Below are 89,632 nucleotides of genomic sequence, written 5' to 3'. Positions count from 1 at the left end.
GTCCCAGTTGTGGATCACACTGCCCAGCAGGTAGGCGTCGTGGCCCGGGGGAACGGACGACCGCACGCCCTCGGCCGAAGTGCCGGCCGCGAGGCTGAACGCGTTGGAACGCGGGAGGCCCGGCCGCGGGGCCGGGACCGTCGAGTAGCGTGCGGCGACCCCGGACCGGGGGCAGGGGTGACACTCGGCCGGCGCCTCAGGGAACGCGTTGATGCGGGTGGCGAGTGCGACGGGACGCGATGGTGTACCGCGGGCACCTGCGCGTGCGGGTGCGCGGGCCGGCCGCTCCTTCATGGGGCCGGCAGCAGAGCACGTGGGCCGGGTCGGCGAGGTCTTCGCCGGCCCGGCCGCAATCATGCGATCGACCGATTCGTCCGGTGCCGCGATCGGCACGATGTCCGCCCGGCCACGCCGGCTTCTCCACGCTGCCGCCGCCTGGAGCGGACGGCCGCCGGCGGGATCTGACGCTCGCGGCGGTGCGCGGCAGGACCTCGCCCGAAGCGGTGCCGGCGGGGCCGCCCGGTCCGAGCAGGCCGAGGCGACGGCGGGGCGAGGCCCGGGTGAGCGAGGCACCGGCGGGCGGGGCTCGAGTGAGCGGGGCCCGAGTGAGCGGGGCCCGAGTGAGCGGGGCCCGGGTGAGCGGGGCAGCAGTGCAGCGGGGCGCCGGGTGAACGCCGGCCCGAGAGACGCGGGTGAACGAGGTCCGGTGCGTCGCCTCCTGATTCGGGGACTCGCAGGAATGCGTCTCGCCAAGGCTTTCGAACCGCACACCGGCTCGATTCCTGTTTCTGAGCCATCGCTTGTGGATTGCCGGTCCGTCCGAATGACCCTCGGCGCCGCCGGGCTTGCCCTGCCGTCGGCCCGCGACGCCGGGGGTCGCGGCGGAACCGAACTACTCCGCACGTCGTAGGATGCTTGACTGATACTACTGACGGGGTAGTCGGAAAAGTCGTCAGGAAGTCGACGACGCGGGGGAGTCGGCGCGGGAGCATTCCACTAATCGACCCGCTCTGGAAAGGACCAATCCAATGCTGTTCGTCGAGCTGCTGGTGCCGAAGGGCGTTTTCGAGGAGCATGAGCGCCGCAGGTTCGCCGAGCGGCTGACCGGGCGGCGCCTGTTGTCGGACGCTGACGGTGAAACGACGGCCCTGGATTCCGACATGGTCGAACTGTTCAACGCCCTCACTCACGTGGTGGTGCGCGAGGAGGAGATCTGGAGCGTGGGCGGACGCCTCTCCGATGCCTCGCAGGGCCCCAGGTACATCGTGAACGTCATCGTTGGAATGTGGGGCAAGGAGATGAGCGAGCATCTCATCTCCCGCATCACCGCCGAGCTGGGAGAGGTGGAAGGAAATCCCGAACCGCGGGCCGTGGTGAACGTGATCCCCCTACCCGAGGGCGGCTATGGCCTGTATGGACGAGCCCAGCGCCCGTCCGACGTCCCGCAGTTGATGACGAAGACGCTCCGGATTCCGCAGGCGGACTCGGCGGGCATCCAGTACGCCTACGTCATCGAGACGAGGGACGAGCAGGAACAGCGCTGGTCCTCGATCGTCGACTTCGGCGACGTGATCGGGCGCGGAGTGGAAGACGACCTCCCCAGCAGTGCGGGGGACTTCGCACGGGCCACTTTCGACGCCTACCTCAACCGGCTCGTCGACCACGCGCCGGGCGCGGTGGAGTTCTTCCTGTACGAAGACGAGGACGACACTCAGTGGCGCATCCAGATATGGGACGTCCGGGCAACCGGCTACGACCGGATCAGCAGCGTGCCTCCGCCGGGGGACGGCGCCCGGCAGCAGTACCCGCTCGCCCTGCGCGCCGAGCGGATCCCGCCGCAACTGGTCGTCACCTTCCCCGGCGATGTGGTCCGGAGCCGTCTGCAGGCCAAGCAGCTCGCGCGGCAGAAAGCGCGAGAGGCGGGGGCGCCGGAGCCGGGCAAGGGCACGGCGGCGCCGCGGACGGGGCGTGCCGGTGCGGTCTCGCCGGGCCCGGAGGACGCGGCCTGATCGGCAGGACATCGTCGCGCCGGCCCTCGATCCCGCGGCACGTGCGGTGAAAGACGACCGGCGTATGGCGGCGCAATGGCTCCGGGAACTCGTATTTGGTTGCGCCTAAATGAGTTTCTAATACTCGGATGCGCGATTCTCACTTCTCTGGGTCGGCCGCTAGATGGTCACCCGCCGCCATGCTAGCCTCAATTCGAGTCAACGCGGTGTTCTGTGGGAGGTGATGCTGTGGGCGAGCATTCGACGGACGGCTGGCCGTGAGAATCGATGGGCTCGGTCGTGAATTTCTCATCTCTTGAACAATAGCGAATTCTGCTCGTCGGCCGGAAGCCGACGCCGAGGGCGAGCGATGTCGGCGGGCGGACGCGTGCGACGGCGAGCCGCTCCGTGCGGTCGCCGCACGGACGGGAGACCGCCTTCGATGCCTCGCGCGGCCTCAGTGCCGAGGCGCGCGCGTGAGGGGCATGGCCGCTTATCGGCCTCGTCCACTTGCGATGTCGTCCACCTGCGATGTCGTCCACCTGCGATGTCGTCCACCAGCGATAAGGAACTCCGCGAGCATCGCATCGTGGCCGACGCGCTCGCGGGCGCGTCGCGGTCCCACCGCTCGGCTCCGCGAGTATCGAGGCGTCCGTCCATGATCCGCCCCCTGTACGGCATCTTTCCACCCGGGCTCACGGCGTGCTCGTGACGCCGATGCCGAATGCGAGAAAATCGGCCGCTACGCGCCCCACGTCGGCGGTCTGCAACAGGCTCGGCGGGTCGTCCTGGCGCGCCGTTGTCAGCGCACAATACCTCTTCGATTAGTTCCGCGGCCTGCGGATCGCTTCAGATCTCGTAATCGCCTCGTCTTGCTGCTCGAGCGCGCGGGATCACGGTTGAACGCCGGCAGGCGTGTCCTTTCCGCGTGCCTCGTCTCGTGTCGTTGTGCGGTGAGTTTCTGAAGCGCTCAGTAGGCCGATTCGTGACGGTTATCGAGCCGTGCACACGGCAGGAAAGAAAGAGGAAACCAGGGTCATGGTCGATTTGCCGCACGCCGCCAGTGCTGCCGCGGTGATTAGTGAACACGCCCGCTCGACGCCGGAGCGCACCGCGCTGATCTTCGTGGACGACGTGGAGCGGGCCGACGGCGCCACCCAGTGGTCGTACGCCCAACTGGACGCCGAGGCCAGGCGGATCGGCGCATGGCTGCGTGCCCGCTTTCCCGCGGGCGACCGGGTGCTCCTGCTGTATCCGACAGGGCTCGACTTCGCCGCGGCCTTCGTCGGTTGTCTCTACACCGGCATGGTCGCCGTACCCGCTCCACTGCCCGGCCGGTATCGCCATGAGCGCTCCCGGGTGCGCAGCATCGCCGAGAACGCCGCTGTGTCCGCGATCCTGACCGACAACGACAACCTTGCCGCCGTCGCGGAATGGGCCGAGGCCGAAGGGCTCATCGGCACACCCCTGCTGGCCACGGACAGCGCGGACCTGGCGGACCCGGGCGTGTGGACGCCGGAGGACCTGAACCACGAGACGCTCGCGATGCTCCAGTACACCTCGGGCGCGACGGGTGAGCCCAAGGGCGTGATGCTCAGCCACGGCAACATCCTCCACAACGTGGACAGTCAGCGCCGTTCGTGCGCGATAACCCAGGAGACCCGGCTGGGCGGATGGATCCCCCTGTATCACGACATGGGGCTGCTCGGTCAGTTACTGCCCGCGCTGTTGCTCGGTGCCAGCTGCGTGCTGATGCGTCCCAGCGCCTTCCTGCTGCGGCCGCATCATTGGCTCTGGATGATCGACAAGTACGACATCGAGCTGTCGGCGGCCCCCGACTTCGCCTACGAGCTGTGCTGTGCCCGGATCACCGACGAGCAGGTGATCGGCCTGGATCTGTCCCGGTGGCGGTTCTCCGCCGACGGATCGGAGCCGATCAGCGCCGCGACGATGGACATGTTCGCGAAACGGTTCGCCCCGGTGGGCCTCCGGGACGACGTGCTGTGCCCCTGCTACGGCATGGCCGAGTCGACGGTCTACGTGTCCGGCGAACCGTACCGGAAGGCCGTGGTGACCACCGTGGACGCCGATCAGCTCGAACAACACCGGTTCGTGCCGGCCGAGTCCGGCGCCGAACTGGTGAGTTGCGGGACGCCGCGCGACCACGACGTGCTGATCGCCGACGCGCGGACCGGCAAGGTGCTGCCCCCGGGTGTCATCGGCGAGATCTGGCTGCGCGGCCCCAGCATCTCCAGGAGCTACTGGCGCAACGACGCCGCGACCGAGCGGGCCTTCACCCCGGGCGGCTATCTGCGTACGGGCGACCTCGGCACGCTGCACGACGGCGAGCTGTACGTGACCGGGCGGCTCGACGAGGTGATGACCGTACGCGGCCGGTACCTCTATCCGCAGGACATCGAGCGGAAGCTGCGCGCGTGGCATCCCGAACTCGGCAGTGCCGGCGCTGTTTTCACGGTTTCGCTCGCCGAGGCCGGCAGCGAGGACATCCTTGTCGTCACGCACGAGATCAAGGGGCGCCAGCCCGAGGCGCGACTGCGGCAGCTGGCCGTCCAGATCAAGCAGACGGTCGCCCGTGAGTTCGGGGTCCACGTCGACGGCGTCGCTCTGCTGCGGCGTGGCGGGGTGCGGCGCACCACGAGTGGGAAGATCCAGCGCACGGCGATGCGCCGGCTGTTCCTGGACGGCGAGCTCAACGCGGTGTACGTCGACTACGAGCTGCGAGTGGCGAACGCGCTGTGGCTGAGCCGTCAGGGGCCGGCGGGCCGTGACGAGCCGGCGCGGTTCTCCGGGGGCGGCCTCGCCTCCCTTCACTGACCGGCCCGCCGAATCCTTCCACGCCCGCCGAATCCTTCCACGCCCGTCGGGCCCGTCCGGGCCCGACGGGCTGACGCGGTTTCCGGCCGGGGCGCGTCCGCGCCCGGGCATGCCGGGGTCATCGGCAGGCCGGGGTCACCGAGCACGCCGGCATTGCTGGGCGCGCCGGAATCGCTGAGCACGTCGGCGTTACCGGACGAGGTCCGGTGCGGCGTCCTGGGGACTCACCCGAACGCGGTTCACCAGGGGCGTCCGGACCTCGTGCCGTTCTCGTACCCGGGCTCAGTCGCCCTGGAGTGCCTCGGCACGCTGCCCCGGTGCGCTGCGGCGCACCGACCTCAGAACCGCGTCCAGCTCCCGGAAGACCTCACGGGTGCGCGCGGCCGCCGCGGGCACGATGTCCTGCATCACGAAGTAACCATGCACGAGACCCGGTCCGGGCACATAGCGAACGGTTACTCCCGCCGTACGCAGCTTTTCTGCCATTTCCGCTCCCTCGTCACAAAGCGGGTCGAATTCGGCCGTGGCGAGCACCGTCGGCGGCAGATCCCGGACGTCGGCGCTCAGCAGATCGACGGCGGGTTCGCGGCGCTGCCGCGGATCGGGCGCGTACAGCTCGTAGTGCCAGGCCATGTCGTCGACGGACAGCAGATACCCCTCGGCGTGCTCACAGGCCGAGGCGATACGCAGGCTCGGATCCACGGGCGGATACAACAGCAGCTGCGCGGCGAACTCGACGTCGCGGGTGTCGCGCGCGTCGAGCGCGACGCCGAGCGCCATGTGGGCGCCGGCGCTGTCGCCGGCGATCACATGGTCGCGACCGGGAAAGGACCGGCTCGTCCAGCGTGCCGCCGCGATGGCGTCGCGCAGCGGCGTGGGATACGGGAACTCCGGCGCCCGCCGGTAGTCGGCCGAGACGACGACGGCGTTCAGCGACGCGGCCATGGTGCGGCAGCCCCAGTCGTGCGTGTCGACGTCGCCGAGCACCCAGCCGCCACCGTGCAGGTATGTGATCACCCGGCCCTCGTCGGACTCCGGGGTGTACACCCTGCACCGGAACGACCCTCCGTCCGCCGTGCCGATCGTCGTGTCGACGGCGGTCACGGCGGCCTGGGGGCCGTCGTCCAGCCGGCGAGGGCGGATCGCGCTCGCCCGATACTTCTCGCGGGCGTCTTCCACGGTCATCGCACGAGCCGGAGTCGGAGGGCCGCCGGCGCGCTGCCAGGTGATCAGGTTACGGAGTATGCGGTCCAAAGGCATGGCGGCCCTCCTGCGCACTGGATCGATGTGAATTACGAGACCATTGTCTTCGGAAATGCGCCGGCGGTGGCATGGGAAACGCCCTCGCTCCTGTCGTTCGCGATTCATCGCCGAGGTGCCGCATGGCAATCCCGCGCCGGCTTCACCCGCGACGCATTTCATGGAGCCCCCGGTGGTACACCCTATGACACCGGCCGGTTCTCGTGGAGCCGTGAGAAACACATCCGTGGTGGTGTGCTTCTCACATTGCGATAGAACGATTTTCGCCGGTAGGCTTTGCCGGGAAAGTCGGCAGTTTCAGGTGTTGAAAAAGCTGCGGAACCCCCGAATATCTTCGTATTCCGAAGTCGGTCCCGATCTCCACCGCGGGCGGAGGTGCGGCGGGGGAGTGGACGACTTCGGAATACCGCATGCCGGCCGAGGCCGGGTGACACAGTGCATCGCTCTCATCCGTGCGGAGCACTTCGTGGAGTCTGCGCACGCGACGTGGCACGAAGAGAAGGAGATCTGTCATGATCGTCTTAGGCTGCAACGGCTGGTCCCGCGGCGCTGAGATCTTCGCCGAACACTATGGCGCGGTCGGTATCGAGAAGCACTACGTCCTCGGACACGACGCGGGCGCATCCCTGCTGGTGGACGGCAAGCTGGTCGCCGCTGTGGAGGAAGAGCGACTCAACCGGCAGAAGAAGACCTCCGACTTCCCGATAAACGCGGTGAACTGGTGTCTCAAGGAGGCGGGCCTGCAGTTCTCCGACATCGACCTCATCGCGATCCCGTGGAACTTCTCGGGCGAGGTCTTCGACGGAGTGCTGTTCGACCTCGCGTCCACGCCGATGGACCCCTTGGAGAAGCTGGGCCGGTTGAACCGCATCGGCCAGCTGTTCGTCCACGTCCTCGGCCGCGACGCGATACTCGCCGACTTCGCGGCCCGCACCGGGTTCACCCCCGATCCGGACAAGGTGGTGTTCGTTCCGCACCACCTCGCGCACGCGACGACCGGCTACTACATGGCGGGCATGAAGGACGCCGCGTTCCTCATCAGCGACGGCCGTGCCGAGCTGTTCTCCTCGCTGACCGGCGAGATCCGCGACGGCCGGATTCGAATCTTCGAGGACTCGTACATCACCGCGAACGACTCGATCGGCAATCTGTTCGCCTCCATCACGCGATACCTGGGTTTCGTGCCCAACAATGACGAGTACAAGGTCATGGGCCTGTCCGGGTTCGCCGAGCCCCCCTCGCCGAACCCGTTCCTGGAGCACTTCGTCGAGCTTCTCGACGGCGGGCGTTACAAGCTCTGCCGGCCGCACGACCTGGAAAAACCCCTCTGTTTCGACCCCCTGTTCGAGCAGCACTTCGGTCCGCTGCAGGACACCCTCGAATACAAGGCCAACCTGGCCGCCGCGGCGCAGGAGATGCTCACCGTCGTCACGAGCCACCAGCTCCGCGCGCTGGAGGCCAAGACCGACCTGAACCACCTGCTGTTCGAGGGTGGCGTGGCGCTGAACTGCGTCAACAACACCAAGCTGCTCGAGGGATCGCGGTTCGCCGACATGGACGTGAGTTTCGGCGCCAGCGACACGGGCGTCGCCATCGGCGCCGCCGTCTACGCCTGGGCCAACCACCCGGACATGGTCGAGCAGGTGAAGCCCACGCCGACGATCACCCCGTACCTCGGACCTGAGTACGACGAGCCGGCGATCGAGCAGGCGCTGCAGGAGTTCGGCGACCGCGTGGAATGGAAGCGGCTGAACGACGACGAGGTCGTCGACCAGGTGGCCAAACTGCTCACCGAGAAGGTCGTCATCGGCTGGTTCGAGGGCCGGATCGAGCACGGCCCGCGTGCGCTGGGCCACCGCAGCATCCTCGCGAACCCGAAGTTCCCGGACATCAAGGACGTCATCAACACCAGGGTCAAGCACCGTGAGCCGTTCCGGCCGTTCGCGCCGCTCGTGCTCGAGTCGGACGCGCCGAAGATCTTCGAGATGGGCCGCAAAGCCCGCTCGCCGTACATGACGTTCGTCTTCCCGGTGCGACCGGAGTTCCACGACGTGATCCCGGGCGCGACCCATGTGGACGGCACCTCCCGGGTCCAGACGATCACCGACGAGGACACCCCGCGGCTGGCGGCGCTGCTGCGCAGGTTCACCGCGTTGACCGACGTGCCCTGCTTGATCAACACCTCCTTCAACGTGGCGGGCGAGCCGATCGTGTGCGCCCCGGCCGACGCGCTGAACTGCTTCCTGGGCACCGAGATCGACTACCTCGTGCTCGGCAACTACCTCGTCACGAAGGCCGATCCGTCCGCGTGACGTCCGTCCGCACGCGTACCGCCGGGAAGCCGTGACGTCGCCGGGAAGCCGCGCCGCGGCTTCCCGGCGTCGTGCTGCGGCGCCTTCGTCCGCCCGGGCCCTCCTGCCGCGCCGCGACGGCGCCGGCCGGCCTCCTTCGCGCTTTTCCTTCGGTATCGAGGCGATGACGCATGGTGGCGTGTGCCTGCCGGACATTGATTTCTCCAATCCCCTGATGTGAAACACATGGGGATATATGTAAAAATAATCTTTGGTGCGGGGATGCCCGGCTGGTACGGTAATTACCGGTGCTATGGGCATCCGGAACAATCATGTGGTGTCGTGGCGATTACTAGCGCCGAGTCGTCGGCGCGGTCGTTCTGGGGAGACAGGCTGTGCCGCACCAAGCTGCAACCGTAAACACCCCCTGGGAACAAGTTGCGGATTCCATCGAATTCATACCCGCTGCTTATTCCGAAAAGACCGAGCCGGAATCGGTGGCGCAGGAAATGCTGCGCTGCGATTCGGCCGAGATCGACAGGCTGGTCGACGCGGGCCTGCCGTTCGAGTACCGATCCGGGGTGCGCCATTTCGACGCGAACGATCTGTACAACCTCGGCATGTACTCGAACAAGTCGACGACGCAGCCGGAGCTCACGTTCCGGATGCTCTTCCGGTTCGCGGCGCGTCCGCTGGACGATCTGTTGCGCCCGAAGACCTGGGACTTCCGCGTCCGGTTGGAATGCGTCGACTGCGCCGGGGCCGCGCCGTGGCGATTCGAGGAACCGGACGTCGTCCGATTCGGCGGAAGCGTCGCCGATGTGACGAGGCCGGCGGCCGGTTCGGCATCGGCGGAGTACGCGGCGACGGTCACCACGACCGGGGCGCGGACCCCGTTGGTCTCGCCGGTGCTGCGCCGGCTCACCCGCGACTACCTGGACGCCGGCTACCGCTGGCAGATGATCCCCGTCGCCATGCAGGCCGACTACGAGCAGGTGCACGCTCTCGGCGCGACGAGCTGCATCGCGGCGAGCCTGTTCCTGGCCGAGCAGTTCCGCGCGGCCGGGTATCGGGCCGAGGCGAAACGGGGCTGGTTCTGCGGCGTGCTCGGCGGCGCCCTCGACCTGCCGCACGCGTGCGTAGAGGTCGAGGACGACGACGGAGCGTTCAGGACCGTCGACATCGCCAAGGCCCAGCTGGCCGCGCGGCTGTCGCCGGACACCGGAGACTTCCAGGAGCTGTGCCTCGGGTCGATCTACAACAAGGTGATTCCCTCCACCGCCTCCGGTAATGCGCCCTTCGGCTATCACGAATGCGGTTCGCCGCTGCCGATGCGGGTGCACGCAGATATTCGCTCGGTGCGTTCAAGCTGAATCTACGAGCCACTCCATGGGGAAGATGAGTGAAAATGGCGGTACGTGACATCGAACCGATCCTGCTGGAGCTGGATCGGCTGGAGCAGATGGCCGAGTCCGGCTATTACAACCCGTACACGATGTTCGACTGGCCCGACGCGATCGAGCCCGACAAGCCGTGGATGAGCGAAAACCTGACCACGCTGGCGGGCACGCCGATGTGGGACGAGCTGACTCGCGAGCAGCAGATCGCGCTGACCAAATACGAGGCGATCAACTTCTTCAGCCTCAACATCCACGGCATTCGCGAGCTGATGAGCGAAGTCGTGATGCGCATCCACGAGCGGACCTACGCGAACGTCTCGGAGTTCCTGCACCACTTCATCGGTGAGGAAAACGAGCACATGTGGTTCTTCGCGCAGTTCTGCCTGCGCTACGGCGGCAAGCTGTATCCCGCGCAGCCGACGCTGAAGGCCGATTCGGTGGACCATCTCTCGCCGGTGGCCCGCGAGATGATCGTGTTCGCGCGCATCCTGATCTTCGAGGAGATCGTCGACCACTACAACGCGTACATGGCGACCGATCAGACGCTGCCGCACATCGCCCGCGAGATCAACCGGGTGCACCACCAGGACGAGAGCAGGCATGTCGCCTTCGGCCGCATGATCTTCACCAACCTGCTCGGCCAGGTGGCCAAGCGCGACCCGGCCGAGGTGCCGCTGGTCGCCGAGTACCTCGAGAACTACCTGCAGTACAGCATCGGCACCCTCTACAACCCCGCCGCCTACCGCGACGCCGGCATCCCCGACGCGCTGGCGCTGCGGCGGCGTGCGCTGGAGCACCCCGCCCGCATCGAGGCGCACGACCGGATTCTGAAGCGGACCAGGTCGTTCCTGACCAAGGCCGGCGTGGGCAGGGATGTGATCAAGCGATGACCGAGCCGATGCAGGCGGTACGCGCGTTCATCCTCGGCCGCAACCCCAAGCTCGGCGAGGTGCCGGACGACCTGGACCTGATCGACAGCCGGGCGATCAACTCGCTCGCCTTCGTCGAGTTCATCTTCCTGCTGGAGGAGCTGACCGGCGAGCCGATCGATCCGGAAGAGCTCGACCTGGACGACTTCCGCACCCTCGCCGCGATCCAAGCGCGGTTCTTCAAGCAGAAGGCATCACTATGACCACGGCAACCGACAACGGGTTGAGCGTCCTCGACGGCAGCCAGCTGCGTCTGCTGCGGGCGATCGACGGGGTGTTCCTGCGCCTGGCCGACGGCTGGGACGTTCCCGAGTTCCGGTACCCGCACCTGATCCGGTGCCGGGACCTCGACACCTTCGATTACTACGACAACTTCCCGCATCTGGGTCTCGCCGCCACCCGGCTCGATCCGCAGCGCCTCGGGACGCTGCTGTCCGAGTCGCCCCGGCCGGTGGACCGGATGCCGGCCGAGGTGATGGAGCCCACCGCGTTCGCGTTGCCGTCCGCGGCGTGCTACGCGATCTATCTGGATCTCGCCGGGTCGACGCTGCCCGCCGACGGAACGATGCGGACCACGGTCGCCACGTGCTTCCGCAACGAGGACCACTACGAGGGACTGCAGCGCCTGCTGGGCTTCACCATGCGGGAGATCGTCTGCATCGGGCCCGAAGACCGTGCCAAACAGCACCTGCTCCGCGCCAAGGACGCCGTGAAGGCCCTGTGCGCCGAACTCGGGCTGGATGTCCACCTCGACGTCGCCACCGATCCGTTCTTCGACAAGAACAGCAGCAAGGCGAAGATGCAGCGGCTGTTCCCGGTGAAGGAGGAGTTCGTCGTCAACGGCTTGGCGATCGGCTCGGTCAACTACCACCGGAACTTCTTCGGCGAGCGGTGCTCCATCCAGGCCGGCGACGACACGGCGCACACCTCCTGTCTCGCCTTCGGCCTGGAGCGGTGGGTGCACACGCTGACGGAGCGGTTCGGCAGCGCCGCCGCCGCGCTGTCCGCGGTCGAGAGTCTGGGCTGATGCGTTCCACGGTGGCAGCCGCGCTCGGCGTCGAGGTGAGCCTGCTGCAGTCGGGCATGGGCGGTGTCGCGGGTCCGGAGCTGGCGTGCGCGGTGTCCAACGCCGGCGCGGCCGGCTGTCTTGGCGGCTACAAACTGGCCGGCGACGCGCTGTCGGCCGCGCTCCGCCGGTTGACCGAGGGGACCGACCGTCCCGTCGGCGTGAACCTGATCCCGGAGGTGGTCGGGCCCGAGGAGCTCGACCGGCAGATAGCGCAGGTGCTCGACGAGACGCCGCCGTACGTGTACCTGTCGCTGTTCGGGATGCCCGGCGACGAGGTGTTCGACCGGATCGCCGCGGCGGGCCGTCGCCTCGTGGTCCAGATCGGCACCGTGGCCGATGGTGTCCACGCGGCCGAACGGGGCGCCGTGGTGGTGGCGCAGGGCATCGAGGCGGGCGGCCATCTCCTCGGTGACTCGGGCCGTGACGAGCTGGTCGGAGCGCTGCGCGAGCGCCTGCCCGACGCCTGCATCGCCGCCGCCGGCGGGATCGGATCGCCCGGCGACGCCGCCCGGGCGGTCGCCGCCGGAGCCGACGGGGTGCTGCTCGGCACCGCCTTCGTCGTCGCACACGAGTCGCGGGCCCACCCGTACTTCAAGGCCGCGGTGACCGCCGCCGCCGGGACCGACACGGTGATCTCCGACGTCTACGAGATCGGGTGGCCGGGGCGACGGCACCGCGTGCTCGCGACGGACGTCACCAGAGACCCCAAGCAGGCCAAGAACTTCATCGGCCGGACGACGGTGGAAGGGAAGACGTATCTGGTGCCGAGGTTCAGCGCCGCGGTGCCGACAGATGCGACCAGCGGCCGGATCGAGGAGATGGCCATGTACTGCGGCCTGTCCTGCGGTGCCGTCTCCACCGAGATCCCGGCGGCCGACGTCGTCGCGGAATTCGCCCGCGTCCTTCCGGGCGCCGAAGTTGCCACACCAGGGAAAGGATAGAACCAATGCCGAACTACGAGGCCTTGCATCGGCTTGAGCTGGACTACCACGAGGACACGCCGCGCATCCCCACCAGGGACGGCGTCGAGCTCTACTACGAATCCCGCGGCGAGGGCACCGCGATCACGCTCCTCAACAACTTCTTCATGAGCGCCCCCTCGTGGCGGGTCTTCTCCGAGGAACTCGTCCGGAACTACCGCGTCGTGAGCTACGACATGTGCAACCACGGCGCCTCCTCGCACCACGACGAGGAGCCCACCTGGGAGGAGCACGCGGCCGATGTCATCGGGCTCCTCGACGCGCTGGAGATCGAGTCGACCTACCTGGTCGGCACGTCGATCTCCACCGCGCTCGCCAGGGACGTGGCGCTGCGATACCCGGACCGCGTCAAGGGCCTGGTGCTGGCGGGCCCGGTCCTCGGTCCCGTCGGAATGCGGCGCCACAGGCAGATCCAGCGGGCATGGCTGAAGACGCTGGAGGACCACGGCATGGCGGGCCTGTTCGGCCACCTCTACCCCGAGGTCATCAGCATGGAGATGAACGAGGCACTCGGTTCCCCGGGCTTCCTGGGCCTGCGCGAGAGCTTCCTGGCGATCACCACCGCCGAGGACCTCCGCAACGGGCTCAACCTCGCCCTGCAGGGTGACACCAGCCCCGAGCTGCTGGCCCACATCCAGGCGCCGACGCTGGTCGTCCTCGGCGACGACGACAACCTGCTGAGCCCGACGGGCGGCCAGGAGCTCGCCGCGCTGTTCCCGAACGGCCGCTGCGAGATCGTGCCGAAGGCCGGCCACGTGCCCTTCTTCGACGAGCCCGAGTACTTCCAGGAGCTCATCCACAAGTTCGTCCAGGAATCGGAATCGGCGGCCCATGCCTGATACGGCGGCCGAGGCACGGCAGCGTATCCGTACCCTGCTGGTCGAGCTACTGGGCAACGACCGTTTCGTCAGCAGGGTGTCGGACACCGAGTCGCTTCGCAGGGCGGGGCTGTCCTCCCATGCGCTCGTCGGTCTGCTGGTGGCGATGGAGGACGCGTTCGGCTTCGAATGGCGGGACGACGTCGAGCCGGAGGCGCTGCGCTCGATCGACTCGCTGGCGGGGTACGTCGCGGCGCTGCGCAACTGAGGGACACAGGGTGGCTCTCGGGCTGGAAGTTCCCCCCGCGGTCGCGGAGGGCGCGTGGATCGAATGGCGTCCGGTGCGGCCGCCGTACGGACCGCACCAGCAGTCCGCGGCCGGCCGCCGGGCGGCGGCGGCGGCGCTGGCGGCGGCCGGTTCCGCCGACCGGATCGTGTCCCGCGACCCCGGCGGCAGGCCGCGCTTCCCGCGGGGGTTCGCCGGTTCGATCTCCCACACGGACCGCCTCGCGGTCGCGGCGGTGGTCCCCGGCGCCGAGGCGGTCGGCATCGACATCGAGAACGCGACCATCAGTCCGCGCGTGACCGAGTTCGTCCTGCGTGAGCGGGAGCGGCGCGTGCTGCTCCCGCCGGTCACGCGGTACACCCCGCGTGAGCTGTTCTCCGCCAAGGAAGCGGCTTTCAAGGCAATGAACGGAGTCGGCACGCTGGGCGAGTTTCTGTTCTGGCAGATCGAGCTCAGTCAGTCCGACGGCACGTTGATCGCGTCATACGGCGGCGAACGCATTCCGGTGTGGGTTCGCTCAGAGGCGGGCCTTTCGCTCGCCTTGGCGATACGGCGGTGAGCCGCGCGGTCCGCCGTGTCGCTGTGAGTTCGCATTCGCCCAGGCCCGAACGGCCCGAACGGGGGAAAGGAACGCAATGGACCGCGATATTTTCAAGGTCGTCGACGAGCTGTTCTGCCGCCGACTACAGGTACCCGAACTCGATCCCGACGCCCCGCTCGTGGACTACGGCCTCGACTCCGTCCGTGCCATCGAGTTGGTCGTCGAGATGGAGTCCCTGTTCGACATCCATATCTCCGACGAGCAGGCGGCCTCCATGCTGACGCTGCGCGACGCCGTCGCGCAGATCACCGCATCGTTGGCGGTGCCGGTGGGACCGGAAAGCGGTGACGCATGAACGCCGTCTCTGATTTCACCCGATACACCCGGCCGGAGCTCGGCAGAATCTTCCGCGCGCTGAACCTGGATGTGACCTATCGAGCCGGTCAGGGCGACCACCTGACCAGGGAGTCGCCGGCCGGGGTCGGCCACTCCGAAACCGGGGACCAGGTGCTGGACCTGGTCGGCGGCGCGGGTTCGTCGCTGTTCGGGCACAACCACCCGGCGCTGCTTGAGGTGGCGCGGCGGTGCCTCGACGAGCAGATCCCTTTCAACGCGCAGGCCAGTGTCCGCTCCGGAGCGGCCGAGCTGGCGCAACGACTGTCGGCGATCGTCGGGGCCACGACCGGTTCGAGCTACGTGGTCACCCTCGGCAGCACCGGCGCGGACGCGGTGGAGGCCGCGGTGAAGCACGCGACGGTCGAGCACAGACGGCGGCTGGCCGCACTGCAGGAGGATGTCGAGCTGTCCCTCCGGCGGGTACGCCGGGACGGCATCGCGGACGTTCCCTGCGCCGGCGGGCCCGCGGCCGGCCGCACGTGCGCGGAGCTGCTGGGCGAGGCTCTCGACCTGATCGCCGAGATGCGGCGCACGGATCCCCTCTTCGTCTCGCTGCGCAACGCCTTCCACGGCAAGACGACCAGCGCCGGCACGCTGACGCACGGTGCCAACGTGCCCGAGGACCTGCACGTGCCGGGCCCGCGGCAGGTGCGTCTGCACGACTGGACGCCGCAGGAGGTGGTGCACGCGCTCGACTGCGAACGCGTCCCGATCTACTCGGTCAGTGTCGACGCCGCGGGAGTGCCGCGCTCCGCCGTTCGCTACCTCTCTCCGGTGGCCGCCTGTTTCGTCGAACCCATCCAGGGAGAGGCCGGGGTGCACGAGGTGCCGGCCGAGACCCTCGCCGCGCTGCGTGAGCTGGCCGACCGGCACGAGGCGGCACTGGTGTTCGACGAGATCCAGTGCGGCATGGGACGTACCGGCACCTTCCTCGCCTCGGAGAACTCCGGTGTGGTCGCGGACTACTACCTGTTCTCGAAGTCCCTCGGAGGCGGGCTGGCCAAGATCTCGGCGCTGCTGGTCGCCGAGAATCGGTACGTGGCGGAGTTCGGCCGCCACCACACCTCCACCTTCGCCGATGACGACTTCTCGTCCCGCATCGCGACGGCCGCGCTGGACCTCTACCTCACCTATCGCAACCGCATCATCGAGGTGGGCACGCTGCTGCGCACCAGACTCGCGGAGACGGCCGCGCGGTGGCCGGACGCCATCGTCGAGGTGCGAGGACGCGGACTGCTCCTGGGCATCGAGTTCGCCCTGCCGCAGCCCGAGTCGAGCCTGCTGCGCGAGGTGTTCGACTCCGAGTCGCTCGGCTACCTGATCGCGGGCCGGTTGCTGCACGCCCACCAGATCAGGGTCATGCCCACCCTGTCCGCTCCCACAACCGTCCGTATCCAGCCGTCCGCGCTGCTCGAGCCGGCGGACGTGGACCGCATCGCCGCCGCGTTCGAGGACGTCGCCGGGCTGCTGTCCAAGGGTGACTACGCGACGCTGCTGAACCACCTGACCGTACCGGCGGTCAGCGCGTGGCGGCCTCGGCAGCATGTCCCGCTGCCCCGCCGCGATCGCCCGGTGCACGGCGTGAGACGCGCGGACGTCCCCCGCGTCGCGTTCCTCGCCAACATCGACGTCCCGTCGAAGGTGTCGTCCTTCGCGCCGGAGCTGGCGCAATGGTCGGACGAACAGTGCGCGGCGGCGCTCGACCGGATGTGGGGCGAACTGGAGCCCTTCGAGGTCGCCCGGCAGCGGATCACCTCCGACGGGGGAGAGGTCGAGCTCATCATGGTGGCGGCGCCCTTCACCGCCGCCCAGGCCGTCGCCGCGCTGCGGTCGGGCCATGGGGCGTGGCTGCGCCGGACGGTGCTCGACGCGGTCGACCTGGGGGTCTCGCTCGGCGCCGGGACCATCGGCCTCGGGGGTCACACCTCGATCGTCACCAGCGCCGCGAGAGACGTCGTCGAGGATGACGTGAAGGTGACGTCGGGCAACTCGCTGACCGCCGCCTGCGCTTACGATCTCCTACGGCTCCAGCTGGCCGTGTCCGACGCCGGCGAACGCCGCGTCGGCCTCGTCGGCGGCATCGGCAACATCGGCGCGGTGATGGCCGAACTCATCGCCCCGCACTGCGACTCGCTGGTGCTGGTCGGCCGGCCCGGCTCAGCGCGGCGGCTCAAGACGGTAGCCGACCGGCTCGGCCATCTGGCGGACGTGTCGATAGCCGAAGACCTCGAGGTGCTCCGGGACTGCCCGATCGTGGTCAGTGCCACCAACGCGGCCGATCCGGTGATCCTGCCCAATCACCTCGCCGGTGACCGGAAGGTCCTCGTCTGCGACCTCGCGGTCCCCGGTGACGTGCATCCGGCGGTGGAGAGCCTGCCGAACGTCACCTTGGTGTCCGGCGGACGGATCCAGCTTCCCGGCGGGCAGACGCCCCTTTTCCCCGGGATCTCGCTGCCGCCGGGAATCGTGTACTCCTGCATGGCCGAAACGATCCTGCTCGGCCTCGAGCCCGGGACGCCGAGCCCGTCCTATGGCGGCCTCACCGTGGCAGGCGTGCTCGCCGCGAGGGATCTGGCCGTCCGCCACGGGTTCCACCCCGCCCGCATCGTCTCCGACGACGTCTCGGTACGACCGTGGATCGTCGATCGATCGACCGACACCATCGAGGAGCACATCGGATGACCGAACTTCGCCCGCGTTTCCCGAGTCTTCTGCACGCGTTGCTGGCCCAGGCGGAACGCGGCTCCGACGGGCTGGGGGTGACGCTTCTGCCGGAACCCGGCACAGAGGAGGCCCTGCGGTACGACGCCGTCCTCGAGGCCGCGGCACGCTGCGCGGCGGCCCTCGCGGAGCACGGCGTCGGCCAGGGCGACCGGGTGGTGCTGTGCCTGCCGACGGGCCCGCAGTTCATCACCGCCTTCTTCGGAGCCCAGCTGCTCGGAGCCGCGCCGACGGCGATCGCCGTCCCCCTGCGCTTCGGCGGCGCCGCCGGGTTCGAGAGCCAGATGCGAAACCTCGCGGCCTACCTGCGGCCCGCCGCGGTCGTCACCACGTCAGCGGTGATCGACGCGCTCTCCGATTTCTCGGGCGCCGGGCTGGTCGACGGTGACGCGCTGTACGCGCGCGCCACCACGAGCGACGCGCCGCTGCATCCCGTCCGCCTGCCGGACGGCGACGACCTGGCGCTGATCCAGTGCACGTCCGGTTCGACGGGCACCCCGAAGGGGGTCATGGTCTCGCACGCCAACCTGGCCGCCAACTGCGAGCAGATCGTCCGCGCCCTCGACTGGACGGAAAAGGACACCACGGTCAGCTGGCTGCCGCTCTATCACGACATGGGTCTGATCACGGGGCTCCTGTGCCCGGTCTACCGCGGCGGGCGGGCGGTGCTGATGCCGACCACCCGGTTCCTGCGCGCGCCGGTCGAGTGGTTACGGCACATGAGCACCCACCGCGGCACCGTGGCGGCGGCGCCGAACTTCGCCTACGGCTACTGCACCACCCGGGTACGCGACGAGGATCTCGAGGGCGTGGATCTGTCGTCCTGGCGGCTGGCGCTCTGCGGGGCGGAGCCCATCCACCCCGCCACCGTGCAGCGGTTCGTCGACCGCTTCACGCAGTGGGGCCTTCCCGCGACGGCCTTCCTGCCCGGATACGGCATGGCCGAGGCCGCGCTCGCCATCACCTCGACGCGGCCGGAGGATCCGCTGCTGTTCGACACCATCGACAGGGAGATCGCCGCCACCGACGGCCTCGCGGTCGACGTCGCCCCGGACACCTCCGGTGCGCTGCAGATTGTCGACTGCGGTACGCCGGTCGCCGGCACCGAGGTGCGCGTCGTGGACGGCGACGGCAAGCCCCTGGGCGAGAACCGGATCGGTCACATCCAGTTCCGCGGACCGTCGCGCACGGCCGGATACTTCGATCTCCCGGAGGTGACCGCCGCGTCGATGGATTCGCCCGACTGGTGGAAGACCGGCGACCTCGGCTATCTGCGGAACGGCAGCCTGCGGATCACCGGGCGGGCCAAGGACGTGATCATCATCCGTGGCGCCAACTACTTCCCGTCCGATTTCGAGCAGGCCGCGGAGACCGTGCCCGGCGTTCGCCTCAGCGCCGTCGTCGCGGTCGGATATCGCCCCGACGGCGGCGACTCCGAGGAACTCCACCTGATCGTGGAGACGGAGCTCGAGGGCGAGCAGCACGAAGCGCTGCGCCGGTCCGTCTACGCCGCCGTCAGCTCCCGGACCGGTGTGTCTCCCGCCGCGGTCCACCTGGTGCCGAAGCGGAGCATCCCCAAGACGACCAGCGGGAAGCTGCAACGGTCGAAGGCGCGCAAGCTGTTCGTCGAGGGGTGGTCGCCGTCCGGGGCCGACGCCCGGACGCCGCAGCGTCCCGGTGAACCCCAGCGTCCCGGTGAACCCCAGCCCCAACTCTCATAGCGTCGCGCGGCCGACATCCGATGAGGATGTGGGCCGTCTGCTGCTGTCCATTCTCGGAACGTTCGGAAAAGTCTCTGCTCGCTGAGGAGTCGCACGCATGTCCGACCCATTCGAGGACGATGGCCGGGACTATCTGGCACTGATCAACGACGAGGAGCAGTACTCGCTCTGGCCACAGGACATCGACGTCCCGGCCGGCTGGCGGGTCGTGTACGGCCCGGCGGCCCGCGACGAGGTCCTCGGCCACATCGACAGGTCGTGGACGGACATGCGGCCGAAGAGCCTGCGGGACGCCATGTCCGCGAACGGCGGCGGGCCGGCGTGAGCATCGGTAGTGAGCCGCCGTATCGGGTGGCGATCCCCGGCGGCGGGACGAGTGCCTCATGGATGGGGGCCGCCTCCGCCGCCCGGGCCGATGCCACCACGGGCGACGCCACCACGGTGTCGCTGAGGCGCTCGGGAGTGCTGCCGTGATCATCATGTCGCACCGGACCCGGACGGCGATCGGGGTGAGCGCGGGGCTCGCGGTGATCGTGGGAACGGTGCCCCTGTGGACCGCGTCAGAAGCGCGCACCGTCGATTCCCTCACCCACTTCTTCATCGCGGTCGCGGTGATCCTGGTGACCTGCCAGGCGCTCGCCGCGCTGGCCCGCAGGTTCCACCAGCCGCCGGTGTTCGGCGAGATGGTGGGAGGGCTGCTGCTGGGCCCGTCCCTGCTCGGCGCGGTGTGGCCGGAGGGAGGCGCGTTCCTGTTCCAGCCCTCGGTGATCGAGGGGCTGGACAAAGTGGCGCAGCTCGGTCTCGTCGTCTTCGTCTTCCTGCTGGGCTGCGAACTGCGCACCGATCGGATCGAGCGCAAGGGCATGGTCGCCGCCGTGGTGGTCGGCGGCATGGCCCTTCCGTTCGCGGCTGGCATGGGAATCGTGCTCGCCAGCGGTGATCTGCTGGCCGGCACGAGTGCGACGCCGACGGAGACGATGCTGTTCGTCGGGCTGGCGATGGCGGTGACGGCGCTGCCCGTGCTGGCGAGGATCCTGGCCGACTTGAAACTGGAGAAGACGAGCGTCGGCGCGTTGTCGATGTCCGCCGCCGCGATCGGCGACGGTGTCGCCTGGCTGACCCTGGCGTTCCTGCTCGCGGGGCAGGGCGGGACCAGCCAAGGACTGCGGGTTCTGCTGCTCGCGGCGGCACTGGTGCTCGTCACCGCTCTGTGCGTGCGTCCTCTCCTGGCGATGCTGGTGAGCAGGCTGGGGTCCAGCCAGTCGCTGACGGTGGTGCTGATCGCCGGAGCGATCGGCTACGCCGTGCTCACCCAGTCCGTCCAGCTGCACGCGGTCGTCGGCGCCTTCCTGTTCGGCGTCGCGGTCCCGCGTGACTCGCTGGCCGTGGAGCGCGTCGGCCAGCAACTGGAGGGCTTCACCCTCACCATCCTGCTGCCCCTGTTCTTCGCCGGCGTCGGCCTGAAGATCTCGGTGGGGCTGCTGGGTACGGACCCGCTCGTCTGGCTGGTGCTGGTGGCGGCGCTCGTGGCGGCCGTGGTGGGCAAGGTGGCCGGCGCGGGCGGAGCCGTCCGGCTGGCCGGAATGCCGCCGAGAGACGCGTTGCGACTCGGATTCCTGATGAACTGCCGCGGGGTCACCGAGCTGGTGGTGCTGACCATCGGATATCAGGCTCACCTGATCAACCAGTTGGCGTACACCATCCTCGTCCTCGTCGCGGTGATCACAACCGCGACCACCGGCCCTTTGGTGCGCTGGTCGCTGAAACACACCCGGGGCGACGACGGCGGCGTTCGGGCGCCCAGGACCGGGAGCCGCGCCGGCACCGCCAGGACGTAGGGGTCACGAGGACGGCAGGCGACCTATCACTGCGAACGGATGGACTTATGAAGGGATTTGTGACAGACGACGGCAGGGGAGCGAGATAGATTCCCGCCGGCTGCCGTGAGACGCCTATTTCTCGATCTCGCCGGAGCAAAGGGATTACCTGTGAAGGTAGATGTAAAGAATCGCGTCAAATTCGTCCGCTGGCCCGCGGAGAGCGACATCCGCGAGGAATGCAAGGCCCTGCAGCATCTCTGTCTTCTGATAGTCGAGCACGGCGCGCCTCCGCCGGAGCAGGTGAGCCTCTATGAAGACTGGGTGCGTCCTCCCATCGTCCCCGAGGATCTCCAGGCCCGGGTCCGTCAGCTGGCCAACCGGGCAGTCCTCAATGAGAAGCCCGTGTTGGACCCGGCGGGGATCCTCTATTTCAGGGACGCGTCCGTCACACTCTCCATGACGCAGTGCGAAATCCTGGCACCGCTGATCTCCCGCTACTGCCAGCTGGTCTACCGAACCGAGTTGCGGGAGATTCTCGAACGCTCCGGCGCCAGCTCGTCCAGTAACGCGATCGACCTGCACGTCATGCGTTTACGGCGGCGTCTGCAACTCGTCGGGCTCGCGGTGCGGAACGTCTGGGGACGCGGTTTCGTCGTCGAACCCATCTAGGTCGTGTCCCGGCGACGCCGGCGGCCGATCGCACCGGTACGAAAGACAAGGGAAAGAATGTCGCGGGCCCTCATGTCCGCGAATTACATTCTGCATCGATCATGCGGTTATTTTGAGTCGGAGGCGGGGCGGCGTTGAATACGGTATCGGAATTCTTCGAAGCCAGGGTTGCCAAGTCGGGTGAGGCTCCGTCGGTCATTTTCGGCGAGACCGTCGTCAGCTACTCGGAGTTGAACGCGAGGGCGAACAGACTGGCCAGGCGGCTGATCGCGGCCGGTGTGGGTCCGGACGCGCTGGTCGCCGTGGCGGTGCCGCGATCGATCGAGCTCATCGTCGCGGTGCTCGCCGTGCTCAAGGCGGGCGGTGCGTACCTGCCGCTGGACCCGGCCTATCCGGCCGAGCGGCTGACGCACATGGCCGAGGACGCGCGGCCGGTCCTGCTGCTGCGGACGGAAAGCGTCGCCTCGCTCCGCCTGGACGTGCCCGAGATGGTGGTCGACGACCCGTCCTTCGTGGCCACGTGCGAGCGGGAACGCGGCGAGAACGTCTCCGCGGGCGAACGCCTGGCGCCGTTGACGCCCGCGCACCTGATGTACGTCATCTACACCTCCGGCTCGACCGGCGTCCCCAAGGGCGTCGCGGTGAGCCACACCGGGGTGGCGGACCTGGTCGCGACCCAGGTGAGGCTGTACGGGACCGGTCCCGGCGACCGCGTGCTGCAGTGGGCGTCCTTCAGTTTCGACGCGTGGTTCTGGGACTTCACGCTGGCGCTGCTGAACGGCGCGGCACTCGTGATGGCCGAGCAGGACGCGCTGTTGCCGGGGGAGTCGCTGCGCGAGACCCTGCTGAAGCACGACGTCAACCACGCGGTCCTGCCGCCCGTGGCGCTGGGGATCACTGAGAGCGAGGGACTGCTGCCCGGCGGCACGATCACCTCCACCGGCGACGTCTGCACCAGGTCCCTGGCCGAGGAGTGGTCCAAGGGCAGGCGCCTCTACAACGCCTACGGACCCACCGAGGTGACCGTGGGCGCGTCGATCGGCGGGCCGATCGAGGGCGTCCAGGAGGAGGTGACCATCGGGACGCCGTGGGACGGCGGCGCGGTGTACGTGCTCGACGAACGCCTGCGCGACCTCCGCGACGGCCGGGAGGGCGAACTGTACCTGGCGGGATCCGGAGTGGCCCGCGGCTACCTGAACCGTCCCGGCCTGACCGCGGCGCGGTTCGTCGCCGATCCGTACGGCCCTCCCGGGAGCAGGATGTACCGATCGGGCGACCGCGGCAGGCGCGCGGCCGACGGCGAGCTCTACTTCACCGGGCGAGCCGACAACCAGGTGAAGGTGCGTGGGTTCCGCGTCGAGCTCGGCGAGGTGGAGGCGCGGCTGGAAAGTCACCCCGCGGTGGAGATCGCCGTCGCGGTCGTCGGCGGTGAGGACGTCTCCACTCAGCACATCGTCGCCTACGTGCAGACATCGGCACGTCACGTCGTCGACGAGGCGCAGTTGCGCGAGCACGCCCGCCGCACGCTTCCCGAGCACATGGTCCCGTCGGCCGTCGTCGTGCTCGAACAGATCCCGACGCTGCCGAACGGGAAGATCGATCGTAAGGCGCTCGCCGAGCGGGCATCGCGCGGCGCGGCCGACACGCCCGCGGTGCCGGCGCCCGTCGCCGACGGCGCGGACGGCGCGAAGTCCTACGAGCGAATACTGTGCGGCATGGTGATGGAGACGCTGAAGGTCAGCGAAGTCACTCCGCAGGACAATTTCTTCGATCTGGGCGGCCACTCGGTGCTCGCCGCGAAACTGGCCAGCCGGATGCGCAAGGAGCTCGGCGTGGTCGTGCCGATGCGGTCGTTGTTCGCGGCCGAGACCCTGGCCGAGCTGGCACAGCTCATGGAGCAGGCCGAGAAGGTCTGAGCCCGGCGGACCTCGCACCCCCCGACTCCCCGCGGCGGGTGCGTGTGAAGGGTCACGGGCGTAGGCGCCGCACCGGATCGCGGAGTCCGTGCGATACGGCCTACGCCCGTGACCACAGGGGGCACCGGGCGGTTCGCGTCAGCGGCCCTCGAAGTGAACCGGCAGGCTGTCGTAGCCGACGACGAAGTTCGAGTAGATGGGGCGGGGTGTCCCGCGCAGCTCCATCCGCGCGACGCCGGCCACCAGAGCGCTCAGCAGCGCCTGCAGCTCCGCTCGGGCGAGGAAGGCGCCCAGGCAGTAGTGCGGGCCGCGGCCGAACGCCAGGTGCTTGTTGGGGGAGCGGGACAGGATGAACTTCCGTGGTTCGGCGAAGACGGTCTCGTCGTTGTTGGCGGAGATGTTCCACAAGGTGACGATGTCGCCGCCGCGCACCGTGGTTCCGTGCAGTTCGATGTCCTGAGTCGCGGTACGAGCCAGGTGGGTCCCCGGCGTCGCCCAGCGGAGAACCTCCTCCACCGCCGGCTCGAAGGAGACCTCGCCGTTCCGCAGGGCGTGCCATTGATCGGGGTTGTCGATCAGAGCCAGCACCGCGCAGATCGCCGATACCCGGGAGGTCTCGTCACCGCCGAGAATGAGGCTGTAGCAATTGACGGCGAGCTCCTCGACGGTGAGCGGACGGCCTTCGACCTCCGCGGTCGCGAGCATGCTGATGACGTCGCCGCGAGGATTGCTCCGCCGTTCCTGCGCCAGGTCCATGAAATAGAGAACTATCTCGTTGCGGGCGCTGAGGGCGTCGAGCTCACTGCTGCCGGCGTGGTCGGACGACAGCGCCATCTTGTTCCACCGCAACAGGTCGCCGCGGTCCGCCTGCGGGATGGACAGCAGGTCGCAGATCGTGTTCATCGGAATCTTCTCGGCGACCTCGGCGGCGAAATCGAACGTGTCCCGGCCGACGACCGCGGACACCAGTTCGGTGGTGCGCTGCCGGATCTTCTCGACGACCTCGCCGAGGACCCGTGGGGTGAACGCGCTCCACATGACGCCCCGCAGGTGCCGATGACGCGGGTTGTCGGTCACCGCCAGCATGCTCCCGCCGGCGGAGTCGTCGCCGCGCAGGACGACGTCGAGGACGTTTCCCCGGGCGGAGCTCAGGGCCTCGTGGTGGAACAGCGACTGGACGTCGGAGTATCGCGACACCACCCAGAATCCGGGTTTCCGGCCGACGGGCTCGTGCCAGTAGACGGGACGTTCCGCGCGCACTGCCCGGAAAAACTCGTGGACGTCGTTCTCAACGAATGTGGCCGGGTCGGTGAGATCCAGGGAACGGACATCGAGAGCGGGCTGACTCATTTTTCCATGGTTACAGGCGAGTCCACGCGCATCGCCAACTCTTACCTGTTCCTTTCCGCCGTTCCGCCGTGGTGGGCCCGGCGGCCGCGCGTCACCGCTGCCCCGGAATCTCCGGATAGCGGGCGATGATCATCTCGCTGGCCTTGGGACCGCGGGCGAAGACGTGATCGGCCGTGTCGATCCGCCGGCCGGTCAGCCCGTCCACCACGACCGGATCCACCGCCACGCCCGTCTCCTTGTCGACCAGGACGAGACTGCGGTCCTCCGGGGGCAGCCGATGGTTTCCCCACGCCGCCATCACCAGAATGAGCGGCCGCAGGGAACGGCCGAGATCGGTGAGCCGGTAGGTCCGATCCTCGGGATCCGCGGCGCCGACCTCGGTCTCGAGAAGGCCCTTCGCCATCAGCTGGGCGATTCGATCCAGCAGCACGTCGGCGGGCGTCCCCAGGTTGCGGTGGATCGCCTCGAAGCGGGTGTGGCCGTTGAAGACCTCGTGCAGGATCTCCAGAGTCCACCAGTGGCCAACGGTCTCGACCGTGCGGGCCAGCGGGCAGTCCGGGATCCGCGCCTTCGGGCCGGCCGGCCGCGCGGGTTCCGCACGCTTACCGTCCTCGACGTTCAACAGATCGCCGCTCATCGTCAGCTCCAATCGGCGTTCGGAATCGTCTGATGTCAAGCCTGTGGCGTCGCCGCCCCGGGAGAAAGGCAAGAGAAAGAAATCGGCAAGACCTGGACGCGCGACGCGCACGGCTTTTTCCCCCAAGGGAAATGCCTCGGTGGCGGACACCACCGAGGCATTCCACTGACGAGGCGACCGGGCCGGTGAATCTCACGTTCCGGCCCTGGGCCGCCTACTTCCGCACATCCTCGTTCTCGGTCTCACGGCTGCCGGAGTCGGCCCCCAGAGACCAGTAGCGGCGCATCCCGTACAGCAGCGGGGCCGGTGGCTGGATCGCGGGCGTCGCCACGCAGACCACCTCCCCGAAGACCACGATGTGGTCACCGACCGGCATCGTGTCGCTGACCTGGCACTGCGCGATCGTATGGGCGTCTTCGACCAGGAGCGGTATCGCGGACTCCGGTTCCCGCACCCATTCGACCTTCTCGAACCGGTCCGCTTCGCCGGAGGCGAACAGTTTCGCCACCGCCTCGGCCCGATCGTGCAGGAGGTTGACGGCGAACGCCGACCGCTGGAGCAGGGCCGCCAGCGTCGGACTCTCCGCGCGCAGGCACACCAGCAGCGTCGGCGGGCGCAGCGAGACGCTGCAGATCGATGAGCAGGTCATCCCCCACGGCTCGCCGTCCGGCGCCGCGGTGGTCACGATCGCGACCCCGGCCGGATACGTCGTCATGAGGGAACGGAACTGCGCCGGGTCGACCGGCGTTCGCGGGACTGTGGCGGTTACGGGTTCCGGCATGGGCTCCTACCTCCTCGCTGGGCCGCACAGGTCATGACGAACGCGTCCCTCGCAGGGCGTGGAGGTGCGCCAGGTACTCGTAGTGGCTGGGAAGCCGTTCGACCAGTGATTTGGCCTCGTCCCGGATGAGCCGCAGCTCCTTGTTCGCGGCGACGTCGTCCATCATCGCCAGGCCGGCCTGCGGGCGCACCTGCAGACCGCCGAGGCCCAGGATCATCGCGATGTAGGAGTAGGACTCGAACCCGTGGTAGTGGGGGAAGATCGTGTTTTCGTCGGGGAGCTTCACCCGCCACTGCTCGATGCGCTCGGCCAGGGCGTCCGGAACCCTGTGGGTCTTGGCGTCCCGCCAGTAGTCGTTGTCGTTGCGCCTGGCGCCGACGTAGTGCAGCACGAGGAACTCGCGCACGCCGTCCATGACGTTGGCCACTTGCCGGTTGTAGGACTTGCGCAACATGTCGTCGTCCTGGCCGCCGGGCCAATGCTTCACCAGCTGCTCGATCGCGTTCTGGATGAAGAAGATTCCCGTCGACTCGAGCGGCTCGACGAAGCCGCTGGACAGGCCGATCGCCACGCAGTTGTTCACCCAGGAGTTCTCGGTGCGGCCGACCCGCATCTTGATGTGGTTGGCCGCCAGGTCGTCCGCTTCGGGCCCCACGAACTCGCGGAGCGTGCGCTCGGCCTCCTCCGGGGTGCAGTAGTCGCTGGCGTAGACGTAACCGGTGCCGATCCGGCCGAACAGCGGGATCGTCCAGATCCAGCCCGCGTCCTGCGCGGTCGCCTTGGTGTACGGGCCGAACTCGTGATTGGCCATGTCCAGCGGCACCCGCAGCGCGACCGCGCTGTTGTTCGGCAGGGTGTCCTGGTAGGACAGGAAAGGCACGCCGAGCCTCTGGTTGATCAGCAGCCCGCGGAAGCCCGTGCAGTCGATGTAGAGATCGCCGGACAGGTCGCCGCTTTCCTTCGTGCGCACGTGCGTGATGTGACCGCGCTCATCCACTCCGGCCTCGACCACATCGTCCAGCACGTGCCGGACTCCGCGATCGGTGCCGTACCGGGTGAGGAACTTGGCGAGCAGCACCGTGTCGAACTGGTACGCGTAGGGGAACTGCGTGGTCTGCTCGGCCATCGTGGAGCGGACCGACGTCTCGTCCTCCTGGTCGAGGAAGCCCCGCTCGAACAGGTTCCCCTCAAGGGATCTCGGCGCGCGCCCGGCCTCGCAGAGCGCGGCGATCACGGAGCAGTCCCTGTCGTAGTCCTCGCTCGGGCGCTTGTGCAGCCACCAGTCGGCGAGGGACACGCCCTCCACCACCCGTGCGCGCTCGAAAGGATGGTAGAAGTAGTGCCCCTTGGCCCGCCAGTTCTCGTAGCGGATCCCCAGTTTGTAGGTGGCGTGACAGTCCACCATCCAGTCGGTCTCGTCGAGACCGAGATAAGCGAAGAAGTGGCGGATCGTGCTGAAGGTAGCCTCGCCGACACCGATCGTGGGCACATTCTTGGACTCGACGAGTGTGACTGAGATCCGGTCGCCGAACGCCGCCTTCAGATAGGACGCGGTCATCCAGCCCGCGGTCCCACCTCCGACGATGACCACACTCTTGACCATTGCTCCCTCACTTCTGTCGGAGTGACCCGACTTCAACGATTCCGGCCGTTCGCCATCCCCGCCATGCGGGGGAAAAGATCTGGAAAGGAACCCGCGCGCCGCCGTCTTCGGCTCACCCGGCTCAATCGAGCCCGCCGCCGCATTCGTCGACGAACTCCAGGAGCCGCTGCACCCCGGTCTCGAGCCACGCCGGGTCCACGCAGAACGCGATACGGATCAGATGCCGTGCCCAGGGCGCATAGTCGTGGGAACGGATACGGCCCCGATCGTCGACGTCGGGACGCATGGCGAACCCGTTTCCCGCCACGACCGCGACACCCGTGCGCTCCAGCAGCCGCATCGCGAACGTCTCGGCGTCGAGCCCGGTGCGGCCCACGTCCAGCATCGCGTACCACCCGCCGGCGGGCAGCTCGCGCAGCAGACCGGCCCGCACCAACGGCGGCAGCGCCACGTCCCGGTTGCGCTGCACCAGCTTGCGGTTGGTCGCCGCCGCTTCCGACCGGCTGTCCACCGCGGCGATCCCCGCGTACTGCACCGGCGTGGACGTGCCGATGATGTTGGCCTCCTGCACCACCTTCATGACGTCGGCGGCCCGGTCGTTGGCCAGCGCGACGTAGCCCAGCCGGTAACCGGTCATCGCGAAGCTCTTGGAGAAGGTGAAGACGCTGTGCACGATACGGTCGTCGACCGGCACGTCGCGTTCGAACGAGGCGACCGAGATGTGCTCGCTCTCGTAGCAGAAATGCTCGTAGGCCTCATCGCTGATGACCTGCCAGCCCCGCCGGCGGGCCAGGTCCAGCAGGGCCGTGATCTCGTCGGCGTTCAGGACGACCCCGGTCGGGTTCGCCGGCGAGTTGATCAGCAGCACCCGGGTGCGCGGCGTGGCGACGGCCTCGATCATCTCGGGGTCGGGCCGGAAATCGGCCCTGAGCGGGTACAGCACCGGCGTGAAACCCGCCAGCAGACTCTGCTGCAGATGGACCGGCCAGTGCAGTTCCGGCAGAAGGATCTCGGCGCCGGGCTCGGCGAGGGACTGCAACAGGGAGGCCAGGCCCTGACACGAACCCGGTGAGATCAGCACCCGCGACACCGCGCTGTCCACCCCGTTGTCCACGCGGAGTTTCTCCACCAGCGCCTCGCGCAGCGCGGGCAGGCCCTCCACGCCGGTGTACTTGGTGTCGCCGCGCCGCACGGCGTCGATGAACGCCTCGGCGACGTTGTCGGCCGGATTGAAATACGGGTCGCCGACGTGCAGCTTCACCACGTCGACGCCGTCTTTCGCGATCGCCTCCGCCGCGTGGAAAATGCGCAGCAGACACGACGATGGAATGCTTCCGGCGACGGACAACATTTCTGCGCTCACGCTCTTACCGCCCTCTTCCTCAGTGAACCGTTCTCCAGACCCGCGTGATTCGTCATGCCGTACGGCCACCGTCGACGGGGATCAGCGCACCGGTGATCCAGGCCGACACCTCCGGATCGAGCAGCACGCACACCCATCGGCCGATCTCCGACTCGTCGCCGAACCGGCCCATCGGAGTCGACGAGAGCAGATCGGCGCGCAGCCGCCGGGTGCCCGCCTCGTCCAGGCCGGTCTCGTTCCACATCGGCGTCTCCACCGGGCCCGGCATGATGGCGTTCACCCGTACGTCCGGTGCGAGTTCCCTGGCCAGCGAACGAGTGAGGCTGTTGAGCGCCGCCTTGGTCGCACCGTAGAAGGCACGTCCCGGCATGGACAGCGCCCCGCCGACCGACGAGATGTTGACCACGCTGCCACGGTTGGCCCGCAGTTGCGGCAGCGCGCATCGGGTCAGTTCGGCCGGCGCGCGGACGTTGACGGCGAACATCGCGTCGAACAGCGCGGGGTCGATCGATTCGAGCCGCCCGAACCGGGCCAGGCCGGCGTTGTTGACCACCGCGTCGAGCCTGCCGAAGCTCTCGGTCGCGGCGGCGACGATCTGCTCGGCGGCGCCGGGAGCACAGACGTCCGTGGCCACGACCGTGACGGCCGGCCCGTAGCGGTCCGCGAGGTCGCGCAGGGGTTCCTCGCGGCGCCCGACGATCGTGACGTTGGCGCCCGACTTCAGCACGCATTCCGTGATCCCGCGGCCGATTCCGGTGGCCGCGCCGGTGATCACGACCGACTTTCCGGTAAGAGTCATCGCAGCACTTCGCTTTCCGCGAGAGTCGAGACGACGTCGGCGATCAGCTCGTCCGGGTCCGCGAGAGACTGGAAGTGTCCGCCCGGCCAGGTCCGCACGCTGAACCGGCCGCTGCTCACCGCGGCCCACGCCCCGAACTCCGCACCGTTCACCAGCGGATCCTCGGTGTTGTAGTAACCGCGCACCTGGCAGGTCAGCGGCTCGGTGTGCGGCGCCGGCCGGTAGGTCTCGCTGAGCGCGATGTACGACCGGAGAACCGGGAGCAGCAGCTCCCGAAGCTCGGGATCATCCGCGACGTCCGGCGCGATTCCGCCCAGATCCCGCAGGGCGGACCACAGTTCCTCGTCGCCGACCCGATGGTTGAGCTCGCCGCGGGCCTGCCACGGCGCGGGCGTGCCGGAAACGAAGAGGCAATGCACAGGTTGTCCGAGGTCCCGCAGCACTTTGGCGGTCTCGTAGGCGACCAGTGCGCCCAAGCTGTGCCCGAACAAGGCGCAGCGAGCCGGACCCAGCTGCGACAGTTCCGCGGCGACGGCCGATGCCATCTCGGTGATGCTGCTCGCGGGTGCCTCGACGATCCGGTCGGCCTGACCCGGATACTGCACGGCGAGCAACTCGGTGTCCTCGGGCATCGCCGGCGACCAGGCGCGATAGGCCGCCGCCGTACCACCGGAATATGGGAAGCAGACCAACCGATCAGCCGGGCACTCCACGCTGTTGAGGGCCCGCATCCAACTTCGGCCACGTGTTCGTACTCGGTTCACGCCACCGAGCGTCACCGAAACTCGGCCTACTCACGCAAAACTTTCAAAGCTCTGTCGGGGCTCGGTGCGGCTGCGGGGCTCTTGCCCGAATCTGATGGCGTCGCAACCAAGGAGGACACATGCTGGACGGGTTCGTGCCGTGGCCACCCGACCTCGCCGATCGCTACCGCCGTGCCGGCTACTGGAAAGGTATATCTCTCGGGCAGCTTCTCGCCGACAGCGCAGGGCGCCACCCCGACAAGGTCGCCGCGGTGGACGTGACACGCCGTATCCGTTACGCGGAGCTGGTCGAGGAGGCGGGCCGGATCGCGTCGGGCCTGCTCGACCTCGGTATCGGCCCCCGCGACCGGGTGGTGGTGCACCTGCCCAACGTGATCGAATTCCTTTCCACCACCTTCGCCCTGTTCAGCATCGGCGCGATCCCGGTGATGGCGCTGCCCGGTCATCGCCGTGACGAGATCCTCCACCTTGCGCGCTCTTCGGATGCCGTGGCCTACGTCGGCCCGGCCCGGTTCCAGGGGTTCGACTATCGGAAGCTCGCCCGCGAGGTTCGCCGCGACGCGCCCGATCTGCGGCACGTCGTGATCGCGGGCGAGGCGGAGGAGTTCACGCCGCTGTCCGAGATCGCCCGCTCCGGCGTACGGGAACTGCCGCCGGTCGACGCGTCCGAAGTGGCGCTGCTGCTGCTGTCCGGCGGAACCACCGGTACGCCCAAGCTGATTCCCCGGACCCATGACGACTACGCGTACAACATCCTCGAGTGCGCCCGCGTGGTCGCTTTCGACGACAGCGGCGTCTATCTCGCCGCGAATCCCGTGCCGCACAACGCCGCACTGGGCTGTCCCGGAGTGCTGGGCGCGCTGCTCGTCGGCGGCAAGGCCGTGCTGGCCGCCAATCCCAGCCCCGACCACGTGTTCCCGCTGATCGAGCGGGAGGGTGTCACACTCACGACGCTGGTGCCCGCGCTGGCCCTGCTGTGGGCGGAGGCGGCGCAGATCACCCCGGTCGACATGAGCCGCGTGATCATACAGGTGGGCAGCTCGAAGGTCGGGCCCGCCGCGGCGGCCCGGATCACCGAGAGCCTGGGGTGCCGCCTCGCGAACGTGTACGGCATCGGCGAGGGACTGATCACCCATACGCGGCTGGACGATCCCCCGGAGATCGTCTTCACCACCGAGGGCAGGCCCCTGTCGCCGGACGACGAGATAAGGATCGTCGACGAGGACGACAAGGACGTCCCCCTCGGCGAGACCGGCGAGCTCCTCACCCGCGGCCCGTACACGATCCGGGGCTATTTCGCCGCGCCGGACCACAACCGCCGCTCGTTCACCCCGGACGGTTTCTACCGCAGCGGCGACCTGGCGCGGATGACCGAGGACGGCAACGTCGTCATCGAGGGCCGGCTGAAGGACATCATCCACCACCTGGGGGAGAAGGTCTCGGCCGAGGAGGTGGAAGGCCACGTGCTGACCCACCCGCTGGTCCGGGACGCCGCGGTGGTCGGCATCCCCGACGACGAACTCGACGAGCGTCTGCTCGTGTTCGTCGTCCTCAGCGCCGACGCGGACGCCGCGGCGGTGCCGCTCTCGCTGCGCGCGATCAGAGAGCACATCCGCGACCGCGGCCTGGCGTCGTACAAGCTGCCGGACGAGCTCGTCGTCGTCCCCGACCTTCCCCGCACTCCGGTGGGCAAGATCGACAAAAAGTCCCTGCGCGAGGGCAAGCTGCCGCAGTTTCAGTGAGCGCACTGATTCCCGCCGAACCGCCGTGGGTGGCACCAGGCTCCGATTCGGCGTTGTCGATTGTCCGGCGTGAGGGATGTGAGGGGAAGTTCACGGGATGATTGATGCGGCAGAGACCAAAAACTTTCCGGCGTACGGGGAAATTCTCCGGCTGGACGAACTCCTCGCCATCGCCTGCGTGCGCGACGAGGCCGACCGCACGCTGTTCTTCGCGGCACACCAGGCGTGTGAGATCTGGTTCGCGGTCGTTCTCCGTCATCTGGACGCCGCGCGTGAGGCGATGCTCCAGGAGCAGGGGGCCGCGGCGGCCGAGCATCTCGAGCGGCTGCCGCACATCATGCGGGTGATCACCGACCATTTTGACGTTCTTGCCACGTTGACTCCCCAGTCATTCGACGAGATCCGGGCGACGCTCGGGACGTCGAGCGGATTCCAGTCCGCCCAGTACCGCGAAATCGAGTTCGCTTGCGGGGCCAAAGACGCGCGGTTCCTCAACATCACCGGGCTGTCCGAGGGTGAGCGGGCCAGGTTGCTCGAGCGCCTCGAACAGCCGTCCTTGTCCAGCGTCTTCGCGGAGTATCGCGACCGGGCCCGTGCCGGTGCGGACGGGGCCCCCGTGGACTCGTCGCCGGCCGAGCGGATACACGACGCGCTGGCGGGCTTCGACAAGTCGGTGCGTTCGTGGCGGGAGCGGCACGCCGCGCTGGCGGAGCAGTTCCTCGGCGCCGCGCAGGGCACGGCCGGGTCGTCGGGTGCCGCGTATCTGTGGCGATCGGCCGAGCGGACGTTGTTTCCCGAGCTTTTTCCGAATCACGAGTGAGGCGCCGGCGAGCGCACGGCGCGCAGTGCGAACGGCCTGATCCGACATGGGCTACCCGAATTCCGTCAAGTGAATTACTGGTCCAAAGGAGAACGCAGTGATGACTGTCAACGGCGCCGCAGGCAATAAAGCGGGTGATCCAGGAAAGACGAAGCGAGTCGTCATCGTCGGCGGTGGCACGGCCGGCTGGATGACGGCGTCGTACCTGATGGCCGCCTTCGGCGAGCGGATCGACGTGACGGTCGTGGAGTCGGCTCAGATCAGCACCATCGGGGTCGGTGAGGCGACGTTCAGCGACATCCGGCATTTCTTCGAATATCTGCGGCTGGCCGAGTCCGACTGGATGCCGGCCTGCAACGCCACGTACAAGCTTGCCGTCCGGTTCGAGAACTGGCGAGAGCCGGGCCATTACTTCTATCACCCGTTCGAGAAGATGGGATCGGTCGACGGGTTTCCGCTCAGCGACTGGTGGCTGCGCAATCCGACGACGAGCCGCTTCGACAAGGACTGCTTCGTGATGGCGTCGGTGATCGACGCCCAGCGCTCCCCCCGGTACCTCGACGGAACGTTGCTCGATCAGGGGTTCGTCGAGAGAGAGCATGACGAGACCACGCCGCGGTCGACGATCGCGGAGTACCAGGGAGCCCAGATCCCGTACGCCTACCACTTCGAGGCGCACCTGCTGGCGAAGTTCCTGACGGGATACGCCACCCAGCGCGGCGTCCGCCACATCCTCGACAACGTCGTGGACGTCGCCCTCGACGAGCACGGCTGGATCTCGCACGTGCGGACCGCCGAGCACGGCGACCTCGAGGGCGACCTGTTCGTCGACTGCACGGGTTTCCGCGGACTGCTGCTGAACAAGGCGCTCGGCGAGCCGTTCGTGTCCTACCAGGACACGCTGCCCAACAACAGCGCGGTCGCCCTGCAGGTGCCGCTGGACATGGATCGTGAGCCGCTGCGGCCGTGCACCACGGCGACGGCTCAGGACGCGGGCTGGATCTGGACGATTCCGCTGATCAGCCGCATCGGCACCGGTTACGTCTACTCCAGCGACTACATCACGCCCGAGGAGGCGGAGCGCACGCTCCGCGACTTTGTCGGCCCCGCGGCCGCGGACGTCGAGGCCAACCACATCCGGATGCGCATCGGCCGCAGCCGCCGTTCGTGGGTGAACAACTGCGTCGCGGTCGGTCTGGCGAGCGGTTTCGTCGAGCCGCTGGAGTCGACCGGCATCTTCTTCATCCACCACGCCATCGAGCAGATCGTCAAATACTTCCCCTCCGGCCGCGGGGACGACGTGCAGCGGGAGCTGTACAACCGTTCGGTGGCGAACGTCATGGACGGCGTCCGCGAGTTCCTCTGTCTCCACTATGTCGGCGCGAAGCGCTCGGACACGCAGTACTGGAAGGACACCAAGACACGCACGATCCCCGACGCGCTGGCCGAGCGCATCGAGATCTGGAAGCACAAGGTGCCCGACTCGGAGACGATCTTCCCGCACTACCACGGGCTTCCCCCGTACTCGTACAACTGCGTTCTGCTGGGCACCGGCGCGATAACGCCCCGCTATTCCCCGGCGCTCGACATGGCCGATGAAAGGGCGGCGCTGGCCGAGTTCCAGCGCATTCGCGTGAAGGCGGAAAAGCTCGTTCAGGAGCTTCCCACGCAGAACGAGTACTTCGCCCACATGCGCGCCAACGCCTAGGGGTCCCGATCCGGGATCACGCCGCGCGTGCCGGGAGTCCGGCTTTCCCATGTCCCGGGCTCCCGGCATACAACGAAGACTTCGAACATGTCACGCGGAAAGCGATGTCGCGATGTATCTCTCCTACGACCGACGATCCCTGGACATCCAGTATTCGCCGAGTTCGTGCGTCGCGGACATCGACGTTTATCTGAGGGGATACGCGGCGCGGAGCGCGGCGGCGAGGCGACTTCCGGACGCGCGACTCGGGGTGCGCTACGGCCCCCGGCCCGAGCAACTGGCCGACTTCTATCCCGCGGGCCGGGCGGGCGCCCCGATGCTGGTGTTCGTCCACGGCGGATACTGGCAGGAGATGAGTCGGCACGAGTCGGCTTTCATGGCGCCCGACCTGGTCGCGCGGGGAATCTCCGTCGCGGTGCTCGGCTATGGTCTGGCGCCGGCGTACGAACTGCCGGAGATCATCGCCATGGTCGCGGACGGGATCCGGTGGATATGCCGGAGCGCCGATCGGCTGCCCGGCGCTCCCGGGCCGATCGTCGTGAGCGGCCATTCCGCGGGCGCGCATCTCGTCGCCATGTCGCTGCTGGACGAATCCGGCTGGGAGCGGTGCGGCGCGCGGCCGTCCGAGGCGGTCGCCGGCGCGATACTGGTGAGCGGTGTTTACGACCTCGAACCGGTCCGCGAAACATATGTGAACGAAGCGCTGGGGCTGGACGCCGGCACCGCCCGTGCGTGCAGCCCCCTCCATAATTTACGGGCCGCTCTGCCGCCGCTGGTCGTCGCGCGCGGGGAAAACGAGACCGACGAGTTCGGCAGGCAGCAGACGGAGTTCGTGACCGCCGTCCGTGCTCTCGGCGGCCAGGTGACGGATTTCGTCGTGCCGATTCGCAACCATTTCGATCTGCCTTACGACCTGGGCGACCCGGAAACGCTGCTGGGCGATTCCCTGGTTCGGTTGACCGGCCGCTCGCGATAGCGGTGCGGTCCGGCGATATCGGGATGTGCGTTCCTCAGGTGGCCGTCTGCATTATTCACATACTCTTTGGCCGGGTCAATCTTGTATTGTCGGTGCGGGACCCGGCTGTTAGAGTCGGGATCGGCACCGCGTGGCGCTGATGTCCAGTTTCTTGGAAACCAACCTCGCATCCCGGTCGGCCGGAAATATAAGGCGAATTCCCTGCACGCCGGCCATGGTTTCGAATTAATGCCGCTGCGAAGTGGATCGCGCGCAAGGGAGCTTGGATATGTTGACGGAGAACATCGACCGCGGCGCGGCGGCCCACGTCGCCACCGATGCCGGCACGGACCGGGACGCTCTGCGCCGCGCGGTCTCCGACCTGCTGGGCATCGAGCTGACCCCGGAGGACGACGACAGCAACGTCTTCGAACTCGGCTTGCAGTCGCTCGAGCTGATGCGCCTGGCGAACCGGCTCAACCGTTCGGGCGCCGAGGTCACGTTCGCGCAGCTGGCCGACGATCCGCGGCTGTCGGCATGGTTCGAACTGCTCACCCCCGGCGCCGCACCGATGCCGCAGCCCCGCGCCTCCGAGGTGGAGCACGGCGACGGATCCGATCTGACCTTTCCGCTCACGCCGGTGCAGCAGGCGTATCTGTTCGGCCGTGCCGACCACCAGGCGCTCGGCGGCGTCGGCTGTCACAACTACCTGGAATTCGACGGGGCGGAGGTGGAAGCGCACCGTCTCGAGCGGGCCGTCCGCGCTCTGATCGAGCGTCACCCCATGCTGCGGGTGCGGTTCGGCGACGACGCGGTCCATCACGTGCTGCCGCAATCCCCGTGGCGAGGTCTGACCGTCCACGATTTCCGCGACCGCACGGACGACGAGGCGTCGGCGGCGGCGCTGGAGCTCCGTGACCGGCTGTCGCACCGCGTCCTGCGCGTCGACCAGGGTGAAGTCATCGACATCCAGCTGACCCGGCTCCCCGGCGGGGTGGATCGGCTCCACTTCAACGTCGACCTCCTGGCCGCGGACCTCGCGAGCTTCCGACTGCTGCTCACCGAACTGGCCGTCCTGTACGACGACCCCGACGGTCTCGACGCGATCACCTACACCTTCGGCCGGTATCTCGCGGATCAGGCCGAGGTCCGCCGTACGGAGGCCGAGCGGGCACGCGCGTACTGGCAGGACCGATTGCCGTCGCTGCCCGGGGGACCGAGGCTGCCCCTGGCGACCGAGCCCGAAGCGGTGGCCGTACCACGATTCGTCCGCCGGGCCTTCGGGCTGACGGCGGACGAGTGGCTCCTCATGGAACGGCGGGCGGGCGAGGCGGGGCTCACGCCCGCGGCGGTGCTGGCGACGGCGTACGCCCAGGTCCTGAGCCGGTGGAGCGGGGACGAGCACTTCCTGCTCAACCTGCCGCTGTTCGACCGCGACCTCGACGCACATCCCGAGATCGGCCGGCTCATCGGCGACTTCACGGGGCTGCTGCTGCTTGAGGTGAAGCTGTCCGGTGACAGCTTCACGGACCGCGCCCGCACCGTGCAGCGGCAGATGCACGAGGACATCGGGCATGCCGCCTACACCGGTGTCGACGTGCTGCGCGACCTCGCCCGCACCGACCTGGACGCGCCCCGCACGGCGCCGGTCGTGTTCTCCCTCGATCTGTCGGCGCCGCTGATCCCGGACGAGTTCGCGGCCCGCTTCGGCGACGCGGCGTGGATGATCTCCCAGACCCCGCAGATCTGGCTCGACCACCAGATCTACCGCACTCGCGACGGCGGTGTGCGGCTCGTCTGGGACGCCGTCGACGAGCTCTTCCCCGACGGCATGCTCGACGCGATGATGTCGGCCTACGAGGCGCTGGTCCGCGGTCTGCTGGCCGGCGACTGGGAGGCCGCGTCGCCGGAGATACCGCTGCCCGCCGCGCAGCGGGAGCGGCGCGCGGAGGTCAATTCGGAGACCCGCGCGCTGACCGGCGACCTTCTGCACTCGGCGTTCTTCGAGCGCGCCGGCGACCGGGCCGGGCAGCCCGCCCTGCTGTGGGGCGACGGCGAGGTGATGACCCACGACGAGCTGGCGCGGCACGCCCTGGGCATCGCCGGCGCGTTGGCGCGGCGCGGTGCGGGCCGCGGCTCGTACGTCGCCGTGGTCGCCCCGAAGGGCCCGCAGCAGATCGCCGCCGTGCTCGGAGTCCTCGCCGCGGGCGCCGCGTACGTGCCGATCGGCGTGGACCAGCCGGCCGAGCGCCGTGCCCGCATCCTCGAGCTCAGCGGCGCCGAATTCATCCTCGACGGCGCCGGCCTCCTGGAATCGGCCGACGCCGATGTCGACGTACTTTCGATCGACGCGGCGATGCTCTCGCGGCCGCTGAGCGCCCCGGTGCCCGCCGACCCCGGCGATCCCGCGTACGTGATCTTCACATCGGGCTCGACGGGCCTGCCGAAGGGAGTCGAGCTCAGCCATCGCGCCGCGGTCAACACCGTCGAGGACATCAACGAACGGTTCGGCATCGGGCCCGGGGACCGGGTGCTGGCGGTGTCCGCGCTGGACTTCGACCTGTCGGTGTGGGACATCTTCGGATTCCTCGCGGTGGGCGGCGCCGCCGTCCTCGTGCCTGAGTCCGGCCGGCGCGACGCCGGCGAGTGGCTGACACTGTGCCGGCGGCATTCGGTGACCGTCTGGAACACCGTCCCTGCCCTGCTCGACATGCTGCTCACCGCGGCCGACGGCGCCCCGCTTCCCGGCACGCTCCGCCTGGCCCTGCTGTCCGGCGACTGGATCGGGCTCGACCTGCCCGGACGACTGGCTCGCGCGACGAGCGGCTGGTGCCGGTTCATCTCACTCGGCGGCGCCACCGAGGCCGCGATCTGGTCGAACTCCTTCGAGGTCACCGAGGTCCCCGCGGGCTGGCGGTCGATCCCGTACGGGAAACCGCTGCGGAACCAGAAGTTCCGGGTGGTGGACGGCCGCGGCAGGGACTGCCCGGACTGGGTGCCCGGCGAGCTCTGGATCGGCGGCGCCGGTGTCGCTCTCGGCTATCGGGGCGATCCCGAGCTGACCGCGGCGCGCTTCCCCGAGCACGACGGCGAGCGCTGGTACCGCACCGGCGATCTCGGCCGTTACTGGCCCGACGGCAATCTGGAGTTCCTCGGGCGCCTCGATCACCAGGTGAAGATCAACGGTTTCCGGGTGGAGCTGGGGGAGATCGAGGCCTGCCTGCAGGCGCATCCAGCGGTCGCCCAGGCCGTGGCCGTCGCGGTCACCGAAGGCCGCCGGGAGGTGGTCGCCGCCGTGGTCGAGCGCTCGGCGGCGCCGGACCGGGTGCGGGAGGACGCGGAGCCCGTCGCCGGGGGAGGGCGCCCCTGGAATCGGTTCCTGCCGCCCGCGACCGAGACCGAGGACGCGTCAGATCCGCATCTGATCGAGCACCGGCTGGTGGAGATCCTGCTGGCCGACGTCCTCGCGCCGCTGACCGGGCCCGGCGGACACCCGCCGGTCTGCGCCGAACAGAGTCCGGTGGTGGACATCTGGCTCGAATACCTCGTACGACGCTCCGTGCTGACACCCGGCGCGACCTATCGGCGCGGCCCCCGATGGGACGAGGTCACGAACCCGGCGTGGATCACGCAGGTTCGCGCGTCCACCCGCGGGACGCCCTTCGAGACCGTCGCGACCGCATTGGAGTGGGCCGGGCCACTCCTCAGGGCCGTCATGTCCGGCGAGGCGGACGCCACCGCGCTGCTGGACGATCCGGTGCTGGCTCCGGAGGCTCTCGGCGATCTGATGCCGACGACGGCCGACTGCCTCAGGGCCGTGGCCGGGGACCTGCGGACGCGCACCGGCGACGCCGCGCCGCCGGCCGTCGCCGAATGGGATGTGATCAGCGGCCGCGGCAGCGCGCGGTTGCTCGCGGAACTCCCCGGAGACGCGATCGACTACACCCTGCTCGGCTCGTCGAAACCGGCACTGGCCAAAGCCGAGACACTGCTGCGCGAGCGTGGGCATCGCACCCACATCGCGGTGCAGGGCGCCGCCGCCATCGGCGGGCAGCACGTCCACGCGTTCGACGCCGTCGTGGCGAACAACGTCCTGAGCCGGATGACCGATCCGGAGGTGGCCGTGGCCACCATGGCATTGCTGCTCGCGCCGGGTGGCCGCCTCTACCTGCTCGAACGCGCGTACCCTGCGCCCCTCGCGCTGGTGAGCGCGCTGCCGCTGGAGGCGCGAGCGGGGAGGTTCGACCAGAGCGGGCCGGGCTCCGCCTGGTTGTACGGCCCGGAGCGCTGGACGCGCGCCTGCGCCGAGGCCGGGCTGCGCGACGTGCGGGTGCTGCGCACCGAGGCCACCGGCGAGATCCTGCTGTCGGCGGACCGGCCGGAGACGACCGGCGTCGACGTGGCCGAGCTGCGCGGGTGGGCGGCGGACCGGCTGCCCGAGCACATGGTTCCCGCCCACGTCGCCGTGCTGCCCGCGCTGCCGCTCAGCGCCAACGGCAAGGTCGACAGGCGGCGGATACAGAGCCTTCTCGAGCAGTCCGTCGACCGGCCGCGTGACGTGGGCGATCCGCCGCAGGGCGCGAGCGAGATGTTCGTCGCCGAGCGGTGGATGAAGCTGCTCGGGCTGGACTCGGTGGGCCGGGACGAGAACTTCTTCCGGCTCGGCGGTGACAGCCTGCTCGCGACGCGCTTCGTCGCCGAGGTGCGCGGGGCGCTGGGTGTCGAGCTGCCCATGCGCGAGGTCATGCGGACGCCGACCGTCGCCGGGCTGGGCCTGCTGCTCGACGGGCTCGGTGCCGCGAGCGGCGGCTTGGACGGCGGCGAGGGATTCGAAGAAGGCGCGTTGTGAACGGCTAGCTGCATTTCGCTCCACCTGGCTACTCGATCCGCCTCTTAATCAAGCAAAGGGAGAAGTCGTGGACATAGCCGAGATGCTTGCCGGCCTCGCCGCCGAGGGCTGTGTGCTTTACGAACAGGACGGGCAGCTTCGTTATCGCGCGCCCAAGGGAGTCTTGACGCCGGAACGGCTGACCTGGCTGCGTACGAACAAGGGCGCCGTGCTCGACCTGTTGCGCAAGCAGGAGTACGGCCCCGGAATCGTCCCCGATCCCGCTGCCCGGTTCGAGCCGTTCCCGCTCACCGATGTGCAGTCGGCGTACCTGGTCGGCCGGAGCAACGCGTTCGACTACGGCGGAGTCGCCTGCCACGGCTATATGGAGCTCGCGCTTCCGTTGTCGTACGCGGACAACATCGAGCAGGCGTGGAATCAGCTGGTCGGCCGGCACGACATGCTTCGCGCGGTGATCTCCGCGGACGGGTATCAGCGTGTCCTGCCGGAAGTGCCGCACTATCAGGTCAGGCGCGAAGACCCGGGCATGCTGGAGGCGACCAGAGAGGCCATGTCGCACCAGGTGCGGCGCACCGACCAGTGGCCCCTGTTCGACCTGCGGACGACGGAGACGGACGAGCGGCTGATTCTGCACATCGCCTTCGACCTGCTTCTCTGCGACTACCGCAGCATGCAGATGCTGCTCGGCGAGTTCGGCACCCTGTGTGCCGGAAAGCCGCTGCCCCCCGCGCCGGAGATCACGTTCCGCGACTATGTCCTCGGCGCGCGCGGGGTCGTGGAGGGCACGCGTTACAAGCGCGACCGTGATTATTGGTTCGATCGTATCGACGCGCTGCCGCCGGCCCCGGTCCTGCCGTTGCGCGACGACGCGCGCGACGCGCCGCCGAAGTTCCACCGGCACGAGCTGCGCTTGTCCGCCGCGCAGTGGACTGTGCTCAACGAGCGCGCCGGCGCGGCGGGTGTCAGCGCGTCGAGCGCGTTGCTGCAGGCCTTCGCGGAGACGATCGGACGATGGAGTCACAGTCCGCGCTTCACCCTGGCTCTCACCCAGGAAAACCGGCTTCCCCTGCACGCGGACGTCGCCCCGATCATCGGTGACTTCAGCTCGACCAGCCTGTTCGCCGTGGACCTCACCGAGGGCGAGAGCTTCGCGGAGCGGGTCAACCGCGGGCAGATGCGGTTGTGGGACGACCTGGACCACCGGCTCTGCTCGGGAGTGGAGGTGATGCGTGAGCTGGCCAGGCGCCGGAGCCGGGCCGAGGCGTTGATGCCGGTCACGTTCACCAGCACGATCGGCGGCACGAACGCGGAAACCGCGAACGCGCTGCTGGCCGACGCGGAGATCGTCTACAGCATCACCCAGACGCCCCAGGTCTGGATCGACTGCCAGATCTCGAGCGACGCCGACGGCCTGCTGGCCAACTGGGACGTGCGCGAGGGTGTGCTTCCCGAAGGCGTGACCGAGGACATGTTCGCCGCGTTCGCCGATCTGGTGAACCGGCTGGTCGACGATCCCGCGGTGTGGTCCGCGGCGGACCCCGTGGAGCTGCCGGCCGCGCAACGGGACGTCATCGCGGCGGTGAACGACACGGCCGCGCCGCGATCGCTCGAGCCCCTGCACGCGGGCGTGGTCGCGCAGGCGGAACGGACTCCGGACCGGGCCGCCGTGATCACTTCTTCGGAGACACTGACCTACGCCGAGCTCATGGCCAGGGCGGGGGCGGTCGCCGCGGCCCTCGCCGAGGGGGGATGCGCGCCGGGTGACCGCGTCGGCATCGTCGTGCCGAAGGGATCGGCGCAGGTGGTCTCGGTGCTCGGCACGCTGCTGGCCGGCGGTGTGTACGTGCCGATCGACACGACGCAACCCGCGCTGCGGCGCAACTCGATCATCACGGACGCCGGGATCGGCCACGTGCTCACGCTGGCCGAGCTGCGCGACTCGCTCGATCTGCCCGCCGCCGTCCGGCCGGTCGAGGTCGACTCGCTGGCGCCGCGGCCGGGGCCGGCGGCGCACCGGCCGGCGCCGGACGACCTCGCGTACGTCATCTACACCTCGGGCTCCACCGGCACTCCCAAGGGTGTCATGATCGGCCACGCCGCGGCGCGGAACACGATCGACGACATCAACGCGCGATTCTCGGTGACCGAGGACGACCGTGTGTTCGGCCTGGCTCAGCTGGGGTTCGACCTGTCCGTCTACGACATCTTCGGCCCGCTGTCCGTCGGCGGCGCGCTCGTGCTGCCCGACGACGCGCTGCGGAGCGACCCGTCGCACTGGGCGGCGCAACTGGCCGCCAACGGTGTCACGGTCTGGAACTCGGTGCCGGCGCAGATGCAGATGCTGGAGGAATACCTCCGGCACGACACCGCCGTCGACGTCTCCCGCCTGAGGCTGGCGATGCTCTCCGGCGACTGGATCCCCGTCACGCTGCCGGACGCCATCCGGGCCAGGATCCCGGGCCTCGAGGTGATAAGCCTCGGCGGGGCGACCGAGGTCTCGATCTGGTCGATCTATCACCCCATCGAGGTCGTCGACCGTAACGCGCCCAGCATCCCGTACGGAAAGCCGCTGGCCAACCAGACCTTCCACGTGCTCGACTCGCTGATGCGGGAATGCCCGGCGCACGTGACCGGCGAGCTGTACATCGGCGGCGTGGGGCTGGCTCAGGGATATCTGGGCGATCCGGAGCGGACGAGCGAGCGGTTCGTGCGGCACCCGGTGACCGGCGCGCCGCTCTACCGGACCGGTGACCTCGGCCGCCGTCACCCTGACGGGGTGATCGAGTTCCTCGGCCGCGTCGACCGGCAGGTGAAGCTCAACGGCCACCGCATCGAGCTCGCGGAGATCGAGGCCGCACTGCAGACGTGCCCGGACGTCGATCTCGCCGCGGTGGCCGTTCACGGTGAGGGCCCCGCGCGCCGTCTGGTCGCCTTCGCCGAGCCCACCAGGACCGAACCCCGCGCGCTGCCGGACGGCCTGCGGCGCAGGGCGATCGACGCAGGCGCCGAGCTCGTGCGCGGCATCGAGGACGAGCACATCGTCGAACTGATCGGCCTGCTGGACAGCGTCGCGCTCGACGCCATGGCCGAGATGCTCACCGAGGCCGGATTCTTCGTGACGCCGGAAGCGGTGCACACCACCGAGGAGATCAACGAAGCCATCTCGGTGGCCCCGGAGAACCACCACCTCGTGCAGCGCTGGCTGAACGCGCTCTCCGACGAGGGGAAGATCGTCCGGGACGCGCTCGCCGGCACGTACAAGGGCGAACTCCCGGTCGATCCGGCGGCTCATCGGGAGAAGCTGCGCCGCATCGACGAGCTGGCCGAGCTCACGAAGTGGGGAAGCGAGTTCATCCGCTACCTGCGCGTGTCCGAGGACAACCTGGTGCCGTTGCTCCGCGACGACGTCAACGCGCTGTCGCTGCTGTTCCCCGAGGGGAAGTTCGGGCCGGCGGAAGCGACGTACCGCGACAACCTGATCAGCCGTTACAACAACGAGGTGGTCATCTCGGCGGTGCAGGACATCGCCCGCGCGCACACCGGGCCGGGGCCGCTGCGGCTGCTGGAGATCGGTGCGGGCGTCGGCGGAACCAGCACCGTGCTGATCCCCGCCCTGGCCGATCTGAACGTCGACTACCTGTTCACCGACCTCTCGCACTTCTTCCTCAACGCCGCCAAGGAACATTTCCACGACGTCGACTGGGTGCGATACGGATTGTTCGACCTGAACCGCGATTATCGCGCCCAGGGGATGGCGCCGAACTCGTTCGACGTCATCCTCCTGTCCAACGTGATGCACAACGCGAAGCACGTCGGCAAGGCTCTCGACCAGATCCGGGAGATGCTCGCGCCGGGCGGCTGGCTGGTCTTCATCGAGGCCACGCGCGAGGTCTACAGCATCATGACCTCGATGGAGTACAAGTCCGGGCTGACCGGATTCGAGGACGAGCGGAGAGAAGACGAGCGCGTCTTCCTGGCGCGGGACCGGTGGCTGCATCTGCTGGGTGAAGCCGGTGGAGAGGTGGCGTTCTGCCTCCCCGAAGCGGACGCCGCGATTTCCGGGATCGGCCCGCAGACGTTCGCCGTGCGATTCAAGTCCGAGCGCGCCGACGTGCGCCAGGAGCAGCTCATCGGCCATCTGGCCGAACGGCTGCCGTCCTACATGATCCCGGCCGAGTTCCAGATCGTGGACCGTATCCCGCTGACCGGCAACGGGAAGGTGGACAGGGCCAGGCTCGACGCGTGGGCGGGGTCGGGACACGGGGGCGGCCGGAACGAGGCCACCGGCGAGGCGCCGCGCCCGGGCCTCGAACAGGCCATCGCGGCACTGTGGTCCGAGGTGCTTCCGGTCGAGTTCATCGCCCGCGAGGCGAGCTTCTTCGACCTCGGAGGGGACTCCCTCCTGGTGGCGCGGCTGGTCACCCGGCTGCGCGAGAACCTCCCGCAGGCCGCGGAGATGGACTGGGACGATGTGCTGCGGCTGGTGATGAACCGGCCCACCATCGCCGCGCTGGCCGCCCAGCTCGGGGCGGACGGCGCCGAAGCCCGTTCGGCGACCTCGGTCGTACGGATCAACACCGTGGACACCGGCGAGCCGACCAGGGTCCTGATCCATGACGGGACGGGCACGCTGATTCCCTATCGCGCGCTGATCCGGGAACTGTCCGATCGCGTGCCGATGCTGGGGCTCGTCATCGACGACCCGGGGCTGTTCCTGTCCGGAGACCCCCGCACTCAGGTGGACGAGCTGGCGAACCGTCATACGGAGGCACTGCTCGCGGCGGGAGTCGATCGGGTGCACCTGGTCGGCTACTGCATGGGAGGACTGCTGGCGCCCGAGCTCGCCAACCGGCTCACGAAGGCCGGTGTCGAGGTGACCGGTCTGACCGCGATCAGCAGCTATCGAGTGCCGTACCTCGTCGAGGACGACCTGATGGCCGAGTATCTGTGCGCCCGGCTGGTGCAGGTCGATCCGGTGGATCTCGGTTATCCGCCCGACGAGCTCGGCATCCGGGACCTCATCCAGGCGGTCCTGACCCGGCACGACAAGGTGCTCCCGCAGGGGGGTCTAATCGAGGAACCGGCGTCGGCGTTGAGCGAGGCCGGCGCGCAGGCGCAGCGCTACTTCCAGAAGCTGGCGGAGCGGTCGCAGGAGGACCGGCTGCGCGCCATCGGCGAGAGGATGCCGGCGAGCGACGACGAGCTGGGCTCGGTGGACTGGATGGCGCGGTTCCTGCGGATCATCAAGCACAGCCTGATCACGGTGGCGACGCACATGCCGACGCAGTACGAGAAGCAGGCGACGTTCGTCCGCCAGACCGGCGACGCGCAGATCTTCCCCGGCATGCAGGCCGACATGACCGAGTACTGGCAGCAGGTGTGCGTCGGAGGACTGCGGATCGTGGACGTGCCGGGCGACCACTTCACCTGTATGGGACCGTCCAACGTCGGTGTGACGGCGGACGTCCTGCTGGCGGGTGACTGAGCCGATGGGCGCGGCACAGGTGATCGGAATCATCGGCGGGTACGGCGCGGTGGGGTCCGTCGCCGCCCGATGTCTCGCCGCCGACGGATTCCGGCTCAGAATCGGCGGCCGGTCGGCCGACCGCGGCGCGGCGTTCGCGGACGGCCTCGCCGATGCGACGGCCGCGGCGGTGGACGCCACCGACGCGGAGAGCATCGCCCGGTTCAGCGCGGACTGCGACGTGGTGCTGAACTGCGCCGGACCCGCGTACGAACTGGGCACGCTGCCCAGAAGGGCGGTGGTCGCGGCGGGCGCGCACTACGTCGACGTCATGGACGGTTCCCTGGGAACGTTCGCGCCGCCGGAAGACCGCGTGATGGTGCTGTCCGCCGGCGTGTTGCCGGGCCTGTCCGGGCTGCTGCCGCAGATGCTCACCGCGGGACTCGACGAGGCATGCTTCGTGGGGTACTACGGCAGTCTCGACAGATTCACGCACACCGGCGCCATGGATTATCTGCTCAGCATGGATCGCGGATATGGCACGGCGCTCGCCAAATGGCGCGACGGCAGGGTGATTCCCGGTGCGCTCAGCGTCGAGCAGGACTCTTCGGTCCCCGGAATTCTCCGGCCGGTCACCGCTTATCCCTATTTGAGCGCCGAACTGGTTCAGCAGGCGGAGCGCCTCGGGCTGAAGGAGGCCGCCTGGTACAACGCTTTCGACGGTGAGCACGCGCTTCGCGTGCTCAATCATTACCGCGCCTCGGGCAACCGGCAATCGCCTGAGGACGCCGCGACGGCCCTGGTGCAGGCCAGCGCGCTCGATGTGTCCGGACGTGCTCCCTACCACGTGTTGTCCGGCACGGCCGAGGGTCTCACCGAGGAGCGGGTCCCGGTCCGGCGAACCGCGTTGATAAAGAGCAACGACGGCAATGCGCTCACCGGCGTCGTCGGCGCCGTCGCCGCGCGTGAGGTCGCTCGTGGTCGTATCGCGCCCGGTGTCTGTCACGAGGCCGCGAACGTGCTGGCGGCCGGCGTCGTGCTCGACGCGATTCGCACGCATCTGCCGGAAACCGTCGTGTCCATTTCCGAGACGCCTCTGGCAGCGGAAATCGTGGAGGAGGAGGGGGTGCTCTGATCGGCCTCGCCTGACCCGGATGCCGGAGGACCCGTGACGGGCGGCGCACGCGGGGGACCGGCCTCCGGGCGGTCGTTCCCGCGGCTGCGCCGCCCGGATCGTTGGCTGACCGGACGGTTCGCGGTACGGTGAGTCGTACGCGTACGGAAACGGAGGAAGGCGATGAACGCGATCGACCCTGCAGAGGGGGAGCGAGCGACGTCATCATCGGCTGCCGATGCCGCGGCCGGACAGGGCGTGAAACCGCTACTGCGTCCGCATCGATGGAGTTTCGCCGCTGTTGTCGTCTTTCAGATCATCGGTGCGGTCGCGGGTCTGGCGCCGCTGCTGGCGGTCGTCGAGCTGGGTCATGCCCTGTTGTCGCCCGGCCCAATCGACCACGACCACGTCTGGTTCGTCGTGATCGCGGGTGCGATCGGGCTGTTCGTCCGGCTGCTGTTCACGAGCGCGTCATCCGGAATCGGGCATATCGTCGACAGCAAGGTGCAGCTGGCGTTCCGACGGCAACTGGCCCTCGTGCTGGGGCGCGTGCCGATCGGCTGGTTCTCCCGGCGCCGCACCGGCGAGCTGGCGAAGGTGGTGCAGGAGGACGTCAGCGCCGTCCACCCGTTCATCGCGCACACCCCCGGCGAGCTGGTCGCCGCGTTCGTGGTGCCGCTGGTGTCGCTGGTCTACCTGTTCACCGTCGACTGGCGGCTCACCCTGATCACGCTGATCCCGGTGGTCCTGGCGGTGGCGCACGTCCCCCTGATGATGACCCCGGCGCGGATACGCGAGGAGAAGGAGTTCGACGCCGCCATGGGGGGCATCGCGAACTCGGTCGTCGAGTTCGTGCAGGGGATCGCGGTGGTCAAGGCGTTCGGCGGAGGCGAGCGCGCCCACCGCAGGTTCCTCACGGCCGTGGACGAATTCGTCGCCACCTTCCTCCGCTGGGTGACCAATCTCTCTCCGATCGCCGCGGGGATGAAGCTGGTGCTGTCGCCGCCGTTCGTGCTGCTGGTCGTGCTGATCGGCGGCACGGCTCTGATCACCTCCGGCGGCATGGCCCCGGCCGACCTGCTGCCCTTCCTGCTGCTCGGACTCGGCCTGACCGCTCCGGTGGCGGCCCTGGGTCACGGCTTCGACGACCTGCGGGGCGCCGCCCGCGCGGTCGGCCGGATCAAGGAAGTGCTCGAGGTGCGGCCGCTGCCGGAGCCCGCCAGGCCGGTCGCACCGCAGGGGCATCGGGTGGAGCTGCGTGACGTCCGATTCGCCTACGAGGACGACCACGAGGTGCTGCGCGGGATCACCCTGACGCTCGAACCGGGGACGGTCACCGCGGTCGTCGGGCCGTCGGGAAGCGGGAAGTCCACGCTGGTCCAGCTGCTGCCGCGGTTCTTCGACCCGACGCACGGCTCGGTCCTCCTGGGCGGCGTCGATCTGCGCGAGATCGACAGCCGGGAGCTCTACCGGAGGGTCTCCTTCGTCTTCCAGGACGTCCGCCTGCTGCGCGCGTCGGTCACGGACAACATCGCGCTGGCGGTGCCCCACGCCGGCGCCGACGACGTGGTGCGCGCCGCCCGGCTGGCGAACATCCACGACCGGATCCTCGAGCTGCCGCGCGGCTACGACACGGTGATCGGTGACGAGGCCGAACTGTCGGGTGGCGAGGCGCAGCGGATCGCGCTCGCCCGCGCGCTGCTCGCCGACGCGCCCGTTCTGGTGCTGGACGAGGCGACCGCCTTCGCCGACCCGCAGACGGAACGTGCGGTGCGCCGGGCCCTGGCGACGCTGGGCGGCGATCGGACGATCCTGGTCATCGCCCATCGCCTGGAGACGATCGCCGACGCCGACACCGTCGTGGTGCTGGAGGACGGGGAGGTCGTCGAACGCGGCGGCCCGGCCGAGCTGCTGGCACGAGGCGGCAGGTTCGCCGCGTTCTGGCGATCCCATGAATCGGCGGCCGCCGACGAGATCGAGACCCGCGCCGGAGCACTGCAAGGAGAGCAGTCCCAATGATTCGAATGCTGCTGCGCGTGCTGGGACCCGAGTACGCGCGGGCGATGCGCCGCACCGTGGCCCTGATGACGGTGACCGCGATCGCCGAAGGGTTGTCCTACGCCCTGCTCGTTCCCGTGCTGCGGGCACTGTTCGGCAGCACGCCCGAGGACGCCGTGCCGTGGCTGATCGGGTTCGGGGCCGCGGTCGCGGTCTGCGCCGTGCTGCGCTACATGAGCGAGCTGTCCGGTTTCCGCGTCGGGACCACGCTGTTGCGCGGCATGTACTACCGGCTCGGCGAGCATCTGGCCAGGCTGCCCATCGGCTGGTACGGCGGCGACCGGGTCGGCGAGGTGTCCGTCATGGCCAGCCGCGGCCTTCTGCAGGCGATGAGTGTCGCGGCACATCTGCTGGGACCGTTCGTCTCCGCCATGGTGACCCCCCTGACGATCGTCGCCGTGATGATCGCCTTCAACTGGCAGCTGGGGCTGGCCGCGCTGGCCGCCGCACCCATCGTGGCGGTCATCCAGGCCTGGACGGCACGGTCGATCGCCGCCACCGACGCCGGGCGCCACGAACGCGACAAGGAAGCCAGCGGGCGGGTCATCGAGTATCTCCAGGCCCAGCCGGTGCTGCGGGTCGGCGGGCGGACCGGCGAGCGCTTCACGTCGCTCGACGACTCGCTGCGGGAGGTCCAGCGCGCGACGCGCCGTACGGTGCTGTCGGCGCTGCCCGGCATCGTGGGGATGACGCTCACCGTGCAGGCGGCCTTCACCGCTCTGCTGGTGCTGGGCGCCTATCTCGTGCTCGGCGGCACTGTCGGCGCGGCGGAGATCCTCACGATTCTGGTGCTGGCGGCCCGTTGCGCCGATCCGCTGCTGTCACTGTCGGAGATGGGAGGCAAACTCCGCGCCGCCCGAGCCCAACTGGCCAGACTCGACACGGTGCTGCGCACAGAACCGCTGCCGGAGCCCGGCGAACCGGTCCAGCCACAACGCCATGACCTGGAATTCGACTCGGTCACCTTCCGGCACGGCGACCGCACCGTGCTCGACGACCTGTCGTTGACGGTGCCGGAAGGACAGCGGCTCGCCGTCGTCGGGCCCTCCGGCGCGGGCAAGAGCACGCTGCTGCAGGTGCTCGCCCGCTTCTTCGACGTCGACGCGGGCGCGGTGCGCATAGGGGGCGTGGACGTACGCGAGATCAGCACGCGGGTGCTGATGCAGCGGATCGCCATCGTCTTCCAGGACGTGTATCTCTTCGACGGCACGATCGAGGAGAACGTGCGTCTCGGCCGTCCCGACGCCGGCGAAGCCGAGGTGCGGGCGGCGGCGACCGCGGCGCGGCTGGACGAGGTGATCGAGCGGCTGCCCGGCGGATGGGCCGCGAACGTCGGCGAGGGCGGCGCCCTGCTGTCGGGTGGTGAGCGTCAGCGCGTCGCCATCGCGCGAGCACTGCTGAAGGACGCCCCCATCGTGCTGCTGGACGAGGTCACCTCCGCGCTGGACCCGCTGAACGAAGCGGCCGTCCACGAGGGCATCGAGCGCCTGATGGCGGGCCGGACGGTGGTGATGGTCACCCATCGGATGCGGACCGTCCGAAGCGCCGATCGCGTCGTCTTCCTGGACGGCGGCCGGATCGTGGAGGAAGGCAGCCACGACGAGTTGCTGCGCCGCGGTGGCCGTTACGCCGATTTCTGGACCATTTCCATGGCCCCGGTAACGAGTGAATGAGCCGAGGATGTCGATCGATCCTTTGTCGCGGACCTGCGATCCTCTGCCGCGAAACCGGCGAGCCGGCGCGTTTCGCCGGCTCGCGCCGCGGCCGTATGCCCGAGCCCGGGTGCTGCTGTTCCCACACTGCGGCGGCAACGCGAGCTATTACCGGTCGTGGGCCGCGGCGGCGCCCTGGGACGCCGAATTCATCGCCGTGCAGTATCCGGGCCGGGAGGATCGTTATTCGGAACCGATGCCGGCGGATATGCACGACCTTGCCGCCGTGCTGGCGGCCGATCTGCCGCTCGACGGGCCGCCGCTTCCGACCCTGCTGTTCGGCCACAGCATGGGGGCCATCGTCGCCTACGAGGCCGCCCGCCTTCTTTCGGCGATGGGCGAACCGCCGTTGGGACTGGTCGTGTCCGGGCATCCCGCTCCGGCGTTGACCCGGCCGGGCCGGGTGCATCTCGGCAGCGACGAGGAGTTGATCGAGGAATTGCGCCGCACCGAGGCGACGCACCCCGATATCCTCGACAACGCCTCACTCATACAGGCGTTCCTGCCCGTCATCAGGAGCGACTACCGGTTGAGCGAAACCTATCGGCCGCTGCCCGGTGCGCGCCTGCGAACTCCGATCACCGTGATGTACGGCGATCGGGATCCTGAGATCACTACGGCGGAAGCAGAGGGGTGGCGCGAGGTCACCGACGACTCGTGTGAGTTCCGCATTTTCGAGGGCGGTCATTTCTATCTGGAGGAGCACCGCGACTCGATCGTCGAACTTCTCACGGCGCAGGCACGCGCGGCGTCCCGTCGATTGGCGATTCCCTGGCCGTCGACGCCCTGATCCTCCTCGCCGGCGCGGGCGCTACTCGGCGTCGCCGCGCCGGACGGCGGGCAGCAATCCCTCGACGATCGCCGTCAGTCCCTGCCGATGCGTATCGCGCGCGGTGAGTTCGGCCCAATGGTCGGCGACTACCGCGATTTGGGGGTATGTGCCGTTCGTCAGTTCGGAGATGACCTTGTCGCGATAGACCGGAGCGCCGGTCGTGGTACGACGACGTCGGCTGGTCACCCGAATGGTCAGATCCCCGACGATGTAATACCAAATCGTGCGATAGACATAGACGGCCTCTTCGTGGCTGTGCCCGTAGTCGACGGCGGCGCCGATCATCACCTCGACGAACCAGAGGCCGGAGGGGGCGAAGAGGTCGTCGCCCGTCAGCACTTCGACGACCCACGGGCGCTCGGCGAGCAGGTCGTAGAGCGTGATCGCCGCTGCGAGGAGCCGCTCACGAGGGTCGTCCGGAAGCTCCGGACGGGGCATGCGCTGCGCGCTCGTCTCCAGCACGCGCAGCAGCAATTCATCCTTGTCGCGCACGTGGTAGTACAGCGCCATCGGCGCGCTGCCCAGCTCGTTCGCCAGGCGCCGCATCGACAGTTTCGCCGAACCTTCGGCCTGCAGAATGCGATCCGCCGCGGCGATGATTCCCTCCAGAGTCAAGCGCGGCGGCCGGCCGATGGCTTTGGCGCGCGCTTCTCCTGCGGGCATCTCTATCCTCCACGATGCTTCTGTTCACCGATGAGCGGGGCGGGAGTGTTTCCGAGACGACCGGTGGAACATGCGATTGCGGCCACGACGATCGATTGTCGCGGAAAATCAACGTGCCAGTGCTCTCTTGCCGTTGAAACCCATACTAACAAAGTTTGCCGGGAGTTCGTCTATATATTGTCTACACGGCGCCGCGAATGGGGGTATGTGGATGACGGACACAGGCGTCGTATTTACTGGTCGCATACCGCGGACTTGATTTCCCGCTGCTTAAGGCGTGACGAATATCACAGAGATAAGGCTTGAGTGGTATATCATTGGCATTCGTGCAATTTTCGGCTGTTGTAGATCCGCGGACCGGCCACGCGGTGGCGGCTTCATATTGTGGTAGCGGCGCCGTGATCCGCGTCGGCGGATGGGATTGCCGCATAAGCGGCTGAGCATCGCTCGATTCCCCGCGCACGCCGCCGGCCATGCGGGCGGCAGGCGTGCCACACGCGCTGCCCCGGCCGGCGCTCGAGCCCTACAGGCAGGCGGCGTGCGGAAACGATGTCCGACGTCGTATCCGAAGCCAAGGAGCCCGGGACATGTCGGTCCCGGGCTCCGGCCGTCTGGGCTTGTGCCCGCCCCGGTGGGACGGGCACTTCCCGGACGGGTGGTCGCCGAGTCACGGATGCGTGCCGTCGGACGGCCCGTTTTCTGTCGCGGCTTGTCAGTCCGCTTCGGTGACCAGGTCGCGGGTGCCCTGCTGCAGGGGTTCGGTCGCGCCTCTTGGCAGGACGATGAAGGCGATGACGACGGCGCCGATGAGGAGCGCGGCGCCGAGTGTCATGCCGAGCGCGTATCCGTCGGTGAGCCCCACGGGCGTGAGCCTGCCGGCGGTGCGCTCGGCGGCGGCGGTGCCGAGAGCGGCCAGTCCGAGTGAGGCGCCGATCTGGCGTGAACTGGCGAGCAGGCCGGAAGCGGCGCCCGTTTCGTGAGGCGCGACCCCGACGGTGGCGGCGGAGACGACCGGCCCGAGGCAGAGACCGAATCCGAGGCTGGTGACGATCGACGGGCCCAGGATGTCGGTGAGGTAGGAGCCGTCGGCGCTGATGAAGCCGAACCAGGCGAACCCGATCGCGGTCATCAGCCCGCCGACGATCAGCAGCGTACGGCGCTCGACACGGTTGCCGAGTTTGATGGTGAACACGGCGCCGACGCCGACACCGAGCGCGAAGGGCAGCAGTTCGAGCCCGGCCACCGTCGGGCTGTACCCGAGGATGCGCTGGAGGTAGAGGGAGGCGAAGTAGAAGGACGCCGCCATCGCGCCGCCGAGGAGGAGGTTGTAGGCGTTGGCGCCGGAGACCGAGCGGTTGGCCAGCAGGCCGAGCCGGATCAGCGGGTCGCGGGTGGTCGTCCGCTCCACCCAGACGAACGCGGCCAGCAATATGACGGCGCCCGCCAGGGTCAGGAGGGTCGTCGTCGAGGTCCACGCGTACTGGTCGGTGCGGACGACACCGAACACGAGCAGGGACATTCCCGCCGTGGCCAGGATGCCGCCCAGCACGTCCGGGCGGCCGCTGGGAGCCAGGGGCGGAGCGTCGGCGACACCGCGCCAGGCCAGGGCCAGCGCGATGGCGGCCATGGGAACGCTGACGAACATCACCCAGCGCCAGCTCGCGTACTCGGTGAGCACGCCGCCGATCAGCACGCCGAGAGCGCCGCCGGCGGCGTTCATGGCACTCCAGATGCCGTATGCGCGGACGCGCTCCTTGCCGGAGGGGAAGGTCACGGCCAGCAGTGCCAGTGCGGCCGGAGACAGTGCGGCGGCTCCGATGCCCTGCAGTGCGCGGGCGGCCACCAGGTGACCGGCTTCCTGGGAGAAGCCTCCGGCGAGGGAGGCGAGACCGAACAGGATGAGCCCGAGCAGCAGGATGCGCTTGTGACCGTATCGGTCGGCGATCTTGCCGCCCAGGAGGAGAAGGCCGCCGAAGGTGAGGGCGTAGGCGTGGATCACCCAGGTCAGGCCCGCTCCGGTGAAGCCGAGGCCGACGGCGATCTGCGGGAGTCCGAGGTTTACGACCGACAGGTCCACCGACACCATGAACTGCACGACAGCCACCGCGGCCAGGATGAGCCCTGTCCGTGCGGCCGGTTCGATGACCGATCGTCCGCTTGCTGATTGTGCGTTTGTCACCGTGGTTCAGTCCCTTGGGCTGTTCTCGTGGCCAGTTTTTCGTACACGTACTGAAAATAGCACCGAGATCGGCTCCGTGTCGACAGCCGAACTCGCCCGGGTTGGCAGAAGGGAGTGGCGGGACCGCATGATGGGAGGGTGTCCCAAAGCAATGCACAGCACAGCCGTACCGGCCGTCCACCGGTGACCTCCCGCGCGCAGATCCTGGCCGCGGCCCGCCGGCTCATCGATCAGAACGGCTGGGAGAAGCTGACCATCCGCCGGCTCGCCTCCGAGCTCGGCATCGGGACGATGACCTTGTATCACCACGTACGCGACAAAGAGGACCTGCTGCTCCTGCTGATCAGCGAATACGCGGACCAGATCCCGTACCCCGACCTGCCCAGCGAGCCGCGGGACCGCATCATCGCGACCTCGATCCTGATCCACGATGCCCTCGCGGCCTGGCCGTGGGCCGCGGAGGTCCTCACGTCCGACGGGTTCATCGGCCGTCTCGGCGGATCGTTGTGGATGGTCGAGACCATCGTGGCCGGCGCCATCGACCACGGATGCACACCTGAACAGGCCGTCCACGTCTTCCGCAGCATCTGGTACTACACGGTCGGCGAGATCCTCGTCCGTGCCCACTCCGCTCGCCGACCCTCGGACGACGAGCGGCCCATCGACCCCAACCCCTTCTTCAGAGGTGTCGACAAGTCCCGCATGCCACGCCTTGTCGCCCTTGGCGATCAATGGCCGAGGCTGGCCGCGCAGGACACCTACCCCCAGGGGCTTGAGGCCTTAGTCGACGGGCTGCTCGCGCAGGCGACGTCGGCGAGGCGGCGCGAGGCGGTGTCCGCGGAACGGCGTGAATAGCGGCGGGGACGCGGCCGCCCGGCGGTCGTCCTCGGGAGAGGTGACACACCTCCGGTAGGTGACGCTCTCGCCGCACAGCAGCGGGGGCAGTGCTGGACAGGTACTCACTCACGGAGATGTCGGGCGGGCCTGTCGAAGGAGTACCTCCTGCGGGTCGATCTGGCCGGCGTACGGGGTTGGCCGTCGTCCCCGGTTCCCTGATCCCGGATCCACGAAAACGCGAGACAGGTCCGCTGGAAACGCTGGCGGACCTGTTTTGTCACTGCTGCTGTTGTGAGGTGTTCTTTCGAGACAGCGCTCAGCGGCCCGGCCGGATCAGCTCTTCCAGTTCGAGCAGCTGTAGTCCCACTCAGTCCAGTATTCGCAGAGAGAGATTCTCCAGACGTCCTCGGACAGGCTCGCAGTCGACCCGGAACCCGGCCCGGTGAGAAGTGTGCCGCCGCTGCCGTCGTAGTACTCCCAGCGCAGCTCGGCTTTGCCGGCACTGGTCCAGACCCAGACCCAGGCCTCGGCCCCGTTGCCTGGATTGTTTTCGAACTGAGCCTGGCTGTGCTTGTAGTAGACGGTGGTGGCGGCTGCGGCGGGTTGCGTGGTGAGAGCCGTGCCGGCGACGGCCACCGTCATCGCGACAGCGGCGACGCGGGCTGAATGTTTGAGTGTCATCGCGCCCTTCCCGGGATCTGCCGGCGGCCTGTTGCCACCGGTTCGCCGTCTAAGACCGGATAGTCTCCCGATTACGTGACAAGCGCCGCGAGAGCCATGGTGCGGTACGCCGCCGCGTTTCAAGGTCCGCGACCGGAGAATGCCGTAACGGGGTGAGGAACGCCTGCGGGGTGTTCGGTTGTGGGCTTCTCTTGATCGCCTCCTTGGACCTGGCCTCACGATCGGTGGCCAAACGATCCAGCACGTGCGCGGGCCGCTACATGAACCCGGGCGGAAGTCCGACGGCCGGCGAACAGGACCCGTATGCGCGAGCGAACAACGAGCAACCATGGGTGGCCCGCTGCTCGGGGCAGAGGGTGAGGCGAAACTGAGAAATTGCAGGTCAGCGGCTATGCTTGCTGATGAAACGCGGCAGGGCGGGTGGCCCATCGACCAGACGTAGCGCCTCTTTGATCTTTTCGTTTCCCAAGGGCACGTACCCGCCATCTCGGCTTCTCCCGAGAATCCTCCCGAGTTCAGTCAATGTCGCTTCGTCGAGCAACGACGGATTCGCCTCAAGCATCAATGCGATGCCGTCCCCGATTTGCTTGGGCGTGAGCATCCCCATTGTGCTGTTCAGTTCCGAAGAACCGTCATCATCCCCGATTCGGGCATTGCATAGCATTTTAATCTGCTCTTCGCTGAACAGCCTGGCCGTCAGGGCCGCAACAAAACGTTCCCGCGCTTCTGCGCTGCTCATGCTGGCTCTGCACTCTTCGAGTTCACCCAGCACTTCCCGCGAAGAATCTGCAGGTGCAGGTCCCGCCAAAGTGGACAACTCGGCAGTGGTGGCTCGACTGTCAGCCATACGAGTTCTGGCAAGTCTGTTCCACGTCGACTTCAGGGTCGGAAGTGCCTGATCGTTCCACCATCTCTTGACGTAGGGTTCAGCCTTCTTCAGAGCAACGATGGCGCCAAGAAGAACCAGGGCGCCGAGTAGCGCCTCGACTTCCAAGGGATCCGTTGCTTGTGAATCCGACGTGTACTCATTGGTAACATTGACAAAAACCGGCGGCGGGTCCCCCCTGTTCTCGTCGTCCGGAAAAAACGTTCCATGGTCGGTGAGGCGCCCTTGGTCATCGTATAGGTTCTGGTGGATGCCACCATCTTTTGACAGTCCAGGAGTCAGTCCATCGGGATACTCGTAATAGCCTCGGATCCTAGGCACGCGCTGCCATTCGGCGAGCGCGATCCATCTCTTTAGGAGCCCTGCTCCAACTGTACCTGCGACCACCGACCTTGCCGAGGTCTTCTGGATGAGCAGTGTCAGAACTTCCATCAATCTCGTTGTCCGGCTCATCCTCGGCGTGATGCCATTCACCGTTCTGAGCCGAAAGACATCCCAGTCGTCGCTTACTGGTGGGGCCGAAAGAGCCTAGTCTGATGGAAGTCGCTCTGGTCCATGGCGGGGCTGAGCAGGGCCGAATGAGAGCGCCCTGATCGATTTGTCGGTTGTCGAGCAGTGTTATCGGGTGGTTTTGGCGGTCCTCGCCGGAGCGAGTCGAGCGAGACCGCCGCGCAGGCCGGGGTGTCGCGACAGACGATCACGTGACCCGGCCGGAGAGTAGCAAGCGCTATACCGACTCGGGGGAGACGCACGACGAGCGCGGCCTGAAGCACCGGGAGGAGACGCGACCCGTCCCGATCTCGCCTGAGCAGGCGATCCTGCGAGATCACATCGAGACGCACCGTGTGGCCGGAGAGTGGCCGGCTGTTCCGGACGGTGAGCGGCAAGGCGTTCTCCGGCTCGACCGTCTCGAATGTCTGGAAGGATGCGCGAGGCTACGCGTTCCCTCCGGAGGTGGTCGCCTCGCCCCTGGCGGCCCGGCCGTACGACCTGCGTCACGCGGCTGTGTCCCTCTGGCTCAACGCGGGGGTTCACGCGCCGGAAGCCGCGGAGCGGGCCGGACACGGCACCGAGACGTTACTCAGGGTCGGCGTGATGCTCATGGTCTATGCCAAGTGTCCCGAGGGGCAACGCGAGGTGGCCAACGGCCGCATTCTGGAGGCCCTCACGGGATGAGGGCCTCAGCTGCCGTCGAGGTGCAGTTCTGTCGCTGGGTCGGCGGCGCACTGGCGGGCGAGATCTTTGAGTTGTCGGATCGCCTCTACGTCCTGAGCGGTCGATGCGGGGAGGCGGGCAAGCTCGGAGAGGAACTGCGGCATCTCGGCCGGCGAAAGGATCAGGCTGCGATACGGGTCGACGCGTTCCAGCATCGGATGGGTGCCGCGCCCGCGCACCTGGTCGACGAGACGCACGAAGACATCCTTGGAGTCTGGTGCGACGGCGATGGGAGCGAGTTTCCTTCGCTTCGGGCTGGTCCCGTGTTGCTCCACTCTCATCAGCACCGCGTCAACGCCCATGATCGCACCTTAGTCAGGACCTCGGGAGGGGTCTCGGGGTCCTTCGGCGTATGGGCGCGAAATCGTTCCGCGAGGCGCCGGAATCGCGTGGCTCACCTGGGGAAACGAGGCCGCGAGCATTTGTGCGTGTTCCGCGACCAGGGCATGCGGCTGCTGCCGGTTGCATGTCCGGACAAGCTTGACCGACCATGAAACCGCAGGTGAGACCACGGATGGCTGGTCGTACATGGTAGGGCGGGCGGGACTTGAACCCACGATCCACGGTTATGAGTCCGCTCGACCAGCGTCTCACGGCGCGTCATCAGGATGTCGGAACATCAGCAGGTTCGGACGAGTACGACAATCCTCGGCAGTTGTGTTCAGATGCCGATGAGTCGTACGCGGTTGCCGCACAAACGGACCATGTCGTTCACATCGGAGGTCAGCATGGCCACCGGGCCTGGCTGGCGCAATGCCATCTCCGCGATTGTCGCGTCGATCGCGTACTTGTGGCCGTGTAGGCCTGTGGCCTTGAGCAGTTCAGCGGACCTCTTCGCCGCGCTCCCTGTCACCGGCTCGACCTTCACGCGGGAGAGCACCCATTGAAGCCGCGGCATGTCCACTCGTGTGTGGCTGGCTTCCACAATGGTGTTGGCGCCGATGACGAAATCGGCACCCATGGAGTGAAGCACCTGGAACATGGCGAGGATCTTGCGGTCCTGCGCGACCCAGGCGGAAAGCCCTTGGGAGTCGAGGACGACGGTTTCGACGTGCTCGATCACGCCGAGCCGCCGGAATTCGCCGTCCCGAAGATGCAGGCGCGGGCCTCGGCCAGCTCCTCGTCGGTGAACTTCCCGTGCTCCTCCTGGTGACGCAGCAGGTCGGCACCCAGGAGTTGGTGCCGCAGCTGGCGTGCCACCGCCTCGGCGACATAACCCGAGACGTTGTCGGTGAGCTTCCTGAGCTCGGCGACCTGATCGCTTGGCAACGTCACCGTGATGCGTGTCGTGTCAGCCATACGTCAATCATACCGCGGTATGCGCAGATCGCACTCATGAGCGGTGCCGACCGGCCTGCCGAGCCCGGTGCACAGCACGGGGTTCCTCCTGCACGCGCTGGCGACGTCGTTAACAAGCCTGCACAAGGAAGCCGCAACAAGAGACAAACCGCTTACGAGCAATAGAGCTGACGATCTACAGCTGGAGTGCCAGAGAATCGCCGCGCAAGGACTTATCTACCTTTCTGGGCGCATAGGCAGCAGCGGTCGAAGGTGAATGGTTGCGCGCTGGCCTCGTGCCAGATATCCATCCTGTTCTCATGCCAGACTGTAGGAACGATCAATCTGATGATGACCAGAGCCACTACCTCCTCGGCCCCCGCCTCGAATAGCGTGGACGCAGCGCTTTGGGCGTGGGCGCCTGACACGAACAGGTCATCCACCAGCAGTATTCGTTCGCCGCGCAGCCTTTGACTTCCGTTCCGCGTGCCCATCATCTGGAAGGCGTGCGGGTGCGACTTTCGTCTGGCGAGCACTGAGGCGTACTTGTCGTTGGGCAGAAGAAGCGGCTTGTACAGAGGTCGCAGCGCGCTGACCATCCCGATGACCTGCGGCATGATGTGGAACGCCGCAATGGGGCGATCGAGTCGGGTGCTTGGAATCGTGGTGACCGTGGTGAACGGCCCGCCTGCCAACCCGGTCAGGCATGTCTCGTGAGCCTCGTAGAAGCGGGCGATGGTGGCCGCCATCAAGGTCGCAGGCTTCAGCCTGTTCGCACTCGCGGGGACGGCTTCCTTTCGGGCCACGAGCCTGAACAATCCGTTGTCGTCCCCTTCCTCAACGGCCAGCGATATCGGCACCACGGGTTCCACGTGACGGCGAAAGCCGTTCACGGTGCGATCACAACTTGAGCAGATTTCGTACGGCTCACCGTTGGGCTTGTTGTTGGGTCCCGTGTGGCAGATCCGGCAGACTCCGGGACGCGCCGCCGGAACGTTCCTGTACAGCGAGATGACGAGGTCGGTTACCGCCCTGGCGTCACCCATGGTCAGAATGTGGTCGACTGGAAGCTCATATCTATGAGTTTGACCGCATGATCGCAGAAGTCGTCAATGTCCTGAACGGCAGTGACGCCTCCCCGGAAGCCGGCCTGAGTAACCCACGGTTGTTCTTGGTGAAGCCGCTGGGACACGAAGACAGGTTTGCCTGTCTTGAGGGCGTTCGTCACATGTCGCTGGCTCGAGCCGCCCTTCCGGCCGTCGACCACGTAGACGATGGCCGCTAATCCGCAGGTCACGACATGAGTGAACGCCACCGTTCGAATGGTGGAGAGGGTTCCGGGCCAGAACTGGGAGACCAGTGCACCGCGCTCGCCTACCTGTTGAGCGACATTCGCGTACCGGGCGGGCTTCGAGGGCTCCTCTATCCCGGTGGCCAACACTCCCAATGTCCGTCCACCGGCAGCGATGACAGCCTCGTGAATCGCCATATCGAGTTCGGTGTGCAGTGGCGCGACTACGGTCAAGCCGGCCTCGGCAAAGGTGCGAGCAACGGCGGCGGCGTTCTCATGATCGTGTTCGCTGACGACAGCGACCGACCGGTGGTCCTCCAGGGCCAGGAGGCCGCGGGTCCACAGGAACGGCTGGTAGTTGTTGGTCCAGAACATATTGCCGGGATAGGCGTCGTCCAAAACGGTGAGGAGCTGGATGCCGCGGAAACGCATGGTGGTGATGAGATCGCGTGCCCAGTCCAGGTCATCGCGCCGGACCATGCTCCTGATGGCAACGGTATGTGCTTTGTCGTTGTCGTCCAATCCTGCGAGTTCACCGTCGAGCAGTTTCAGGGCGCTGCCGGCGGCGGCGATGGCACGGGCGGTGTGATGCCAGGGCTTGTCGTGAGTGGCTTTGGTGAGAGCAAGGACTGCGGCTTGCTCGTCGATCGTGATCATGATCATCACCATCTTGAACGTGATTTCGCTGTGAACGTACGCGCTGACACCGACATTCGCGGCGACGGGATGCATAGCGTGGGCGCCCATAGTGCCCGAGTTCGCAAGGCGGCACGCCGTAATCGGTGTAGGAGGGTTATGCCGATTCGGGCCTTGACAGTTCCGACGGTGCAGCGTTGGGAGGGCACCACACAGACCGTTCCCATCCCGCCGGAGCTGGTCAGGGTCCTGCGCACGCACCTGGAGAGGTACGGCACGGCCAAGGGCCAAGGATGATCGGCTTTCCGCACGCGGACAGTGTCACCTCGCCTCGGCCTGGTCCGCGTCATCCCGGGTGTATACCGTGACTGGCGACAGACAACGGCTCTCGGCGGCCTGCGGCTGCATGCCCAGTGACCGTGAGTATGAAGGAACCGCAGCTCGGGCAGGGTTTCCCTGATCAAGCGTGGTAGGGCGGGTGGGACTTGAACCCACGACCCACGGATTATGAGTGGAGGATCTCATGCACTGCTTCCACCGTTGCCCACCTGCAATTTTGCAGGGCTGATCGCTCCCTACAAAGAAGATCATCCCGTGCATATCCCGCGCTGAGTTTGGCGGCACCTTCTGTTTACAAGGTCCCCAAACGATCTCCGGGGCCGTTCAGGGTTGTTCGCCACGCTGATCGGCAGTCGCCTCGTCGTTCAGATTCGTTCGCCTCAGTTCATGATCGTCCACTTGGATGGTCCCAGAACGGCGTACTCCTACAAGCAGGCGGCTGGGACCTGTAGCGCGAGCGACTGCCACGTCTCCGAGAGACACATCCTAGTTGGCCGCCCACTCCCCTGGCAGAGCACGCTAAATGCTTCGTAATCATGCGAGTGACTTAGCACTGACGCAGCAGGAGGACCGTCCCCTGGGTCGCCCCCGTCCTCCTCGCAGTTGCCGATGCCCAAGGCTGGGACCGCCGGGTCAAGGGTCGGCGTAGCCGATCGCGAAGCGACGCCGTAGGCGCCCTTGACGCGGTGGGCACGGCCGGGAAAATCGAGCAGCGAGGAGGACAAGACAACCGGATTGGAGAGATGCGTCTGCTTAGAAGGGAATTGCAAAACTCAGCCTCAATCTTCATCAAGGATATAGAATTCATCGCCATCTAGCCAAATCAGCTGGCCATCTGCGATTCCTTCAATGTCAGGAGAAATGTCGAAGGTCAACGGTTCGGACAGGACGGTCATTCGACCAGCCGGCTCCAGGGTCAGATCGAATTTTTCCAGCTCATCATCCCCGACAGCGGTAAATCTTCCAAGTTCACTTTTCTCTGCTCGCTGCATTCCTATACCCGTTGCGATTATCTGATGCTTGGTGTGTATCTCTGCAGAGATAGCAGTCATATCGCGCTTAAGCACCTCTAGATACTGTGGCAAGAAGCTCTCATGGACTACATCATAATAGAATATGTTGCGATCTTCTGTCGAGAATGTTGCGCGCTCGGGATCCGTTGTGGGATCCATCCTGAATGTGCGGACCCACGGGAGGCCAATAAGCAATTGCTTGCCATTATGTACATATGCTCCAATCATTGGCGCCCTTAGTACGGCAAGGCATACGATAAACCTGAGTGTATATGCCTTCTGTGTCGAATTAGGTGCCAGCACCTTTTTCAAGTGCTCACTTGCTTTGATCAATGGTAGCGTTATGCCGCGATAGGTTTCATCTCCGGATATTTCCAGCTTAGAGCCTCGTAGCATGGATTTTGCGAACGATACTGCAAATGGCGTAGGGGTGTTGAAGAAGGAGTGGTGCTGGCAGCCGACAAGATCGTGTATGCTCAGCAAGAAAGGGGGTATCCTCTCCTCGCCCTTTGATATAACCCCAAACAGCCGAATATCCGTATGTGGCAGCCCGGCGATCTCTGGAAAAGAAAAAGTTTGAGTCGGATAGCTTTCTCGTAGAAAGAAAACATAGGGCATGTCGCTCTGCTTACATTCCACGAGAAGGCTAACAGACGGATGTATCAGGCTTTCGTGCTCTTGTTCTTGGGTTGGGCTCTTGATGGTGACGTTTGCCAAGACGTCGATTGATCGAGTCTGGCTCGTATCGGAGTCTATGTATGCCCATTCCTCTTGGATGCTGAACGGTCCCAGTTCCGAGAGATTGGCGCGCAGAGTATTGGCAACCTCTGCCTGAAATGGGTATCCGGACTTTTTAATCGCTTCAAATATTTTTTCCCCATCGATCGATCTGGGAAGGGACGCATAGGGCGGGATGCTTGCGTGATTCCCGGCCTCATCACTCACGGCGGACCTCCTGGGTATATGCACGCATGATATATGGATCACCAAGTACTCTGGGGATGTCCTGCATATGCTGGCCATCCGCGGGCTACGGCGTGGCCCGAGCTGCCGGCGGCCGGGACCGGCCCCCAGGCCGCATGCCCGGCCGCCGAGCGGGCGCAGGGCCGCGAGGCGGCGCGGAGCGCCGCCCTTGATTCTCATAAGCGCTATTCGGCAGTGTCGGTGGAGCTGGTCTTGCAACTCGGCTCAAAACGCTTTGATACTGCCGACCTAGCTCCTCGCGTAAGATGGAGTTATTCATCGGTATAGCTAGTGGCGCCCGAATCGATTCTGCGTTGGGCTTTGGCGAAAGCCCGGTTCGGCGTAGGCTCGCTCTTGCTAACGATGCTTTCGTATTCCGCGCGCAGGCCGCGAACAACTGAGTTGAGGGCATCGGTCGAAGGTTGATCGAAACTTAGTTTCGACTCCATTTTTGCCCTGTGTCGAAGTACCGTGAACTGGCGTGCAGAATCCTTATAGGAGGGGGCTTTCCTATCCGCGCCAAGAAAAGCAGCGGTCGCGGCAACAGCCCCCGCAACAGCAGAGGCGGCCCCCCACTTTCCTGGCTGCCCTAGGGCAACAAGTAGTCCAGAAAGGCTCGATACCAGGGCAGGCACGAAGACCAGCACTTTCCCCCAAAGTTCGGCAGATTTGGCGGCCTCGAAGTATGTCATTGCTGAATAAGTTGCGTCGGTATATAGCTCCTGAAGCTCGTCAATATAAGGCTTTGTGGATTCTGCATTCAATGTCATGGCTATCTCTTGATCACAGGAAATGGGATGACGGGACCACTTTTGAGGTAGTGGCATGTCCATTGAAGGTTTGGAGCGGACTCGGCTGCATCATCGAACCATAGTCCATTGAAATGCTGTGATTCATAAAGGGCTACTATTAGGGCTCGCCTTACAGGGTCAGAGCGTTCATTTCTAAATTCCTGCTTTAGGAGTGCGCCATCGCCAGGTCTTGCATACCGACCGATATATCGTGCAGAAGTTTCCCGAAGAAACCCCTCTTCGTTCCGGTTGGACAAGATGTTCCAGGCAGATTCGTATACACTTTTGGAGTAGATCGATCTGCGGAGGAGGAAGCATAGGAGGTGATGTTCGGCATACGGGTAGCTTTTTAGGCTTCGAAATGTCAGCATGCTTTCTAGAGGTGGGGCGATTTCCGCTTTTGACTTGCCATAGAAGGACTCTAGATAATTGATAATTGAAGGTGCAAGATGGGGAACTTGAGAGAAGTTTTGTACGACCCATTCGACTGCATAGTCATCGTCAAGGCGAATCATTTGATTCAAAGTGAATCTAATGTCCCGTGCGTTAGGCGGCTGCTCCGACGTGGCAGAGTCGAATAGGCGTCGGACAAGGTCTCCCGCTAGAGGTGATTGAATGTCGACCCCGTACCGTATTGCATCTTTATCGCCATTGTCGAACTCTTCTGCAACTTCGTGGGCAAGAAGTACTTTAGTTTTGGCGCCAGACATGCTCAGGCGTCGGCCGCGCATGATTCGGTTTATCGATATGAGTTCCTGTCGGAGCTCTTCCCAGCTGCTCCCAAAGAGAGCGAGATCATCCGAATAGCGGAGATACTCAACTCCCTTGCGCTGTAGGCTGGTGTCGACCGGAAGCAGATATAAATTAGCCAGAACTCCAGAAGCGTCAGGGCCTTGAGGTATGCCCCCCACATGATTCATCCGCTGAAAGCTTCGGAGAAAAAATTCCAGATGTTTCCTGGTCCACATGCGTACTCCCAGGCATGTCAGATCCTCTAGGAGTACATCAATGTCGATATGTTCATAGAACGAAGTGATATCGGTCTTTGCGAGAAGCTTTGCCGGATACTTCTCATGCAGAGCGCGCCCTCTTTCTTGCATTTTCACCCATGATCCAATAGGGGCTCTCAAGTCGCCTTTGAACTTGGACCATCGATAACTGTATACGTTGTCGGGGAGCTCTCCGTCTATCAGCTCTGCAATCGAAAACACTAGCGCTTCGTAGATGAGTCGGTCTTCGAGTGATAGCCGCGCTAGCGGCCTTACAGTAAGCCGGTCCTTTGGTAGATCGACTATCTCAACGGCGCCTGGGAGGTAGCTGCCTGCCCAAAATCGGCTGAGGAGGTTATTTTGGTAATGGGGCCAGCAGTAATTGACGTCGGCGTGCGCGATGACATCTGGCAGATCTAGAGTGTTCTGACTTTTGTAATAGCGTTGCCAGGCGAATTCTAGCCAGTTGGCGAACGGGGTGACTGAATCAAGCATAGTTTGAGCTACCTCTTCCGACAGACCGGGTCTTGCCGAGTGAGGCACTCCGGGGGGCGGTCCTCATATGGTATTGGAGCACGCGCTTGGTTCGGTCCACTTTGAACATGCTGCAGTCCGCTTCAGTGTCGCTACCGCAATGATGCGATGATTTGAGTCACTAATGCGGACCGATAGTGGTGGTTTCGGTGGACCGAAATTTGAGCTGTCTAGTGGAACAGAGACTCTGAGCTCTCGGACTCCCATGTACTTAGCGTGATGCCGAGCGGTAGCTTCGCTGTGTGGCTACCAACGAAGAGCGGTCGCGGTGGGTCGTTCATAGTGAGCGGCTGATCTATGACAACCGGTGGGTCCGGCTGGGCCTGGTGGACGTCGAGATTCCTGATGGTGAGCGGTTTGAGCATCATGCGGTGCATCTGGATCGGGCGGCCATCGCCGTGGTGGTCGACGAGCAACAGCGGGTGCTGATGATGTGGCGGCATCGGTTCCTGTTCGACCGGTGGGGCTGGGAGCTGCCGGGCGGCCTGGTCGACGCGGGGGAGGACCCGATGGCGACGGCGGCCCGTGAGGTGGAGGAAGAGACGGGGTACCGGGTCAAGGAAATCGAGCACCTGGTGACTTATCAGCCGATGGCCGGCATGGTCGACTCCGAGCACAACCTGTACCTCGCCCGCGGTGCCGAGCTGGTGAAGGAGCCCAGCGGGGAGATCGAGGCGGACCTGATCGAGTGGGTTCCGATGAAGGAGATCCCGGACATGATCGCCCGGGGCGACATCTGGACCTCGGGCACGCTGGTCGGTCTGTATGCGGCCCGCGACCGGCTCAACGGAGGGCGTGCGTAAGTCGCCGGCTGAGTTCGTCGATGCGCTTGCGCTGTCGGCGGGACCCGGTCATGGTCGCCAGGTGCCTGGCGCGCTGGATGTGCGGTTGGGCGGCTTCCGGGTCGCCCATCGCGAGCAGGGCATGTCCCAGGTCGCAGCGAAGCGCCGCCTCGGCGCGGTTGTAGGTGCCGTCCATCCCGGCGAGTGCCGACCGTAGGTCCTCGATGGTGCCGGGGTCGCCGAAGCGGACGAGGCAGTTGCCTCGCCACCGGGCCAGGTGGTGGATGTCGAGCGACAGGTAGGGCATGTCGGGGTCGCTGTTCCCGTCCGGTAGGAGAGCGGCGGCCTGGTCGAGTGCGGCCCGGCAGGTCGCCTCGTCACCGAGGATCGCGGCTGCTTCGGCTTCTGCGGCTGAGAGCCACGAACGTAGCCGGATGGGAATGCGGTCGCGGTGGGTGGCATGGACGTACTGCAGGAGTTCGGTTGCCTGCGCGGGCTGTCCCAGGTCCATGAGGACGTATGCCTGTTCGGCGCAGACGTGGGCGATGACGGCGGGGTCATCGGCTTCGCGGGCGGCGGCCTTGGCATTCTCATAGTGGTTCCAGGCGTCGTTGAGGGCGCCGGTGTTGATGGCCTGCCATCCGGCGAGGGATTCGGTCTGGGCGAGGACGTGGGCGAGCTGCGCGCGTATGCCGGGCCGTACGGCATGACGATGGGCGCGCTGTATTTGAGAGATTTGGGCGCGCATTTTGTCGGCGATGGCGGCGCTGCCGAGTCGGCGGTCCAGTAGGCGCAGGTTGTTGGTGTCGGTGTTGAGGATCATGACCATTGTCGAGTCGATGGCGGCGGCGGCCTCGATGCGGGCGGTGAGTTCGGCGGTCTGCTCCTGGTGCTTGTCGCCGTGGTCGCCGGTGGGTGAGGCGATGTCGAGCGGTGCCAGGCCGAGCAGCATGCGGGCGTGGTCGGGCAGGCCGAGGCCGGCGGCAATGCGCTCATAGACCTCAAGGTCGGTGACCTGGCGCTGCCCGCGCATGAGTTGACTGATCCGGCCCTGGGCGATGCCGGTGGCGGCGCTGAGGCGGACCTGGCTGGCCCCCGCGTACTTGACAGCGAGGTTGAACAAGCCCGCTACGTCGCGTTTTCTGAGGATTTCCCTGCTTTCTTCGCGGTCCCATACCCGTTCGGGTAGCTGGATCGGCTCGAAAGCGTTCCCGTGCATTCCGGCCTCCGGTCGTTCGCCCAGGCTGGTGGTGCATGGCTTGTGCTGAGAACTCTATATCTCCCGGTGATATATCCCGTGGGAATAGGACTGGATTCGTCTGAGATCCATTCTTTCCGGCATGACCACACCAGTTAAGTGCACCGCGTGCGACGGGCGCGGCTGGAAGATCGTCACTCGACGCGGGCAGGTTGCCGCCGTGGCGCTGGGCCTGGAGACCTCGTCGCGGGAGGACTGCCTGTACTGCGACGGCGGCCAGGTGCTCGTGGAGATGTTCGAGTGGGAAGTCTTCGTCACCGCTGATGGGACCGACGAACTCGGCCCGTGCAGCACCAGCGCCGGACAGGCCACCTCGATGGACGAGCTGCGGACGGCGCTGCGTCGCATGGACCCGGCCCGGCAGCCGTGGGGGAGGATCACGCACCGGGTCTACGACTTCGGCACCGTGCCGGACGACTGGTCCCGCCGGATCATCTTCCGCGCCACCCTCGACGCGGCCGGGCAGGTCCGCTTCGAACGGACCGACCGGTGAGCAACCGCACCCCGGCATGGGGTGGGCCGTGCCCATCGCCGCATCTCCCGCCACTGCAGAACGGGGCCATACCGCTCGCCTGGCACAAGCCGGGCCGGTTCGCCTGGTCGCGGGTGCTCGCCTGGACGTGCCACGAGCATCGCATCACCTGGTACGAGTTGTGCGCGGCGGGCGGTCTGTTCTACATCCGCCGATTCAAGGGGGATGAGATGAAGCCGAAGGTCGCGCAGACGCACGCCTGGCGGGAGGCCGAGGCGTGGGCGGTGTGGCTGGCGCTGCTGTCCGGGCGGGCTCAATAGCCTTCCCGCTGGTGGCTGAGGTCCTGACAGGCATTCGCTTAGCCGCTACTGTGCTTATGCAGACAAGTGGAAAAGTGATTGGGCGCTTAACATGAGCATGGACTTCGCCCCGCCGAAGTACGCCCAGGTGATGACGGCGATTCAGCAGCGTATCCGGGACGGGGAGTACGCGCCCGGCGACATGCTGCCCTCGGAGACACAGCTCGTCCGGGAATTCGGCGTCGGCCGCACCACCGTTGTGCGGGCGCTGCAGACCCTTGCCATGCAAGGCTGGATCGAGCGCGAACACGGCCGCGGCTCGTTCGTGAAGGGCCGCCCGGAAAGCCCCGCCGAGCGGGTACGGCCTGGCCTGTCGACGGTCGAGCATCCCGAGAGCGCCGAGAACATCGTCAGCGTTGCCCGGGTGCCGGCCCCCCGGCACGTCGCCAAGCTCATGGGCGTCGACGAGCGAACCCCCGTGATCGCCCGTCACCGCGTCACGCGGCAAGGCGACCGGGTCTCGGCGGCGGGAACGCTGTGGTTCCCCCTGGAGATCGCGCTGGGCACCGACCTGGACAAGCCCGATCCGCTGCGGCATGGCGTCCGGCAGCACCTCCAAGCGGTGAAGCATCTGCGGGTAGACCACGTCACCGAACGTCTGACCGCGCGGAAGCCGACCAAGGAGGAAGCCGACCTCCTCGGCTCCTCGTCCCCGGTTCTCGGCGTGCTGGCCACCGTCCATGACCCGGCGGGGAACGTGCTCCTGGTGCTCAGCGTGGCCCTGCCAGGTGACCTTCACGAGCTGGAAGACGTCTATCAGGTGCCCTCTAGGTGATCGGTGCGTTCTACGCGGCCGTCAGGCATGTGATTTTGTTGGTCTGAACGGACAGCGCTTGTAGGTGAGTTTTGACAGCGGTTGAAGATCAACATGGGGCGGAATGTTGGTGAGAAACGACAGCGCCCGCTCCGCCGTGATCAGACGCGTCCTGTGCCATCGAACCTTGAGCATGTGTCATCGAAGATCGAGCGGTGTGGATCACTGAAATAATGGACGTCGCGCGACGAAGACGAACTCTCGGCCTGGTCGGTCAGGCGCTTCGCGAACCTCCTCGACCACGTAGCCGTGCGTGGCCAAGTCCCTCTCGACATCCTGCCGCTCACGGAAGCGCAACGTCGAGTCCGACGTCAGGATCTGGCCGTCCGCAGCGAATACGTAAGTCCACTGGAATGTCACCAGCGGCCAACTCACGTCGATCAGCTGGACCCAGCTCTCGACGGCGCCGACGTCAGGAATCTCCGTCACGCTGTAAGAGCTCTCGCGGTTCCACTCCTCCCAAGCGCGCCTCGCCGGATCCCGTGTCTCGAACACCAGGCGCCCGCCAGGCACCAGTGCTTCGTAGGCCCCCTGCAGCGTCTTCTGCCATATCTGCGGATCAACAATGGCCTGGGCGACGTTCGCCGTCATCGTCGCGAGGTCAACCCGCAGCGCCGGGAGAGCTCTCGCATCACCGCAGATCCAGCGTGCTCGCTCACTGCCCGGTTTTGCGCGAGCGACATCGATGGACGCCTGGGCGGGATCGATGCCGATGACCTCGATCCCGCGATCAGCCAGTTGGAGGCCGAACACTCCTGTCCCGCAGCCAATGTCCAGTACTCGATGCGCCCTGAACTCTTCCGCCATCCGGACGTATGCATCGAGATCGCTGCGATCAGGGTCGAGGTGGTCGTAGATCGCGGCGAGCCGTGGATGCCCAAAGCACTCGTCAGTCATGCTGCCGAACGTATGCGGAGCCGGCCCTGGACAACCACTCGGTTTCGCGACTCCTCAGTCCGGATGCCCGAACGCATCCGCGAGCGGCTCCTCCGCCATCCAGACCACCCGCACTTCGCACCGATCAAACTTCGATGGCGCGGCTTCGACGCTGGCGCTTACGTCCATGGCGAGGATGGCGAGATCAAAGCTCATAAGTACCTCATCTAACTAGAACCTGGCTGGAGGGCAACGGAAGACTTACCCGCACTCTTAGGTCAACCACTTGTGCGGACGAGTGGGCGAGACTTAGAGTAGAACTCAATCGGACGAGTGGACGAGCGCATGAGATGCTTATCCCGAGCAAAGGAATCAAGAACATGGCCATTGCAGGACCCATCCCGATCGCCTTCGAGCACGTCTTCCCGCACGGCTGCTATCTGGTGGGGGAGGTGGAGCAGGTCAAGGACTTCACCGCCTCGACCGGCGGGCGCACCGTGTTCGCCAAGGACAAGACCACCGGGGAACTGGTCTGGCAGGTCGCCGTCATGGACGCCGACCCGGCCGCCAAGCTCGCCCAGAAGACGGTGGCGGTGAAGATCATCGCTCCGGTGCGGCCGGTCCCGCCGCCCGCCACGCCCGGCCTGCCCATCACGCCGGTCGAGTTCGAGGGGATGACGGTCACGCCGTACGTCCACCAGACCACCGGACGACTGGCCTACTCCCTGCGGGCGAGGGGCATGCGAGCTCCCCGCGCCGTCGCCCAGGGCAAGCAGGCAGGTGCCGGTAAGGAGGTGGCGGCCTGATGCTCCGCGACCCCTACACCTACGTCACGCTGTCGCTCAGCCCCGGCAACCCGGCCAACGTCGGCATCTCGTTCTACTCGCCCGAGCTGCGGGCCGGGGCCGAGGTGCTCGACTCCGGGCGGCCCTACTTCGCCATCACCAGCCCGAGCGTGGACGTGACCGTCTCGACCACCGCGGCCGGGCCGGTCACCCCCCGGGATGTCGAGATCGCCCGGCAGATCGTCCGGGCCGCCTCGCGCTACCTCGCCGAGTGCGAGCGCCTGATCGAGCAGCAGGCCGACTCCAACCAGCTCGCCCTTCCCGGCGTCGACGGCTCGGTGGCCTGACACGCAAGCGGGGCCGCTGGAAGCGGGAACTTCCGGCGGCCCCTCGGATCTCCCACGCACGCCAATGCTTGAGAGGACTCCAGCCTAATGCTGAGAAGACTGCCCGGAGACGAGGCACGTAACCTCGTCTCCACTACCCCGGACACGGCCGTCGTCTTCCGTCCGGCCGTCATGCAAACTCCCGCGATCGTCACCATCGTGATCTGGCTGGCCCGTCTGCTGCGCGGGCTGATCCGAACCCTGTGGCGGCACCCGATCGCCTGCACCGTCGCCCTGGCCCCCGTCGTGGTCACCCTCGCCTACGGCTGGCGCATGGCCGTGGTCCTGACCGGTTTCCTGCCCGCGACGGGCCTGTCGTGGGTGCTGCTGGAGCGGGACTCCTTCCTGCGCGTGGTCGGCTGGCCGCTGCTGGCCTGGTGGCGCCTGGTCTGGGTCTACCGGCGGCACTGGCAACCGGTGATGATCGTCTCCGGTCTCGGCCGTCACTTGCGCGGCCGGGACTATCTGCCCCGACTGGTCAAGGTGCGGTGTACCTCGTGGGCCGACCTGGTCACCGTGAAGATGCTGAACGGGCAGGCGGTCAAGGACTGGACCGACCGGGCCGACCACCTCGCCCACGGGTTCGGTGCCCGAAGTTGCCGGGTGTCGATCGTGCGGGCAGGTCGGCTCGTGCTGACCCTGCCCCGGCATGACCCCCTCGCCGAGCCGTTGCCGGCCGTCCCCATCCCTGAGACGCCTTCGGTGGGGCCGGTCGAGATCGGCCGGTGTGAGGACGGCACGCCGTACCGGCTCAAGGTCCACGGCACGCATGTGCTGATCGCGGGTGCGACCGGTGCGGGCAAGGGCTCCTACCTGTGGAGCGCCATCCGCGGCCTGCTCCCGGCGATGCGGGCGGGCCTGGTGCAGGTGTGGGCGCTCGATCCCAAGCGGATGGAGCTGTCCTTCGGCCGGGCCCTGTTCGGCCTCCGCTATGCGGCGACCCCGGCCGAGTGCGTGGACCTGCTGGAGGCGGCCGTGGCGGTGATGCAGGAGCGGGCCGACCGGTTCGGCGGCAACCAGCGCTCCCACACACCCACCGTGGCCGACCCCTTCGTCCTGGTCGTCGTCGACGAGGTCGCCTTCCTGACCGCCTACCAGTCCGACAAGCACCTCCGCGAGCGGACCAAAGCGGCCCTCGCCACGCTCACCACACAAGGCCGCGCGGTCGGCGTCGGCGTCATGGCCGCACTCCAGGACCCGCGCAAGGAGGTCATGAACATCCGCAACCTGTTCCCCGACAAGATCGCGCTCCGGCTCGACGAGAGCGAACAGGTGGACATGGTCCTCGGCGACGGCGCACGCGACCGGGGCGCGCTCGCCGACCACATCTCACCCGTCCCTGAGCAGGGCGCGGGCATCGGCTACGTCCGGCTGGAGACCTCACCCGACCCGATCCGCGTCCGGGCCGCGTACGTCTCCGACGAAGACATCCGCGCCATGGTCGCCACCCTCTCGATCGGCAGGGCGGGGGCGCGCGCCTGTGGTTGAAATCTCCCACCTGCTCGACGAGCTCACCTGCGCGGCCTGCGGCACCCGCAACGCGCTGTGGCTCTACCCCATCCGGGGCGTCATCGAGTGCCGCGAGTGCGGCGAGAAGGCAACCGTGATCGTCGAGCCCTCCGGCGGTGACCAGTGACAGTCACCAACGACAGGGCAACCCCGCGCGCCGTCCGCATGGCGATGCCGCTGGCCCGGGACGTCGTCGAGGAGATCGCCAAGCAATACGGGGTCTGTATCCGCCCGGTTCCGCTGAGGCGGCAGGACATCCTCACCGGCCGGGTTGAGGTCATCGACGTGCCATGCGGGGCCACCTTGGAGAGCAAGTGCCCGCCGTGCGCCAAGCGCAACCGGCAACTTCGGCGGGCGCAGTGCCGGGAGGGCTGGCACCTCGACCACGAACCCGTGAACCTGCCGGACAACGCCGATGAGTATCAGCGTCACCTCGTCGAGCTGCGGGCCGACGCCCAGGCATGGCGGGACGAGGTGGAAAAGGCCGGCGGCGACACCACCGACCTGGACGCCGCGATCGTGGAACTGGACGAGGAGATCAACGCCGCTGGGATGCGCGGCAACGTCCTCGGCCGTACCTCCGGCAAGCGGTCCCGCTCGACCAAACGGCGGCAGGACGCCCCGGACCTGCCCAAGCGGCAAATGATCAAGACCACGTTGGGGCGGACATTCACCGGCTCGGACGGCAAGGTCTACCGACCGTCGATGTTCGTCACCCTCACCCTGCCCTCCTACGGGCGGGTGCTGGAGGGTGCGCCTCTCAACCCGGACGCCTACGACTACGGCCGAGCCGCCCGGGACGCGCTGCACTTCTCCAAGCTCGTGGATCGCTTCGTGCAGAACCTCCGCCGGGTGGCGGGCTATGACGTGCAGTACTTCGCCACCGTCGAGCCTCAGAAGCGGCTCGCGCCGCATCTGCACATGGCGATCCGCGGCACCCTCCCGCGTGCGGAGCTGCGGCAGATCATCGCGGCCACGTATCACCAGGTGTGGTGGCCTTCGACGGACACGGTTCGTTTCGAGGGTGACCATCTGCCCGTGTGGGAGGACGGGGCCGGCTACCTCGACCCGACCACGGGGGAAGTCCTGCCGACCTGGGAACAGGCCCTCGACGCCCTCGACCAGGACGAGGACGCCGAACCCCTGCACGTGCTCCGCTTCGGCGACCAGGCCGACATCAAGGGCGTGCTCGCCGGAACCCCGGACGCCGATCAGCTCATTCAATACCTGTCGAAATACCTGACCAAGAGCCTCGGCGATGCCCTCGGCACCGACGACCCACGCCGCAAGGCCCACGCCGAACGGCTCCTCGACGCCCTGCGCTTCGAGCCGTGCTCACCCACCTGCCCGAACTGGCTGCGCTACGGGGTGCAGCCCAAGGGCGCCAAGCCCGGCATGGCCCCGGGCCGGTGCAAGGGCAAGGCACACAAGCCCGATCACCTCGGCTACGCGGGCCGCCGCGTCCTGGTCTCAAGGAAGTGGTCCAACAAGACCCTCACGGAACACAAGCAGGACCGCCGCACTTGGGTCCTGGAAGCCCTCGGCCTGCCTGACGAGCCGGTCGACCCCCACCGCTACATCTGGCGACCGGTCAAACCCGGTGATCCCGACCTGGCCCCGATCGGCGTACGGCTCCTGCGGTCGGTCCACGAACGCCAGCGCTGGCGCAACCACCTCGACCGGCTCCAGACCGAGGCAGACGGCCAAGATCTTTCGGCAACTGAAGGGAGGGCGGCATGAAGAAGGACGACAAGCTGATGACGGTTCCCGAGATCCTCGACGCGCTCGGCGGCATCTCCCGCCGCACCTTCTACCGCTGGCGTGAGATCGGCAAAGCTCCGGAGGGCTTCAAGCTCCCCAACGGGGAGATCCGCATCTACCGCAGCGAGTTCACCGCCTGGCTTGAGAGCCTCCGGGAGGTCGCGTGAACGCCTCCTATGACGTGAAGTTCTGGGAGACCAGGCGGAACAAGTCGAGCAAGAAGCCGTCCTATGAGGTGCGCTGGAAGGTCGGCGGCCGGGAGAAGTCCAAGAGCTTCGGGACCAAGGCGCTCGCGGACAACTGGCTGTCCGACCTGCGGCAGGCCGCCAAGCGCGGCGAGGCGTTCGACGTGGAGACCGGCCTCCCGGAATTCATGCTCAAGGCCAAGAAGGCGCGCACCTGGTTCGCCTTCGCCGTCGCGTACGTTGAGACCCGCTGGCCTCACTCGGCGGCCAAGAGCCGGGAGGGCATGACGGACGCGCTGTCCAACGTCACGCCCGTGCTCACCGGCGACCGGCCGGGCCGCCCCGATGACGAGACTCTGCGGCGGGCGCTGCGCGAGTTCGCCTTCATCCCGGCCGGCCGTCGCCCGGCCCCCTCGCCGGAGATCGCGGCGGCGCTGCGCTGGCTGGAAGCGGCCTCGCTGCCCTTGACGGCGCTGGAGGACGCCAAGCACGCCAGGGCGGCCCTGGACGCTCTCGCGCTCCTCCTCGACGGCAAGGCCGCCGCGGCGTCCACCTTTCGGCGCAAGAGAGCCGTCTTCCATCACGCCCTGGAGTACGCGGTTGAGCTGGAAGAGCTTTCGGCAAATCCGCTCGACCGGGTGAAGCTGCGCCGCCCCAAGACGAGCGGGGAGGTAGATCGGCGATCCGTCGTCAACCCGGCCCAGGCGCGAGAGCTCCTCGTCGCGCTCACCTACTGCGGCCGGACGCGCGGCCCGATGCTGGCCGCGATGTTCGCCTGCATGTACTTCGGCGGCCTGCGCCCCGCCGAGGCGGCCGGGCTACGTGAGAAGGACTGCCACCTTCCCGAAACTGGCTGGGGCCTGCTGACGCTGGAGAAGACCCGGCCGCAGAGCGGCAAGCGGTTCACCGACTCGGGGGAGGGGTTCGACGAACGGGGCCTCAAGCACCGTGCGGACGGTACTACGCGGGTCGTTCCCATCCCGCCGGAACTGGTCGCGATCCTGCGCACGCACCTGGAGACGTACGGCACGGCCAAGGACGGCCGGCTCTTCCGCACGCGGACCGGGGGCGTCATCTCGGCCTCGGCCTACGCGAAGATCTGGAAGGAGGCTCGGACGTACGCGCTGACGCCCGAGCAGGTCGCCTCGCCCCTGGCGGCCCGGCCGTACGACCTGCGCCACGCGGCCGTGTCCCTCTGGCTCAACGCCGGGGTCCACGCCCCGGAAGCGGCGGAGCGCGCCGGTCACGGCATTGACGTGATGCTTCGGGTCTACGCCAAGTGCATCGACGGACAGCGTGAGATCGCCAATCAGCGGATACAGGCGGCCCTCGTCGGGTGAACGCCTACAGCCTCGTCTCAGGGTCTCGGGTCACTCCGGGACCCTTCGGCGTTTCCAGAGGCGGGTACCCATCCCGCAGATGCACCGGAAACCGCATCGCGACCTGGGAAAACGTGGTCCGCGTCATCCCGCGTATATCCCGTGACTGGCGACAAACGGCGGCTCTCGGTGGCCTACGGCTGCATGTCAGGCAAGCATGATCAATAGAGAAGCCGCAGCTCAGGCAGGGTTTCCCTGATCAAACGTGGTAGGGCGGGTGGGACTTGAACCCACGACCCACGGATTATGAGTCCGATGCTCTGACCGGCTGAGCTACCGCCCCGCAATGGTGGAGTCTCTCACAACTTAGCGGGAGAGGGGATCGGCGCGCGGAGGTGAGCGGCGGCCTTCGGCCCTGGGCGTAATCACACCCGGCTCGTCCTGTCGGTTGATCGTCCGTGCTGGGGCCTGATTGTTCCTCTGCGAGTCATGCGCCGTATGTCCGGGTATGTGACGTATGAGGCGACAACGCGCCACACGACGGCTCTGCGAAACGTGGCTCCGCAACGAATCGGAGGGTGCCCCGTGGGGAGACGACTGGCGGGCGTCTGCGTGCTGCTCCTGATGTCCCTTCCCGCCTGCGGGCAGGGCGGGCCGCAGCCGGGAGCGGAACTCGGAGCGGTCGGTGACGTGGGTGAGGGCTTCACCGTCGGCCTGCTGCTTCCCGGCGAGGGACCTGACCGGCCTCTGTTCACCCGGGCCCTGGCGTCGCTGTGCCCGCGCTGCCACGTCCAGTACGCGAACGCCGGGGGTGATCGGGCCCGGCAGGGACGGCAGATCGGCCGGATGCTGGCCGACGGCGTGCGGGTGCTGGTCCTCGGCGCGGTGGATCCCGAGGTCGCCGCCCCCTGGGTGGCCAGGGCCAAGCTCTCGGGGGCGAAGGTCATCGCGTACGGCCGGCTGGCGAACGGGCCGGTGGACGCCTACGTCGCGACGGATCCGGCACGCGTCGGGCGGGAGCAGGCACTGGCGCTGCTCGGGGCCATGAAGGTCGCCGGGCCGGTGCTGCTTCTCAACGGACCCGCCTCGGACCCCTACGCCGCGCGGGTGAAGCGGGGCCTGCACGCCGTGCTCGACGGCCGGGTAAGGGTCGGCTGGGAACGGGACGTGGCACGGCCGGAGGAGGCGGTGGGCGAGGTGGCGGCGGCCGTCGCCGCGCTCGGCGGGCCCGCGAAGGTGGCGGGCGTGTGCTGCGCGAGCGAAGCGGCGGCGGAGGCCGTCGCGGCCGAGATGGCGAGGACGGGAATGGCCGGGGTGCCGTTGATCGGGTATGGCGGGCGGCCCGCCGCGCTGGGACGTGTAAGGGCCGGCACGCAGACGGCCACTGTGGGCACCGACGCCGCGGCCGAGGCGTCCGCCGCCGCCAAGCTGGCGGTCGAGCTCGCGGGCGGCAGGACGGTGTACGGCACGGCCGTCGTGGCCAACGGGACGACGGTTTCGATCCCGGCGGTGCTGGTCCCGCCCGTCGTGGTCACGAGAACGGCGACTCACAAGGCCCCCGATCCCGGGACCGCCCGCGGACAGAGCGCGCCCCCGCACTGATACGTCCGCGCTCAGCCGGCATGCGGTGTGGGGCGCATGCCTTCGAGCAGGGTGGCGAGGTACCGGCGGGCGGTGCCGACCCGGTCGGCGGGGGTGCCGCCGTGGACGGTCACGGCGTGGGCGATGCCGCACATGAGCGGGACGAGGTCGGTGGCGGCGAGGTCGGGACGGACGACTCCGGCATGGCGGGCCCGCTCGAGCAGCGCCGTGCCGGCGGACGCCAGCGACTTCTTGAGTTCCGTGGTGCGCGGCAGGGCGTCCGTGGTCGCCGCGGCGACCGGGGGCAGGGCGGCGTCGGTGACCTGTGCTTCGACGATGCGGTGCAGGAAGCCCTCCAGAGCGCGCCGGGGGTCGGTGTCCGCCAAAGCCTGCTCGCCGTGCGCGGCCAGGGCTTCCAGGCAGGGAGCGGCGACGGCCTCCAGCAGTGCCTCGGGGGTGGCGAAGTGCCGGTAGACCGTGGCGACGCCGAGGCCTGCCCGGCGTGCGACGTCGTTGAGCTGCAATGCCGTGCCCTGGTCGACCAGGTCCCGGGCGATGGCGACGATCCGCTCCCAGTTGCGGGCGGCGTCTTTGCGCAGCTGCGTGCTCGTCATGTGGGAAGAATCCAGGATGCTCGTCGTGGTTCACGGGCTCGTCCGATCATATGCGGGCGCTCCGGGGGGACCCGGTTGCCGGGCTGCCCGCGGCGGGAGTCCGGCGTGTGCCCCGGGAGAGCGACGAGAACGAGCCGGCGCTGACAGGGCGACACGGCGGGCGCCCGGGGACGCGCCCGCGGATGGTCAGGCATCCGTTCCGGCCGCCACAGGCGCGTGGGTTTCGCTGAGCAGGCGTACGGCCTCGGCGATGCGGCGGTCGGTCGCCGCGCGGAACGGGGCGACGGGGTGAGCCTGGGGCCCGATGACGAGACCGGTCCGGCCGGTCAGCGCGTGGTCGGTGGCGGCGGTGATCGAGGGCCTGGCCGCCGCGGACGCCGGACCGGAGGTGGAGCGTTCGAACGTGCGGCGCACCAGCGGCCACAGCAGCCGCAGGGCGGGAGAGACGATTTTCGGGTCGGTCAGGGTGCCGTTGGTCATGTCGGTCGCGGCGCCCCCGGGATCGGCGGCGAAGACCGACACGCCCGTGCCGTCCAGCCGCCTCGCCAGGTCGAGCGTGTAGGCGAGGTTGGCGAGCTTGGCGCGGCCGTACCAGTGGAAGCCGTAGTAGCCGCCCGGCGGCTCGACGGCGTCGAACACTCGCTTGGCGGTGCCGACCGCGCCCGAGGTCACGTTCACGATCCTGCTCGGCGCCCCGGCGGTGAGCGTGGGCAGCAGCAGTTCGGTCAGCAGGTACGGCGAGAGGTGGTTGACGACGAACGACGCCTCGACGCCGCCCAGGTCGGTGCGCTCGGCGAACATCGCCCCGACGTTGTTGACCAGCACCGTCAAGGGTTCCCCCGACGCGGCGTGCTCGGCGGCGATGCGGCCGGCCAGCGCGCGGACCTGGTCGAGCGAGGCGAGGTCGGCGGACAGGAACCGGCCGGGGTGCGCCGGTCGCGTCGCGTTGATCCGCTCAACCGCCCTGGCTCCCCGGCCGGGGTCGCGCCCGACCACAGTGACCGCGAACCCGGCGGCGGCCAGCCCCAGCGCGGTTTCCAGGCCGATGCCCCCCGTGCCGGCCGTGACCACGGCTGTCTTCGTCATGAGCCCCTCCATCCAGATAAACCGGATAGTTCATCCGGTAGGTGGGACGGTAGCACAATCGGATGAACTATCCGGTTCGTATGCGATCCGTATGCCCGTCGTCCAGGTCCGTCCCCCGGTCCGCGGACCAGGACGGCACGCTCCGCGGCCCGGCCCCGAAGGCGTCGGCGCACAGTTGTGCGAACCAGCCCAGGCCGGGCAGCAGCAGGACCCAGCCGGCGAGCGCCCAGCCGAGATGGAGGTGCGACGCGGCGTGGGCGAGGGCCGCCACCCCTTCGGCCCGCAGCCCGTCCGCGCGCTCGTACGTCATCCGGCGCAGGCCACGGGGATGCGCCTCGGCCGGGCGCACCCGGAGGGCGACCGGGGCGTGGCGCAGGATCCATCCGCCGACGGGCGCGCACTGCCCGCACGTCGCCGACACGTGGACGACCGCCGCCGTCGTGACGGGCGACGGCCGCAGGCGGGGCAGCCAGGCTCGTACGGACGCCCGATAGGCGACCCAGGCGCCGCCGAAGCGGCCGGCGAGCTGCTCGCCCTCGTGCCATGCCGCGAGCCCGGCGCCGTACGCGACGGTCACGCATGCCGCCGCGAGGAAGCGGACGTCCAGAACGCCGAGCAGCAGGTAGCTCGCGACCATCGACACCTGCATCGGATTGCGCACATAGGCGTACGGCCCGCTGGTGACCAGGCGGCGCGGCGCGTCGTACGGCAGCGGTGTGCCGCCGGCCGCCGCGAACTCCCGGACGGCCGCCAGGCCGAGCGTCAGCGGCACGGCCAGCACCTGGACGCCGAGGCCGGCGAGCCAGCCGGGCTGCCGCCACACCCCGGTGAGCGCGACCGGCAGCCCGAGCATGAGCCCGCCCGCGAGCACCGCCTGGAGCGTCGCCCGCCCGGCCACGGCGACGCCGCGTACGGTCCAGCGGGCGAGCAGAAGGCCGGGCACCAGACCGAGTGTCACCGCGAGCGCCTCGCCGTACAACCAGTCGCCGCCGAGCCGGACGAGCGGGCGGGCCAGGGGCATGAACGCGAGGTCCAGCCAGGCGAGCGTGAGGACGGTCAGCGGAAGCGGGAGGTCGCGGGCGGCGCGCGCGGGCAGCACCCCCCACGGCAGGGCCCCCCACAGCAGCGCCCAGCCGGACAGCAGGTCCACCGGGACCCCCTCCACCACCGCGCCCCGGGCGGAGAAGGACCACCAGCCGGCCCGCACCGCGATCACGTTGACCGGGGCGAGGGCGAGCAGGTTCCAGGCCGTCGCGAGGATCATCGCGGCGATCGCCCGCTCGGACGGCCGGCGTACGGCTGTCGCGGCCAGGACGGCGGCGAGCGGGCCGAACAGGGCCGCGCCGCGCAGGAGCGTGACAGCGGCATCCGCCACCTGTGCCGGCGCGTTCGTGATCACGAGGTGAAGGTCGCGGCGAGATAACCGGCCGCCTGCGTCGCGGCGTACCGCTGGAGCGGCCCGAAGTACCAGCCCGGGTCGAAGGTGCGCCGGTAGCGGAAGGCGACCTCCAGGCGGCGTCCCCGCCAGCGGAACTCGGCCTCGCGCAGGTCCATCCACCGGGCGAGGGTCGTGTCGCGCTCCACCCGGAAGACCGCACGGCCGGGGGAGCGCTCGGCGACCCGCAGCGTCATGGCGCGCGGTTCGAGCGGGGCGTTGATCCCGAGGGACCGCCGGGGCGTGAACGTGATCGTACGGGTGTCCCCGACGGCGAGCCCGTGCCCCTCGGCGCCGAGCGGCCGGGGAAAACCGAGCCGCAGCAGCGGCGAGGTGATCGGGCCGAAGGCGGGCGGGCGGGCCAGGGCGGCCTCGAGGTCGACGTCCCGCGTCGCCGTGGCGACCGCCGTGACCTCCTCGTCGCGCGGCAGCGAGGTGAACGGCGTCGCGCCTTCCAACAGGGCGGCCAGCAACAGCGGAGCGACGACGGCCACGGCGTGCCGGTTGTGACGGCGGACGTAGTCGACGGCGTTTCCGACGATGAAGGCGACCAGGAAGAAGAGCGGGGCCGACATCAGCAGGCAGACGACGCCCTCGCCGAGCAGCGGCCCGGCCAGCGCGAGGCCGATCGTGGTCGTGGCCATGGCGACGCCCGTGGCGCTCTTCGGCCGCGCCGTCAGCGCCACGGTGATCGCGATGGCCATCGGGATGCCCACGTAGAACAGCGAGGTCTGCTCCAGGCGGCCCGCGTGGAGCACCACGTAGAGCAGGTAGGCGGCGAACAGCCCGGCCAGCATCACGACCAGGACGAGCCGGGGCCGCCCCCGTTTTTCCGTCTCCATACGGCGCTCCTTGAGCGATGGATTTAATCGATTGATTAAACCGTATGATGAGGATCGAGGGTGTTGTCAAGGGAGGCGGATTGACGGGCAAGCGGGACTCGGGCGCGGAGACGCGCGACCGGCTCATCGAGGCGGCGGCGGAGACGTTGAGGACCCAGGGGTACGCGGGCACGAGCGCCCGGACGATCGCGAAGACGGCGGGCGTCAACTCGGCGCTGGTCTTCTACCACTTCGGCGGCGTCGATCCGCTGTTGCTGGCCGCGTTCGACCGTTCGTCGGAGGAGCGCATGCGGGCCCACCGGGAGACGGTCGCGGGGGCCTCGACCTTGGAGGAGCTGGTGGAGGCCGCGACCAGGGTCTACAGGGCCGACATCGACGGCGGGCACATCACGCTGTTCTCCGAGCTGGTCGGCGCCAGCATCGCCCGCCCCGAGCTGCGCGCGGAGATCGTCAAACGGGCCGATCCCTGGATCGACTTCGTGGAGCAGACGCTGGAGCGGGTCATCGGAGGCTCACCGCTGGCGCGGCTCATGCCGCCGCGTGACGTGGCGTACGCCGCGATCACCTTCTACCTGGGCGTCAATCTGTTCACGTACCTCGACGCGGACCGTACGCGGACCGAGGCGTTGTTCGGCCTCGCGGCACGGGTCGCGCCGCGCGCCCGCCTGCTCACCCTGCGGATGCCCCGGCGCCGCCGTCCGCCCGCCGCCGACTCGCCGAAGGAAACGCCGGAAGGGACGCCGGAATGAAAGAGCCGCGGTCGCATCGGCGACGCGACCGCGGCCGGGGGAGTCTCACTCCTCTTCGTCGGAGGGGGCGGGGGCGTCGGACGGGCGCAGGCGTTCCCAGAGCAGGAACGCGCCGCCGACGACGAGCATCGCGATGCCCGTCCACAGGTTGATGCGGATGCCCTCGGCCTTCTGGATCTCCTGGGCGCCGTCGAACAGGCCGGTGACCGTGAGGATCAGTCCGTACACCAGGAACAGACCACCGATCACCCGGCGGATGTCGAACAGCCGTTGCGGGGCGGCCATGGAAACCTCCTACAGGAAGGGCAGGTAGAACGCCGCGGCGAGGACCACCGCCCCGGCGCCGAGGATCACGGGGGAGCGGTACCAGGCGGCGTCTCCCGCCAGCGCGTCGTCGGAGACGGACGCGTCGCTCAGGCCGTAGACGAGCCCGCGCAGCTCGCTGTCCGGCTTGGGGGTGGTGGCGAGCGTGACCACGACGGAGACGATCGCGTCGACCACGAAGGCGATGCCGGCGCCCCAGAAGCTCGCGTTCAGCTCGGTGCCGAAGTCGAACACGCCCGCCTTGTAGAGGATGTACGAGGCGAAGGCGCAGACCGTGCCGCTCAGCAGGCCCCAGAAGCCCGCCCAGGCGGTCATCCGCCGCCAGAACAGGCCGATGATGAACGTCGCGAACAGCGGGGCGTTGAAGAACGAGAACAGCGACTGCAGGTAATTCATGATGTTGCCGAAGCCCGCGGCGATGAACGCGGTGCCGATTCCGGCGAGGACGCCCACCACGGTCGCGATGCGGCCGAGCCGCACGTACCACTCGTCGGGGTGGTCGCCGTTGATGTGCGCCTTCCAGATGTCCTGCGTGAAGACCGTGTTGAAGCCGCTGATGTTGGCGGCCATGCCGGCCATGAACGACGCGAGCAGGCCGGTCACCGCGACGCCGAGCACACCGTTGGGCAGGAACTCGTTCATGAGCAGCGGGATCGCCTCGTTGTACGTCGGCCCGCCGTCCTTGCCGAGGTTGTTGAAGAGCACGAGCGCGACGAGACCGGGGATCACGGTGACGATCGGGATCACGAGCTTCGGGTAGGCCGCGACGATCGGGGTCAGCCGGGCCGCGTTGGTGTTGCGTGCCGACAGCGCGCGCTGCACCTCGGCGAAGTTCGTGGTCCAGTAGCCGAAGGACAGCACGAAGCCGAGGCCGAAGACGATGCCGATCCAGTTGGCGTCGAGCGGGTTGCCGGTGCCGGCGGTGTGCGCCCAGGTGTGCAGCCCGCCCTCGCCGAGCACGCTCTGCCTGACCTTCTCGCCGAGCCCGGAGAAGCCGCCGACCCGGGTCAGGCCGATGATCACGACCGGCACGAGCCCGGCGACGATCACGAAGAACTGCATGACCTCGTTGTAGATCGCCGAGGACAGGCCGCCGAGCGTGATGTACGCCAGCACGATCGCGGCCGACACGATGATCGACAGCCACAGCGGCCACCCGAGCAGGGCGTCCATGATGAGCGCCAGCGCGTACAGGTTGATCCCGGCGATGAGGATCTGCGCGACGGCGAAGGTCCCGGCGTTGAGCAGCTGGGTCGCCCCGTTGAAGCGCCGGCGCATGAACTCGGGGACGCTGTGCACCTTGGACCGGTAGTAGAACGGCATCATCACGACGCCGAGGAACACCATGGCGGGGACCGCGCCGATCCAGTAGTAGTGCAGGGTCATCGCGCCGTACTGCGCGCCGTTCGCCGCCATGCCGAGGACCTCGGTGGCGCCGAGGTTGGCGGACATGAAGGCCAGGCCGGTGATCCAGGCGGGAAGTGCGCGGCCCGAGAGGAAGAAGTCCAGACTCGTCCGTACGGCCCGCTTGGCGGCGAAGCCGATTCCCAGTACCACGAGGAAGTACAGGGCGAGGATCACGTAGTCCAGGACGTTGACGTCGAGCCGCAGATCCTGTGCGGCCAGCAATTGGGCATCAGGCACGCCACGCCAGCTACCCGCAGGTATCGGCCTTTCACAACCGTCGCCCCTGTATACCCAATCGTGACAAAAGCCCAGGTGAGGGCATCGCAAAGCCGGTGGGAAGGCGCGCGACGGAGTCCAGAGTGGCGGGGGAGCAGGGGGGTAGGCGAGGGAGAGCAGGAGAACACCGACGAAGGGAGGCACGTCATGGCCGACACACCGAACCCGATCCAGTTGCAGAAGCACCTGAAGGGCGTCGACTACCCGGCCGGCAAGTCGGACCTGGTCCGCACGGCCCGTGACCAGGGCGCGGACGAAAAGATCATCGACGCGCTGGAACGCATCCCGGACCGGCAGTACGACGGCCCCAACGCGGTCAGCAAGGCGGTCACCGAGGCCAAGTGACAGGTGGTCCCGGCGTGGGGCGGCCGGTGCGGGACGAGGCGTTCCCGCGCCGGCCGCCCGCTCGTGCCGCCTCCTCGCGTCTCGGCGCGGCCGGTGCGCGGGTCAGGGGGCGCGAATCAGGGGGCGCTGGTCAGGACCAGACGGCGGCGATCGGCTCGGCGAGGGCGGCGGCCTGGTTGATCCCCGCCTCGAAGGCCGGTCCCCACAGGGCCGGGTCGAGCACGTTCTGTCCGAACACCGCGACCGCCGCCTCGTCCGGATGGACGACGTGCGACGCCGCCGCGCCCGCCTCCGCCATCTCGGCGTCGAGGACGGCCCGGGGGGTCAGGTTGCCGAGCGGTTCGAGCACCACGAGCGCGCGGGCGCCCGCCGCGAGGTCGGCGTTGGTCGCCGAACGGACCCCGCCGTCCACGTACTTGCGGCCGTTGATCTCCACCGGCGGGAAGACCATCGGCACGGCGCAGCTCGACGCGACGGCGAGCACCAGCGGCGCGCCGGAGGACCGGTCCCACACCACGAACTCACCGGTGGCCGCGTCCACACTGGTGATCAGCAGCTCGCGCTCGGGCCACTCCTTGACCGGCAGCCGTTCGCCGACCGCCGCGAGCCGGTCGGCGTAATGGTCGACCCTGGCCGCCAGGGCCATCTGGCCGACCCGCCGCCGGGCCTCCCGCCGGTCGAGGTTCGGGTCGAACATGATGGCGAACGCCTGCATGACCTCGTTCATGTGATCGATGGCCGGGGGCGGGCCCGTGTCCACCTTCGCCTGGTGGGCGACGGCCTTCTCCAGGTCGGCGCCGGTGGCGACGAGCGTTCCGACGACCGAGCCGGCAGAGGTGCCGATGATGCGGTCCGCCGTCCCCAGGTCCACGCCGAGGCGGCGCAGGCCGGTGACGATTCCCGCCTCCCAGGCGATGCCGGCGACTCCTCCGCCGCCGAGCACGAGAGCAGTAGTCATGCCGGAATTATGTTCCACCAGTCGCCGTGCTCCGGCCGAATCATGACAAAACGCGCTGCATGGAGGCGGTCCGCCGGGCGCTGAAACCGGTTGCGATTTGTCTGGACGCCAAACTATTGACGCGGCTTCTGCGGATGTGTGAATCTTCCCTTCAGATTTCCATGCACGTGGCAGAAGGACGGTCAGGGTCCCCACCTGGTCGTGCATGGCCGGTTGTCCATGCTCGGAGGGAAAACCGTCCATGCGAAGATTCGCAACCATGCTCGTGGTCGCCGCCGTGGCCCTGGTCACGGCCGTGATCAGGATGAGCCCGGTGTCGGCCGTCGCGGCCGATCCGTACACCTTCAAGAACGTCCAGATCGCCGGGGGCGGCTTCGTGCCCGGCATCGTCTTCAGCCCCGTCCAGAAGGACCTGATCTACGCGCGCACCGACATCGGCGGCGCGTACCGGTGGAACCAGTCGTCCCAGACCTGGACGCCGCTGCTCGACTGGGTCGGCCAGTCCAACTGGGGCTACAACGGCGTCGTCAGTGTGGCCCCCGACCCGGTGGACGCCAACAAGGTGTACGCCGCCGTCGGCATGTACACCAACAGCTGGGACCCCAACAACGGCGCGATCCTGCGCTCGTCGAACAAGGGCGACACCTGGCAGGTGGCCCCGCTGCCGTTCAAGCTGGGCGGCAACATGCCTGGCCGCGGCATGGGCGAGCGCCTCGCCGTGGACCCGAACAAGAACAGCGTCCTCTACTTCGGCGCGCCCAGCGGCAACGGCCTGTGGCGGAGCACCGACTCCGGTGCGACGTGGTCCAAGGTGACCAACTTCCCGAACGCCGGCAACTACGTCGCCAGCCCCGGAGACGCCTACAACGGTGACAACCAGGGCGTTGTCTGGGTGACCTTCGACAAGCGCACCGGCACGTCGGGCAACGCCACCCAGACCATCTACGTCGGCGTGGCCGACAAGAGCAACACGGTCTACCGCACCACCAACGGCGGCACCTCGTGGGAGCGCGTCGCCGGGCAGCCCACCGGCTACATCGCCCACAAGGGCGTGCTCGACACGGTCAACGGCTACCTCTACATCGCCACCAGCGACACCGGCGGCCCGTACGACGGCGGCAAGGGCGACGTGTGGCGCTACGCCACCGCCACCGGCACCTGGACCCAGATCAGCCCGATCCCGTCCAGCAGCGGCGACGACTACTTCGGCTACAGCGGCCTGACCATCGACCGGCAGAACCCGAAGACCATCATGGTCGCCACCCAGGTCTCCTGGTGGCCCGACGCCATCTTCTGGCGGAGCACCGACAGCGGCGCGACCTGGACCCGCATCTGGGACTGGACGTCCTACCCGGAGCGCAGCTTCCGCTACAAGATGGACATCTCCGCCGCGCCGTGGCTGACCTTCGGGACCAACCCGCAGCCCCCGGAGGTCACGCCCAAGCTCGGCTGGATGAACGAGTCGGTGGAGATCGACCCGTTCGACTCCGACCGGATGATGTACGGCACCGGCGCGACGATCTACGGCACCACCGACCTCACCAAGTGGGACTCCGGCGGCCAGTTCACGATCAAGCCGATGGTGAAGGGCCTCGAGGAGACCGCCGTGCTCGACCTGATCAGCCCGCCGACCGGCGCCCCGCTGATCAGCGCGCTCGGCGACATCGGCGGCTTCCGGCACACCAACCTCGACGCCGTGCCGTCCATGATGTTCACCCAGCCCGTCTTCACCTCCACGACCTCGCTCGACTACGCCGAGACCAACCCGAGCGTGATGGTGCGGGCCGGCAACTTCACCGACTCCGATCGGCCGAACGACAGCCACGTGGCCTTCTCCACCGACGGCGGGGCCAACTGGTTCCAGGGCACCGAGCCGGGCGGCGTCAACAACGGCGGCACCGTCGCCGCGGCGGCCGACGGCAGCCGCTTCGTGTGGGCGCCGGGCGACCCCGGCATACAGGTCGTCTACTCCGTCGGCTACGGCAACAGCTGGAGCGCATCCAGCGGCGTCCCGGCGGGCGCGATCGTCGAGTCCGACCGGGTGAACGCCCAGAAGTTCTACGCCTTCTCCGGCGGCAAGTTCTACGTGAGCACCAACGGCGGTGCGAGCTTCGCCGCCACCGCGGCGACCGGGCTGCCCACGACCGGCGTGCACTTCAAGGCGCTGCCCGGCAAGGAGGGCGACATCTGGCTGGCCGGTGAGGGCGGCCTGTGGCACTCCACCAACTCGGGCGCCTCGTTCACCAAGCTGTCGAACGTCGGCAGCTCGATCAACATCGGCTTCGGCAAGGCGGCGCCCGGCAAGACCTACCAGGCCCTCTACCTGATGGGCACGGTGGACGGCGTGCAGGGCCTGTTCCGGTCCGACGACACCGGCGCGAGCTGGGTGCGCATCAACGACGACCAGCACCAGTACGGGAACGCGGGCGAGGCCCTGACCGGCGACCCGCGGATCTACGGCAGGGTCTACCTCGGCACCAACGGCCGGGGCGTCATCTACAGCGACCGCAACGGCGGGACCTCGCCGTCCCCCTCCCCGTCGGCGTCCGCTTCGGTCTCGCCGTCGGCGTCCCCGTCGGCGTCCCCCTCTGTGTCCCCGTCGCCCAGCCCGTCGCCCTCGCCCAGCCCCTCCCCGAGCCCGTCGCCTTCGGCGAGCCCGTCGGGCAGCGGCGGCAAGGCGTGCTCGGCGACGTACAACGTCGTCAACCAGTGGCCGGGCGGCTTCCAGGGCGAGGTCACGGTGAAGAACACCGGCAGCGCCCCGATCAGCGGCTGGAGCGTCAAGTGGGCCTTCGCTAACGGCCAGACGATCAGCCAGCTCTGGAACGGCACGGTGAGCCAGTCCGGGGCGAACGTCACGGTCACCAACGTGAGCTACAACGGCTCGGTCGGTTCCGGGGCGTCCGCCACGTTCGGGTTCCAGGCGAGCTGGAACGGCGCCAACGCCGTGCCGTCGCCGGTGACCTGCGCCGCCTCGTGAGATAGCACGGCAACGGCCGTGCGGATGCGCCGCCCGAGCGGCG

76 protein-coding genes, 1 tRNA gene and 1 pseudogene are annotated in these 89,632 nt (G+C 67.8%); 46 read left to right on the top strand and 32 right to left on the bottom strand.

Going from position 1 to position 89,632, the window contains the following annotated elements; genetic code table 11:
- A pseudogene (locus tag AB0O28_RS31425) lies at positions 1 to 294 on the bottom strand (hypothetical protein); the annotation flags it as partial.
- 734 nt (positions 295 to 1,028) lie between these two features.
- On the opposite strand from AB0O28_RS31425, the gene AB0O28_RS31420 reads away from it, so the two are divergent.
- Positions 1,029 to 2,009, top strand: coding sequence for a hypothetical protein (locus AB0O28_RS31420; protein WP_363646178.1), 981 nt, complete (start codon positions 1,029 to 1,031; stop codon positions 2,007 to 2,009).
- A 1,017-nt stretch (positions 2,010 to 3,026) separates the two neighbouring features.
- Positions 3,027 to 4,823, top strand: a complete 1,797-nt coding sequence (locus AB0O28_RS31415) for a fatty acyl-AMP ligase (protein ID WP_363646177.1) — start codon at positions 3,027 to 3,029, stop codon at positions 4,821 to 4,823.
- A 282-nt stretch (positions 4,824 to 5,105) separates the two neighbouring features.
- On the opposite strand, the gene AB0O28_RS31410 is transcribed toward AB0O28_RS31415, so the two are convergent.
- The gene (locus AB0O28_RS31410; RefSeq protein WP_363646176.1) at positions 5,106 to 6,008 is read right to left on the bottom strand and encodes an alpha/beta hydrolase; all 903 of its coding nucleotides are present in this window, start codon (positions 6,006 to 6,008) and stop codon (positions 5,106 to 5,108) included.
- A gap of 587 nt (positions 6,009 to 6,595) precedes the next feature.
- Between AB0O28_RS31410 and AB0O28_RS31405 the strand changes: the two genes are divergently transcribed.
- From AB0O28_RS31405 to AB0O28_RS31325, 17 genes are all read left to right on the top strand, one after another.
- Positions 6,596 to 8,395, top strand: a complete 1,800-nt coding sequence (locus AB0O28_RS31405; protein ID WP_363646175.1) for a carbamoyltransferase C-terminal domain-containing protein — start codon at positions 6,596 to 6,598, stop codon at positions 8,393 to 8,395.
- A 374-nt stretch (positions 8,396 to 8,769) separates the two neighbouring features.
- Positions 8,770 to 9,747 carry a hypothetical protein gene (locus AB0O28_RS31400; protein WP_363646174.1) on the top strand — a complete coding sequence of 326 codons (978 nt, stop codon included), beginning with the start codon at positions 8,770 to 8,772 and terminating at the stop codon, positions 9,745 to 9,747.
- 35 nt (positions 9,748 to 9,782) lie between these two features.
- Entirely contained in the window at positions 9,783 to 10,664 is an 882-nt protein-coding gene (locus AB0O28_RS31395; protein ID WP_363646173.1) for a diiron oxygenase, read from the top strand.
- On the top strand, positions 10,661 to 10,906 hold the full coding sequence (locus AB0O28_RS31390; protein ID WP_363646172.1) for an acyl carrier protein: 246 nt from the start codon (positions 10,661 to 10,663) through the stop codon (positions 10,904 to 10,906). Before AB0O28_RS31395 ends, AB0O28_RS31390 begins: the two co-directional genes overlap by 4 nt.
- Complete coding sequence (locus tag AB0O28_RS31385; protein WP_363646171.1) at positions 10,903 to 11,730, top strand: aminoacyl--tRNA ligase-related protein; 828 nt, start codon at positions 10,903 to 10,905, stop codon at positions 11,728 to 11,730. Before AB0O28_RS31390 ends, AB0O28_RS31385 begins: the two co-directional genes overlap by 4 nt.
- Positions 11,730 to 12,713, top strand: coding sequence for a nitronate monooxygenase (locus tag AB0O28_RS31380; RefSeq protein ID WP_363646170.1), 984 nt, complete (start codon positions 11,730 to 11,732; stop codon positions 12,711 to 12,713). Before AB0O28_RS31385 ends, AB0O28_RS31380 begins: the two co-directional genes overlap by 1 nt.
- Positions 12,714 to 12,718: 5 nt before the next feature.
- Positions 12,719 to 13,591, top strand: a complete 873-nt coding sequence (locus AB0O28_RS31375) for an alpha/beta hydrolase (protein ID WP_363646169.1) — start codon at positions 12,719 to 12,721, stop codon at positions 13,589 to 13,591.
- Positions 13,584 to 13,838, top strand: a complete 255-nt coding sequence (locus tag AB0O28_RS31370; protein WP_363646168.1) for a phosphopantetheine-binding protein — start codon at positions 13,584 to 13,586, stop codon at positions 13,836 to 13,838. The genes AB0O28_RS31375 and AB0O28_RS31370 overlap by 8 nt, the downstream gene beginning before the upstream one ends.
- 10 nt (positions 13,839 to 13,848) lie before the next feature.
- Positions 13,849 to 14,415 carry a 4'-phosphopantetheinyl transferase superfamily protein gene (locus tag AB0O28_RS31365; protein ID WP_363646167.1) on the top strand — a complete coding sequence of 189 codons (567 nt, stop codon included), beginning with the start codon at positions 13,849 to 13,851 and terminating at the stop codon, positions 14,413 to 14,415.
- Positions 14,416 to 14,491: 76 nt separating this feature from the next.
- Complete coding sequence (locus AB0O28_RS31360; RefSeq protein WP_363646166.1) at positions 14,492 to 14,752, top strand: acyl carrier protein; 261 nt, start codon at positions 14,492 to 14,494, stop codon at positions 14,750 to 14,752.
- A complete protein-coding gene (locus tag AB0O28_RS31355; RefSeq protein WP_363646165.1) occupies positions 14,749 to 17,475 on the top strand; it encodes an aminotransferase class III-fold pyridoxal phosphate-dependent enzyme in 2,727 nt (908 codons plus the stop codon). Before AB0O28_RS31360 ends, AB0O28_RS31355 begins: the two co-directional genes overlap by 4 nt.
- Complete coding sequence (locus AB0O28_RS31350; protein WP_363646164.1) at positions 17,472 to 19,235, top strand: fatty acyl-AMP ligase; 1,764 nt, start codon at positions 17,472 to 17,474, stop codon at positions 19,233 to 19,235. Before AB0O28_RS31355 ends, AB0O28_RS31350 begins: the two co-directional genes overlap by 4 nt.
- A 97-nt stretch (positions 19,236 to 19,332) precedes the next feature.
- On the top strand, positions 19,333 to 19,560 hold the full coding sequence (locus AB0O28_RS31345; protein ID WP_363646163.1) for an MbtH family NRPS accessory protein: 228 nt from the start codon (positions 19,333 to 19,335) through the stop codon (positions 19,558 to 19,560).
- Positions 19,557 to 19,709 (top strand): hypothetical protein, encoded by a 153-nt coding sequence (locus AB0O28_RS31340; RefSeq protein ID WP_363646162.1) that lies wholly within the window; start codon positions 19,557 to 19,559, stop codon positions 19,707 to 19,709. The genes AB0O28_RS31345 and AB0O28_RS31340 overlap by 4 nt, the downstream gene beginning before the upstream one ends.
- 5 nt (positions 19,710 to 19,714) lie before the next feature.
- A complete protein-coding gene (locus tag AB0O28_RS31335; RefSeq protein ID WP_363646184.1) occupies positions 19,715 to 21,073 on the top strand; it encodes a cation:proton antiporter in 1,359 nt (452 codons plus the stop codon).
- Between the two features lie 150 nt (positions 21,074 to 21,223).
- Complete coding sequence (locus AB0O28_RS31330) at positions 21,224 to 21,724, top strand: winged helix-turn-helix domain-containing protein (protein WP_363646161.1); 501 nt, start codon at positions 21,224 to 21,226, stop codon at positions 21,722 to 21,724.
- 134 nt (positions 21,725 to 21,858) lie between these two features.
- Positions 21,859 to 23,640, top strand: coding sequence for a non-ribosomal peptide synthetase (locus AB0O28_RS31325; RefSeq protein ID WP_363646160.1), 1,782 nt, complete (start codon positions 21,859 to 21,861; stop codon positions 23,638 to 23,640).
- A gap of 138 nt (positions 23,641 to 23,778) precedes the next feature.
- Here the strand turns inward: AB0O28_RS31325 and AB0O28_RS31320 are convergent, their stop codons facing one another.
- From AB0O28_RS31320 to AB0O28_RS31290, 7 genes are all read right to left on the bottom strand, one after another.
- Entirely contained in the window at positions 23,779 to 24,990 is a 1,212-nt protein-coding gene (locus AB0O28_RS31320) for a cytochrome P450 (RefSeq protein ID WP_363646159.1), read from the bottom strand.
- A 91-nt stretch (positions 24,991 to 25,081) separates the two neighbouring features.
- On the bottom strand, positions 25,082 to 25,777 hold the full coding sequence (locus AB0O28_RS31315; RefSeq protein ID WP_363646158.1) for a helix-turn-helix domain-containing protein: 696 nt from the start codon (positions 25,775 to 25,777) through the stop codon (positions 25,082 to 25,084).
- A 64-nt stretch (positions 25,778 to 25,841) separates the two neighbouring features.
- Positions 25,842 to 26,342, bottom strand: coding sequence for a flavin reductase family protein (locus AB0O28_RS31310; protein ID WP_363646157.1), 501 nt, complete (start codon positions 26,340 to 26,342; stop codon positions 25,842 to 25,844).
- A 97-nt stretch (positions 26,343 to 26,439) separates the two neighbouring features.
- Positions 26,440 to 28,011 carry a tryptophan halogenase family protein gene (locus AB0O28_RS31305; protein ID WP_363646156.1) on the bottom strand — a complete coding sequence of 524 codons (1,572 nt, stop codon included), beginning with the start codon at positions 28,009 to 28,011 and terminating at the stop codon, positions 26,440 to 26,442.
- Between the two features lie 121 nt (positions 28,012 to 28,132).
- Complete coding sequence (locus AB0O28_RS31300; protein ID WP_363646155.1) at positions 28,133 to 29,374, bottom strand: pyridoxal phosphate-dependent aminotransferase; 1,242 nt, start codon at positions 29,372 to 29,374, stop codon at positions 28,133 to 28,135.
- A 52-nt stretch (positions 29,375 to 29,426) separates the two neighbouring features.
- Positions 29,427 to 30,173 (bottom strand): SDR family oxidoreductase, encoded by a 747-nt coding sequence (locus AB0O28_RS31295; protein ID WP_363646154.1) that lies wholly within the window; start codon positions 30,171 to 30,173, stop codon positions 29,427 to 29,429.
- Complete coding sequence (locus tag AB0O28_RS31290; RefSeq protein ID WP_363646153.1) at positions 30,170 to 30,904, bottom strand: alpha/beta fold hydrolase; 735 nt, start codon at positions 30,902 to 30,904, stop codon at positions 30,170 to 30,172. Before AB0O28_RS31290 ends, AB0O28_RS31295 begins: the two co-directional genes overlap by 4 nt.
- 152 nt (positions 30,905 to 31,056) lie before the next feature.
- On the opposite strand from AB0O28_RS31290, the gene AB0O28_RS31285 reads away from it, so the two are divergent.
- The 10 genes from AB0O28_RS31285 (at position 31,057) to AB0O28_RS31240 (ending at position 52,149) form a co-directional block, all read left to right on the top strand.
- On the top strand, positions 31,057 to 32,679 hold the full coding sequence (locus AB0O28_RS31285) for an AMP-binding protein (protein WP_363646152.1): 1,623 nt from the start codon (positions 31,057 to 31,059) through the stop codon (positions 32,677 to 32,679).
- 97 nt (positions 32,680 to 32,776) lie between these two features.
- On the top strand, positions 32,777 to 33,499 hold the full coding sequence (locus AB0O28_RS31280; RefSeq protein WP_363646151.1) for a tryptophan 2,3-dioxygenase family protein: 723 nt from the start codon (positions 32,777 to 32,779) through the stop codon (positions 33,497 to 33,499).
- Between the two features lie 100 nt (positions 33,500 to 33,599).
- On the top strand, positions 33,600 to 35,207 hold the full coding sequence (locus AB0O28_RS31275; protein WP_363646183.1) for a tryptophan halogenase family protein: 1,608 nt from the start codon (positions 33,600 to 33,602) through the stop codon (positions 35,205 to 35,207).
- Positions 35,208 to 35,256: 49 nt separating this feature from the next.
- Positions 35,257 to 36,183: an alpha/beta hydrolase gene (locus tag AB0O28_RS31270; protein ID WP_363646150.1), complete on the top strand. Its 927-nt coding sequence runs from the start codon at positions 35,257 to 35,259 to the stop codon at positions 36,181 to 36,183.
- A 268-nt stretch (positions 36,184 to 36,451) separates the two neighbouring features.
- A complete protein-coding gene (locus tag AB0O28_RS31265; protein WP_363646149.1) occupies positions 36,452 to 41,011 on the top strand; it encodes an amino acid adenylation domain-containing protein in 4,560 nt (1,519 codons plus the stop codon).
- Positions 41,012 to 41,078: 67 nt separating this feature from the next.
- Positions 41,079 to 46,496 (top strand): amino acid adenylation domain-containing protein, encoded by a 5,418-nt coding sequence (locus AB0O28_RS31260; protein WP_363646148.1) that lies wholly within the window; start codon positions 41,079 to 41,081, stop codon positions 46,494 to 46,496.
- A gap of 4 nt (positions 46,497 to 46,500) precedes the next feature.
- A complete protein-coding gene (locus tag AB0O28_RS31255; RefSeq protein ID WP_363646147.1) occupies positions 46,501 to 47,610 on the top strand; it encodes a saccharopine dehydrogenase NADP-binding domain-containing protein in 1,110 nt (369 codons plus the stop codon).
- A 237-nt stretch (positions 47,611 to 47,847) separates the two neighbouring features.
- On the top strand, positions 47,848 to 49,608 hold the full coding sequence (locus AB0O28_RS31250; protein WP_363646146.1) for an ABC transporter ATP-binding protein: 1,761 nt from the start codon (positions 47,848 to 47,850) through the stop codon (positions 49,606 to 49,608).
- The gene (locus AB0O28_RS31245; protein ID WP_363646145.1) at positions 49,605 to 51,320 is read left to right on the top strand and encodes an ABC transporter ATP-binding protein; all 1,716 of its coding nucleotides are present in this window, start codon (positions 49,605 to 49,607) and stop codon (positions 51,318 to 51,320) included. The genes AB0O28_RS31250 and AB0O28_RS31245 overlap by 4 nt, the downstream gene beginning before the upstream one ends.
- A 7-nt stretch (positions 51,321 to 51,327) precedes the next feature.
- Positions 51,328 to 52,149 (top strand): alpha/beta fold hydrolase, encoded by an 822-nt coding sequence (locus AB0O28_RS31240; protein WP_363646144.1) that lies wholly within the window; start codon positions 51,328 to 51,330, stop codon positions 52,147 to 52,149.
- Positions 52,150 to 52,170: 21 nt separating this feature from the next.
- Here the strand turns inward: AB0O28_RS31240 and AB0O28_RS31235 are convergent, their stop codons facing one another.
- Positions 52,171 to 52,854, bottom strand: a complete 684-nt coding sequence (locus tag AB0O28_RS31235; protein WP_363646143.1) for a TetR/AcrR family transcriptional regulator — start codon at positions 52,852 to 52,854, stop codon at positions 52,171 to 52,173.
- 712 nt (positions 52,855 to 53,566) lie between these two features.
- Positions 53,567 to 54,958 carry an MFS transporter gene (locus AB0O28_RS31230; RefSeq protein WP_363646142.1) on the bottom strand — a complete coding sequence of 464 codons (1,392 nt, stop codon included), beginning with the start codon at positions 54,956 to 54,958 and terminating at the stop codon, positions 53,567 to 53,569.
- 213 nt (positions 54,959 to 55,171) lie between these two features.
- Between AB0O28_RS31230 and AB0O28_RS31225 the strand changes: the two genes are divergently transcribed.
- Positions 55,172 to 55,888, top strand: coding sequence for a helix-turn-helix domain-containing protein (locus AB0O28_RS31225; RefSeq protein WP_363646141.1), 717 nt, complete (start codon positions 55,172 to 55,174; stop codon positions 55,886 to 55,888).
- 315 nt (positions 55,889 to 56,203) lie between these two features.
- On the opposite strand, the gene AB0O28_RS31220 is transcribed toward AB0O28_RS31225, so the two are convergent.
- Both AB0O28_RS31220 and AB0O28_RS31215 read right to left on the bottom strand, forming a co-directional pair.
- Positions 56,204 to 56,551 (bottom strand): hypothetical protein, encoded by a 348-nt coding sequence (locus tag AB0O28_RS31220; RefSeq protein ID WP_363646140.1) that lies wholly within the window; start codon positions 56,549 to 56,551, stop codon positions 56,204 to 56,206.
- Positions 56,552 to 56,933: 382 nt separating this feature from the next.
- Positions 56,934 to 57,869: a hypothetical protein gene (locus AB0O28_RS31215; RefSeq protein ID WP_363646139.1), complete on the bottom strand. Its 936-nt coding sequence runs from the start codon at positions 57,867 to 57,869 to the stop codon at positions 56,934 to 56,936.
- 411 nt (positions 57,870 to 58,280) lie between these two features.
- Here AB0O28_RS31215 and AB0O28_RS31210 point away from each other — a divergent pair, with 411 nt between their 5' ends.
- On the top strand, positions 58,281 to 58,613 hold the full coding sequence (locus AB0O28_RS31210) for a hypothetical protein (protein WP_363646138.1): 333 nt from the start codon (positions 58,281 to 58,283) through the stop codon (positions 58,611 to 58,613).
- 5 nt (positions 58,614 to 58,618) lie between these two features.
- Here the strand turns inward: AB0O28_RS31210 and AB0O28_RS31205 are convergent, their stop codons facing one another.
- The 8 genes from AB0O28_RS31205 to AB0O28_RS31170 form a co-directional block, all read right to left on the bottom strand.
- Positions 58,619 to 58,954 (bottom strand): hypothetical protein, encoded by a 336-nt coding sequence (locus AB0O28_RS31205; protein ID WP_363646137.1) that lies wholly within the window; start codon positions 58,952 to 58,954, stop codon positions 58,619 to 58,621.
- Between the two features lie 359 nt (positions 58,955 to 59,313).
- A complete protein-coding gene (locus tag AB0O28_RS31200; RefSeq protein ID WP_363646136.1) occupies positions 59,314 to 59,715 on the bottom strand; it encodes a DNA-binding protein in 402 nt (133 codons plus the stop codon).
- The gene (locus AB0O28_RS31195) at positions 59,712 to 59,951 is read right to left on the bottom strand and encodes a type II toxin-antitoxin system CcdA family antitoxin (RefSeq protein ID WP_363646135.1); all 240 of its coding nucleotides are present in this window, start codon (positions 59,949 to 59,951) and stop codon (positions 59,712 to 59,714) included. The genes AB0O28_RS31200 and AB0O28_RS31195 overlap by 4 nt, the downstream gene beginning before the upstream one ends.
- Positions 59,952 to 60,163: 212 nt before the next feature.
- Complete coding sequence (locus AB0O28_RS31190; protein ID WP_363646134.1) at positions 60,164 to 60,976, bottom strand: phosphoribosyltransferase; 813 nt, start codon at positions 60,974 to 60,976, stop codon at positions 60,164 to 60,166.
- Between the two features lie 2 nt (positions 60,977 to 60,978).
- Positions 60,979 to 61,953, bottom strand: a complete 975-nt coding sequence (locus tag AB0O28_RS31185; protein WP_363646133.1) for a DNA-processing protein DprA — start codon at positions 61,951 to 61,953, stop codon at positions 60,979 to 60,981.
- Between the two features lie 1,022 nt (positions 61,954 to 62,975).
- Positions 62,976 to 64,154, bottom strand: a complete 1,179-nt coding sequence (locus AB0O28_RS31180) for a hypothetical protein (RefSeq protein ID WP_363646132.1) — start codon at positions 64,152 to 64,154, stop codon at positions 62,976 to 62,978.
- 290 nt (positions 64,155 to 64,444) lie between these two features.
- Positions 64,445 to 64,942, bottom strand: coding sequence for an SLATT domain-containing protein (locus tag AB0O28_RS31175; RefSeq protein WP_363646131.1), 498 nt, complete (start codon positions 64,940 to 64,942; stop codon positions 64,445 to 64,447).
- Positions 64,943 to 64,944: 2 nt separating this feature from the next.
- On the bottom strand, positions 64,945 to 66,447 hold the full coding sequence (locus AB0O28_RS31170; protein ID WP_363646130.1) for an RNA-directed DNA polymerase: 1,503 nt from the start codon (positions 66,445 to 66,447) through the stop codon (positions 64,945 to 64,947).
- A gap of 281 nt (positions 66,448 to 66,728) precedes the next feature.
- Here AB0O28_RS31170 and AB0O28_RS31165 point away from each other — a divergent pair, with 281 nt between their 5' ends.
- The gene (locus AB0O28_RS31165; RefSeq protein ID WP_363646129.1) at positions 66,729 to 67,289 is read left to right on the top strand and encodes an NUDIX hydrolase; all 561 of its coding nucleotides are present in this window, start codon (positions 66,729 to 66,731) and stop codon (positions 67,287 to 67,289) included.
- Here AB0O28_RS31165 and AB0O28_RS31160 read toward each other — a convergent pair.
- Positions 67,270 to 68,487 carry a helix-turn-helix domain-containing protein gene (locus AB0O28_RS31160; protein ID WP_363646128.1) on the bottom strand — a complete coding sequence of 406 codons (1,218 nt, stop codon included), beginning with the start codon at positions 68,485 to 68,487 and terminating at the stop codon, positions 67,270 to 67,272. The genes AB0O28_RS31165 and AB0O28_RS31160 overlap by 20 nt on opposite strands.
- A gap of 121 nt (positions 68,488 to 68,608) precedes the next feature.
- Between AB0O28_RS31160 and AB0O28_RS31155 the strand changes: the two genes are divergently transcribed.
- The 3 genes from AB0O28_RS31155 to AB0O28_RS31145 all read left to right on the top strand — a co-directional run bounded on the left by AB0O28_RS31155 (position 68,609) and on the right by AB0O28_RS31145 (position 70,132).
- Positions 68,609 to 69,019 carry a hypothetical protein gene (locus AB0O28_RS31155; protein ID WP_363646127.1) on the top strand — a complete coding sequence of 137 codons (411 nt, stop codon included), beginning with the start codon at positions 68,609 to 68,611 and terminating at the stop codon, positions 69,017 to 69,019.
- Positions 69,016 to 69,318, top strand: coding sequence for a hypothetical protein (locus AB0O28_RS31150; protein ID WP_363646126.1), 303 nt, complete (start codon positions 69,016 to 69,018; stop codon positions 69,316 to 69,318). Before AB0O28_RS31155 ends, AB0O28_RS31150 begins: the two co-directional genes overlap by 4 nt.
- Before the next feature lie 91 nt (positions 69,319 to 69,409).
- On the top strand, positions 69,410 to 70,132 hold the full coding sequence (locus AB0O28_RS31145; RefSeq protein ID WP_363646125.1) for a GntR family transcriptional regulator: 723 nt from the start codon (positions 69,410 to 69,412) through the stop codon (positions 70,130 to 70,132).
- 201 nt (positions 70,133 to 70,333) lie between these two features.
- On the opposite strand, the gene AB0O28_RS31140 is transcribed toward AB0O28_RS31145, so the two are convergent.
- Both AB0O28_RS31140 and AB0O28_RS31135 read right to left on the bottom strand, forming a co-directional pair.
- Positions 70,334 to 71,068 (bottom strand): class I SAM-dependent methyltransferase, encoded by a 735-nt coding sequence (locus AB0O28_RS31140; protein ID WP_363646124.1) that lies wholly within the window; start codon positions 71,066 to 71,068, stop codon positions 70,334 to 70,336.
- A gap of 54 nt (positions 71,069 to 71,122) precedes the next feature.
- On the bottom strand, positions 71,123 to 71,263 hold the full coding sequence (locus AB0O28_RS31135; protein ID WP_363646123.1) for a hypothetical protein: 141 nt from the start codon (positions 71,261 to 71,263) through the stop codon (positions 71,123 to 71,125).
- A gap of 164 nt (positions 71,264 to 71,427) precedes the next feature.
- Here AB0O28_RS31135 and AB0O28_RS31130 point away from each other — a divergent pair, with 164 nt between their 5' ends.
- The 7 genes from AB0O28_RS31130 to AB0O28_RS31100 all read left to right on the top strand — a co-directional run bounded on the left by AB0O28_RS31130 (position 71,428) and on the right by AB0O28_RS31100 (position 77,013).
- The gene (locus AB0O28_RS31130) at positions 71,428 to 71,853 is read left to right on the top strand and encodes a plasmid replication, integration and excision activator (RefSeq protein ID WP_363646122.1); all 426 of its coding nucleotides are present in this window, start codon (positions 71,428 to 71,430) and stop codon (positions 71,851 to 71,853) included.
- A complete protein-coding gene (locus AB0O28_RS31125) occupies positions 71,853 to 72,179 on the top strand; it encodes a hypothetical protein (RefSeq protein WP_363646121.1) in 327 nt (108 codons plus the stop codon). The genes AB0O28_RS31130 and AB0O28_RS31125 overlap by 1 nt, the downstream gene beginning before the upstream one ends.
- A gap of 87 nt (positions 72,180 to 72,266) precedes the next feature.
- Complete coding sequence (locus AB0O28_RS31120) at positions 72,267 to 73,706, top strand: FtsK/SpoIIIE domain-containing protein (protein WP_363646120.1); 1,440 nt, start codon at positions 72,267 to 72,269, stop codon at positions 73,704 to 73,706.
- On the top strand, positions 73,699 to 73,854 hold the full coding sequence (locus tag AB0O28_RS31115; RefSeq protein WP_167530332.1) for a hypothetical protein: 156 nt from the start codon (positions 73,699 to 73,701) through the stop codon (positions 73,852 to 73,854). Before AB0O28_RS31120 ends, AB0O28_RS31115 begins: the two co-directional genes overlap by 8 nt.
- 38 nt (positions 73,855 to 73,892) lie before the next feature.
- Positions 73,893 to 75,467, top strand: coding sequence for a replication initiator (locus tag AB0O28_RS31110; protein ID WP_363646182.1), 1,575 nt, complete (start codon positions 73,893 to 73,895; stop codon positions 75,465 to 75,467).
- Positions 75,464 to 75,655, top strand: coding sequence for a helix-turn-helix domain-containing protein (locus tag AB0O28_RS31105; protein WP_363646119.1), 192 nt, complete (start codon positions 75,464 to 75,466; stop codon positions 75,653 to 75,655). The genes AB0O28_RS31110 and AB0O28_RS31105 overlap by 4 nt, the downstream gene beginning before the upstream one ends.
- Complete coding sequence (locus tag AB0O28_RS31100; protein ID WP_363646118.1) at positions 75,652 to 77,013, top strand: tyrosine-type recombinase/integrase; 1,362 nt, start codon at positions 75,652 to 75,654, stop codon at positions 77,011 to 77,013. Before AB0O28_RS31105 ends, AB0O28_RS31100 begins: the two co-directional genes overlap by 4 nt.
- A gap of 245 nt (positions 77,014 to 77,258) precedes the next feature.
- Here the strand turns inward: AB0O28_RS31100 and AB0O28_RS31095 are convergent.
- Positions 77,259 to 77,335 (bottom strand) — tRNA-Ile (locus tag AB0O28_RS31095).
- Positions 77,336 to 77,577: 242 nt separating this feature from the next.
- On the opposite strand from AB0O28_RS31095, the gene AB0O28_RS31090 reads away from it, so the two are divergent.
- A complete protein-coding gene (locus tag AB0O28_RS31090) occupies positions 77,578 to 78,594 on the top strand; it encodes a substrate-binding domain-containing protein (RefSeq protein ID WP_363646117.1) in 1,017 nt (338 codons plus the stop codon).
- Between the two features lie 11 nt (positions 78,595 to 78,605).
- On the opposite strand, the gene AB0O28_RS31085 is transcribed toward AB0O28_RS31090, so the two are convergent.
- The 4 genes from AB0O28_RS31085 to AB0O28_RS31070 all read right to left on the bottom strand — a co-directional run bounded on the left by AB0O28_RS31085 (position 78,606) and on the right by AB0O28_RS31070 (position 82,550).
- On the bottom strand, positions 78,606 to 79,187 hold the full coding sequence (locus tag AB0O28_RS31085; protein WP_363646116.1) for a helix-turn-helix domain-containing protein: 582 nt from the start codon (positions 79,185 to 79,187) through the stop codon (positions 78,606 to 78,608).
- Positions 79,188 to 79,373: 186 nt separating this feature from the next.
- On the bottom strand, positions 79,374 to 80,273 hold the full coding sequence (locus AB0O28_RS31080; RefSeq protein WP_363646115.1) for an SDR family NAD(P)-dependent oxidoreductase: 900 nt from the start codon (positions 80,271 to 80,273) through the stop codon (positions 79,374 to 79,376).
- A gap of 67 nt (positions 80,274 to 80,340) precedes the next feature.
- Positions 80,341 to 81,672: an isoprenylcysteine carboxylmethyltransferase family protein gene (locus AB0O28_RS31075; protein WP_363646114.1), complete on the bottom strand. Its 1,332-nt coding sequence runs from the start codon at positions 81,670 to 81,672 to the stop codon at positions 80,341 to 80,343.
- On the bottom strand, positions 81,669 to 82,550 hold the full coding sequence (locus AB0O28_RS31070; protein ID WP_363646113.1) for a hypothetical protein: 882 nt from the start codon (positions 82,548 to 82,550) through the stop codon (positions 81,669 to 81,671). Before AB0O28_RS31070 ends, AB0O28_RS31075 begins: the two co-directional genes overlap by 4 nt.
- A gap of 47 nt (positions 82,551 to 82,597) precedes the next feature.
- Here AB0O28_RS31070 and AB0O28_RS31065 point away from each other — a divergent pair, with 47 nt between their 5' ends.
- Entirely contained in the window at positions 82,598 to 83,299 is a 702-nt protein-coding gene (locus AB0O28_RS31065; protein ID WP_363646181.1) for a TetR family transcriptional regulator, read from the top strand.
- A 45-nt stretch (positions 83,300 to 83,344) separates the two neighbouring features.
- Here AB0O28_RS31065 and AB0O28_RS31060 read toward each other — a convergent pair whose 3' ends face one another.
- Positions 83,345 to 83,584, bottom strand: a complete 240-nt coding sequence (locus AB0O28_RS31060) for a hypothetical protein (protein WP_363646112.1) — start codon at positions 83,582 to 83,584, stop codon at positions 83,345 to 83,347.
- A 9-nt stretch (positions 83,585 to 83,593) separates the two neighbouring features.
- Positions 83,594 to 85,267 (bottom strand): sodium:solute symporter family protein, encoded by a 1,674-nt coding sequence (locus AB0O28_RS31055; protein WP_363646111.1) that lies wholly within the window; start codon positions 85,265 to 85,267, stop codon positions 83,594 to 83,596.
- 186 nt (positions 85,268 to 85,453) lie between these two features.
- Here AB0O28_RS31055 and AB0O28_RS31050 point away from each other — a divergent pair, with 186 nt between their 5' ends.
- Positions 85,454 to 85,651, top strand: coding sequence for a DUF2795 domain-containing protein (locus tag AB0O28_RS31050; protein WP_363646110.1), 198 nt, complete (start codon positions 85,454 to 85,456; stop codon positions 85,649 to 85,651).
- 130 nt (positions 85,652 to 85,781) lie between these two features.
- Here AB0O28_RS31050 and AB0O28_RS31045 read toward each other — a convergent pair whose 3' ends face one another.
- Entirely contained in the window at positions 85,782 to 86,609 is an 828-nt protein-coding gene (locus tag AB0O28_RS31045; protein ID WP_363646109.1) for a patatin-like phospholipase family protein, read from the bottom strand.
- A gap of 241 nt (positions 86,610 to 86,850) precedes the next feature.
- Between AB0O28_RS31045 and AB0O28_RS31040 the strand changes: the two genes are divergently transcribed.
- Positions 86,851 to 89,589, top strand: a complete 2,739-nt coding sequence (locus AB0O28_RS31040) for a cellulose binding domain-containing protein (protein ID WP_363646108.1) — start codon at positions 86,851 to 86,853, stop codon at positions 89,587 to 89,589.
- Positions 89,590 to 89,632 lie beyond the last annotated feature (43 nt).

The sequence above is a fragment of the Microbispora sp. NPDC088329 genome (genome assembly GCF_040685655.1).
Classification (GTDB): domain Bacteria; phylum Actinomycetota; class Actinomycetes; order Streptosporangiales; family Streptosporangiaceae; genus Microbispora.
Note: the sequence above shows the minus strand (reverse complement) of the source record. Positions and strands in the feature narration are given on the sequence as shown.

Bases quoted from the DNA above. Each gene is read 5' to 3' on its own strand.
- AB0O28_RS31310 (WP_363646157.1), bottom strand. From the start codon at position 26,342: ATGACGACGTATCCGGCCGGGGTCGCGATCGTGACCACCGCGGCGCCG.
- AB0O28_RS31385 (WP_363646171.1), top strand. From the start codon at position 10,903: ATGACCACGGCAACCGACAACGGGTTGAGCGTCCTCGACGGCAGCCAG.
- AB0O28_RS31040 (WP_363646108.1), top strand. From the start codon at position 86,851: ATGCGAAGATTCGCAACCATGCTCGTGGTCGCCGCCGTGGCCCTGGTC.
- AB0O28_RS31060 (WP_363646112.1), bottom strand. From the start codon at position 83,584: ATGGCCGCCCCGCAACGGCTGTTCGACATCCGCCGGGTGATCGGTGGT.
- AB0O28_RS31085 (WP_363646116.1), bottom strand. From the start codon at position 79,187: ATGACGAGCACGCAGCTGCGCAAAGACGCCGCCCGCAACTGGGAGCGG.
- AB0O28_RS31170 (WP_363646130.1), bottom strand. From the start codon at position 66,447: ATGCTTGATTCAGTCACCCCGTTCGCCAACTGGCTAGAATTCGCCTGG.
- AB0O28_RS31265 (WP_363646149.1), top strand. From the start codon at position 36,452: ATGTTGACGGAGAACATCGACCGCGGCGCGGCGGCCCACGTCGCCACC.
- AB0O28_RS31120 (WP_363646120.1), top strand. From the start codon at position 72,267: ATGCTGAGAAGACTGCCCGGAGACGAGGCACGTAACCTCGTCTCCACT.
- AB0O28_RS31360 (WP_363646166.1), top strand. From the start codon at position 14,492: ATGGACCGCGATATTTTCAAGGTCGTCGACGAGCTGTTCTGCCGCCGA.
- AB0O28_RS31145 (WP_363646125.1), top strand. From the start codon at position 69,410: ATGAGCATGGACTTCGCCCCGCCGAAGTACGCCCAGGTGATGACGGCG.
- AB0O28_RS31125 (WP_363646121.1), top strand. From the start codon at position 71,853: ATGCTCCGCGACCCCTACACCTACGTCACGCTGTCGCTCAGCCCCGGC.
- AB0O28_RS31350 (WP_363646164.1), top strand. From the start codon at position 17,472: ATGACCGAACTTCGCCCGCGTTTCCCGAGTCTTCTGCACGCGTTGCTG.
- AB0O28_RS31175 (WP_363646131.1), bottom strand. From the start codon at position 64,942: ATGACATTGAATGCAGAATCCACAAAGCCTTATATTGACGAGCTTCAG.
- AB0O28_RS31045 (WP_363646109.1), bottom strand. From the start codon at position 86,609: ATGACTACTGCTCTCGTGCTCGGCGGCGGAGGAGTCGCCGGCATCGCC.
- AB0O28_RS31320 (WP_363646159.1), bottom strand. From the start codon at position 24,990: ATGAGTCAGCCCGCTCTCGATGTCCGTTCCCTGGATCTCACCGACCCG.
- AB0O28_RS31415 (WP_363646177.1), top strand. From the start codon at position 3,027: ATGGTCGATTTGCCGCACGCCGCCAGTGCTGCCGCGGTGATTAGTGAA.
- AB0O28_RS31285 (WP_363646152.1), top strand. From the start codon at position 31,057: ATGCTGGACGGGTTCGTGCCGTGGCCACCCGACCTCGCCGATCGCTAC.
- AB0O28_RS31080 (WP_363646115.1), bottom strand. From the start codon at position 80,273: ATGACGAAGACAGCCGTGGTCACGGCCGGCACGGGGGGCATCGGCCTG.
- AB0O28_RS31290 (WP_363646153.1), bottom strand. From the start codon at position 30,904: ATGCGGGCCCTCAACAGCGTGGAGTGCCCGGCTGATCGGTTGGTCTGC.
- AB0O28_RS31395 (WP_363646173.1), top strand. From the start codon at position 9,783: ATGGCGGTACGTGACATCGAACCGATCCTGCTGGAGCTGGATCGGCTG.
- AB0O28_RS31130 (WP_363646122.1), top strand. From the start codon at position 71,428: ATGGCCATTGCAGGACCCATCCCGATCGCCTTCGAGCACGTCTTCCCG.
- AB0O28_RS31335 (WP_363646184.1), top strand. From the start codon at position 19,715: ATGTCGCACCGGACCCGGACGGCGATCGGGGTGAGCGCGGGGCTCGCG.
- AB0O28_RS31375 (WP_363646169.1), top strand. From the start codon at position 12,719: ATGCCGAACTACGAGGCCTTGCATCGGCTTGAGCTGGACTACCACGAG.
- AB0O28_RS31185 (WP_363646133.1), bottom strand. From the start codon at position 61,953: ATGCATCCCGTCGCCGCGAATGTCGGTGTCAGCGCGTACGTTCACAGC.
- AB0O28_RS31135 (WP_363646123.1), bottom strand. From the start codon at position 71,263: ATGAGCTTTGATCTCGCCATCCTCGCCATGGACGTAAGCGCCAGCGTC.
- AB0O28_RS31305 (WP_363646156.1), bottom strand. From the start codon at position 28,011: ATGGTCAAGAGTGTGGTCATCGTCGGAGGTGGGACCGCGGGCTGGATG.
- AB0O28_RS31410 (WP_363646176.1), bottom strand. From the start codon at position 6,008: ATGACCGTGGAAGACGCCCGCGAGAAGTATCGGGCGAGCGCGATCCGC.
- AB0O28_RS31370 (WP_363646168.1), top strand. From the start codon at position 13,584: ATGCCTGATACGGCGGCCGAGGCACGGCAGCGTATCCGTACCCTGCTG.
- AB0O28_RS31220 (WP_363646140.1), bottom strand. From the start codon at position 56,551: ATGACACTCAAACATTCAGCCCGCGTCGCCGCTGTCGCGATGACGGTG.
- AB0O28_RS31405 (WP_363646175.1), top strand. From the start codon at position 6,596: ATGATCGTCTTAGGCTGCAACGGCTGGTCCCGCGGCGCTGAGATCTTC.
- AB0O28_RS31205 (WP_363646137.1), bottom strand. From the start codon at position 58,954: ATGGGCGTTGACGCGGTGCTGATGAGAGTGGAGCAACACGGGACCAGC.
- AB0O28_RS31190 (WP_363646134.1), bottom strand. From the start codon at position 60,976: ATGGGTGACGCCAGGGCGGTAACCGACCTCGTCATCTCGCTGTACAGG.
- AB0O28_RS31235 (WP_363646143.1), bottom strand. From the start codon at position 52,854: ATGCCCGCAGGAGAAGCGCGCGCCAAAGCCATCGGCCGGCCGCCGCGC.
- AB0O28_RS31245 (WP_363646145.1), top strand. From the start codon at position 49,605: ATGATTCGAATGCTGCTGCGCGTGCTGGGACCCGAGTACGCGCGGGCG.
- AB0O28_RS31140 (WP_363646124.1), bottom strand. From the start codon at position 71,068: ATGACTGACGAGTGCTTTGGGCATCCACGGCTCGCCGCGATCTACGAC.
- AB0O28_RS31070 (WP_363646113.1), bottom strand. From the start codon at position 82,550: ATGGAGACGGAAAAACGGGGGCGGCCCCGGCTCGTCCTGGTCGTGATG.
- AB0O28_RS31280 (WP_363646151.1), top strand. From the start codon at position 32,777: ATGATTGATGCGGCAGAGACCAAAAACTTTCCGGCGTACGGGGAAATT.
- AB0O28_RS31240 (WP_363646144.1), top strand. From the start codon at position 51,328: ATGTCGATCGATCCTTTGTCGCGGACCTGCGATCCTCTGCCGCGAAAC.
- AB0O28_RS31110 (WP_363646182.1), top strand. From the start codon at position 73,893: ATGGCGATGCCGCTGGCCCGGGACGTCGTCGAGGAGATCGCCAAGCAA.
- AB0O28_RS31380 (WP_363646170.1), top strand. From the start codon at position 11,730: ATGCGTTCCACGGTGGCAGCCGCGCTCGGCGTCGAGGTGAGCCTGCTG.
- AB0O28_RS31195 (WP_363646135.1), bottom strand. From the start codon at position 59,951: ATGGCTGACACGACACGCATCACGGTGACGTTGCCAAGCGATCAGGTC.
- AB0O28_RS31275 (WP_363646183.1), top strand. From the start codon at position 33,600: ATGACTGTCAACGGCGCCGCAGGCAATAAAGCGGGTGATCCAGGAAAG.
- AB0O28_RS31295 (WP_363646154.1), bottom strand. From the start codon at position 30,173: ATGACTCTTACCGGAAAGTCGGTCGTGATCACCGGCGCGGCCACCGGA.
- AB0O28_RS31255 (WP_363646147.1), top strand. From the start codon at position 46,501: ATGGGCGCGGCACAGGTGATCGGAATCATCGGCGGGTACGGCGCGGTG.
- AB0O28_RS31270 (WP_363646150.1), top strand. From the start codon at position 35,257: ATGTCCCGGGCTCCCGGCATACAACGAAGACTTCGAACATGTCACGCG.
- AB0O28_RS31345 (WP_363646163.1), top strand. From the start codon at position 19,333: ATGTCCGACCCATTCGAGGACGATGGCCGGGACTATCTGGCACTGATC.
- AB0O28_RS31105 (WP_363646119.1), top strand. From the start codon at position 75,464: ATGAAGAAGGACGACAAGCTGATGACGGTTCCCGAGATCCTCGACGCG.
- AB0O28_RS31355 (WP_363646165.1), top strand. From the start codon at position 14,749: ATGAACGCCGTCTCTGATTTCACCCGATACACCCGGCCGGAGCTCGGC.
- AB0O28_RS31065 (WP_363646181.1), top strand. From the start codon at position 82,598: ATGAGGATCGAGGGTGTTGTCAAGGGAGGCGGATTGACGGGCAAGCGG.
- AB0O28_RS31050 (WP_363646110.1), top strand. From the start codon at position 85,454: ATGGCCGACACACCGAACCCGATCCAGTTGCAGAAGCACCTGAAGGGC.
- AB0O28_RS31155 (WP_363646127.1), top strand. From the start codon at position 68,609: ATGACCACACCAGTTAAGTGCACCGCGTGCGACGGGCGCGGCTGGAAG.
- AB0O28_RS31420 (WP_363646178.1), top strand. From the start codon at position 1,029: ATGCTGTTCGTCGAGCTGCTGGTGCCGAAGGGCGTTTTCGAGGAGCAT.
- AB0O28_RS31160 (WP_363646128.1), bottom strand. From the start codon at position 68,487: ATGCACGGGAACGCTTTCGAGCCGATCCAGCTACCCGAACGGGTATGG.
- AB0O28_RS31215 (WP_363646139.1), bottom strand. From the start codon at position 57,869: ATGGAAGTTCTGACACTGCTCATCCAGAAGACCTCGGCAAGGTCGGTG.
- AB0O28_RS31390 (WP_363646172.1), top strand. From the start codon at position 10,661: ATGACCGAGCCGATGCAGGCGGTACGCGCGTTCATCCTCGGCCGCAAC.